The following is a 115,343-nucleotide window of genomic DNA, read 5'->3' as shown; positions in this document are numbered from 1 at the left end:
GCTGGCATTGTGTCCGCAGCAATGGTCATTATTGTTGCTTTAACAGCTATTTGTAGTTTTCTGTTCCCGGCATATGGTCTTTCCAATTCAATTCGAATTTTACGCTTCCCATTAATGGGCTTGGCAGCGATGTTCGGGCTGTTTGGCATATTTATTGGAATTATGCTATTAATTATTCATTTATGTAGCTTACGTTCTTTTGGCGTTCCATATATGAGCCCATTTGCCCCTTTAATACCGAAGGATCAAAAAGATGCTTTAATTGTTTTACCGCGTGGTTCTTTACTAACACGTCCGCGACTCATTAGTCAAATTAATAATGTAAGAGGACGAAAAAATCGCTAATCACTATCTGGTTAAATGAGGGTACCTAATGAAGAAGACCATACTAATAATTTCATTAATCTTTCTAATTTCAATTCTTAGTGGTTGTTGGAGTAAACGTGAATTAAATGACTTGGCACTTGTTGCTGCTCTAGGTATAGACTTTGTTGATGATGAATATGCCATTTCTGTACAAGTAATTGATCCTAGTCAAATCTCTTCCAAGCAGTCGTCATCTAGACAAGCACCAGTCGTTACTTATCACGCGAAAGGAAAAACTGTCTTTGAAGCCATTCGAAAAATATTAGCCTTGTCTCCAAGAAAATTATATTTTGCGCATATACAATTAGTTGTACTTGGAGAGGACTTAGCTGTAGACGGCATACGAGATTCTATTGATTTTCTAGCAAGAGATCAGGAGATACGAAACGATTTTACGATTATCGTTTCGCAGCAAGCAACAGCCAAAGATATTTTAAATGTCTTAACCCCAATAGAAAAAATACCAGCAAAAAAAATGTTAAATTCGCTTACCGTTACCCAAGATGCATGGGGCTCTACTTTAGAAGTCGATGTTGAAGACTTAGTAACAAAATTAGGAGTAGGAAATCAATATTTTGTTCTATCAGCTATTGAAATTCAAGGGGATAAAAGTTTAGGCATTGACCAAACAAACGTAGAAAGAATTGAAACACCTGTAAAACTTAAGTTTACTGGCATTTCCATTTTTAAAGAAGATAAATTAATCGGTTATCTCGATGAGTACGACAGTAAAAGTTTTAATTACTTAAACGATAATATAAAATCAACTATTGAAATTATTGCATGCCCTTCTGATGGTGTGTTAACAACTGAAATTACGCAATCCAAAACAACAACAAAGGGAGCAATGAAGAACGGTTCACCTACTATCAACGTTAGTATCGACATTGTCCAAAATGTTGCAGAAGTTAAATGTGACATCAATTTAACAGAATTGACCACGATTGATTGGATTAATCGTCAAACCGAGTTATCTATCAAAAAGAATATTGATGAATCGCTGCATGTTCTCCAAGAAAAATATAACGCAGATGTTCTCGGTTTTGGAGAAGCGATTCATCGTGCTGACCCTAAAGAATGGAAAAAAATTAAAAAAGATTGGCATACCATTTATCCTAATGTTGAAGTAAATGTCAAGGTAAACGTCAATACGCAAGGTTCAGGAACGATGCAAAATTCAAAATTAAAGGAGTAAAAAACACTATGTTCATTGCTCTAGGCATATTAGTGATTTCACTTGCTATTGTTTTGGTCGAACGTCCTAAATTAAAAAAGGAAGGAAAAAAGCTAATTTGGACATTTTCCATTTTTTTAGTCATAGGGACATCCTTAAACATTGCTATCAGTTTGCAAACTTTTATTCCTAGCCCACTGGACGCAATTATGTATATTTTTCATCCAATTAGTGACTTTCTAAAAGAAGCATTACTAAATAAAAAATAACAAATAAGAGGCTATTATGAAAAAACAATTGATAAGCTCCCGTCAATTCACAATCATTGTTATCCTTTATACAGCTGGAACAGGAGTACTAATAATACCTGCAAGTATTGCCTTAGAAGTAAAGCAAGATGCTTGGATTGTAGCAATAATCGGCACTCTATTAAGTTTATTATTAATAAAGCTATTTATTATGTTATCAAATAAAATGGCGGATCTTTCTCTTGTAGAAGTAACGGAAAAGTTTCTAGGAAAATTTATCGGGAAAGTTGTTTCTATCGGATTTGTACTGTTAACTCTTTTTTCATCCGGTGAGTTACTATATTTCATTGGTAATTTCCTACAAACAGAGGTGATGCCTGAAACACCTCCAGTCGTATTTGCTATACTTTTTTGCTGTATTATTTTATTTGCTGCATATCAAGGGATTGAAGTATTTGCACGTACTTTAGAGATTCTATTTCCTGCCTTTTTATTGGTATTTATGATTTTCTTGTTCTTTGTTTCACCCCAAATAGAAATAAAACATGTCCAACCAGTTTTTGAAGTGTCCTTTCAACCATTTATCTATAGCATTATACATTTTATGGGGCTATTTTCTTTTCCATTAATCGTACTATTAATGATTTTTCCTTCAGTAATCAACAACCTACAATCAGGTAAAAAAGGATTTTATATAGGCACATTAATGGGAGGATTTATTATTACTTCCTTTATAGCCTTATCAATACTCGTATTAGGCGTTACCAATACCACTATCAGAACATTTCCTAGTTATACATTGGCACAAAAAATTTCTGTAGGGAAATTTTTGCAGCGCATTGAAATTATTATGGCATTTATGTGGATGGTCACAATATTTGTACGAGCGTTTATGTATTATTATGCTTCTTTAATTGGCATTAGCCAAATACTGAAACTAAAGGATCATCGACCATTAATTTTGCCACTTGGCATGATCTCAATAGCACTCTCTCAAATTGTTCATGCAAATATTATTCATTCCGATAAATACAACCAACAAACATATTACTTGCTATCGCTGTTTTTTCTATTTTTCTACCCATCATCTTGCTATTGATAGCGATGTTCAAAAGGTCAAAAAATAAGAAAAAAATTGACCCAGCTATGAACGATGGTGAAACGCCTCCTAATGCATCATCATAAGGCTCAATTTAACACTAAGAGAAACGCAAAAAAATCAAAAAGCCCTTCTGTATAATACAGAAGGGCTCCATGTAATTTTAGGACCTTAAACGCTATCCAATGCATATCTCAAACAAAGTATTATTCACGAAAACTTCTATGCCTTACTTCTACAACTATTATTTAAAATTATATTGTGTAACAATTGGCTCACGGTTTAGTTGTTGATCTTTAAAATACTCATACAAGCTAATTCCTAAAAATGAGCCCGAGATATTGTAAACTTGATTATAACCATTATGCTCTAGCACCATTACCGCATTGTAACTACGTTGTGCAGAACGACAATGGACATAGACAGGTACGTCCTTTGGAATTTCATGCATACGCTCACGTAATTGACTTAATGGAATGTTTTTTGCACCCTTGATTGCACCATTTGCAAATTCATTAGGCTCACGTACATCAATTATAACTGCGCCTGACTCGACTAATCGGCGTACTTCACTGACACGCACTTGCTTAAAACGACCTGCCATAATATTTGTTGCGACAAGAGCCGCTAAATTGACGACATCTTTCGCGGTTGAAAACATTGGTGAATATGAAAGCTCTAGCTCTTTTAAATCTTCAATTGTCCCATTCATTGTCATTAATGTCGCAATGACATCGATTCGTTTATCTGCATTCCCCTTACCAATCGCCTGTGCGCCAACAATTCGTCCAGTTGGTACTTCATAAATTAATTTAAAATGAAGTGGATTACTTGTAGGCATCAGCCCAACTTTATCTGGCGCAATGATATACACGGCATCAACTGGTAACCCCATTTGCTTTGCTGTCCGCTCATTCAATCCTGTTGCAGCTGCTGCATAATCAAAAACTTGAATACTCGATGAACCTATAACACCTTTATTAGCCGAAGTTATTCCATATATATGATCAGCAGCTGCACGAGCTTGCTTTTGTGCAGGCTCAGCTAATGCTAAACGAGTCGCTTTATTCATCAAGCGATGATACACTTCTATGGCATCTCCAATAGCATAAATGCTCGGGTCATTCGTTTGATAATTTTGATTTACTTTAATGGCACCAGTTGCACCAATCTCTAGTCCTGCCTCTACTGCTAATGTTGTTTCTGGACGAACGCCAATCGCTAAAACAACAATGTCAGCATCCATTGTTTTTCCTGAATTTAATGTAATAGAGTCTGTCGTAATTTCTGCTAAACCATCCCCTACAATCAAGTTCACACCATGATCTAATAACTCTTTGTGTAAAATTTGAACCATATCTTCATCAAATGGTGTTAAAATTTGTGGGGCAAATTCCACTAAAGTAACACCGCGTCCAGCTAAGCGGAGGTTTTCAGCTACCTCTACACCAATAAATCCGCCACCAATAACTGCAATATTTTGAGCATCTTTTTTAACAATTGCTTGTTGTAATTGTTCAATATCTACTACATTTCGCACAGTGAACACATGTGGTAAATCCGTACCTTGAAGATTTGGAACAATCGGGCTAGCTCCTGGAGATAAAATTAACTCATCATATACTTCTGTTGATAGCTCTCCTGTTTGTGTACTTCTAATCGTTACTGACTTTTCATGACGATTAATGGCAATCACTTCACTATTTACACGTGCATCAATTTTATATTTTGATTCAAAAGACTCCGGTGTCATCATTAATAAACGTTTACTATCTTCTACAACACCGCTTAAATAAAATGGTAAAGAACAATTTGAAAACGATACATGAGGCTCTTTTTCAAACATGATAATTTCAGCTTGCTCGTCTAACCGTCTAATTCTCGCCGCAGCAGAAGCGCCTCCAGCAACTCCACCAATAATAATAATCTTCTTCATCAAAATCCCCTCCAAAAAATATGTAGAATACAATACATGTAATTGATTAGCACTTTCACAATACACTATATACCCACAGGGGTATATAGTCAACTAAAAATTTACCAAATTAAAGGAGCATTAGAAAAACTTTCGATTTTGCTTCACAAAAGCAACATCACAAATTTCGTCATGCACGTCATATAAAGTAACAATATATTGCTTCTTTCCATACTTTAAAACGCTAAATTTAGCGTCTCCCACAAACAGAAATGCTCAAAGGGCGTAAAGCACTGGAAATGCTTCACGCCCTTAAAAGATTTATTGCTGCATCGCTCGATATAAAAAAGCTGCTAATTGTGCTCTTGTCACAAAAGCTTCAGGTCGGAACTTACCATTATCACCTAATGCAATTCCTACTCGTTCTAATGCCCCAATATACCCCGCACTCCAATGACTACTATCTACATCTGTAAATGAACTTGTAGTTTGTGGTTGGAGTTGTAATGTATTCGCTAATATTTTCGCCAATTGGGCACGTGTAAGATGGTCAGTTGGATGAAAGGCTCCATCAATCCCGTCTATAATACCCGCCTGCTGTAAGATCGTAATCTCATGATAATACGGATGATGTGGTGCTACATCTAAGAAAGCTATTGATAGACGACTCGCCTCAAATGTAAATGCACGTGTCAAGAGGACCGCTACGTGCTGGCGACTTATCGTCTCATTTGGACGGAAAGTACCATCCTTATAGCCTGTAATGACCCCTTGCATCGCCAATGCCTCAATTATTTCCTGTGCCCAATGGTTTTCAATATCTTGGAAAGTCACGATTGGTAGCAATGGCTGTGGTGTTTTGGGTGGCTGTGAATCTTTTGACGATTCTGCTTCTTCCTCTGGTAAGGCTGTCCATTTCGCATAGAGCGTTAAACTTTCTTTCACCAGCGTCCCTTTATCCCACGGTTTCGTTAATTCCTTATCTTGATACCAACCAGCAAAACGGAAACCTTCTCTTGTCGGTATAGGTAAATTACTTAGTTTAGTGTTATAAATTACCTCCATAGGTTCTATGACTGTTCCTCCATTTGTATGAAATATAATATTCACAGGTGTTGATGGTGAATAATCATTGTCGTTTACTGGCTCTTGTATAGGTGCTGGACTCGGTGTTGGTTCCTTACTAGATACAACCTGCTCAACCGTGATTTGAGCGGTTGCTGTCCTACTACCGTCTATTGTTGTTACTATAATATCTGCTACTCCTGCCGATTTTGGTGTGACCATTCCATTTTGATCTACAGTAGCAACAGTTGGGTTACTACTTCTCCAACTCACATTCTGATTACCTGCATTTGCTGGAAATATCGTTGCAGTCAATGCTACTGGGCTACCACCTACCTGTAATTGTAAATTTGTTGGCTGCACTATTACACTCGTAACCGGGATAGAAGGTTCTTGTACAAGCAATGTATAGACACCCTGTTCACCGTTTTGAGCTGTAACAATAATGGGAATAGTCATTGTCTCTCCGGCTATTATAGTAATCGTATCAGTTGTAGTGGTTTTCCCATTAATCATCACACTTGCATTAACATTCGTTGGTAGTGCAGTCACTTGTATAGTTGAAGTAGCAAGATCTGGCTGAATTGTATACCTATTTATAGTTGGCTGGAAGCTTGGATTTAATATGCCTTGATCTACTATTAAGGTTTGCAATGTCACATCGCTAGATGGTGCGCGTGCTACTGTCAGAGTATATGTTTTTTGGGTTTTACCGTCTGGGGCTGTGACGACGATGGATACCGTTTTTGCTTGCCCTACTAACAGTTCTATTGAATCCAACGCTGTATGCTTGCCATTAATGGTCACACTTGCTTCGCTATTTGTAGTAACGGCTTCCACATCAAGCATTGTCACATTATGTTCTACTTGTAATGTATAATTTTCTTCGTCTGCTTTAAAGACAGGACTTAGAATACCTTCGCTTACAGATAATCTCTGTAATGTCGCATCCTCTGACAATGCTCTCATAACCGTCAATGTGTATGTTTTTTGTGTTTTGCCATCTTGTGCTGTCACCACTATTGGAATTGTGGTTGGTTGTCCTGCCACCAATGTTATTGTTTCGGATGCTGTAACATTACCATTAATGGTCATACTTGCTTGGCTGTCGGTCGTACTTGCGGCAATATCTAGTGTTGTAACATCATTCCCTACTTGTACCATGTAGTTTTCTTCGTTTGCTGAGAAGGCAGGATTTAATGTACCTTCGCTTACAGTTAAATTCTTTAATGTCGCATCCTCTGACAATGCTCTCGTGACCGTCAATGTGTACGTTTTTTGTGTTTTGCCATCTTGTGCTGTCACCACTATTGGAATTGTGGTTGGTTGTCCTGCCACCAATGTTATTGTTTCGGATGTTGTAACATTACCATTAATGGTCATACTTGCTTGGCTGTCGGTCGTACTTGCGGCAATATCTAGTGTTGTAACGTCATTCCCTACTTGTACCATGTAGTTTTCTTCGTTTGCTGAGAAGGCAGGATTTAATGTACCTTCGCTTACAGTTAAATTCTTTAATGTCGCATCCTCCGACAATGCTCTCATGACCGTCAATGTGTATGTTTTTTGTGTTTTGCCATCTTGTGCTGTCACCACTATTGGAATTGTGGTTTCTCCCACAACTAGCTCTACCGTTTCTGATGATGTTTTATTATTCACCGCTACCTTCGCTCCATCACTTGTTGGAGAAGCTGTAATTTGAATTGATGAAACAGCATGTTCTACCTGTACTGTATACATTTCTTGATTTGCCGAAAATGTTGGACTTAATGTACCTTGATTTATAGTCAAGCCTTTTAAGCTAGCATCGGTCGATGTTAATCTTACTATAGTAAGTGTGTATGTTTTTTTAGTATGACCATCTTGAGCTGTCACAACAATTGGAATTATATTTCTACCAACATCAAGATTGGCCTGATAACTCAAAGTGCCAGTAGATGATAGTTTCCCTTCTATATTAATTGCGGCTAGGGAATCAAAAGCTGTTGCTGTGATAGTTAACATAGAAACATCATTGCCTACAGTTACTTGATGATTCGGATGATTCGATAAAAGAGGTATTGTGAATGTACCTATCTTTAGACTACTTAAATTTGCATCGGAGGGTAAAGGAGTCATTTTTTGTACACGTTGATTTAATGCTTCCCCCTCTATGACGTATAAATTCCCTGCTGTATCTATTGCTAATTGGCTAGGATATATAAGTTTACCATCTAGTGAACTTTCAGCACCCCATTGAGCTAGATACTCTCCATCTGATGTAAACTTCTGTATTCTCCAATTATTCTTATCAGCAACATAAATATTCCCATTAGGATCTACTGCTATTCCTTCAGGTAAACTAAATTTATTTTTCCATCCATAAGATAAATCTGTGCCATCTGAACCTAGCTTTTTAACCCTATTGGAAAATGTATCCGTAATATACATATTTCCTGCCTTATCAAGTGCAATGTCAGCAGGATAACCCATTTGCCCAAACTGAGCTATATATGTTCCATCTGCAGTAAATTTTTGTATACGATTGTTTACAGAGTCCGCTACATAGACATTCCCCGTATCATCTATCGCGATGCCTCGAGGATATTTAAATTGTCCATTACCAGTGCCCTCGCTCCCCCACTGTTTTATCAATCTGCCATCTAAGTTCAATTTGTAAATGATATGTTCTATTCTACTTGATACATAGATATTACCAGAGGCATCATCCACTGCAATTCCTCCTAGTTGTTTGCCTGGATCACCAGTACAAAAACCTATAAGCTTTGTTCCATCCGCTTTAAATTTTCTTACACAAGTACTACCCGAATCTAAAACATAAATATTTCCATACTTATCTACTTCTATTCCCCCAGATATTCGAAGACCAGAAGTTTGTAATGTTAGTGGTTTAAACTTTCCAAGCTCCGAAGCCTCTACAGAAGATAAGGTTATTAGGAAAAAGTGTATAGCTATATATAGAAGTGCGAAAAATCTCAATTTCTTGAAACTCAACCTCATCATCTCCTGAATTTTATTATTTAAAAATATATAATCTAAATTATTCATCGATGCTCGCAAAACCTAAAGAAAAGCTGACAATGAATAGTTATTTATGATTTATCCTCGTCAGCTTTTCAGAGTAACCCTTCTCGTATTAACTCTATAATGTTCCTCAGAAATAATATCACTATCTATTTTTTCTTATATTATTTGAAAGTAATATTAATCTATAAAAATCTTACTCTATTCCGATATAACCGAATGAAGCTATTCTATTGCTTCATGTCCTAAAAGATTTATTGCTGCATTGCTCGATATAAAAAAGCTGCTAATTGTGCTCTTGTCACAGAAGCTTCAGGTCGGAACTTACCATTATCACCTAATGCTATCCCTGCCCGTTCTAGTGCCCCGATATACCCCGCACTCCAATGACTGCTATCTACATCCGTAAATGAACTTGTAGTTTGTGGTTGGAGCTGTAATGTATTCGCTAATATTTTCGCCAATTGGGCGCGTGTAAGATGGTCGGCTGGATGAAAGGCTCCATCAATCCCGTCTATAATACCCGCCTGCTGTAAGATCGTAATCTCATGATAATACGGATGATGTGGTGCTACATCTGAGAAAGCTATTGATGGACGACTCGCCTCAAATGTAAATGCACGTGTCAAGAGGACCGCTACGTGCTGGCGGCTTATCGTCTCATTTGGACGGAAAGTACCATCCTTATAGCCTGTAATGACCCCTTGCGTCGCCAATGCCTCAATTATTTCCTGTGCCCAATGGTTTTCAATATCTTGGAAAGTCACGATTGGCGGCAATGGCTGTGGTGTTTTAGGTGGCTGTGAATTTATCGCTTCTTCCTCTGGTAAGGCTGTCCATTTTGCATAGAGCGTTAAACTTTCTTTCACCAGCATCCGTTTATCCCACGGTTTCGTTAATTCCTTGTCTTGATACCAACCAGCAAAACGGTAACCTTCTCTTGTCGGTATAGGTAAGTCGCTAACTGTTGTATTATAGGCAATCTCTATGTCCTTTAAAGATAACCCTCCATTTGTCTCGAGGGATATTTGAATGGATCTTGATGGATTAGCGGAATTATTGCCTTCCGATGTGGATGGACCCGTAACATTACCTTCATTTGGTGTAGAAGGGTTCGATGCCCACTGTGCATACAATGTGACATCTGCTTTTCCCATTTGGAAGGTTGCATTTTCAGCATAGGATATTCCTTTTCCATCCGCTTGTGTATTCCAGCCTGTAAATGTATAGCCTGTTCTTACTAATTGTCCACTATTTCCTTGAACTGTTACCGTTTTATTTTCTTCATACTGTGTACTATCCTGTGGTACAGTACCACTTGTTGCGCCATTTGCATGATAGGTTACGGTATACGTTGGCGTATTAGGTTTCGTCCAGTGTGCATAAAGAATCACATCCGCTGTACCAATTGGGAAAACGTCATTTGCCTGATATGCCGCTCCTTTTCCATCCGCTTGTGTATTCCAACCTGCAAACGTATAGCCTGTTCTTACTAATTGTCCACTATTTCCTTGAACTGTTACCGTTTTATTTTCTTCATACTGTGTACTATCCTGTGGTACAGTACCACTTGTTGCGCCATTTGCATGATAGGTTACGGTATACGTTGGCGTATTAGGTTTCGTCCAGTGTGCATAAAGAATTACATCTGCTGTACCGATTGGGAAAACGTCATTTGCCTGATACATCGTGCCTTGTCCATCCACTTGTGTATTCCAACCTGCAAACGTATAGCCTGTTCTTACTAATTGTCCACTATTTCCTTGAACTGTTACCGTTTTGTTTTCTTCATACTGTGTACTATCCTGTGGTACAGTACCACTTGTTGCGCCATTTGCATGATAGGTTACGGTATACGTTGGCGTATTAGGTTTCGTCCAGTGTGCATAAAGAATCACATCCGCTGTACCAATTGGGAAAACGTCATTTGCCTGATATGCCGCTCCTTTTCCATCCGCTTGTGTATTCCATCCCGCAAATAGATAGCCATCTCTTACTAGATTGCCACTATTTCCTTGAACTGTTACCGTTTTATTTTCTTCATACTGTGTACTATCCTGTGGTACAGTGCCACTTGTTGCGCCATTTGCATGATAGGTTACGGTATACGTTGGCGTATTAGGTTTCGTCCAGTGTGCATAAAGAATTACATCTGCTGTACCGATTGGGAAAACGTCATTTGCCTGATACATCGTGCCTTGTCCATCCACTTGTGTATTCCAACCTGCAAACGTATAGCCTGTTCTTACTAATTGTCCACTATTTCCTTGAACTGTTACCGTTTTGTTTTCTTCATACTGTGTACTATCCTGTGGTACAGTACCACTTGTTGCGCCGTTTGCATTATAGGTTACTGTATAGTACGGTGTCGTTTCGTATACACCTAAATCAATGGCTGCGCCTTGAATTCGTCTTTTCCCTGCTAAATCTGTGGCAATACTATGTGCATCTGAATTCCCTGCATCAATTGCTGGTCCGCCAACTTTTAAATGCAGATTTCCGCTAGTTGGGGAGACGAATACATCATCAGGCACATAAGTTGCAGGACCGGTAGGATTTGAAGTTGCATCAAACAATTGACCTTTGTATCCTTTTTCTACCGGCACATCGAGCAAACTATTTGTTGTCTGCCCCTGATAATCAGTCAGTGCTGCTGTATGACCATTTCCAATAATAATACTATTAATAATTTTGCTATTTGCAGCACCTCCGTAAATAGCTGCTGGACTATTTGAATAGATGGTCGCATTTATCAAGCTAAAATCCGCAAAAATATTATAAAGAGCACTACCCTTATTCGCATTATTTGAAATAAATAGGGCATTAATTAATGATGGATTGCCAGACTCATTAAGTAATCCACCACCTAACTCGCTTTTATTTCCATTAAAAATTACATTTGTGATAAGTGGATTACTTTGCAATCGATTGTATATTCCACCACCCCTACTTATTGCTATATTCCCATGAAATTCGACGTTATTTAATTCCGGAGCACTTCTGTTAGCATTAAACATAGCTCCTCCACTATCCGATTCATTGTTCCTAAATATTACATCTGTGAATTTTGGGCTACTCTCTCTATCATTAACTATTCCCCCTCCAAAATACGCTGCTTTATTTTGCTCAAACATGACATTTGTTAAGATTGACTTATTACCAGGTCCATTATTGTATATCCCACCTCCTTGTTGCGATGCTATATTTTGGCTAAATGTCACATCTGTTAAGGTTGAGGCACTATTACCGTAATTTGCTATACCTCCTCCGTGAGCCGCTTCATTGTTCGTAAATTTTGCGTGCTCTATTATAATGTCACATGAATTATTTTGAATGCCCCCACCGCTACGTGTTGCTTTATTTTTATTAAAGACCACATTTGTTATTTTAGGAGCACTCTCATTCCAATTGAATATACCTCCTCCTGAGTTCGCTTCATTGTCAGTAAACTCAACATTCATTAAGGTTGGTGAACTTTGCAAATTGTACATCCCACCACCAAAATAGTTTGCCTTATTGCCATAAAAAATAACATTCCTCAAAGTTGGGTTATTTCCTGAATTGTACATACCTCCCCCATGCTTATGAGAAGTGAGATAACCATCCGCATGTCCTGCTGAGATCGTGACGCCATCAAGGATTGCAGTTGCATTTAATTTTAAATCATAATTATTTGGATGATAAAAAACATGATATGCCGCTTCTCCACTTGGAAGTGCACCACTTAATATCGTTTTATTGTGCGTGAAATCTCGATTCTCGACTGTCTCCTCGTCACTATCTCCTTTAAAGCCACCGTAAATAGCTACACCGTTTTTCATTTTGAAATGGGCAGTACGAGCGTCCCTCACATCATCTAGTCGTGTCGGTATATATGTTCCTTGTGCTATCCAAATTTGGTCGCCAGTCTTTGCCTTTGATAATGCGCTCTGTAAATCTAGAAAAGCATTCTCCCAATTTGTACCATCTTTTTTACCACCAGCAGCATTTGTATTCACATAAATAATGTTGCTCGCCGCTAATAACGAGCTTTGCTGGACTGTCTGATGATTCATTGCTGCAAGCACAGGTATACTGCCTATTAAGGAATATGCGTTTAATAAAAATAGAGAAAAAATAGGTATCACCTGTCTCCATATCTTTCTCATACCATCCCTCTTTTCGTTTAACCTTGTTAGAAATTGTTACTATAGCCCGCATATATTACTCAAAAGTAATATAATGATACATCGTGATGATTTCAGTACTGCAACCGCACACCTTCTGTCCGTGGACTCTACTAACCTCCTTTCTATTTATTTTATCTTCTCTCTGACTATATATAAAATACTGGAATTATATTAACGGAGGGAATTGCTTAAAAAGCCTTGAGCATACATCCCGATACGACATAGCTATAGCCAATTTCATTTCCAATTTTATATTACTGAAAAGTAATATTCAACTATAAAAAAGAAAAATTTAAATTTTCCTTTTTAACTAATGTGCAGTGGATTTGAGAACACTATTTTTCTCTATTTAGCATTCCTTCTATCAGTAAATCGACAATATCCGTTGCTATTTCTTGTGGTTGTTTTTTCTGTGGTAGTAATTGAATGAATGTTAATCGTTCAATTATGCCTATTAAGCACTCTGCCACTGTTTGCGTATCTAAATCTTTCCGAAAGTAACCTGCATCTACTTCAAAATCCAGATTGTCTTTTATTTGCTTGACCATTTGCGCTTTTATTTCATCTGCCTTTGATGATAAATAAAACCCAATACGTGTTAAATTAGGGTTTTTAGAAAAAAACACCAGTAATTCTTTTACGTTATATATAATACGCTCTTTTACTGTTGCTTGCTCCAATGCAGGCTGTAAGCGGCTTTTTTTGGCAAAATCAATCATGCGTAAGCGAAATAAATTTTCTAATTCTTCGAAAATAGCATCCTTATTTTTAAAATACAAATAAAAAGTGGGTTGACTTAATGAAGCAGCTTTAACAATCGAACTCACTTTTGTATCATGATATCCATGTTGTGCAAATTCATTTGCTGCGATTTCAAGAAGTAGTGCCCGACTTTCTTCACCACTAGCGCCTTTAGGTCTTCCTCTTTCTCCCATTCAAAACACTCCTACATAAAAATTACTACTAGTCCCACATCTACATTTCATTATAATGTATATGTAGTTACAATTTCTAAACGAACAATCAAAAATTTACTGATACTATACATGAAAGTGATCACTTAGGCAAATACTTTTCCATTCATTCAATTACTTTATTTTGCGACCTTTTATCGCACATCAACATTGTGACACACTATTGGCAAAAGTATAACAAATACACCTCGTAAAAATTAGACATGAAATCTATCTTTTACGAGGTTGTCTTTTGTTTGGCTCACCATCTTTTTTTACTATTGAAATTTTAAAATCTGCTCATTACTATTTGCCAGACTTAATCCGCCGTGGTAACAAACTACGGATTCTATGTCTAGATTTATATATTTCTTTAATGATTGGCGAGCAGCCTCTATATTTAAAGTAGTTGGAAGATGAACTCCCTGCAGTACACCGTTTACACTATACATCGAATCCCCTGCAACAAGTGTTTTACTTTGCCTCAAATATAGACTAATGTGACCTGGGGTATGTCCTGGCGTATGGATTACGAGAATTCCCCCACAATATGGCAGCTCTTGACCGTCATGTAACGTCTCATCTACTCTTCCCTTCGGTGGATTCGCTATATGCCCATCTTTCAGAAGTGGAAAATCCCCTTGAATATAAGGTTTATCTAGCTCATGCGCGTATACTTTCATATTACTTCCATCGTTTTGTAATATGTCAGGTAGGTTCCCTATATGATCTATATCCTGATGTGTCAAAATCACAACTTGTATATTGTCAAAAGCCACGCCTATCTTATCTATTGCTACGCGCAAATCTTCCATTTGTCCAGGAAATCCAGTGTCTATTAAAACGGCCATGTCTTGATCCCATAAAAGCGTGGGATAGATCATGGTCCCATTAAATTCAAGCTCCAAAACCTCCACTCCTTTAGAAACTTGCATAACTTTGCCTCCTTGACAATTCGATTTTTTAATAAGATTTTCTTACATTAGAAAATCTTTTGCTTAATAACATGCTGCAAAGTCCCTTTCTGCCAGAGTAACTTCTTCAATGTTTCGTAATTGACTAGAACCGTTCCAACAATAATCGTCAAAGTACCTATGCCAGTTAACCAAGATAGATATTCTTGATAAAAAATAACACCTAATACTACAGCGATTAAGGGAGAAATATACAGCCATGTAGAAGGAAAAATTGGATTTGTCCGTGAAACAAGCCAATAATAAATGCTATGCCCAATCATTGAACCTACAATAATTAAATAAAGAAGGGAGCCCATTGAAGCGAGATTTAACAGATTGTTAAACTGAATGTTCTCGGTAAAAAACGATAAAATAATTAATAGCATCCCGCCATACATCATTTGCACTGCATTTAAGGCAATTGGTGATGTCGTTTCAAATTTTTGGATAACATGTTTCGTATAAATTGTTCCTATTGCATAAAATAGCTCACCTACTATGATGGCGAGACAACCAACCATCCAGAAGGTACTTATTTCAATTGAAAAACTAGGTATAATCAACAGTGTGACACCAATAACCCCGACAACACAACCGATCAATGATTGACGATTTCCTTGTTGTTTCAATACCAATGTTTGAATAATGATAATCATCATCGGACCCGTAGCAGATAAAACAGCTGCAATTCCTGATGTCACGTACTGTTCTGCCCAGTATAATGCGGCAAACGTTCCAAAAGTCAAACATACCCCTGTAAAAAACATCTCTTTCCGCCATAATAACCGGATTGTCGTTTTTTCTCTCCAAACCATAAAACTAAATAGCAGCAAACCAGCAATGAAAAAACGAAGCCCAGCTGATAAAAATGGAGGTACCCCTGCATCAACACCAATTTTAATCGCTAAAAAAGTCGTACCAAAAATCAAACACATAAAAATATAATTAATCATCACCATATCAATCTCCTCCTTTTTTCTATCATAAAAGAAGGAACGTAGAACAGATTGAAAAAGATAGAACAGATTAACATCGTTCGTGATACAATCTTTTTGAATAGGAGGAATCCAAGTGGACAAAGCGATTGAACATAAAGATTATCTTTTAAGAAAGTATATGATTATGTACTACACCGTATAGAACGCAACGAATGGAAAGAACATGAAAAGATTCCCTCCGTCCGCCAATTAGCTTCTGAAATGAATGTTCATCGATTAACGGTCTTAAAGGCTTATCAATTATTAAAAAAGCATGACAAAGTTTATGTAAAAGATAAAGCAGGCTATTTTGTCCAATCAATCGAAACAAAACATCTTGAAAATCTAAATCAAAGCAATCCGATTGTTTCTGCATACTTACAAAAAAATCATTTATCTGAAATCCATCAGCCAGCTGTTTCCTATCAATTTTCGCAGGCGTTAATTGATCCCAACCTTTACCTAATCATTATTTTTCAGATTACGTAAAAAAAGTGTTTGATCTTTATCCAAAAGTACTTGCAACTTACTCAACTGTGCAAGGTGATTTAGAACTACGTGAAACACTCACACAGTATTTTATCAACCAGTATAAAACACATATTAGTGCAGATGAGTTGCTCATTACTTCTGGCTCACAGCAAGCGATTCACCTTATAGCCCAAACTTTTATTAAGCCTAGAGACGTCGTTTTATTTGAACGTCCAAGCTATAGTGCTGCGATTGATATTTTTAAAGCACAGGGAGCCCAGATTGTTACGGTGGATATTCATCCAAAAGGGTACGATTTACAACAACTTGAATTATATATTAAGCAATATAAACCGCGATTATTTTATCTCAATCCGACATTTCATAATCCGACTGGCTATACTGTTCCTATTGAGCAGCGCAAAAAATTAGTAGAATTAGCTGAACAATATCGACTGTTATTAATTGAAGATGATGCTTATCACGACATATATTTTGATGAACCCCCTCCACCACCCATTTATACCTATGATAGTGCTGGGACAGTCATTTATATCCGAAGTTTTTGCAAATATATTTCACCTGGTTTAAGAATTGCGACTGTTATTTGTCAATCATCATTAATGAACGCATTGCTAACAACTAAATCGTTAGCGGATAATGGCTCACCACTTCTCAATCAAAAAATTTTTCTCCATTACTTTTCATCTCTAAGATTGCAACAACACTTGGAGAAAATTCGAATTGCTCTTCAAATTCGAAAGGAAATCATGGAGGAAGAGCTAGCCATAACAGATTGGCGATGGACCAGTCCAAAAGGCGGTTTGAATTTATGGGTACAGCTTCCAAATAATTTTCCAACTGAATTATTATTAAGCAAAAGTTTCGAACAAAATATTTCCTTTGTGCCAGGACAAGTTTGTGATCCATTAAAACAATTATCTTCTTGGATTCGTTTAAGCTATTCTTACGCAAATGAAAAACAATTAAAAGAAGGGCTAAAAAGGTTTGTAGCAGTGGCACAATCACTTTCTAAGTGAGCTGCCATACAACAAAAGTGTTAGATTGACTGCAATCAATCTAACACTTTTTTGTTATGTCGTTGATGTCACCAAAGGCTCCGTTACCGACAACTAGTTTTTCATTCTATTTTTTGCAAAAGCAAAATACACGAACATTATTTCTCTGTTTCTTAAAACTTATTCGCATTGGCCCAGCCTCGATACGATAGACAAAGAAAGTTCAAGTTATTTCTCGTATGTCATTTGTCTTTTTCTTCTCATATACCATACAGATTATTTTTCTACTATTACTTGTATGACACGGCGGGTACTTGTTTGAATCGACGTATCATATTGTTCTACTTCCCCCGTAAAGTAATGTTTTAATTTATAACGACGAGCCCATCTTAAGATATTCTCCGCATTATATAAATGAGACATATCTTTTGGTCCCCCCGTATTGTATAAAAGCTGTGCGTATTCATATACCTCAAACATAAATACACCGTTTAGTTTTAAAGAGTTCATAATTTTATCAAGTACTACTAATTGGAAGCTATGAGGAAAATGCCCAAAAACCATTATTGCGCCATCATAGTTTTCTTTAGGCAGTTTGTACTCTATTAATTCTACCCTTTTTGTGTCGATCGTTACGCCATTCATATTTGCCAGTAATTGAACTTTAGCTAGTCCTTGTGAAGTAGAATTATAAACCGTTACCTTATATCCTAGTTTTGCTAAAAATACTGCATTCGCTCCCTCATTTTCTTCATACGCAGCAATTTTGGCATGCTTTGGGAAATAATGTACAGAAGACTTAATAAATCGATTCGCTTCCGTTCCATACACATATAGTGGTGGACTCTCTTGTTCACGCCCCATGCTCATACCCTTCCCCCCATTTATACGTAAAACGATTCCAGTATTTTAAACTGATGTTTTTATTACCATCATTATAAAAAACAATTGAGAAATTCTAATGAATTTTAGTAACAAAAAAGTAAATTTCATTTAAAGTCGATATTTTGCTCTCAACAATTAGCTTCTATTGCGTGAAATCAAGAGAAATCGGACAAACCATTTCTACGTTATACATACTATTTTGACAAACTAATGAAGTTTAGTTGCTTTGGATTTCACATATTACTCATCTGCGTTTCAAATCTATTTAGTATGATATGCGTTGAATGTCATTAAAAACAGAAAGGAAGAGGAACTATGAATTTTCCATCGGTCGATTATACTTGGTTTGGCAACGGCACTGTCATTGCTCTTATTGCCATTATTCATGTAATTATTAGCCATGGCGTGGCAATTGGAACCTCTGTTTTAGTTGTATCTACTGAGTATAGAGCCATGAAAAGAAAGAACCAAGCATTAGATCAAGTAGCAAAAACAATGTTGAAATGGGTATTAATCATTACTACAACTATGGGAGCTATGACTGGAGTAGGGATTTGGTTTTCAACAACCGTCATACAACCGGACTCAATTTCTTCTTTACTACGCATTTTCTTTTGGGCATGGGTTGTGGAATGGGGCGCATTTATTTCTGAAGTGATTATTCTTATTGTCTATTACTATACATGGGATAAATGGAAAGAGGGCGAACGTAAACGAAAGCATATTATGTTGGGTGTCGCACTTAGTATTGCTTCATGGGTAACGATGGTAATCATTACAGGTGTCTTAGCCGCAAAATTAACGCCGGGACGTTGGATTGACACATTTTCATTTTGGAATGCATTTCTCAACCCAACTTACTTCCCTTCACTCGGATTCCGTATGTTTTTAGCAATAATGCTAGCTATCTCGTTAGTATCATTTTTCATTCGTTGGCGCATTAAAGATAAAGCGTTACGAACAGAAGTTTTTCGAGTGTTTGCATTCTGGGGTGCTATCGCCTTACCACTAACTTTTATTACGGGATTATGGTATTTATGGGCCATCCCAACTGAAGCATATAACATGATTGTTTGGTCGACAGGCATGTCTGAGGTCATTTTCAAAAGTCTCAATATTTTAGGTTTTAGTATCCTTCTTATTTTCTTAGTATGGCTCGTTAAAAGTCCAAAAAACGTTCCGTGGATGCTATCAATCGCTGTCATGTTTTCTTCAATCGGTTTTATTGGGGAATTTGAAGTTGTAAGAGAGAGCGTTAGAAAACCATACATTATTTATAATTATATGTACGCAAACGGAATGTTAGCAAAAGATGAAGAAACACTGAAAAAAGAAGGTTATCTAGCAAATGCAACATGGGCAAAAGAAAAAGAAGTTACTGACAACAATATGGTGGAAGCTGGTCGAGACGTTTTCGTTGGTCAATGTATTACTTGTCATACGATTGATGGATGGCGAGATACACGAGCTTTAGCTACTAGAATGAAAGGTTGGGATAAGGAAGCCATTATGTCCTTTATTCCTAATATGCATTATGCACAAGTAGCGATGCCACCATTTATGGGGACAGAAGAAGAGATTGAAGCATTAGCCACTTATATTGTAACAGAATTGGAAAATGATAAAGAGGTGACCCAAAAATGAAGCATCTAGTTTTTGCATTAATTTCTTCTGATAACCCTTTACCGATTCCTGCACCCATTGGTTTACTAGAAATTTTGATTGTCTTAACATTTATTCTTCATATTATTTTTGTGAATTTTACTATTTCATTGACTGCAGGTGCTGTTGGGCTAGAAATTACGGGGATAATGAAAAAAAATAGTTTATTTGATAAAATGGCACAAATTTGTTCCTTCCATGCTTCAATACATAAGAGTATTGCAGTTGTTTTAGGTGTTGGTCCATTATTAATTGTAAGTGTCTTATATACACAATATTTTTATTCTTCCACAATTTTAATAGGGAAGGCTTGGATGAGTTTATTAATCCTACTCATTGCTGCATTCCTTTTGTTATACATTTATAAGTTCACTTGGGTTAAATTCCAAACAAACAAATTATTGCATTTGAGTATTGGCCTATTAGCCATGTTAATTTTGTTTTTTGTCCCTCTTATTTTTATTGTCAATGTCACTTCCATGTTATATCCGGATCGTTGGGGAGAAGCAAATGGTTTTTTTGAAAGCTTATTTTACTATCCTCAAATTTGGCAACGTTACCTACATTTTATGCTCGCGAGTTTAGCAACAGGTGGCTTTTATATGTTTGTCTATTTTGCTTATTTGAAACGAAAGCAGAAGAAACTTGAGCAACATGAACAAGCATTAAAACTTTTTGGTGCCAAAGTAGGCTTTTGGGTTACAATTACACAGTTAGTAACTGGTTTTTTATTATTATTTTCTTTCAATACGAATATTCGTATGCTTTATTTAGGCGAAGATTTATTGTTAACTTCTTTACTTATTATTTCTATTGTCTTAACAGTCATCCTTTGTATGCTACTCTATGCAGCAGGCTATAAGGATTCTGCTAATTCTTTTCTCGCCTCTATTCTGGTCTTCATATTAGTTATTGGTATTATGGGCTGGATGCGTCATGAATTGAGAGAAGCCTATTTATCACCTTATCTCGATGAACATCCACGAACAGAGGAGCGATTAGAGTCTACGTTGAAATAGAAATATAGACCGCAAGGAACACCGTAGACAAAGTCGATTTATTCGACTTTGTCTATTCAATATATAGTGATTACGTTTTAAACACTCGTAACTTACTATTCTTCTTGCAGCAGAAACTCTTCCTCATCTGGTTCCCACGCTTGACCAAATGAATGATCTTTAAATAGTGCTGCAAGTCCTGTAATCTGCTTCAGTCGTAATATTTCATCGCGATCCATCCCCAAATGCTTTGCAATCCATGCATCAGAGCGCCCCAGTTCGTGTAGTTCTTTCACGATGTTACTCATTAAATCTACATTATGGCTTCCTCTAGCACGGTTATGTCGTATGGTACTTGCTATTCGCTGATCAATCGGCTTATCTATGATAGATACAGGTAGCATACCTCCTTCACGCTCATAGATATCTGAAAACTCCTTCATAATTCGATAACGATGAAACCCACCCACAATAATATAGTTATCCTCTTCCTTGTTATGATAACAAACGATGGGCATTGTATAGCCGTCATTTTTAATACTATCGTACAACAGTTTCATCTCGGGTGGCGCAACGGCATTCGGATTATAATCATTCGGTAAGATTTTTTCGAAAGGGATTGGGTAAATTTGATAAACTGGACTCTTACTCTTCACTATCCATATCCTCCAAACTTCTATATTTTTTTTTGATATAGTCAAGTTGGGATTGTTGTTGACGTGTTAAACCATATCCCATAAATCGGCAAATATGATCATTCTTCAAAATACAGAAACACATCCGTTTCCAACTTGGAATATCCTTAGTTGACTTGATATCATCCGTATCATCTGGTATTTTTTGCAAAAAAATGATGCGCGAATTCTTAAACGTCGTATAGTTAGACACGCCATTCCTTTTAATTTTATAACCATTTTCTTCCAATTCTCGAATTGTTTCTTCTTCGAGTCCACCACCAACTGTATGCCAAAATTCAATGGATTTATTAAATTTCTTAATATAATTATTCCGTAGTTGTAAAGGCAAAGTCTGCAATAAAAATTGCGTATAGGACTTCCATGTATGCCCTTCTGGAAGTGTGACTGTCCGATATCCCATGGCTTTTGTCTTTGCATATATCTGCGTAAAATTAGCACCTTGTACTCTTCCTACTAACTTCACCCAAATTTGTGGATCAAGAATTCGGTAGAGGTTCAAGGAATCTTTAGCATAATCTTGAAACGGGGAGGCAACACGCATTTGAGAAGCTGTTAATCCAGCCTTATAATACAAGTCATAAAGTGGATTATAATCATAGTTGAAAGCATAATAGGCATGCCAAACATCTTCAACAGACCAGTCGTAAAGCGGTGAAGCTGTCCAAACATCCTTAAACTGTTGTGTAATCCAGCACTGTTCTTTATAACCATACTTCTTATTTACAAATCCACTATACCGTTGCAGAGACTCGTCTGCGCGAATTCCTAGTAAGCAGACCGTTTTCTTCCCTCCATGTGACTGTCGATACCATCGGCCAAATTGCTTTGCCAAATCTTCCTGATGCATCTTATAACGGTAAGTATGTATTGGATTATTCTCAAGATTAATGACATAGTCGTATTTCGGCATTGCTCTGACCCAACTATCTTTCTTACTATCATCCCATGGATACCAGTACATTTCGTAACTACTTAAAGCCGTTCGAGTAGCCATCGGCAAGCATACCCAATAACGCTCCACTCTATCTGTCAAGCGTTCAAATGTTTTTTCTACATATTCTGTCGTTACACTATATTGCGCTTCAAAATCCTGATGAAATACGCCAATTATCTGATGTGGATAATAAGTATCTCTAAAATCCATCAAAAGATTCAACAATAGACCGCTGTCCTTCCCACCAGAAAACGAAAGATAGATGACATCAAATTCACTAAAGATAAAATGCAACCGCTCCTGTAATGCTTGGTATACATTTTTTTGAAGATAATTTCTCCGCACACATACCTCTCCTTGTCATTTTAAACAATGTCCTTAAAATCAACAAAAAAACAGCTATGCAACTGTGTTAGATCAGTCGATACCTGTCTTTTTCTTTCAAAACTAATCCTTCACATAGCTTTAATAGCAACTGTTTAATCCGTCAATAGATTACCATTATTGCTAGACCAGCCCTATTTTTAGCAACAACAGCTTGTTAAAAACAGTGATATTTCTTCGAATACCGATAAATTATGTACAAAGTTAGTATAAAAAATTTTCTATTGAGTGAAAAGCATCTTTTTTTCGAAAATTTCGTGAACTAATTGTACTTTGGTTTAGGTCTTATCTCTTACATTAAAACATTGTTTGTTTTGTTAGAAGAAAGTAATTAAAGATAATCAGGCAACGATAACTATTCCGTTTCTTAAAATAATTGACACCAAAGTAACCAATGGTTATTATATAACCATTGGTTACTTTATAAGGGAAGTAGGTAATTTAGTGAAGAATAAACAGGCGGAACGATCAGAAGAAACAAAAAGGCAAATAGTAACATCCGCGGGAAGATTATTTTCCGAAAAAGGATACGATTCTGTGACAATACGTGCAATTGCAAAGGATGCTGGTTGTTCTCATACAACCATTTATCTTTACTTTAAAGACAAGGAGGAATTATTACATCACCTTTCTATGCCTCCTTTGCAGGAACTACATCAACAATTTTTGTATCTTTCGAACTTAAGTACATTATCTTCAGAAGACAAATTGAAACAAATCAGTCTTGAATATATTCAATTTTGTCTACAGAATCGAAATTTGTATGATATTTTCTTCAATACAAAGTCAACAAGGGTAGATGAAGACAATCCAAAACTTGAGATTAATAGACTGCGGATTGAGCTCTTTGACATAATGAAGAAATTAATTCAGGAATGTCTTGCTATATCAAACGAAAATCAATTATTAGCTTTTTCTCGAATTTATTTCTTCAACCTAAATGGGATTTTAAGCACTTACTCGTATCAACATGAACCTCTTAATGTTCTAATAGAAAGATTAAATCCAACATTTAATCTTTCTATAGAAATTCTTCTTTTAGGCATTAAAGAAAAATTAAAAAGGGGAAATGAAAATGAAAGCTGAACAAATCTCCGACCATATCTGGAGTCTAAAAACGTGGATGATTGTTCCGATACATGTGTGGATAGTTATTGAGGAGGATGGGGTCACTTTAGTAGATGCGGGAATGCCGATGATGGCAAAGGGCATTATAAAATTTATTCAACAGCTAAATGCAGGCCTTTTGAAAAGGATTCTCTTAACGCACGGACACTCCGATCATGTTGGAGCAATAAAGGGAATACTGGCTCAAAGTAAAGTACCCGTATTCGCACACGCTACAGAAATACCATATATGGAAGGTAAGGTTCTATATCCAAAAAGGAAGAAACTTGAAAACAACATCCCTAAACAATTAGCTCAGCCTCTTCTAGAGCGTACGCATGGAACGTTACAAACAATTGCTGGACTTACACCTTATTTAACACCTGGTCATTCTCCAGGACACGTAGTTTATTACCATGAAAAAGACCAAGTCCTGCTAGCTGGTGATCTTTTCAACTCTAAAAAAGGGAAATTTCGTCCACCAATGTTTACCCCTTATATGGAGGAAGCATTACAAAGTAGTTTAATTGTAAAAGAATTAAAACCTGAGCGAGTAGAAGTGTGTCATGGCAGCACCGTATTTCTTCCAGCAGAGCAACTAGATGAATATGTTCGACAAACGAGAAGAAAATTAGAGAGCTAGTTTTAGTGTGAGAAGGATAATGCCTTGACTATAGGACGGGTATTTCCTTCTCTTTTGAATGAATAGGCTAGACTCCTATACTTCTCATTTGCAATTGAATTTGCCCATGTATCAGCCTCATATAGAGAATTAATAATAACTCTTCGACATTCCATCCACACTTACACAGGCGTTCAGACTACAAATGCGATGAACTTGACACAAAAAATTGTACCGGATATAAAAGAAAACGATAGCCAATGATGTTCCTCCTGGCAACCGTTTAAACTTTAATACACTATTTTCTATTTAAATATACAACAACGAATAAAACAATTAGTGCTAAGAAGTTTGTAACCGGCACCCATTCATTCTGATTCTTCCAAATTACTAAATATCCAAAATATATATTTAATGCAAATATAGGAATGAAAAATAATATAATAAGATAATGTTTTTTCATTATAACACCCCGCCTCATTTCCTTATTATTGAGACGTAATATTATAAATTGTTGCCCAAGTCATATCTACGATAACACCGCTACCTTTATTATTAGCATTTAAACGCTCCGAAAGTAGCCAGAAGTAACCAGACGTCAGTCCAGAAATAGCACCAACAGCAAGCAAAGGAGGGAACCAAACCCCAAGAGCAGTAAGACTCGTTGTCGTTATCGCGCCACCTGCTGCAATTGTACCTGCATCAGAACTCACTTTAGCCGTATCACAACTATTTAACTTTGTTTTATAACCCCACCAGAAATATTCAGGCGAAGTAGTTACACCTCTACACCTTGTAAATCGTATAAATGTATTGTTTTGATTTTCATTATTATTTGATAGTCTCTGGATAGTTAAATCTGATGCTACACTAATCGCATTTAATTTAACCTGCTGATTTAAAAAATAAAATACTCTTGTTGTATTTAATTAATATAGAATCAATTCCAGCTTCACTTGCACCGTTTTCATTAAGGACGAAAAAACCATCTTCGACATGGACAAAAGGCTTTAACGATAGAATATCTTCAAAAGTATAATCTTTAAAGTCCTCTATACTCTCCTTTTCTATTACAGAAGGTCCATAACTTTGAGCAGCTGCTGGATTTACAGTAGGAAGCAAAAAAATTGTTAGTAATGCTAAAATAAATATTTTACGCAATTTCAATTCCTCCATTCTTGTAAATAAATATTTTGTTATTATTATAAAATGGAGTACAACATGGGAAAAGTTAAATTAATTGAAAATTCAGTGAATTAAATTTATTCCATAATTAAAAAAGATTTACACTATAGTAAGTAACCTTAACTCGAGTGTTGCTAACTTTAACTAACTTGTTACTTTATTATTTTACAACATGTAACTAGTCCACAGTTATCTAGATAATAAAACTTGATTCTCTCGTGCTTTTTTAAACGAACTTTTAAATCAAAAATTTTACTATTTATCTACCCTCTTTTCTCTTCATTTTATAAAGAATAATTTTTTACCAGAATTTTCTTTTTAGATATTTTTATTATTCGGATAACGGTATAAAGTTATAAGTATGAAGTATGACTAAGAAATAATTATGAAAGAGTGACCCCAAACAGTCACATTTGAGGTCACTCTTTTTAGCAGTTATGTCGAAATTTAATCATCATAGTCACTTTGAAGCTTTAGAATTGTACCTGTTATTGCATCTATCTCGATATCGTATTCTATACGACCATTTTGTATTTCGATCTCATAAATAGCAATTCCATCATCATAGTCCAACTCTACCTTTGTAACATTACCTGAAACCTTTTCCTTTGCTATTGCAATTGCCTTGTCTTGAGATATGAATTGAGCTGATGAAGGTTTTGAAGGTATAGTATAGTTTAGATCTGACATTGTATCACTCGTTGTATTGAGTGTATAAACATTTAAAGCAACAGATGAAATATTAGTAATATTAGCGTAATTTAATCTATAAAAAAACGTTACCAATTGCTTTCTAGTCAGCACATTTTCTGAACCAAAATATTTTTGAATATTGATATTTTGATATTCATTATTTTGCCCTGTCGTTATTTTATTTTGTAATAAGTATTGGATAGATTCATTCAAATTATTACTTCCATTGGCTAAATAAGCAATTGCTTGTGCAACAATACCTCTATTCACGGCCATATCTTTCAACTTAGTATCGTTATATCCGTTTAATGGAACCCCATACTTAGCTAAAATATTATAATTTAATTCCGTTTCTGAAACGTTGCCATTGCTCTTATTATCTAGCTTAAAATAATTCACCAGTATTTTTGCGAACTGTCTTTCTGTTACAATATTATTCGGTCTAAAAGTCCCGTCTTTATAACCATTTATTAAACCAATTTTTCTAGCCCAATAAATAGGCAAATTATTAGGATCATTGACATCTACATCTATAAAGTAATTATTAACCTCACGTTCTGTAACCCGTATCTGACCTGTATTAGCATCAACATCCATTTCAACTTTTTCTGTATTCGTTAGAACAGTGATTTCGAAATGGGATTCATCATTATCAAAACTCGCTTCAATTACCTGCCCCCCAAATTTCTTAATAGCAATTTCTTTTGCTGTTTCTAGTGTAATGTTCGACGTAGAAGCAGAAGCCTTCTCTTTTACAATGCCAATTAGACAAAACAAAGTAAAAAATACAACAAGTACTGTTTGAATATTTTTCAAAATAAAGTCCTCCAAATTTAATTTTTCATTGTAACTATGAATTAAAATTTCCAACCTACTGTTGTCATTTCTAGAACTTGATATTAGATACAAACCATAAAAATTGCGGCAGTTGGCTTAATCATTATGGTAATCTAGAAATATTTTAATATCCCCTATCTATTTCAATTTATCTATTAGTCTTGATTTTGCATCAATCTCCATCTCATATTGCAATTAAGTCTTGATTGATATAAAGTAACAACCCCTTTATGAGATACCCCCTGCACCTATCCACCGGGTCCAAAACTTGGATAATAAGAATAAATAAACCTATTATACTAAGTATAATTCAGAACAGAAGTGAATTGAAGAATTAAATCATTACAATTTTTTAACAGGTATTCCTGAAAATTTTACACACAACTACAAAATAACTTGACTAATTACGCCCTTGATTTGTCATGTCGACTAACTCTGATTATCGTTCATATTTACTTCCAATAAACCAAACTGATTGGTTAATTTCATCAAAAAAACTTTTGTGACACCTAATAAAGTCCTCTGATCCTAAAAGCATAAAATACTGTAAAAAGAACCTATTCTATAGTAACAATTATTTACTTCCAGCACTTGCTTGCACTGTATTTTTCAATTACTACCTGCCAACCGTAGTTACCTTTATTGATTTAATTTACATTTTTGTTCAGAATGTTTATTAATAACTCTACGCAAAAGTAAATTTACTTTCAAATGGTAAAACATTCTCAAAAATAGCCTGCCCAAAAGCAATGATTATATTTAACCCTTCATATCATAAATTTACAAAACAACTCAATGAAACCATATTTTAATAATTGATAACGTTTACTAAAGTAATAGATAATAAAGTGGATAAAATCTATTACAAAGGAAGAAAGTAATGAAGAATCCATTAAAAAAATATTTGATAATACCAGCTATGCTCACTACTTTATTAGCTACACCGTTTAGTGCTAATGCCTCAGAGAGTGATATACATATGTCCTATTTATATAGCGGAAATACAAGCTCTTTCATAAAAAATATAGATATGACCCAAGGTGCGTTAAATACGGCAACACCTAACTTTTTTAATTTAAATGCTGATGGTAGTTTGCGTGCTACGATTGATAAAAGTTTAGTCGATGCAATGCATAATAGAGGATTAAAAGTTGTGCCATTCATTTCTAATCATTGGGACCGTAAATTGGCACAAATCGCAATGACAAATCGAGAAATATTGTCTACTCAAATCGTCAATTCTGTTGTGAAAAATAATTTAGATGGCGTCGATATTGATATAGAAAATTTAAACTATACAAATAAAGAAGAGTTTACAGATTTCATTCGATTATTACGTGAAAAAATGCCTAATAATAAAACAATATCCATAGCAGTCGCTGCAAATCCATATGGGTGGACAACAGGTTGGCATGGTTCTTATGATTACACGAAACTAAGTGAGTATAGCGATTATTTAATGCTGATGGCGTATGATGAAAGCTATAATGGTGGTTCAGTTGGTCCTGTCGCAAGTTTATCATTTGTTGAAAATTCGATTAAATATTTATTAGATAAAGGGATTCATCCAAATAAAATAGTATTAGGGCTTCCTTTTTATGGACGAATTTGGAAAGATGATGTGGAAATTGGAGGAGACGGCATTGCTAATAATGCCATCCAATCTATTGTGAATAGCCATAATGGAAAATTTTATTTTGATAATACTTCAAAATCAGCATTTGCCAAATTTACAGTAAAAAGCAGTGACTCTCCTACTTATATTGGTGGCAAAAAGCTAGTACCAGGAAATTACACGATATGGTACGAAAATGATTTATCTTTAAAATATAAGTTAAGACTTGTAGAGAAATATCAGTTAAGAGGAACAGGTAGCTGGGAGTTAACTCAAGCGGATAATGGTATTTGGAAATTTTATTCTTCTTGGGCAAACGGGGAACATAACTTTATAGATACGGAAAATCATTGGGCAGAACAGGATATTATGGCACTTTATCGAAAAGGCTGGATTAGCGGCAAAAACGAATACACTTATGATCCAAATGGTAATTTAACAAGAGCTCAGGCTACTGCTATCCTTATTAATGCCATCGGTTTAGACACAACAAACGAAACTGTACCTAATTATTTCAAGGATGTGCCAGCAAATCATTGGGCAAAACGTGCTATTGAAATTGCCTATAAGTATCATATTGTGAATGGAACAAATGAAAACATTTTCGATCCAAATGCCAATATCACAAGAGCACAATTAGCAGGTATATTATCGAGAGTATTAAATTATCCATTACCTACGGATGAGTCCAGTTTTTATGATGTTCCAAAAGATTTCTGGGCATATGCGGATATTTTAAAATTAAGTAGTAAAGGGATTATTAAGGGAAGAGAAGATGGAGGATTTTATCCATTTAATCATGTCACGAGAGGTCAAATGGCAGCGATGGTAAACCGCGCAAGTGCAGACTTAGAAAAGTATGCAGTAAAAAAATAAATTCTTTCACAATAGTTAATAATAACTCAACTAGTTTAAATAAAATAGCTAATCAACAAAAATGAGGAGTTATAAAACGAATTGTACATCGATGGTTTCTTACATCATAACTTGTTTATAATGTCGCACATATAATAAAAATGTACATTACTAAATTCAATTTTAATAGTGTACATTTTTTATTTTGCTTAATATTTCTACTAATGTTTACCAAAAGGTGTAACATTTACAATAAGCAAAGTTACCAATATATTGTTTATTTATATAATAATCGGTATTAACTTATCACAACGCCAACAGCATATTGGAACATGAATTACAAAAAGGAGTGCCCCCAAAGCTTATCTACTCTCCAGAACCTCATTTACTTATGATACGGTTCACCGTAGTATCACACATTACCCTCTCACAAATGCCACTGGGTTCAACTAATTTAGTTCATTTTTATGTAAAAAAGATTAATGAAAACATTTGTTTTAAAGCAAGACATTCTATTACAATCCAATGACTAATGGCATTATTATAAATTTGATGGAAATAATTTTTAAAATTTTCTATTTTAACCACAATTATTATGAAATGAACCTGCTGTGTATTTTTATCACATCGACTCCCTCCTTTTATTCCCGAAACTAATCACCATCTAAAATTCCTCTCATATTCTATAATTAGACCTATTTTGAGGGGGAAACTATATGGGGATTGAACTTACTTCTCTCCATTGGATTTATGTTGTTTTTATTGTTTTAATTATTGGCTTTATGGTAAAACGTCGGGATACTACCCTCATTTGTATTCTTGGCATTTTCCTACTTGCGATTATCGCTACGGGTGATCTCACCTCGTCTATAAGTGGGGTTTTTAACAGCTTTATTTACGCGATTACGGAGCTGTTATCGACCATTTTGATTATCTCCATTATTGTTGCAATGAGTCGTGTGTTAATAACTTCTGGTATTAATGAGGTCATGGTTGCACCATTTACAAAAATTATTAAAACACCGACACTCGCCTATTGGACGATTGGTATTTTAATGATGATTATTTCTTGGTTTTTCTGGCCCTCTCCTGCTGTAGCATTATTAGGAGCAGTGCTACTACCTGTAGCGATTCGAGCGGGTTTACCAGCGTTGGGCGTAGCCATGGCAATGAACTTATTTGGTCACGGAATTGCTTTATCTAGTGATATTGTGATTCAAGGCGCTCCAAAGTTGACTGCAGATGCAGCAGGTATTCCAGTAGGGGATGTTGTTTCAGCCAGTATTCCGCTTGTTATGACGATGGGTCTTGTGACGACGATAGCTGCTTTTATCTTATTAAAACGTGATATGAAGCGAGGCACTCTTCAGTTAACAACTTCATCTGTAACGAATGATGGTATAGAACAAGTGACAGATGAACATTTGCTTACCCGTGGACAAAAACGATTTTTTGCGATACTTATTCCATTCACCTTTTTGCTCGATGTTATTGCGATGTCGGTATTAAAACTGCAAGGCGGTGACGCTACTGCTCTAATTGGTGGGACAGCTGTCTTTATATTGTTTGTGCTCTGTCTTGTTGCACATAAAAAACAAGGATTTGAGAAATCAACAGATTATTTAATTCAAGGATTCCAATTTGGATTTAAAGTATTTGGACCCGTTATCCCCATTGCAGCTTTCTTCTATCTTGGTGACTCCGGATTCACCAAAATTATCGGTGACTACCTCCCTTCCGCTTCTCATGGCATTGTCAATGATCTTGGTGTCGGCTTAGCCGCCGTTGTACCATTAACGAAAGAAATTGCGGTCGTGACCCTTGCAATCGTAGGTGCCATTACAGGTTTAGACGGCTCGGGATTCTCTGGCATTTCGCTAGCTGGGTCAATAGGTAGCTTATTTGGCAATGCGATTGGAGGAGGTACAGCAACCCTAACCGCACTCGGACAAATCACTGGAATTTGGGTTGGTGGCGGTACACTGTCACCAATGGAAGACATATAAAAAAGGGGCTTCTAATACAAGGCGACAATTTAAAGCAAATGCTGAGGATTTTACAATATAGTTAATCACACTCATTGAATTTTCCATCATTTACTTATCCTATATGTAAAATATTATACAATAGTGATATACTTGCCAATGTTGTACATAATTTTCTAGGAGGATACTGGCAATGCATAGTAGATTTTGGACTATCTTTTTTTTAATCATCTTTTTTCCAGTAGGGTTGTTCTTAATGTGGAAACATAGCCATTTTACAAAAGGAACTCGTGTTATTATAACTTTATTTTTCCTACTAATAATGTTTATTTCATCATGTGGTACCAATCGTGCTAAAGAGGATGAATTACTAAAAAAAGAGCAAGAATTAAATGATAAAGAAAAAGATTTATTAAAACTCGAAATTGAATTAGACTTACGAGAAAAAGAGATAGATGAAAAAATTGCAGAGTATGAAAAAATCAAAGAAGAAAATAAGAAATTAGAAGAAGAAAACGAACGTAAAAAACTTGAAGAAATCAAAAAACAAGAAGAACAAAAAAGCTTGAAGAAACACAAAAACAAGAAGAATTAAAGCAACAAGAAGAGCAAAAAAGCTTGAAGAAACACAAAAACAAGATACTACTCAACAACCAACAACTACAACCACTGCACCTCAGCAAAGTTTAAATTTCAGTAGTTGTAAAGAAGCTAAAGCCGCAGGATATTCAAACATTAGAACTGGAGAACCTGGTTATTCATCTAGACTTGATCGAGATGGAGATGGCATAGCTTGCGATAAATAATTCTGTAAACAAAACCAGGCATTCATTTGAACGCCTGGTTATTTAAATTGATTACCTGCGTTTTACCAATTTACAGGAGAACTTTTATTATTATTTATCTGGGGTTACCTTTAATAAATTGGCTTTAAAATTCCAACAGGAAGCCACGTACATTGCTGGTCATTTGCTTCCAAGTCTTCCTTTACACATAGATAAGCATTAATGGAATCACTTACTGAATAAACCATGCTTCCTTTTGTCATCATTTTTTCTGTTTTCGAGCCTATTAATGGATAGGTTTTCGCTTCTGAGTCTTCCGTTACTTCATAACGAACACCGGCTTTTTTAAATTTTGTATCAAGAACTTTCATATCTGAACCAGGATAATGCTTTTCGCACTTTAAACCATTTCCAGTGTCCTCACAATATCGTAACATTTGATCACCATTCATATCTGATATGGAAGTATCACGCCATTCCGTAAAGATTTTACCATATTCGCCACTGTTACGATTGATATTGATATACGTTACATTTGCATAGAAAGATGCGCGAATTTTCATCGGTATTTCTTTAAAAACTACTAGATTGGTTGCTTGTACTCGATATGGCCCCATTTGATAAAAGGTTTTGCCATCATATTTTTCAATTTCATACGTTCTAAAATAATTATTGCGTTTCACCACTAACGAATCAAATGTACCGTCTTCATTTTTCTTATAAATCTTAATGTCTTTGGTAAACGTCATTTTCCCCGTTTGATCTTTATATACTTCTGCGCCATCATATCTAATAGCCTCTGATTTTGTTGGATTCACAATTGCAAATACCACCGCTGCTAATAACACAATAAATAATTTTTTCATTATGCTCCTCCTACTCTGCTTTATATTACTTACTTTATCTACTAATATCGTAATATTTTATCAATAGAAATATAGGTTGTCAAAAATCTAACAAAAATAGAGATTTTTAGATGATGATAATTTAATTAATTGTAGCAAAAGGACATACTTCTATCAGTTTATGCCCAAAATCTTGTGACTGCACTATTTCGCGCCATCTTCTTTATAAACTGTAATACCCCCCACTGTTAAATCCTTTAGTGTTACCTTCCTGCCATATTCCCGCGACAGAATACTTTCAATAATCGGCAATAATTTTCGAACCTTTTCTTCTGTCAATTTGACTGCCGTCATTCCCACACTCCTTTTTATCAGAATATGTCGAATGGGCTTGTCACTTGCAATAAGACCATTTATAGTCGATATTGACTACTTACTAAATCTAAAATAATATCCCCATTTATGGACCTTTCTGTTAAAATGATTGTAGAAAGGAAGGTGACTGAAAATTAAAACAACAGAAAAAGAGCAAATGTCTGTTGGTTTAACACAGTTTATCGATTTCACCGTTAGGCAAACCATGCTGGCAAAGATGAACAAAATTAATGAAATTAAAAATCAAGGCGAGTATCATCCAGTAAAAGATCATTGGAAGCAGTTGCGAGAGCGTATTAAATGGTGCTATGAGCAAAATCAATCTCTCAATCAATTAGATTCATTACTAACTGAAGTCCATGAACGAAAAATCAATTCCTATACCGAAGCAATAAAGGCATTTAAAAAATTTACACGGAACAAGAAAATTGAATGGTTTGATCCACCTAAATCCCTGTGGACATCTACTAATGGCTTAGTAGTCCGTTCATCTCCCGAACTCGGTTTAGTGATAGACGGCGTACCCCATTTAATAAAATTATTTTTTAAAGGAAATACAGAAAAAATTAATGAACGCAACGTTCAACCAATCCTAACGTTAATGTTAGAAGCACAATCGAAAGACCCTTATCCACCAAACATTGTATTTGCTGTATTAAACGTGAAAACAGCTAAATTACATGTAGCCTCGCAAGTAAACCCTAAAATTCTTCAAGCACTTCAACTCGAAGCACAAACATTTGAAAATATCTGGATAAACTAATTAATTTAAACCTTCAATCATTCTTCTGTTATGTACATTGACTCAAATCCCACTTTCATTATGACAACCTTCCATTAAAATAAACCATTCTTGTTTCTGTATCATGCTACTTATTGTCCCACATCGTTTTAGAATAATTATGACATTAACCGAAGTATAGTCTTAAACATAGGATGCTCGTAATAAATTATGTTATATAAAGGCTCTTTCGTTGCAAGCATTTTAGTATCTGTGTAAAAGTCAGTTATAAAATTGTTATTCGTTCTTAGAAATAATAACACTAAGAGTGGGAGTGACATACTTATGAAATGCGTTATCTACGTTCGCGTTAGCACCGACGAACAGGCGAAGCATGGGTTTTCGATTGCTGCACAAATTGAAAAGTTAGAGGCTTATTGTGTATCACAAGGATGGGACATTGTTGAGACGCCTTACGTCGATGATGGCTATTCTGCTAAAGATTTAAATCGCCCCCATTTTCAAGCAATGTTACAGCGCATTCAACAAGGGGGCATTGATGTTTTACTAGTCTATAAGTTGGATCGTCTAACTCGCTCTGTGCCTGATTTACATACGATTTTGGCTGAATTGGACCAATATGAATGTAAATTTAAATCGGCTACGGAAGTATACGACACGACTAATGCGATGGGACGCTTGTTTATTACGTTGGTAGCGGCGATTGCGCAATGGGAGCGGGAAAATACCGCTGAACGGGTGCGTTTAGGCATGGAAAAGAAAGTGAAGTTGGGCTACTGGAAAGGTGGCACCCCTCCCTATGGCTATCAAGTAGTAAATGGTGCATTAATGATGGATGAAGAAGAGGCTCAAATTGTCAGGGATATATTTACATTAGCAAAAACATTGGGGTTTTACACAATTGCCAAGCAATTAACGAGTAAAGGTGTCCCTACTCGAAAAGGCGGACAATGGCATGTCGATAGTGTGCGGGATATTGCCAATAATCCGACATACGCAGGTTATTTAATGTTTAGCTTAAATCCGAAAGACATTAAAAAACCGCCGCGTGAACGGGTGCTATTTGAAGGTAATCATAAGCGTATTATCGATCGTGATGAATTTTGGGCGCTACAAGATTTGCTCGATAAGCGTAGAACATTAGGTGGCAAGCGCGAAACGAGCAATTACTATTTTTCCTCGCTTTTAAAATGTGCACGCTGTGGGCATTCGATGGCTGGTCATAAAGCAGGCAAGAAAAAAACATATCGATGTTCTGGTAAGAAAGCTGGTAAAGCTTGTACTAGTCATATGATTTTAGAAAGTAATTTAGTGCAAGCCATTTTTGCACAATGGGATGACTTGGTGGGTGGTCATTTTACAAGTAATGAGGGAGATGCTACCTTTCCAGCGGCACAATTGACTGCATTACAACAGGAACTAGCTGTTGTGCAAAAGCTTTTACACAAGAAAAAAACGATGTTTGAACATGATATTATTGGTATTGATGAGTTAATTCGCGACAGCGAAAAATTGCGTAACAAAGAAAAAGAAATTCAAGCAAGTTTAAAAAAGATACAGCTACTGGACGATCGCCATCATGAGGAAATTTGGGCCATTATTCGCAATATTGATACCCTATGGATCAATGCCGATGATACCGAACGCAAACAATTAATGACCACCATCTTCGAACAAATAGTCGTTGATACAAAGGATGATTATAGGAGCAGTAAACAAGCTAGAGAAATAACCATTGTTACAGCTAAATAATATGTCTTTTATTGGTGGCGGTACACTTATTCCATGGGCACTCATTCCAGCAGCTGCGATTTGCAATGTAAGTCCATTTGAACTTGCAAGGCGCAATTTATTACCTGTAGCGATAGGTCTTATTGTAACGACCATTGTCGCAATGTTTTTACTATAAATCTTATAGAAAAGGCCATCTACTATTATCGATTGTCGATTACTAGCAGATGGCTGAATTATTTTTTATGGTTACGATTATTCTGATTGTGGAAGATAATCTTGATTGTTTATTGTTAGTTTAGAAGCGAAGAATAGAATTTCTTTATTTAAAGCAAAATAAGGTTCTAGAATGTTGTAAAACGCTTCCCATTTTTCGTCAGCCTTTTCATTATCAAGTTTCATGGCTTCTTCATACAATTTTTTTAATTGCTCTTTATCTTCTTTACTAACTTCGAAGTCATAATCAGACATGTATTCTTCAAATGTTAACGGCTCGATGAATTGACTAAGAAGATCATGGAATTGATTCCATGCCGTTTCAGACAACTCCATATTCTCATCATTTTCAGCTTTTTGTGCATCTTCATATAACGTTTTTAACTTCGCCATCGTTTCAGCAGGAATGTCTAATTCCATTCCTTCCATGTATTCTTCAAACGTTTGTGGTGGGTATAATTCATCAAGATATGGTTGAAGGATTGTATACAACTCTTCATATTTTAAATTAGCTTTTTCTTCATCACCACTTTTTTCAAGCTTTACCCACTCTTCATAAATAGCTTGAAGCTGTTTTTTATCATTTTCTTTAATAGCTATATTTCCCTCACTAAACCCAAAGCCTTCTAAATATTGTTCAAAAGTCTCTGGTTCCCAATTTGCTAATATATAAGGTTTTGTAATTTTATACATTTCGTCATAAATTTTTTCCATTTCTTCATATTTCTTTTCAAGCTCTTCTTCTGTTACTTCTTTTTCAACCTCAACTGACGCTTCTTTTTCTAACTTTTTAATTTCGTTAAACAACTTTTCCAATTTTCCTAAATCTTCCTTAGTTACCTCTTTAGGAAGGTCTTTTTTATACACTTCAAATGTATAAAAGTCTGAATAATCGTCTACTACTTTACCTTCTATAGAAATTTCTTGTCCTACTACTAAGTTCATTTTCTCAATTTGTTCAGTAGAAAATTTACTAAAACTAATAAAGTAATTTTTACCATCTATTCCTTTCAAGTTCATGCCATCGCCGAAGACTTCTTTAATAGTGCCGGATATTTTTTGTTCTAATTGAACATTAATATTACTATCCTTTGTTTCTAATGTTGTAGCTCCCGCTTGAAGTGGTGTTAGGATAGCCATCCCTAGTGTAAATGCTGATGCAATCATCCAAGTTTTTTTAAATGGTTTTTTCATATTTTATTTCCCCTTAATTATATAGATTGGTGTTACTAATACTTATACGCTTTTTCTACAGAAAATGTTTCATTAATTAGCAAAAAAAGTTTATTAAATTAGATACTTCAAAATTAACTATAATTCAGTACATTTTATTACAATATACTTTTACGGTTATTATTAGTATTTTAATATAGCGAAACTTTACCAATGTATTATTTAATTATAGCTTTTTATGCTGATGCAATAGGATTTGAATAAATATGAGTGTGAAAACGTACTAGCTAAAGAATCAACCTCGATTAAAATTTTTGCGTAGATACCCTTACTCGATTATTTGCTATGCGTCTCCATACAGTTTATTTAGTAAAGGGAGATTATTATGTTTTGAACAACCTAAATTATTTTTTACTGACCTTCAAAATCTTGTTTCATTATAATTTGCATTGTTAAAAGTGCACTAATAAAAGCAGTGGTTAACAGTATTATTCCATCAGCATGAATGAAATTAAATCCATAAACGATGCTCCCACAAATGACACAACTTACCGTATTTATACCGAATAAAACGCCCCATACCACTTCTTTGAAGCGTTTATATGCTCTACTGCCTGCTAAAAACTTGATGTAAAAGAAACAAATTAAGCCTATACCCAACACTACTATCATTACGTTAATGAAAGATGCTGTAAAGTTAATAGGTTCCTCCCAAGCCATATCTACAGCAATAACATTTGTCAAATTCACCAAATTGAAAACAACAATGCAGAGTAGAACATACAAGAACAAAATCCATTCCGCTACGTACACAATTGGCACAACCAATTTTTTCACTACAGACGAACTAACCACAAAATATCCCTCCTTAGATTTGTTAATTTTAATATTAGACGGAAAAAGTATACAAAAGTTCTAGTAGCACTAAACCACTAAGTTACAAATATTTCGATAACCTAGCTTCCTTTATATTTGTAATAGAGACAGCCTACCCTTAATTGAATTGAAGGAGTTCTGATTTGTCAGGGCTCCTATTTTGCATTAATTTTTATGACAAGTTTGTTATGTCAAATATGAGTTACATTTGCCCCAGCTTAATAATGCTTAAAAAAATTCCGTTAGCATTTTACTGTACATTTGGATAAAAATATAATATATTTTTTGATAATGTTCTCAAAATGATAACATTTGTTTAGTCTTTCTACATATCATTTCTTCAATATAGGAGGCTCGTAGATGCGTAATAAAGCAGAGGTTTTAATGCATCCTGTGAGAATGAAAATTTTACAAGCGCTGATGCATAATACAGACGAAGGCTTAAGTACCTTAGAGATGATTTCTGTTATTAAAGATGTACCGCAAGCTACTTTATATCGCCACATTCAAATATTAATGGATGAAAGCATCATTAAAATTGTGAAGGAGCGAAAAGTACGTTCTGTAACGGAAAAATTTTATGCATTAAATGAAGATGCTGCAAAAATAAGTAAGGAGGATTGGTCAATACTAACGAAAAAGCAAAAACTCAACTATATCTCGTACTATCAATTAGCTCTACTGTCTCAGTATCAAAATTATTTAAACTTATGTGAAGAAGATGAACATATCGTAGATTCTGCAACTTTTTCATTACTGGACTTATCCTTAACGAAAGAACAGTTTAACCACTTTCAAAATGATTTGAACGATTTATTAACCAGATACTATAATATGTCCGATTCAAGCCATACAACGGAAACAAAAACAATCGCAGTAAATATTATTCCAAAATCGTAAGTAACAACACAGGATTTAATTTGTAAGGAAATGGAGAAGATTTATGAAAAAAAGCAAGTCACTTGAAAATATACGAAAATTTATCATGATTATTATAGGGGCAATCATCGCAGCGTATGGACTTGAAGCTGTATTAATACCAAACAATGTGATTGATGGTGGCGTTACAGGTCTTAGTATTATGGGTGCCCATTTATTTGAAATTCCATTAGGCGTGCTACTCTTTGTATTAAATATTCCGTTTATCTATATTGGCTACAAACAAGTAGGAAAAACATTTGCATTAATGAGCTGTGCTGGGATTGCTGCGTTATCGATTTCCACAGTTCTATTACATGACGTTAAAACGATTTTAGGACCGAATGATCCTTTATTAATTGTTTTATCTGGTGGTATGTTACTTGGAATTGGGATAGGAATTGTTTTACGTAATGGTGGTGCTTTAGATGGCTCTGAAGTATTAGCCGTACTACTATCACGTAAAATACCGTTTTCAGTCGGAGATATTATATTATTTATCAATGCCTTTATTTTCTTAGGGGCAAGCTTTATTTTCGGATTAGAGAGTGCTTTATATTCCGCTTTAACGTACTATATTGCGAAAAATGTTATTGATATTATTCAAGTTGGTTTAGAAAAATCTAAAGACGTCCGTGTTGTCAGTGCAAAATCTGAGGAAATTGGGGATGCCATTCAAGCTCGTTTAGGGCGTGGCGTTACTTATACACAAGGGCGTGGCGGGTTTTCAAACGAACCAACTGAAATATTAAACTGTGTTATTAACCGTATGGAAGAAAATAAGTTGGTATCCATTATTAAAGACATAGATAGCAGTGCGTTTGTCGTCATTTCTGATGTTTCAGAAGTGCGCGGTGGCAATTTCAAAAAACGCGATATTCACTAATACAAAAAGTAAGCAAGTGCATCTCTTGCTTACTTTTTATTTGTTGTTTTCCCTGTAATCAAGATCCTGGGTGCAACTACAGAAAAGAATGACATCTGGCGTTGGTCTAAAGGCTCTTTCAAGACAATTTCAACTAAAAAAGCTATAATTATAATAATTCTTATACTTGTGACTTTACATTTTAAAGGAGAACTTAATGGACTTATTTATAGCAAGTGATCGCCAATTGCCAATTCGTTATTATGTAAATGAAGCTATTTGGATTCGCCGTGGCTGTTTTTCGCCACCCCAATTAACTTTGCCTTTTTTTGTGGAGGTAGAAATTAAAAATAACGACAATTTGCCAATTATTACACAGTATATCCGAGAATTTCAATGTCAATATAAGTATACAGAGATGCAAATTCTAATAAAGGACAACGTTATATTTACTGAAATGCAAGATATGCTCACTAAACAGCTATTGAGTAATCATCTGATTTCTATCCACCCACTGTTATTAAAGTAGGCATTTTCTTACTGCTTTCATATTATAAAGATTACATAAATAATGGACATAAGCTTCAATCTAAATTTTGTAAGCTCATGGTCATTAAAGAAAAGATGAAAAAGGCTTGATAACCAGTAAATGGATATTTTTGTTTTGATCAACACGATTTTCTTTATGGCTGACTTCAATTGACTCTTCTATATTCGCTCTAGCATTACGTGTTTAGCTAAAACCTTGGTTTACCACCATTCTTGATTCAGTTTGTTGGAAGCACGCCATTAATGTAAAAAGGTTTTCTCACTCCTCCATTTAACAAACTACCATCTCGCTAGAAAGCTTAAAAACATCAAATAATCCTACTTTAAATAGGCATACATTTGCACTTAAAAGAATAGAAACCTAGTAGAGAGTTTAGTTCAAGAAAAATAAAGTGAGGTGTAGAAGTAATGCTAGAAATAAGTGATGCAAAAGAGTTGGTACTCGGAGTTGTGCAACATGATCCATTGTTTGTCGTACTACAACATACACCATTAGTAGAAACACTTTATGGTGATGCCTATTTAACACATATCCATGAAAAAGAATATTATAGCATTTCAGAAGTTGCAGGTTGGTTTGAAATAACAGATGCTATGCTGCGTTATTATATCAAACCTTTCGATCAGTATATTTTTGATAGCGCCTCTTATCATCAAACCACTAATATTCGCTTAGACCTCCCTGCTATTTTACGACTTCGCATGATTCTACTTTTGAAGGACGAATACCGTGTTAAAGGTCTAAAACTACTTCTGGGTATTGATGACAGTCATCAGCAGATTAAACATCAAATTACTGCCACTACTCTTGATTTTACGGATAATCTAGCCCACAAAGTCGATGTATTAGGTAGTGTCCTTCAGCAAATGATACAAACTGGTTTATTTCATATGGAACCAGATGAAAAGCAAGGGACATTAAACATTACGATTAATCAAGATTTTTTAGCGCAAAATCTACAAGAGCTCTCTTCCGAATCAAGCCGCCAAATAGAGGAAATTCAAAATGAAACTGCCGAATTGAAACATTTAAATGAAAATCTCCAAAAGCAAATGGTAGAGTTACAAGAAGGTAGTGTCAAAGATATTGTCAAAAAAATCCGTGAGCGTCATATTGAAAACGAAATCGTGTCCACTTTACGCACAGAGGCACTACAACAATACTCTATGGAGAATAAGTCAGGGTTTTTCGCAAAAATTTTTAAATCCTCGCAAATTGAAATGGAAAAAGAGCAATTTGTTGTTGGCTATATTTCACAACATTTAGAAGAACGCTTAGAAACAGCACTAAATAAATATTACAGTACCTAATTCTTTTACGTGCCTGTCACTCAAACAATTCTGAAAATTTCGAGTGACTGGCACTAATCACTAATAAAAAAGGTGTGTACGAATGAATACGTTAATGGAAGTTCAAAACATTTCTAAACAATATAAAACAAAGAAAGTTTTAGATAACATTTCATTTTCCATTTATGGAGAGGAAATTGTCGCACTTGTAGGGAAGAATGGTTGTGGTAAAAGTACGCTACTAAAAATTATTGGAGGTATCGTCGATTCAGATAGTGGCGCAGTTACTAGTCATGTACAATCTTTAAAAATTGGGTACGTCCCCGAAATTACTCCTCCACATGTACTCTTTACGCCCGAAGAGTATCTTTTTCATATGGGTAAAATAAGTGGTGTACCTCGTAAGCCATTACAACAAAAAATAAATCAATTACTTGAGCTATTCAATATGCAAGAGGTTCGGTCGACACGAATTACTCATTTTTCAAAAGGCATGAAGCAAAAGATTATGATTATGCAGGCAATGCTTGAAGAAACACATCTTCTAATTTTGGATGAACCTTTATCTGGACTTGATCCTCGTGCCCAAAATGAATTAGAAAACACCCTTTTGTCTTTAAAAGAGAATGGATATAGTATTATATTAACCTGTCACGAAACCAAATTATTAGAAAACCTAGTGGATCGGATTTTATTAATGGAAGGTAGTGGTACAACTGGAATCATTTACAGACGCTTCTAACCAAAACAATCTAATAGTGTTTGAGTTACCCAGCGACCAATCACTTGATACAGTACTTTCCTTTATCCAAATCAAACAAATGCGCACATTAAATAATGGCAATCAAGAGCTAACTGTAACGGTAAACAGTGGAGATACAGACAAAACCCTTTTGGCTTTACTTCAACACGAAGCTACCATTAAACAGCTTATGCCTCTAAATTCAAAGAAGGAACAATTTCATAGTCATTTCTAGGAGGCTTATTAAATACATGATAAGTTTATTACACTATCAATTTAGTAATTATATAAGAACTTACAAATACCTTCCCCCTTTTTTCATTTTCATTTTATGTACGGTAGTCAACTATGCATTTGTACCAAATCCAATATTGGACAGTTACTCATTTACTTCGACTCTTCTATTTTTACTAATGGGATGGTTTACAGTAACAATATTTCATGCAGAGGACGAGGGACAAAAAGTCATTACTATACTACATGCTAAAGGGCAAAATATGTATTTTGTTACGCTTTATTTGATTTGTATTGTAATTGGCTTTTGTCTAAGCTGTGTGTCAGTGTTGTACCCTATAATAATTGGTGCATTTGGTGAACGACCAAGTTTATGGCATATCATATTGGGTTTCCTAGCTCATTTTAGCCTTTCTATGCTTGCTATTGCACTCTCTGCCATTTTCACAAGGGAACTAGTCAAGAATAAACAAAATTCTTGGTGGGGTGTACTTAGTATCTTAATTATTTCTTTAGCTATCGCCTCTTTAAAAAGCGTTATTTTACAAGTAAAGGGTCTATTATGGCTCTTACCTCCAGTACATCTTTCTTTAGAAATGATGAGTTCAGATGATAGCATCAACGTAATACCAGCCGTTTTTTATTGGCAATATATTTGGATTTTTATTTATAGTATTTTAGTAATATGGTTATACTTTTTTATGTTGAATCGAAAAAGGAAAATGTAAGAAGTGCCTGGCACCCAAACAATTGTGAAAATTTCGAGTGCCCGGCACCTAAAGTTTTAATCAAGTAATTCTTTTAACTGGTTAATTTCAGTAATTGTTAGCTCTGTTAATTCTGCGATTGTTTCAATATTGGTTTCTCTCTTCAATAACTTTAACGCAATTTCCTTCTGCACCTTTTTTTCTCCGTGTTTAATGCCTTGTTCTATACCCTGTTCTATACCTTGTTCTATACCTTGTGATATTCCCTGTGCTATGCCTTGTTCTATTCCTTTCAATAGCCCTTCTTGCTCAGCTATATATTTTGTATCTTCTAGCTTCGCCGCCTCATCAAGGATATATTTCAAACGAGATTGATATGCATAATAATCTTCAGGGGACTGACTTAAATCTTGCCAAACATTCATAGCATTGAATAACTCCTCATCTTTCATGGCAAGCTCCTCCAATTCTAAATAAATTTCTTCATAGACTTTCTGTTTACGTCCATCAACCATTCCCAGTAGCATTAACCATCTATCCAAGACATTTTTAAAAGAATCCAATTGTTTTGCATACCATTGCTGTATAAATCGATTAATATCGATAAAATGTATTTCAAGTACATCATCCATTTTCAAATTATCTTGATTATCATAAAGTTGAAAAATAGAATGATAATTTTTTGTGTGTTCAAATAACGTAAAATTACAAATATTTATAGTAATTGTCGGTCGTAATTTATGATATCCCATCCCTTTACGAAGTTGCGAAGTATAAATTCTTGACCAATAGTACAGTGTTCGTTTCATCATATCGTATTGATTGGTTAATTGAATTTCAACATTAATAAATAACTCATCTTGTGTTTTCACTAAAATATCCAAGCGAGATTGCTTATCATCTACATGTTCACTACCAAATTCTTGACTTATAAAAGTAACTTCTTTAATAGCATTTCTCCCTGTACGATTTAATAAAGCATTCAGGAATACTATAGTAATAGCCTTATTCTTATCCGTACCAAATAATTGTTTAAAAGCATAATCTACTTTTAAATCTATAAATTTTTCAAGTGGGATTTTACGAAAAGTCTTTACACTCATGCGCATCACTCCAATTGATTTACCACAATTATAACATTTTTTTGATTTAGAAAAAAACGAAAAAGGTGACAGGCACTCAAACAATTCAGAATATTTCGGGTGTCAGGCACCCTTAACTAATGGTTGGATTGGATGTTTAAATTGGCTATCTTCTCTTGTTGTTTTAACACGATCCATTTACCGCATAACATTACAATTAGCCCTAGCAATACAATGCTGCCTGCAAAAATGAGTGCTGCCTTGTAGCTGCTAAAAATGACCACAAGTTGTCCAGCTATAATTGGCACGATAATTTGTCCAAACGCATAGAACGTTGTCAACAATGACACGACTGGACCACTTTGTGTTGGAAATAGCTGTCTAGCATAGGCAGTTGTTAGCGTAACAATACCGACGAATGTTAAACCAAATAAAAATGAAGACAATAGCACACTCCATACTGTTTGTGAAAATACCGGCAACAATATCCCTAGCACTTGTAGTATGTAAGCCACAAATAAAATTTTTATTGCAGAAAACTTCTCTAATAGTACTGTCCAAACTGGAGCAGATGGAATAGCCGCTACACCAACAATGACCCAACTATAAGAGGAATATGCTTGGAGCGATGGAATGTTGTGAATAATATCCACTAAAAATGTACCAGTTATAATATAACCAAGCCCCTCAAACCCATATGCCGCAATTAGCCAAGGCATAAAACCCCGCGACATTTTTGCATCTGCCGTTTTCGTTACTTTCACGCTATCGTGTACTTGTAAATTTCTCCATAATAGAAATGTAATCACTAAAAATAGTGCGGATAAAATGCCTAAGCCAATCCAAGTACCTTGCCAAGCAAAACGTGCTTCAATAAAAGGTACGAATAAACCTGAGATGGCAATACCAAGCCCTATACCACTAAATAAATAGCCTGACCACTTTGTGAGCGTTTGTTTGGCCAAATAATCCATAATAATACTAGAAGTTAAAACAAAGATAAGTCCCCCTGTAATCCCTGCAATTAATCGTAGAACAAGCCAAACACTATAAAACTCAATTAGCCCCATAAGCACAACCGAAATGACATTTAATACCATACTCAACAGTAAAAAATGTTTCCGTTGTCGGTAAATAAATCCCGCCCATAAAGCCCCAATAAAATAACCAATATAATTACTAGATGCTAAAAAGCCTGCAACCTCAAATGAAAAGCCAACATCCTCCCGCATAAACGGCAAAATGGGCGTAAAAGCAAAACGGCTAATCCCCATCGCTACAACTAGTAATAGTACTCCCCCAAATAAAATACCAATGTGTTGACGATTCATCGCATCCTCTCCCCCTTTGTTAATAAAAGGATACTGAATGCTCCTTAATAAAGCAATTAAATTTATAAATTTTACCAATATTCAAAAAATAATTTCACAAACTACAATAACACTGATCACATTTCACACAAAAAAGACTCAAGCATTTACACTTGAGTCGTGATTATTTTATTTAGCTTTTAAACTAATAATAATGAATAAAATGATCAAAAAAACAACCACACATACTCCCATAATTATGCTTACTTTCCTACCAAGCATATCCATTCACATTCCCTCTATAGTCAGAATTTAATTGAATGTTAAAAGTTCTTGGACGCACCCCAATAACATTATCTCCTATTTTTGCACCTACAAAAGCTGTAAATGCAGCACTCGCATAAAATTTACCATCACTAACATACGCATCTAACGAAGTTCTTTCAAAACCACTTAAAGGAACAAAATTCTGAACAATGTAAGCATTTTTATACTGTACAGAGGTTACTCTTTGATTACTATATTCAAATCTACCTTCTAATCTAATTTTCACAAAAGTTATCCCGAATAATCTAAAATCTGCATCAAATGATACAGGTCTAGTTTGTACGGTTGCTCTAGTATATCTATGTTTTTCATTGCTTTGCATACTGCTTTCAGTAAGTTCTACGTCAAAATTACCACCATTTTGTAGAACATCTAAAATTACTTCCTGCTTTTCTTTCGATAATTCACTATATTGCTGAATGAATTCATCATACGTATCACCAAATGACTTCAGATAGGAAACATATTTTTCTGGCGCTTCAAATGGATTATCTTGTCCATTCTCACTTGCTGCCAAAGCAAAATTAGGGATTACTAATCCTATAACTACTACAAATAAAATGAATACACTACTTATTTTTTTCATAGTATGCTCCTTTCTCTGTTTAGTAAGTATAGTGATTCTAGCAGTGAAAGTTAGAATAATCTAATCACCATTTTTATACCTTGCTGAATTCAAATAAACCATACTGCCACCTCCCTTTTTGTGATAGATTTTTAATTGATAGTAATTCTCAATTATATTTTATTTAAAAATTTTTAAGTTGCCAACCCCTATTTTGATTTTTTATTCCTAAAACTATATATTTCCATGTCATTAAATTGCTGTAAAACTCTATTTACCACCCTTATATCACAATGCAATTTATTCGTTTTTTAATAGACTTTACAGTTTTATTATCCTATAATATTCCCTGCTGATATCAAAATACGAACATTGAGGTGTAAACTATGTTTAAATATACGCAAATTTTCAAAGGAACTGCTTTTTCAAGTAAGTCTTCCAAAGAAGTACAAATTTTACAAGACTACCTGTTTTGCATTAACGCAGACGGAATAATCGAAAAAACGATTGCGCCAGAGCATCCTGACTATCAAACAGTACTACATACATATAAAGGGAAAGAAAATTTCTACCAATTAACTGATGGCCAGTATTTCTTCCCAGGCTTTGTCGATTTGCATGTCCATGCACCACAATGGGCTCAAGCCGGTACTGCTCTAGACATCCCCCTATATGACTGGCTCAACACCTATACCTTCCCTATCGAATCGAAGTTCTCGGACTTAGCATTTGCGAAAGAGGTCTATGAAGATTTAGTAAGTACCCTTCTTGCCAATGGCACAACAACATCGTTGTACTTTGCAACAGTTCATAAGGAAGCAAGCCTATTATTAGCTGAAATCTGTGCTACAAAAGGACAACGTGGTCTTGTTGGGAAAGTTGTCATGGATGACCCTGAACAAAACCCTGCATTTTATCGAGATGCAAATACGGCAACAGCATTAGCGGATACAGAAGAGTTTATTTTAGCTGTTAAAGAATTAGCGAAATCTACCAAGCAAGGCGTATATCCTGTTGTAACACCTCGCTTTATTCCAAGTTGTACAAATAGTGCTTTAAAAGGTTTAGGTGAATTGGCAGCTAAGTATGATACACATATTCAATCTCATTGTAGTGAAAGTGACTGGGAGCATAGGTACGTGCAAGACCGCTTCAACAAAAATGATGCCTACGCTTTACATGATTTTGGTCTATTAGGTGATAAGTCTGTTATGGCACATTGTAATTTCTTAAACGATGAAGATGCCACACTATTTGCTGAAACTGGTACTGCTATCGGCCATTGTCCAATTTCAAATGCTTATTTTGCTAACAGCGTTATTCCCATTGCCCGCTTCCATGCAAAAGGTGTAGATATTGGTTTAGGCTCAGACATTTCAGGTGGCTTCTCACCTAGTCTTTTTGATAATGCAAGACAGGCGGTAATGTCATCTAGAATGTTGGAAGATGGTGTGAATACAGCACTTTCTGCAGACAAACGTGGCGTGCCAAATTCGCGCATTACTATCAACGAAGCATTCTATTTAGCAACAGCTGGCGGTGGTGAAAGTTTAAGTCTTCCAATTGGTCGCTTACAAGAAAACTATACGTGGGATGTTCAAGTAATCGATACAAAAGTAGCATCTGCTAAACTACCAATCTTTGATAACAAAGAAAAACTGATTGATATCTTCCAAAAAATCATGTATCTAGTACGTCCTGAAAATATTCGAGAAGTATGGGTGCAAGGCATTAAAGTGCACGAAAGAACAGAATAATCTAACGCAAACAGTGGTCTCCCCTTCTCTGTAGCAACAAATGGAGGTCACTAAGTCGTTTTATTTATAAACTTAACATTTGAGGTGGGCATCTTAGTGGAAACGCAAAAAAACAATTTAGCAAACAGTAATACCGCACATTTAACCGTTTTACCCGATGACAAAGTACCATTCGGTCAATCCGCTCTTCTAGGTTTACAACATGTAATGGCCATGGACGTCTATGTCGTACCTTTCCTAATCGCGATGTTAATAGGCATGCAATCAGGACAAGCAAGTGCTTTAATACAATCAACATTTATCGCAGCAGGGATTGCGACGATTGTCCAAAGCCATTTCTGCATGAAGCTTCCAATCGCACAAGGACCCTCGTATGTACCATTAGGAGCGATAGTTGGTATCTATGCCACAAGTGGCAGTGGCGAACTTGGTTGGAGCGCTGTATTGGGTGCAAGCCTGATTGGGTCCATTTTTGTCATCATTTTAGGTTATACAGGTATTTTCAACAAAATCGTTAAAACATTTATTCCCCCAATTGTAGGCGGTACAATTATTTTCGTCGTTGGCTTATCCCTTATGCCCGTTGGTTTAAGTAGTAATATTTTTGAAGGCGCTGGTGCTACGATTAGCCAAAACATATACTTGGCGCTTATTTCAGCTACCGTATTAATTGGCTGCGTAATGCTAGGCTCTATATTCCGTCAAAAAGGTCGAGTATTTCGTATTGCCTCCGTTATTATCGCGTTGCTTATCGGTTGTGTCGCTGCAAATATTATGGGTATTTTAGATTTATCGGCTGTTGGAAAAGCAAATTGGTTTAGCTTACCGCAATTGCCTTTTGTAGATTACGGCTTTACATTTAACTTTTCAGCTATTATAACAATGGTGATTATCTATATTGTCTTAATGGCTGAAACGACGGGTACATGGTTTGCTGTAAGTAATGTAATTGATAAACCATTGACAGATAGACAAATTAATCGTGGGGTAATTGGTGAGGGTATTGGCTGTTTCATCGCCTCATTACTCGGTTCTACGCCGGTAACTGGCTATTCAACAAATGCAGGGGTTATTTCCATCACAGGTATTGCAAGCCGTCGTATCTTTATTGTTGCAGGTTTTTGGTTTATTTTGTTCGGTTTTTCCGGTAAATTGGCTGCCTTAATCTCTGCCATTCCTTCAGCAGTGATCGGTGGCGTCTTTGTCATCGTCTGTGGCATTATCGCCATTAGCGGGTTACAGGTAATGAAAAATGAACATATTGGCGAAAAAGAAATGTACGTCATTGCTGTTCCTGTTATCTTAACATTAGCGTTAACACTATTACCAAAAGATTTCTTATATGCTTTACCTACAACGGTACAATATTTATTTGGCTCTCCAATAGCAACAGCTGCGCTCGTTGCCATTATGTTAAATAAAGTATTACCAAATGTTAAATAGGTAAGGTTTGGAGACTGTAGATACACTCAAAGAGAGTGTATCTACAGTCTTTTAAGTGAATCCTATAATATAAAGGCAAAAAAGTACAAACTTTATAGGAAGGATAAAGATATTGGCAAAACAACAAAAGTCATTACAAATAGTTACAAATAAAAAAAGCCATAACACCTCAAGCACTTGAGGTATTTTGGCTTTTTATGTTGTCTCTTTTGTCATTTTCTCAAATTCACATAAATCAATCCATTTTTGAATAGACGCTATTACTTCCTGAAATGCTAAGCCATTTGGTGTTAATGCATATTCTACCTTTTTTATCGATGAATCAATGTATTTCTTTTCAATTAGTCCTGCATTAACAAGCTCATTTAAACGTTCTGTTAGTAAACGATCAGAAATGCCGGGTATTGTGGCATGAATTTCATGATACCTTTTTGGACCAGGCAACAAAGTATAAATAATCATTCCCATCCAACGTTTCCCTATAAACTCTATTGCCTGATGATAACTACTACATATATGTGAACAGTTTGATTGTGTCATCTCATAACCTCCTGTCTGTAATTCCTTATTCTATTGTAGCACACAAAATATTTTTTATTTGACGAATAAACTTACTAATGGTAAGATTCTAATCATCAACTTACCATTAGTAAGTTTTAAGGAGGACATTATGTCAACAACTAAAACACAATCCAATCTATATACAATTATGGAAGAGCGTAAATCCGTTCGCGTCTATGATCCAGCTTTTAAAATTCCACAAGTAGAGCTTGAAGCAATTATTCAAGAGGCTACTAGCGCTCCGTCATCTAGTAACTTGCAACCATGGAGATTCCTAGTCATTCAAGACGAAGCTGTAAAAACAGAACTACGTGCTATTGCCAATAACCAAGAACAAGTTGAAACATCTTCAGCTATTATTGCAGTGTTAGGCAATGCCGAAATGTATCAGCAAGTTGAACAAATTTACACGCAAAATGTAGCAGAAGGGCATATGGGTGAAGCACAGAAAGATTTAATGATTACGAATACTCTACGTACTTACCCAGCTGCACCACTTGAAGTCAGAAAAAATATTGCAACATTTGATGCAGGTCTTATCTCAATGCAACTAATGCTGATTGCAAAAGAAAAAGGTTATGATACGGTGACAATGGGCGGATTTGATAAAGAGAAATTTGCACAACGTTTTGAATTACCAGAGCATATTTTCCCTGTTGTTCTTATTGCCATCGGGAAAGCGGCAGCACCTGCTTATGGTTCATCACGTTTACCATTAAAAGACATTGCTCGTTTTATTTAATTCAGTAATAATCTGTTGGCTAACAGGTAAGAGAAAAAGTGTTAGATTGACTGCATCAATCTAACACTTTTTTGCTCGTTGTATCATTTGTTTATGCATTCTAAGCAAGAGTTGTCCCTTAAACCACTCTTCTTTTTAGTGATGTCCTAGCCTTTTCGTGTTTTCCTATAATCCCTATTTAAGTTGTTGCAAAATTCTCATTTCTTTTTTGCTATACTAGAGAAAGAAAGTAGGGATGACTATGATTTATGATGTAATTATTGTGGGTGCTGGTTCAATGGGAATGGCGGCTGGTTATTATTTAGCGAAGGCAGGAAAAAACGTCCTTATGCTCGATGCTTTTGATCCACCACATGAAGAGGGCAGCCATCATGGCGAAACAAGAATTATTCGTTTTGCTTACGGTGAAGGAGCGAGTTATGTCCCTTTCGTGCTACGCGCAGGACAACTATGGAAAGAGCTTGAAGCGGAAACAAGTGAATCTTTATTTTTACAAACAGGTGTGATGAATGTTGGTCAATCAGATCATACCTTTCTTCAAAATGTTAGAACAAGCGCGAAACTATACGATTTACCTTTAGAACAGTATACAGCCGCCGAAGCGATGGAAAAATGGCTTGGATTAGCATTGCCTGAGGATTTAGTAGTGTGCTATGAACCAACTGCAGGTGTATTGCATGTAGAAGCCTGTATCGCTGCCTATAAAAAGTTAGCATTAGCACAAGGTGCCATTTTACATACAAATGAAAAGGTCCACGCTATTAAGACCGAAGACATTGTACAAATACATACAAAAAAAGGGCTATATGATGCAAGAAACCTCATTGTCACAGCAGGGGCTTGGGCATCGGAATTGCTCCAAACCATGAACCTTTCATATCCTATTACACCAACACGCAAAACTTTTGCTTGGTTTGAAGCAGACGAACAGCTTTATCGTGACACTACATTCCCCGCCTACTGTTTCGAATTTGCTGATTCAGCCTATTACGGTTTTCCAAGCATTCATGGGGCAGGCTTGAAACTAGGTCGCCATGATGGTGGTGAGCCTATCGACCCTAATGAGCCAATGCGTCCATTCGATAATCAGGATGCTGCTGATTTACAACATTTTCTCAATCGCTTTATGCCACAGCATGGTGCACTTGCATTCGGCAAAACATGTAAATATTCTGTGACACCTGATGAACACTTTATCATTGATTTTTTACCTAATCATCGCAATATTGTCATTGCTGCAGGATTTTCTGGTCATGGCTTCAAATTTAGTAGCGCAGTCGGTGAAGTATTAACAGAACTTATATTAAATGGTACAAGCAAGCAAGATTTATCCCTTTTTCAGCTTAATCGCTTTGCCTAAATCATAACAACCAAGAGAAATATTACGTTCTCTTGGTTGCTTTATTGTTGTATAACATTACATCCAATAGGCTAACGAACGTTTTTTCATGGACGTACGATATTGTTTTGTGGAAATTGGTAACACTTGATTTGTTTTGTAATCCATAATAACGCCATAGCGACGTACAACGTCCATTTGATTGATTTCACCTGTATTGTACATACGCTCCACTTCATAGGGGTCTGTTTCAAGCCATTGTTGACGATTTTTTCGAATATACGCTCGCTCTTTCACGGTAGCTGCCATATCAATTTCAAAAGCATCAATATCACGATCAATTTCACGGATAACAACGCCATAATCAAGTTTCGCACGTTCAAGCGAAACATATTCATCGATGACATCCTCTAAAACTGCGTTGACATCACGCTCAAGAGGGTCCCCTAATCCTCCCCCGCCAGCAGATGGACGTGTAAAGGAGTCTCCCTTTTTCAATGCGACATTAGAAAAAATGGTACCCAAAAATTCCTCACCAGCTTGATTTGGGTTTAAAATCGCTCCTTGTGCAATGGATGGTAAGCCGCCCATAATGCCCCACGTAATGGATCGAGAACGGTCACAACAATATGACATCACGGTGTTGTTTATATCTGTTAATAACCCACCTTTTTCAACACCACAACCACCGCGATATTTCCCTGGACCTGCTGAATCTGTAATAATCTCATGTTTTGTCGTTAGTACAGGAGACAAGCGCTCTTGCCCCTCACACGGTTGGACACTTAAACCGACCCCAAATACAGGTGATGTTGTATTTGCGCCATCGCGATCCACACGCCCACCATGTCCTCCTGCCATCCAGTCATACCACATAAAATACCCATTATTATTTTGTCGTTGATCGTAGCCACCAATTAACAAATACTCTAGGTTAAATGAACAAGCAATTGCACGTTCAGGCATGATGTTTGACCATAACTCAAAACATGCATTCATTATCTTTTCAAAAGAACCTGAGCAATAGCCAGATACCGCAATAGGACTCGGCGCATTGACAACAGTATTTTCGGGCAAATGTATTTTGACAACTCGATAGAAACCTGAATTTAATGGAATTTCCGGAAAGAATGTTTTCGTTCCTGCATAAATACCAGAAAGTGCCGAACCGAATCCAGCATTTAAAAAGCAACTTATAGCAGGGTGTGACCCACTTAAATCATAGAAAATTTCATCTTCACGAATTGTCATTTTCACATGCACTGGTATTAAGCCATCCCCTAGCTCTGGGTCCATATCAATGTAATCGACTGTTTCCCATTGTCCTTTCGGTAAGGCTTTAATCTTTGCACTCGTCAAACGTTCTACATAATTTTGTACCTCTTCAAATGCTAGTAAAACCGTATCGATACCATATTTGTTAATCATCTCATTCAATTGTTTTTCGCCAATTTTAGCCGCTTCTACTTGTGAACGTAAATCGCCAATTCGTTCCTCGGGAATACGCATATTCATCACGATAATATTCACAACATCTGCTAAATACTGACCTTTACTATAAATGCGTACAGGGGGTATTCGTAACCCCTCTCCATAATGTTCCTTTGCTGTAATATCAAAAGAACCTGGATTAGAACCACCTACATCTGCCCAATGACCGTTTGTTTGCATCAGGGCAATCAGCTTATCGTCATGGAAAACAGGTAGTATAACCCGAACATCGCTAAAATGCGTACCCCCCCGATATGGATCATTTACTAAAAATACGTCACCAGGGTGAATATCATTTGCAAAATCCTCTAAAACCGCTTTCGCTGTTAGATGTAAAGTACCGACATGTACCGAAATATCTTGTGTTCCCTGCATAACTGTATTTCCTTGTGCGTCACATAATGCACAACTAAAATCCCGATTATAAATAACAAAAGAATAGCAAGTACGCAGCATTTGTTCAGCCATTTGATCGACTAAATTTACAAAGCCATTTTTCAACACTTCAAATGTTACTGGATCCAGATTTTTAATTTGATTATTTAGGAACAATCCTGTAGTACTCATAGATTACTTCCCCCTTATCATGTATTAGTTCACTGTAATAATGATATTTTTATAAGCATCTACTTCAGCCGTAAAGCCTGGTGGAATGACCGTCGTCGTATCTAATTGATCCACAATTGCAGGACCTTGTAATTGTGCATGCACTGGAATTTTATCGCGATAATAGACATTTGTTTCAACATATGCCCCATCAAAATAGACAGGTCGTGTCTCTTTATAAGCATCTTGTAAGGAGCCAGTTGATTCAAATTGTGGGAAATTAGGTTTTGGCACTGTACCTATTGCAGTCACACGTAAACCGTAAATCTCAACAATCTGGTCCTTATCTGAAAATGCAAATTCTCGCTCATGTTCTTGGTGGAATGCTGCTAATACTTCCTCCAAGGAAGTGACGTAATCTGGTACCACAACCGCTAAGGAGCGCCATTGTCCCTTATAGCGAAGATCCATATAATTCATCAAAGTCGATGTTTCTTCAGAAATCCCTTCTTCTTCTAATAATGCTTTCGCCTCTTTCCGTAGTGCCTGATATTGAATATCGAGCTCTTCGACTGATACTTCATTTGCTTTTTTTACAAACGTTTTTGAAATATCGTGGCGTACATCTACAAGTAAGCACCCCATTGCTGCTGCTACGCCCGGATGTGTAGGGATAATGACTTTCGGGATATTTAAATCTTTTGCTAAATGTGCGGCATGAAGTGGCCCTGCACCACCAAAGGCTACAAGAGCAAAATCACGTGGGTCATAGCCCCTTCGTACAGAAATTAAACGAACGGCATCACTCATATTGGCATTGGCAACTTCAATAATGGCACTCGCAGCTTCTTCAATTGTCTGATTGAAAGCTTGCGCAATTTTTGTTACAGCCTGCTGTGCCTTTCTTTTATCTAATTGCATCATCCCATCTAACAATGTCACACCAAGACGTCCTAAAACGACATTAGCGTCTGAGTTGGTTGGCTCTGTACCACCATGACCATAGCAGGCTGGACCTGGTATAGCACCAGCACTTTGCGGCCCATTTCGTAATGATCCACCTTCATCTTGCCAAGCTAAACTACCACCGCCAGCACCTATCGTTAATATTTCAATACTTGGAAATCCTATTGGATAACCATATTCAATAGACCAATCCTTTGTAATTCGAATTTGTCCTTTGTACATCAGTGAAATATCTGTACTCGTTCCTCCCATATCCAAGCCTATCGCATTTTCAAAACCGCATAACTTTGCTATATGTTTGCTCGCAATTGCTCCCGCAGCAATTCCTGAGCTCGCTAATCTAGCGGCATAGCGAGGCACTGTACTAGACGTCATGACACCTCCGCCAGAATGTAAAACTAAAATTTCCTCCTCATAGCCTCTTTTTTGCATTTCATTGCTTAATTTACTAATATAATTGCTCATGATTGGTCCTAGAACAGCATTAATAATCGTTGTACTCATCCGTTCATGCTCGAATATTTCAGGTAGTACATCACTTGAAGTACATATATAAACATCTGGCAGTTCCTCAAGTAAAATCTTTTTCACTTTTGCTTCGTTTTCTCCATTCACATAAGAATTGATAAAACATATAGCAATGGATTCTGTCCCGCGACGTTTCAATTTCTTTGCTAATACCCGAATTTCTTCCTCATCGATAGCTTGCAATACTGTTCCTTCATAATCTATTCGCTCGGTGACTTCAAAACGATCGCGGCGTTGAATATAGGGCTTTGCCGTATCTTTGTACGTATCCCAAATATCCTCCTTTGTGCCGCGACGAATTTCTGTGACATCGCGAAATCCTTTTGTCGTAATTAGAGCGGTTTTCGGTAGCTTTCGCTCAATTAATGCATTCGTACCAACCGTCGTGCCATGAGAAAAAATTTTAATATCCTGCCCTTGCAACTCTGCCTTCTCAACGCCATTTAAAATTCCCTGTTCAGGGTTTGATGGGGTGGATGAAGTTTTTGTGACAAATATTTCTCCTGTATCTTCATTAAAAACAAACACATCTGTAAACGTTCCACCAACATCTATTGCTAAGCGAGTTTGTGCCATAGAGATACCTTCTTTCGTTTAATAGTGTGAAAATATGCATAACAATCTACTAACCTATAAGAAAAAACAGTCTCCCATATGTAACGGGCTTTAAAGCCCATTACATTCCCTGTGTGCGGATTGTCACCGTTTTAAATGTTGTGAAAAATTCTTTTGCTGCTTGCCCTTGTTCACGTGCGCCAGTACTTGAATTTTTCATGCCGCCAAATGGCGCTTGTGGTTCAGCACCACCTGTCTCGTCGTTCACTTGAACAAGCCCCACTTCGCTACGCTGAATAAAATCAAAAGCTTTTTGAATGTTGTTCGTATAAATAGAAGCACTTAACCCAAATTCAGAGTCGTTGGATAATCGAATTGCTTCTTCATAATCCTTTACCTTAATCACAGCTAGGACTGGTCCAAAAATTTCATCACGCGCAATGCCCATAGCATGTGTTACATTTGTAAAAATCGTCGGGTCAATATAATAACCTTCTGATTTACCTTGCGTCGGTCCACCACCATAGACAAGTTTGGCACCTTCTAATTTTGCTTTTTCAATGGCAGCTAAAATACTCTCATATTGACCTTTTGAGGAAACTGGACCCATTGACGTGCCGACTTTGATTTCCCTCGCTTGTTCAATTAAACATGCTAACACCTCATCATAAACTGCTTCCTCAATATAAACTCGACTAGTTGCTGTACAACGTTGTCCGGTTTGCTTCATTGCTCCTTCAATTGTTAACTTTGCAGCGAGATGAATGTCCGCATCAGCTAATATAATGGCAGCGTTTTTACCGCCTAGTTCAAGCTGAATTTTTTTCTTAGTTGATCCTGCACTATCTAAAATACTTTGCCCAACACCATTTGAACCGGTAAATGTTATTGCTTTCACTTCTGGTGCTTCAAGCAAAACTTGCCCAACTTTCGAACCGCGTCCTTGTACAACGTTTAACACATTCTTTGGTATACCTGCTTGTTCAAAGAGCTCGCCGATAAGTTTTCCCGTTAAAGCGCTTTCAATAGAAGGTTTCCAAACAACCGTATTGCCGTATACTAATGCGGGCGCAATTTTCCACAAAGGAATAGCTACTGGGAAATTCCATGGTGTAATAGCTGCAACTACACCAAGAGGGACACGCATTGTGTACAACATTTTGCCTTCACTGGCAGACGGCAATACTTCACCTGTCGCCCGCATTCCTTCTTGTGCAAAATAGCGCAAAATAGAAGCGCCACGTTTCACCTCCCCAATCATTTCATTTTTGGTTTTACCCATTTCGTTGGAAGCTGTTTCAGCTACTTTATCAATATTCTGTTCGAGCAAGTCTGCAGTGACACGCAATAGTTCCCCACGCACTACTGACGATGTATTTTTCCAATCTTCAAATGCTTCATTTGCCGCTGTAACGACTTCCTTTGTCTCATCCACTGTCAAAAGCTCTACTTGACCAATACATTGCGATGGTTTTGCAGGATTAAATTGCTCTCGAATTTCCCTAATGATAGTTGTCATAAAACCCCTCCTTGATTAAGTAACTGATTCTTCATATTAGCTCGCATTAAAGCCATACATATTAATCTTTTGCAATAATCGTTTTACGCACAAATTCAAAAGTCTCATCTAGAATACGTAACATTTCGTTTAATTCTGCTTTCGATAAAATAAGTGGTGGTGCAAAAACAATTGTATCTTGCTCGTACGTGACTGTTCGTAAAATTAAGCCTCGTTTCATCGTTTCTTGAACAAATATTGGGCTAATGGCAGTCTCGAAAAGCTCGCCAGTTTCACGATTTTTAACTAGCTCAATAGCACCAAGCAAACCAATTGTTCGAACATTTCCGATAAAGCTATATTTTTCTTGAAGCGCTTTAAAACCTGTCAACATCGCTTCTCCCATAGATGCTGCGTTTTCTATCAACATTTCCCGCTCTAGAATGTCAATGTTTTTTAAGCCTACTTGGCAAGCCAATGCATGACCACTATACGTATAACCGTGCATTAAAGTCCCTTTGGAAAGCTGGCAATATGTTTCATGAATTTTTTCGGAAATTACCACACCTCCAAGCTGTGCGTAGCCACTCGATACCCCTTTAGCAAATGACATCATATCTGGTACAACGCCATAATGCTCCATGCCAAACCATTTACCCGTACGACCGAAACCGGTAATTACTTCATCCGCTATAAATAAAATGCCGTACTCATCGCAAAGTTTACGTACTTCTTTAAAATAATCTTCTGGCGGAATATTGACTCCTCCCGCTCCTTGAATCGGCTCGGAAATAAACGCTGCTACTGTTTCTGGACCTAGTGCTTCAATCATTTCTCGAAGATCGCGAACAGATTGATTGTAAACATAATGGAAATCAGGTGCAGGAGAGTTGGTAAAGTTACGAAATGCCTGTATACCCGTCGCATTTGTCGCTCCCATCGCCACCCCATGATAGGATTGTGTACGTGAAATAATTTTTTGACGCGCTGGCTGACCCTTTAATAACCAGTAATGGCGAGCTAGTTTAATCGCCGTATCATTTGATTCTGATCCTCCAGAAGTAAAAAATACTGTATTTAAATCTCCTGGTGTTAAAGAGGCTATTTTCGTTGCTAAACGAATAGCTGGTTCATTACTAAATGAAGCAAAACAAGAGCTAAATGCTAATGTAGCCATTTGTTCTTTGGCAACTTCTGCAATTTCCTCACGACCGTGTCCAACGTTTACGTTCCATAAAGAAGACATGCCATCAATATAACTTTTCCCCTCTAAATCTTTTAAATAGATGCCTTTCCCCTCTGTAAAAATAGCAGCAGGCCCTTGTGTTTGCTGTTGCTCAATCGACGTCGTTGGATGTAGAAAATGCTTTTGATCTAAAGTTTTCAATTCTTCTTTTAGTTGAATTGTCATCAATACCAGCCTCTTTTCATTAAAAGTTTTATACACTTTATTACAAGCAATTTTCATGCCAACTCCATAAAAAAAGAGACATTATTAAAAAAATGCCTCTCTAATTTATTGAATTCGTCCATCATTATTCACTATTGAGCACCTCGAACGACTTGGTAGTTTTCAGAATGTCGATATTTTTTCGCTGCAATAAACATCTTGTTAGAAACACATACGCCTATTCAAATATCACTAGCATTTCATGCTTTTTTGCACTAATTATGCAAATATACAAGTAGTGATGCATAACTGCATCATTATTCTTGATAGGAGATATGCCGTGTCAATTGGAATTTTTGTATTTTCCTTACTAACGTAGATTGATCGCAACCGAGCGCTTTGGCTGCTTGTCTTATACTCGGATGTTCAGACAATGCTTGCTTAATCAATTGCTTTTCAAACATTGCCACTTGCTCTTTTAATGTACCTACTAAAAGTGGAACTGCAAGCTGTTGTTTTACATTTGGCTGTTGCACTGTATTGTCGACTTGTCGAATAACTAGTGGATTGCTATCAAGCTCTTGTTGAACTGTACTTGCCGTAATTTCAGGTTGGGTAGCCAATAAGCAAAGGCGTTCCACCATATTTTTTAATTGCCTGACATTTCCCGGTCATGCATACGCTTCTAACACTTTCATAGCTGTTGACTCAATTGTTCGATGAATGCCATATTTATCACCTATCAACGCTAAAAAATGATTAACTAATGGAATAATATCTTGCCGACGTTGTCTTAATGGTGGAATTTCAATAGGGATAATGTTTAAGCGATAATATAAATCCTCCCGAAAGCTACCTTGCCTAACCATATCCGCTAAGTTTCGATTCGTTGCTGCGATAATTCGTACATCGATTGCAATTGGTCTGCCGCTTCCTATGCGCTGTACCTCTGATTCTTGTAGCACTCGCAATAATTTAGCTTGGAGCTGCAAAGGCATTTCTCCAATTTCATCTAAAAACACCGTGCCTCCTGATGCAATTTCAAAGAGTCCGGCTTTTCCACCTTTACTAGCTCCCGTAAATGCCCCTGATTCATAGCCAAAAAGTTCAGATTCAAGTAATGTTTCTGGAATTGCACTACAATTGATTGTTAAGATTTGCTTATGACTTCGTCTGCTATAGGCATGAATAAGTTTTGTAATCTCCTCTTTGCCGACTCCCGATTCACCACCAATTAGCACGGTAGAATCTACTTCCGCTACACGCATCACCCTTTTGACTACTTGCATCATGGCGGAAGATACGGCAATTAAACTACTTTTTCTCGATTCTTGATTATGTAAGGCTTGTAGTTTGCATTTAAAATTTTCATTTTGATCTTCTAATTTTTGTACTTCTTGTTCAAGCAATTTGAGTTGTGTCATATCCCGTGTGATGGCAACAACATATTGTAATTTGCCATCTTCGTCAAAAATAGGCTGACCTGTGACTAAAAAACATCTACCGTTAATGAAAGTTTGCAATATCGTTACCTTTTCTTGCGATTCAATTACTTTCATCGAAATAGAATCACTCATTAACCCTTCAGCAATGACATCTTTTGCATATCTCCCCCGTAAATCGATGCCAACAATTTCAATATCAATATCATTTTGAAATAAAATTTTGCCGTGACGATCACAAATTGTCACCCCATCAGAAATTGAGTTCAACAACTTATGTGACAGGGGGTTCATAAAATCGATATCGTTAAACTGCTTCAATGATCTAGCTGTAAACAGCGTACCTTGAGATGTTTCTACTACATGGACGAAATATTCTTGCACCTCAAATGTTTCTTGTCCTTTACAGTATTTCTCACTTATTTGTTCAAGAAGCTCTTGTTGGATATCACTTTTGACAATCACTTCACCATTTTTCACAATAAAAAAATGTTCTTCCTTATGAAGTTCTGTTACTGACATCTGAACCGCTTCCTTTCCAAATCCGTTTTATTATTTTTTAGAAGTAATGCAAAAAATCCGCTCCCTATCCACGGAATCCCTAGCAAACAACTACTTGCGTAGTTGTTTGCTAGGCTTGCATTCCCGTAAGCGTGTCGCGAATTTAATCTCATCGTATAGTTCCCTCACACTCGTCATAGCCTCGTAGTAATATTCTACTCTGAGGCTAACTTATCCTCTAATTGCTCTGCTGATTTAGTTGAAAGTTTTCGCATGATGACAAATAGCACAATTGACACAATCAATACTAATGTACTTAAGTAAAACTGCGTACGCAACGATTCAATTAACACTTGGCATAAATAGACAATCGTTAAAACACCAATCGTAACATACGATAAGTAGGGAAATAACCACATCCTAATCGATAATGGCTCGCCCGAAACTTGATCATAATACCGTCGAAATCGTATTTGTGAAATAGCGATAAAAATATAAACAGCAATCATTAATCCTCCAACACAATTACCTAAAAAATAAAAAATTACTTCTGGGGAAATAAAATAGAGCATGGCACAAATATATGCAACTAAGGTACTTCCAATAATAGCTGGTACTGGTGCACCGCGACGATTTCGTATTTGTGAGAAGATTTTTGGCGCATCTCCTTGACGTGACATTTCAAGTAACATGCGTGAACTTGTATAAAGTGCTGAATTAAGCACCGAAATTAATGAAATAAATATAACGATTTGAATAATTTGAGCTGCAATTGGAAGTCCAGCCATCGTTAAAATATTGGCATAGGGTGCTGCTAAAAACGTTGAATCATTCCACGGGATAATCATGACCATAATAGCTACTGAGCCGACAAAAAATAATCCGAGACGGAATACGACATTGCGAATAGCACGAACAATATTTTTTGCTGGATTTTCAGACTCCGCCGCAGCAATCGCTGCAACTTCAGCACCGCAAATAGAAAATATAACAAACACAATTGCGGTAAATATTGGAACAACCCCATTTGGTGCAAAGCCACCAAATGCTGTTAAAATCCCTAATCCTTTAGGCTCATAATTAGGCCATATACCGAAAATCATCGCTGTTCCAACTACTAAAAAGATAATGATTGCCGTAACTTTAATAAATGATAGCCAATATTCAAATTCACCGAATGATTTCACCGAATAAATATTAATAATGGTCATTAACAATGTAATGCCTACACTTCCAACCCAAATCGGTATAAATGGAAACCAGTTATGCAGCATACCCCCGATTAATGCAGCTTCTAGTCCAACAATGAATACCCAGCTAGCCCAATAAAGCCAGCCAACTGTAAAACCTGCCCATGGCCCAATATACTTTCCTGCATAAGATGCAAATGAGCCTAACTCCCCCGATTGACCAGACTTCTCTCCTAATGCGATTTCCCCAGCCGCCATTTCACCAACCATTTGCATAATTAAGACAATGAGCAAACACGCAATTGCATAGGATATGACTGCTGCTGGACCGGTACTTAAAATGTTTTTTCCGGTTCCAACAAAAAGCCCGGTTCCAATTACCCCACCAATGGAAATCATTGTAATATGTCGTGTTTTCAGTGATTTTTGCAAAGCTCCCATTAAACCACCCCTTAGTGTTTTGATATAGACATTTACTAGCCCCTTTCTCTAATGCATGTCTTCTGTTTAATGAGCAAGTTCTATGCCAAACACTACAAAAAACTTAAAATTTATAAAATTCTGTTAAATAAGTTTGTAGTTTACTAGCTTCTTATCTCGCTTCATCCTTTTATGGTGGGCACAGCTTATCAAGATGACGCGGTACGAATTGCTTTTGCACAATGCACAATTAAAATTTTGATGCACATTTGCATCATCGATTTATTTTTTACATCACATTACCCATACGCTCGATTATATGAACTTAAAATATTTAATTCCTCTCGATACTTTGCAACAGTTCTTCTTGAAATTTGAATTCCTTCTTCACATAAAATATTTGTCAATTGCTGGTCTGCTAAAGGATTTCGTTTATCCTCGGTTTCAATCAACTTTTGTAAGCGCTTTTTAATGTACATAATCGAATCCATTTTTCCGGAAGAATTCAGCAAGCCCTTTGTAAACAAAGATTGTAATGCATAAATGCCTTTTGGCGTTTGAATATACTTCCCTCGAATAGCACGACTAATGGTCGATTCATGTACAGCTAACAAGTCAGCAAGATCTTTTAAACGCATAGGTTTTATCGCTTCTAACCCCTTCGTAAAGAAATTTTCCTGCTGTTGCAATAATAATCTAGTTAACTCATAAAGCGTCTTATCTCGCTGTTCAATTCCTTGCAATAAAGCTAATGCATCTTTCATGGAATCTCGGTAGTACGTTTGATAATTTGGATCATTTTTTAACAGCGCAACATAACTTTCATCAATCGATACGATAGGTAAGTGGTGACGAGTTAACTGAATCACCCATTCTCCAGCAATTGCTTTCACTTCGATATCTGGCATCACATAGGGAATCGATTCTAATTTATCCCCCATCATGATCGGTTTCAATTTTTTTATATAGTGAACCGTTTCGATGACATCTTGTAAAGGCATCTTATATTTTTTACTCAACTGTTTAATCGCTTGCGTTGCAACTAACTCTAAATCCGAACGAATAAAGGTCGAAGCCATTTGCGGCGCAAACTGATCATTATCCAATTGGATAAGTAAAAATTCTTGGTAACTTCGTGCGCCTACGCCAATCGGCTCAAAAGTTTGTAATAAATCTAAAATTGCCTCTACATGCGAATAACTAGTTTGAAACTTGTCTGCTACAATCTCTAACTCTACGTCCAAAAATAAGCGATTATCCAACGATTGGATTAAAAATTTTAAAATTCGTAAATCAATAGAAGATAAATTTTGATGCATCGGCACTTGCTCTAAAAGGAATTGCTCATAATTTTCTTTTTCAGCAAGCTTCATCTCAATCATATTAAATTGGTTACTGCTAGACCTATCATAGGATGATGAAAAATGATGAACAGAACAATTTGCTAATTGCATAATCTCCTCATATTGCGTTTTTTCTTTTGCGTCGTTGACTACTAATAATGGATTTTCTGTTGCTCTTTCATAAATGTATTGCTCTAGCTCAGTCGCCGAATATTGCAATATTTCTAAATGCTGGACTAACTGTGCTGATAATATTTGTGTGACCTTTTGAGAAGTTTTAATCGTCATTTGCATCTTCTCACACCCCCAAAACGTAATTTTTCTACATAGTAACATGTTTTTTCTGTTTTTTTACACTTTTTCGTAAATTAAATACTTTTTACTATTTGTAAGGCTTATCGCTAAAAGCTATCTACTAATTTATATATGCTGTAGCCAGTTTTCACTTACGGAATTTTCTAATTATTCTAAAAAACATTTGACTTATTTACATAACGAATCATAAAATACACATATAATGTAATTGTTATCACAATGCGGTAAAAAGGAGGAGTTATTATATGTTTCAATTACCAACAGTGCAATTTACAGAAGCGCAAGAACAATTCCGTTTAGAAGTTCGAGCATTTCTACACGAAGAACTAGCAAAAGGAACCTTCGTGCCGAAATGTGATTCTTGGTTAAGTGGAGATAACCCTGAATTTTCTAAATTGATAGGGCAAAAAGGCTGGATTGGCATCACCTGGCCTAAAAAATATGGCGGTCAAGAGCGCAGTACTATTGATCGTTATATTTTAACGGAGGAATTTTTAGCTATAGGTGCGCCGGTTGCAGCACATTGGTTTGCTGATCGACAAACAGGACCACTACTTTTGCGTTATGGCACAGAACAACAGCGTGCATTTTTCCTACCGCAAATTGTGAAAGGTGAATGCTACTTCGGCATTGGGTTAAGTGAACCAAATAGTGGTTCAGATTTGGCTTCTGTCAGTACACGTGCTGAAAAAGTAGAAGGCGGCTGGATCGTAAACGGTCAAAAAATATGGACGAGTAATGCGCATCTATGCCACTACATGGTGACTTTAGTTCGAACGAGCCCATATGATGGCAAACATAAACATGCAGGATTAAGCCAACTAATCGTCGATTTACAAGCGGATGGAATTACAGTAGTCCCAATCAAATTTTTAACAGGTGAACATCATTACAATGAAGTATTCTTTGATAATGTCTTTGTTCCTGACAATATGGTTGTCGGTGAAATTGGCAATGGTTGGGTTCAAGGTTTAGCAGAGCTAGCATTTGAACGCAGTGGCCCAGAGCGTATTTTAAGCACGTTCCCTTTAATCGATGAACTCATTCAAGAATTAAAAAGACAAAATAACATTGAAGGGTTAAAACAAGCATCTAAAGTTGTCGCACGCCTCTGGAGCTTACGCAATTTATCAATTGGTGTAGCCCAGCTTTTAGCAACTGGAAACGGCGATGAAGTCTCTATTCCCGCTGCTCTTGTAAAAGCGCTTGGCACCAAATTTGAACAAAGCATACCAGAAATTACTCGTTTATTAGTGCAAACCTACCCTACACTTGACGCGCAACGTAAAATCGACCGTTTAATGGCAGAGTCTATTTTACATGCACCAGGTTTTACAATTCGAGGAGGCACTTCAGAAGTACTTTATGGCATAGTAGCGAAAGGAGTTGTCGCACAGTGAGTGAAATGAAAGAAATGATTCTTGAAGTAGTAGAACGAATGCTAAAAGAAAATGTTAGTAAAGATTTAGTTGATATTGTCGAGCAAGGCAAGTGGGCATCGGATATCTGGAATTTGTTCGTGGAAAACGGTATGACGGCTGTAGCCATTTGTGAAGAAAGTGGCGGTGCCGGTGGCGATTTAGAAGATTTATTAAATATTGTTCGTTTAACAGGAAAATATGCAGCTCCGATCCCATTTACAGAAACAACATTAGCAAACTACTTATTAGCATATACTAACCTACAAGTAATGGATGATTTGGCAACCTATGCGCTAGCTGAAACGCCGAGCTTTACACTTAAAAACGACAAACTAACGGGCACAGCACAACATATTCCTTGGGCGCGCCATACAAAGCAATTAGTAACACTTGCACACAGCACAAAAGGTATCCATTTAGTTGCAATTGACTTAAGCCAAGCGGCTATTTCAACGGATAAAAACTTAGCTGGTGAGCCACGTGATACGGTAACATTCCAAAACGCCAATGTTTGCCAACAATCTACTGTCTTAACTTCTAAACAAATTCAGACTATGACAGCCATTGCAACAGCCTTTCAACTAGCAATGATGACGGGCGCTATTGAAAAAATAAATGACTTAACCGTGCACTATACAAAAGAGCGTGAGCAATTTGGTCGTCCTCTCCATCGCTTCCAGCTTGTTCAGCAACATATTGTGAACTTAGCAGGTGAAACAGCGTTAGCTTTAGCAGCATTTAATAATGTGACTGTTGCCCTCGATGCACAAAGCCCTCTGAGTGAAGTGGCCTATGCACGAATTCGTTTTGAAGAAATGATTCAAACGGTAGCGACCATTTCCCACCAAGTGCATGCTGCAATTGGTACGACACACGAACATAGCTTACAACAGTATACACGTAGGCTTTGGTCATGGCGTGATGAAGGCACAAGCACTTTTTATTGGACTGATTTGGTGGCAACTCAATTACTAGAACATAGCGGTGACAGCTTATGGGCTTATATGACGTCATTCACTAACAATTCACTACTGCTCAAAGCTCAGAGCTAAAACTATACTTTGTTAGTTGAAGTAAGCAGTGCAATTCTTCAGCACAAGCCAGACAAAATACCAATTATGTAAAGGGAGAGATGAACATGGCAGATTTATTATTTGATGTTAAAGACCATATTGCCACAATTACGTTAAATCGACCGGAGGCGTATAATGCGTTTAGCGAGGAAATGATTGCAGAATGGATTACAGCGCTTGAAACCGTACGTGATTCAGACGATATTCGTGTGGTTATCGTGAAAGGAAATGGCAAATCATTCTGTGCAGGTGGCGATATTAAGGCGATGCAAGCTGGAGAAGGTTTTTTCAAAAGTGAGGATGATATTTCTTCGACTGGCTTAGCACGAAAAAATTCGCTCTGGAAAAAGATTCAACGTATTCCATTGCTGCTTGAAGAAATTGATAAGCCAGTAATTGCACAAGTGCACGGTTTCGCAATGGGTGCCGGTCTTGATATGGCTTTAATGTGTGATATTCGAATAACGGCAAAATCAACAAAAATCTCAGAGAGCTACATAAACGTAGCAATCGTTCCTGGTGATGGTGGCGCCTACTATTTACCAAAGCTTATCGGCATCGATCAGGCACTGGACATGTTTTGGACTGCGCGTGTTTTAACAGCTGAAGAAGCGAAAGCGAAAGGCATCGTTACCTTTGTCGTAGAAGATGAGGCACTCGAAGAATACACATTACAGTATGCACAAGAACTAGCAAGTCGCCCAACAACAACAGTACAATTCATTAAACGTGCGGTCTATCAAAGCCAACGCATGGATTTACGCACAGCACTCGATTACATTTCTTCTCAAATGGCGATTGTAACAGAACTAGAAGATTTTAAAGAAGGTGTAACAGCCGTCGTAGAAAAACGTAAAGCAGTATACAAATAACGTTTGTGGGAGGAAACCATATGCAACCTCTTAATAATATTCGGGTGTTAGATTTATCACGTGTCTATGCCGCTCCTGCCGGCTCCATGTTGCTAGCTGATTTAGGTGCTGAAGTTATACGTGTAGAGCATCCCGATGGCTCTGATAGTATGCGTGACTGGGGTCCATTTTTAAATGAACAAAGCACCTATTATTTATGTGCCAATCGCAATAAAAAATCGATAACATTAGATTTAAAAACAGATGAGGACAAAGAAAAATTTAAAGAGCTAGTAAAGGATGCAGATATTATTCTTGAAAACTTTAAAACTGGTGATATGGAGCGGATGGGGCTAAGCTATGAGGAATTGAAAAAAATAAATCCGCAACTCATCTATTGCGCGGTGACCGGCTTTGGTCAAACAGGTCCCCTCGCCTACGAACCAGGGTTTGATCCGGTCATACAGGCGATGAGTGGATTAATGCATGTAACAGGTGCAACGGATGGTGAGGCGACAAGAGTCGGTGTCCCAATTGCAGATATTTTAACTTCCCATTATGTCGTCATCAGTATTTTATCTGCATTACGAATCCGAGATATAACGAATAACGGGCAGTTTATTGATTTAGCATTATTGGATGTTCAAATGAGTAGCTTAGCAAATGTTGCGAGTGCCTATTTAAATACAGGATTTGCTTCTGAACGTTTAGGCAATCGGCATAATAACGTAGCGCCCTATCAAGTATTTAACTGCGCAGACGGTCCTTTAATGATATGTGTTGGTACTGATGGGCAGTTTCAAAAATTTTGCACAATGCTTGAACGTCAAGAGTGGGCAACCGACGCACGTTTTAAAACAAACACGATGCGAAAGCAACATGAAGCAGAACTGGTACAACTCATTTCGGACATTACAATAACTAAAACGCGTGATGAATGGATTGCGTTATTACAACAATATAAAATACCCGGAGGTCGTGTGAATTCCATTGCGGAAGCACTTGAACAACCACAAGTTATGGCACGTGACATGATTGGAGAAATCGAACACAAAAAATATGGCAAAATAAAATTCGTCAAAAACCCGTTGCAGTTTTCAAATTTAAATATTCAATATAAATTAGCTCCACCTATACTTGGGGAACATACAAATGAATTCCAAAAATCGTCTCTACCGAAATAAATTTACGCTATAATAGTAATAATTTTATCATCATACAACCCTCATGAAGATAAAGGTTATAGCCGATAAGCGAAAGTAAATTTATGTAAGTAGGTGACGAGATGAATCAAGAAACTTTCGAAAAAAACTATACAATGTCATCGTTGCACAAAGCGATTAAAGTATTAAAAGCATTTACAAAAGAAGAACCTAACCTCTCTTTAACAGAGTTGAGTAAAAAAACAGGTATTAGCATCTCCAGTTTACAACGTTTTGTTTCTACCTTTGTGTATGAAGGATTTCTTCATAAAGATGAGGGAACAAAACGCTACCAATTAGGTCATTCACTGCTCTATTTAGGAAACCTAGTCAAACAAGAGTCCAGTCTAATTATTGTTGCAGAGCCTATTTTAAAAAAGCTCAATGAAGATATGGGTGAAAGTGTCTCGATGAATATTATCGACGGCTTAGAAAGGCGCTGTATAGTAAACTATGATTCTACCTACCCTCTATCAACGAAAATGTATGTAGGTGACACCTCCCCACTTTATGCAGGTGCATCTTCTAAAACATTACTCGCATTTATGCCAAATGTTGAAGATTATGTAGAACATATCACACTTGAACCAATTACAGATAAGACGATTTGTTCCAAAGAACAGCTATTAAACGAATTACAGCAAATTCGCGCGCAACGTTTTGCCATAAGTAATAGTGAGCGGGTGCGCGGCGCCTGTTCTGTATCAGCCCCAATATTAAATGCTTCGCATCAAATTATCGCTTCCGTCACACTCGTTATACCGGAAGTCCGTTACAATGATTACGATGAAAATCATTTAATTGCAACGATTCTAAAAGTCGCTGCAAATATTGAAAAACAACTGTTTTAAAACAAAAAGGAATGGTACAACGAAACCCGTTATACCATTCCTTTTAATCATTCATTTTGCTTAAAAACTCATGCCAATGATGCATTCGAGGTAAATTCACATACTGGTTGTAAGATTGGTTTTTTAATATCACTTTTGTGTGGATGTCTTGTAGTGTTTCTAATACAGCTGGTTTATCATCTACATAAACATCTAATACAAGTTTTTTAATAATGTTCACTTTCTCCGCGTCTTGCATACCACAATAGAAATGCCCCTCTTCCACAGGAAAACCTTGAGCCTTCATCCATTGTTGCGTTTGCTGACAATATTGCTTCGGACGTGACGTAATATAATAAATTTCATGCCCCTCTTGATGTAATGTTTGTAGCGTTTCAAGGGCCATTTCAAAAATTGGACAATCCGTAAAGTATATTTCCTCTAAAGAACTATTCCACATTGCGGCGCCTTCTGCATCTGTTAAGCCAAAGGGCTCATGAATCTCCACTCTTTCTAAAGCATGAAAGGCTTCCAGTGTGATATCTTTACCTAGTTTTTTATTATAAAGTGAAAAAGCATGTGCCCGTAAATTGATCAATGTGTCATCTATATCAAAACCAAATTTCATCTATGTTTTCTTCCTCTCAAGATGCCCTATCGATGAAGTGAAAGGCAAAAGTCTGTTCTTTTTCAATTTGCTGCGCTAATACTTCTTCAATCGCCTGTGCTCGCATTTGTTGAAAATCTTGCACATTAAATTGACTAATTGTCTCTTTGTTTAGTAAGGATGCAAGACAATCTGCATCTTTTAGCGCGCTATTTAAGCCGAATGCGCCAGTAGGTGTCATGGTATGAACAGCATCACCTAACAGAACAAGTCCTGCTGTACCCCAACAATCGCAATGACTACTAAATACATCGAGTAACACAAAGTCCTGCCATGATTGAATATAGTGTGTAACAATATCATCTAGCTGTGGAAAGGCCTCAATTAGCTTGTGAACAAACGGTGTAAATGGCTGCTTTCTTAGCTGCGCAAAATTTCCTTGTTCAATATTCCAACCAATTTGAATAAAGCCCCCAGTCTGGGAGAATAGCGACAATTGTTTTTCATCAATTAATGCCATTTTAATAGCTGGCTCCCAATCTTGAGGAGCTGGAATTTTCGCCCACAGTAAATCAAAACCATGTTTCTGTTTTTGGCTGGCAATATGGGCTCGCTTTCGAATAGTCGAGTATCGACCATCCGCTCCTATAATAAGCTGACTTTTGATTTCAATTGTTTCATCGTCTTTCCTAGCCACAACACCGATATATCGCCCTGAAGTATCCATCAAAAGTGTTGTCACTTTAGTATGCAAGAAACACTTAAAGTTTTGAAAGTGAACTGTTTGTTGAAGTATTCCCTTAAGCAAATGAGCTTGAGGGACATGAATACCTAAATGCCCTATAATGGCATCTGGAACAATCGTTTTAATGACTTCGCCCTTCGCATAATATTCTAATTTCTCCATTCGTAATAAACCAAGTGCTTCAACCGCTTCAAAAAGAAAATGCTTTTTGAGAACCGCCTCACCTTCTTCGTTTAAATGCTCACCACGAAATGCCTGCCCAAGCGTTGCGTTTTGTTCCAATAGTATGACGGATAGACCCTTTTTAACTAGCAAATGCGCAAGAAGTGCACCAGCTGGTCCAGCTCCGACAATACAAACATCCGCATGATAATTCACTTTCCTTCACCTTTTTTCGGATAAGCAATAATGCGTAAATCTTGCCCTAACTTATTAAATGAATCAAATTCAACATCCCATGCTTCATCCATCGTTGCTGCATTGTAACCAGCGATTGGTGTTAATGATAGACGGCCACCTAAAACTTTAGGCGCTACATAGATGACATATTTATTGATGGCAGCACTTTGTAAAAATGAGGCATTAATTGCGCTACCACCCTCCACTAAAATATCTGTAATACCAAGTACATAAAGTTTCTCTAACATATCATCAATATGCAATCCTTCATTATCTCTTCGCACAGGGAGGACCGTAACACCTTTTGCCTCAAAAGTGCTAATTTGCTCTTGTTTGACTTCCTCACTGCAGACAATAATCGTTTGCGCTTCTTCTACATTTAATACATTTGCATGTGCTGGTGTACGAAGATAACTATCCATGATAATTCGTATAGGATTCTTGCCTTGTCGATTATTTAATCGGGTCGTTAAAGATGGATTATCAGCAATCACTGTTCCAACGCCGACTAATATGGCGTCTACTTCATGACGAATATGGTGCACATCTTCCCGAGCTTCTGCACCCGTTACCCATTTGGAATGCCCTGTATGCGCTGCAATTTTGCCATCCAATGTCATAGCATATTTTGAAATAACGAATGGACGTTTAGTAAGCATATTGTGTATAAAACGTTCGTTTAAACGTCGAGATTGTTCTTCTAGTACACCTACCTCCACCTCAATGCCTGCATCACGTAGCAATTGTATACCTTTGCCCGCTACAGCTGGATTCGGGTCCTGCATCGCTACTACAACTCGACTCACTTCAGATTCTTTAACTAAATTCGCACAAGGTGGCGTTTTACCAAAATGTGAGCAAGGCTCAAGCGTAACATAAAGAGTAGCACCTTTAGCGTGCTCTCCCGCCATACGAAAGGCATGCACTTCCGCATGAGGCTCCCCGGCTTTACGATGCAAACCAGTGCCTACAATAACACCATCTTTTACAATAACAGCCCCTACAAGAGGATTTGGGTTCGTATTCCCTCTTGCACTCGCCGCCAAATCTAATGCCAATTGCATATATTTTTCATCTGTCGTCATCTTTACACCCTCCACTTACTTCATGTCACGGATATGACCAGATTTTTCAACTTTTGTATCTAAATAAAAGCGGTTTGTCTCTGTTACCCCACCCCATAACGGGATATGTCCATTTGCTGTTAAACCGTGCATCTGTAAAGCGGCTAGCTTTTTCGGATTGTTCGTAATTAGTGTTACAGGTTTTGAACGAAGAGCCGTTAAAACCGTAATCGCCTCTTCATAAGAGCGCGTATCATCTTGGAAGCCAAGTGCATGATTCGCTTCTACTGTATCTAAACCTTCTTCTTGTAGTAAATACGCAAGCGATTTTGAGAATAATCCGATGCCACGCCCTTCATGGTCTGCTAAATAGAAAATCGCACCGCAACCATGCTCTACAATCATTTTCATCGATTCATGCAACTGGTAGCCACAGTCACAGCGTTGGCTTCCAAAGATATCACCTGTATGACAGATGCTGTGCATACGAATTAAAACATCTTCCTCATTTGCAAAATCCCCATAAACAAGTACAGATGATTGCTGAGAAAATGCTAAATTTGCTGTTGCTAGCCCATCAATTATTTCTTCTTTTGATAGATTACTATCAATTTTTAACCAGTTATACCATTGGAATGTCGCTGAAAATTCACCTTGCTTAACAGGTAATTTCACAGGACCTACAAGACAAATATTTTCAGTTTCTGAATGCTTTACAATTGTCATTTTGTCCTTCACTATATCCACTACTTTAGTAGTAATTGTCATATTTATCGCCAACTTTCTATGTTAAACATTTAGGTTATATTTACTAACTGAACATTTCATTATATTTAACTTACTTAACGTAACTTAGTTTATAATAATAACTTAAAACTGTCAAACAACAGCTCTTTTCTACTAAAATATCATATTTGAATAGAAAGCTGTTAAATGATGCTTAGAACCTATACTAATAGCTTATGGAGATGCTATTTTTTCTGTGCAGGCTAGTCTATAATAAGCGAAGGTAGGTTTGTTATGACGAAAGGAAGTTTAAGCATGAACTTAGAAAAAAATGTTCAAGTAAAGCAACCAAAATACCAGCAAATAGCGGTAGACCTTGCTTCAAAAATTGTAGAAAAAAAATATCAAATTGGCGATAAAATTTATGCAAGATCTTCATTGGCTAGCCAATACAATGTATCGGCTGAAACGGCAAGAAGAGCGATAGCCGTGTTGCAAGATTTAGAAATTGTCGAAGCATCCAAAGGTAGCGGTGTCATCATTAAATCGTATGAAATGGCGGCGCGCTTTGTCCGACAGTTCCAAGATGTTCAATCTGTTCATGAACTACAAAATGAGCTGTTGATCAGTATTCAAAAACAACAACAGGAATTGTTGCATTTACAAGAAAAAACAAAACAACTAATTAGTCGCACTGAACATTTCCGTTCCGTTAATCCTTTTATTCCATATCAAATTGAAATGACAGCTGATAGCCCGTGTATTCATCACACATTGCAAGAATTAAATTTTTGGCAAAATACATCTAGCACGATTGTTGGTATCCGTCGTGGCAATGAATTATTACTTTCACCAGGACCATATGCTTCAATTGAAGAAGGAGATATTATTTACTTTATCGGCAATGATGAAAGCTTAGGCTGCGTGCAGAGCTTTTTATATCCAAATTAAAATCCGCATAAGCGCTGATATAACAGCGTTTATGCGGATTTTTTCTCATTTATCGATTTGACAAAAGTAACAACTCTTTGTTAACGTTAAGTTGTTACTTGTTCATTTTTGGTTTTCATTATCCTCAAATAGTTTCAAATAAAACAATTCGCCCACAGATTTGTTTTTAAAGTAACTACATTCTCCCTCTACTAATTGAGGTTGTATCTCACTGTATATTTGTAAGTGGGATTAGTTTTTGAAAGGAGCGGTTCTATGGAAAAAATAAAAGTAGAACATGTTTCTAAAGTTTTTGGTAAGCATATTCCTCAAGCTTTAGAACTCGTCAAACAACAAAAAAGCAAGACAGATATTTTAAAAGAAACAGGTGCAACGGTTGGTGTTTATGATGCTAGCTTTACCGTCAATGAAGGAGAAATTTTCGTCATTATGGGCTTATCTGGTAGCGGGAAATCAACACTTATTCGACTGTTGAATCGTCTTATCGAACCAACGAGTGGCAATATTTATATTGATGGCGAAAATATTTCTAAAATGGGAAAAGAAAGCTTACGAACCGCTAGAAGAAGCAAAATGAGTATGGTTTTTCAAAACTTCGGTTTATTCCCTCACCGTACACTTCTACAAAATACCGAGTATGGTCTTGAAATACGAGGTATCTCTAAAGAAGAGCGCAAAGCTAAAGCAGAACAAGCTTTAGCAAACGCAGGCTTACTTGCCTATAAAGATCAATATCCAAACCAACTATCTGGCGGGATGCAACAACGTGTTGGCTTAGCACGCGCACTCGCAAACGATCCAGAAATTTTATTAATGGATGAAGCATTTTCTGCTCTCGATCCTTTGATTCGGAAAGAAATGCAGGATGAATTACTCGATTTACAACGAACATTGAAAAAAACAATTTTATTTATTACTCATGATTTAAATGAGGCACTACGCATTGGTGACCGTATAGCCATAATGAAGGACGGTTCTATTATTCAAATTGGGACTGGTGAAGAAATTTTAACGAATCCAGCAAATGAATATGTAAAAACATTTGTTGAAGATGTCGATCGCTCTAAAGTATTAACAGCTGAAAACGTAATGGTTCGACCAGTATATGTCAACGTTGACCTTGATGGACCTACAGTTGCACTGAAAAGAATGCGTCAAGAAGCTGTTAGTTTACTAATTGCTGTTGACAAAAACAGACATTTGAAAGGATTTATTACTGCTGATGATGCACTAGCGGCTGCTAAAAAACAGGAACAAACAGTACATTCGATTGTTCAATCCGAAATGTTAACCGTTCCTCCAGATATGCTTTTACAGGATATTTTAGGCATGATTCATAACTCCCCTACTCCTATTGCAGTTGTGAAAGACGAACGTTTACTTGGTGTTCTTATCCGTGGCGTGGTTATCGAAGCACTTTCAACATGCACTGAGGAGGACGTAACACATGAATAATTTTTTAGACAATATTCCAACCTTACCACTTGCCCCATGGGTAGAATCAGCCATGGACTGGTTGACGAGTAATTTTTCAGCATTCTTCGATGTGATACAAAAATACGGAAAACTACTCATGAACCAGGTCACGGATTTATTAATTAGCATTCCCGCTATTATTCTTATTTTACTTGTCGTTATTTTAGCATTTTTCGCTGTAGGCAAAAAATTGGGGCTTGCAAGCTTTACACTAATAGGTCTGTTATTTATTTACAATCAAGGTTTATGGGATCACTTGATGGAAACGACAACACTCGTATTATTCTCTAGTATCATTTCTATCATCATCGGTATCCCACTTGGTATTTTAATGTCCAAGTCAAGCGTTGCTGAAAATATTATTAAACCAATTCTTGACTTTATGCAAACGATGCCTGGCTTCGTATATTTAATCCCCGCAGTTGCCTTTTTCGGCATTGGCATTGTACCTGGTGTATTTGCATCCGTTATTTTTGCATTGCCCCCTACTGTACGTATGACAAATTTAGGAATTAGACAAGTACCAAAAGAATTAGTAGAAGCTGCTGATTCATACGGCAGTACCGCAGCACAAAAATTATTTAAAGTAGAAATTCCACTTGCCAAATCAACCATTATGGCCGGTATTAACCAAACGGTTATGTTATCTCTATCAATGGTTGTTATCGCGTCGATGATTGGGGCACCAGGACTTGGTCGTGAAGTATTAACAGCATTGCAACGTACACAAGTCGGTAATGGATTTGTTGCTGGTTTAGGACTCGTGATTTTCGCGATTATTATCGATCGCTTAACTCAAAGCTTTAATCGAAAAAAGAGCTGTAATAGCGCATTTTAGCATTATATCAGCAAGTTACAATCGCATTATGTCACTAAAATGCTAAATACGTAGAGAAGAAAGGAAGATTTGAATGAAACTAAAAACATTATCAAAATTAGGGATGGCTCTAGGGCTAAGCTTTTTACTAGCCGCTTGTAACGAAGGTGATACCACTAAAAAAGAAGATGCAAAAGATGTTAATTTAGCCTACGTTGAATGGGATACTGAAATCGCTTCGACAAACGTTGTCGGTCAAGTTTTAGAAGATTTAGGGTATGATGTTACTTTAACTCCGCTTGATAACGCTATTATGTGGGAAGCTGTTTCTAAAGGGGAAGCAGATGGCATGGTCGCTGCATGGTTGCCACATACACATGGATCACAATATGAAAAATATAAAAGTGACTTAGATGAACTTGGCGAAAACTTAGCAGGTGCGAAAATTGGTTTAGTCGTACCAAGTTACATGGATGCTAATTCTATTGAAGATTTAACAAATGAAGCAGACCATACAATTACAGGCATCGAGCCAGGTGCTGGAATTACGGCAGCAACTGAAAAAGCGTTAGAAGAATATGATAATCTTTCTGATTGGAACTTCTTAACTTCATCTTCAGGAGCGATGACAACAGCACTGTCGAAAGCAATTAAAAATAAAGAAGAAATTATCGTTACAGGTTGGTCTCCTCACTGGAAATTTGCCAAATATGATCTGAAGTATTTAGAAGATCCAAAAGGTGTTTATGGCGGAGAAGAAACGATTAATACATTTGTTCGCAAAGGTTTAAAAGAAGACCACCCCGATGTTTATACTGTTTTAGATAACTTCCACTGGACATCAGAAGATTTAGAATCTGTTATGCTAAATATTTTAAATGGCGATGACCCAAAAGATGCAGCAAAACAATGGATTAAAGATAACCCAGAAAAAGTTGCTGAATGGACGAAAGATATAAAAAAATAACGAAAAAGAACGCTGCATACAGTCCTTTAAGGGCTAAAAAACCCACCTTACTCTCTGCTGGCACATTCCAGCAAGAGTCTAGGTGGATTTTTACTTTACAATGAAATTGTTTAAAATTGTTTGGGTGACTGGCACTACTTAAGATAACAATTTTAAACAAATCGCAGCTCCTAAAACGAGCACAATACAGACGATTCTTCGCCAATCTTTCGATTCATTAAAGAACAACATGCCTAGTATAGCTCCCCCTGCTGCCCCAATTCCCGTCCAAATGGCATAGGTTGTTCCCATCGGCAAGGTTTCCATGGCATAGGCAAGCCCTAAAAAACTAACCGTAAATACGGCAATTAATAAGACTAGGTTTTTTATATTTTTCACTTCATTGTACTTACTAATCATAAAAACACCCATCATTTCACAAAGTCCAGCGATGACTAATGCTACCCACGCCATTATCCCTTCACCTCTTTCTCTATTGGCTCACCCGTCACAAGCTTCAAGCCTACAACACCTGCGAGTAAAACGACAATACACAAAATTTTTGCTAGTTTCCACGGCTCTCCAAACAGCAGACTATCAGCACATACCGTACCTGCCGTCCCCAAACCTACAAACACTGCATAAACCGTGCCAACAGGTAAACGCTCTCCAGCCTTAATTAATAAATAGAAACTAATAAAAATAGCAATTGCTGTTCCTAGCCATTCTAGTGTACTATTAGCATGCTTTAAGCCAATAACCCAGCCAACTTCAAAAAAAGCCGCTACAAAGACACTAATCCATTGTTTGTTCATTTTAAATCCCTCCATTTTCGACAAATAAAAAAAGCCTACAGAAACACTGTTTTTCAACAGTATCTCCCAGGCTTTTATCCTTCCGTGTCACAAAATATATTTTGTGGTTTTCTCTCGGACCAGACTAGCTAGCGCTACGGAACCCTAGAAAACTATCATATCGAATTGTTACCATCATTATAGCCAATAAGCTAATCATTTTCAACTGGCACATAACCAACCTTTTCAACTAATGCCTGTCCTTCAGGCGACACAATCCAATCAATAAACTTTTTAACATTTGGATTATCCGTCCCAGCAGTTACTGCGTAAAATTCGGATATTAGTGGATATGTACCATTGCGAATATTTTCCTTTGTCGGCTCAATACCATCAATGGACAGTAATTGTATTTCATTATTCCCAACCATTTCTGTCGAGTAATATCTAAACGTATAACCAATTGCATTTTTATAATTGCGATATTGAGAAACTTCATGGATTATGCCACCCATGCCAGTTGCTACATTTTCTGCAGGTGCTTCCATTATAGGTGTATCGCCCATAATTTTTTCTAACGTCGTCTGACTACCACTATCAGCTGGTCGTTGGAATGCGCGAATAGAGTCATTATCGCCACCAACTTCGTGCCAATTTGTAATTTGACCTGCATAAATTTGCTTCAGCTGTTCAAGTGAAAGATTTTCAACGCGATTTTTATGATGCACAAAAAAAACAAAAGCCTCACGCCCAATCGGGGTCATAGCAAATGTCAGCCCATTTATTTCCGCGACTTTTACTTGTGAATCTGATGGGGCTGCTGCAAAAATCACATCTACATCACCAGCAATTAAATTTTGATAAGCTTCAGGCGTTCGACTTACTTTCACCTCGCTATCATAGTATGGATAGCTTTTGTTCGGATAGGTCGCCTCTACAAAGGCCGCATATAACGGGTACATCGCCGTTGCTCCATCTATACGAGGAAGTGGCTCTTCCAAGTGTAAGGACGCGTCTTGACTATTTTTCACAACCTTATTGTGTACTGTAAAAGGTTCATAGGCAGATACATCGATTTCAGCATCAACAGTAGCCATATTCATTTTAGAATAGTACTGAATCGGTGCTACAGAAGCAATAAGCAGAGCTACACCAATAATCGTGGCGAACAATGTTTTGCGCTTTTTTGTCGTAAACCAGTCAAAAATCATACACGTAATAAATAAAAAGAGGCTAATTGATAACACAAAAAGAAGATTTAAAAAATGGATATCTCCATTTAGTACTAAAGTCAAAGCAATTATTCCTGTGAAAAATAACAAAACTATAAACACTAGTATCGATTGTATAACCCTCATTGCCGTTACCTCCTTATTCTTAAAAGTGTAAATTTACACCACCACTATTTACCTTATAAGATTTCCTTTTAAAACGCAACCATTAGTTATGAAAATATTGGTAACAGACCATAAAAATTGAAGCATATAAAAAAGGATGGGACATAACTAAAAAAATTTAAGGAACAGAACAAAGGTGTTCATAAATTTTTGCTATATGGAAAACTACCACACTTAGCTATTCTTGCTTTTGCAATAAATAAAAAATTAGAAGGGTTCGCTAGTTGTTGGTAGCGGAGGCGGTGACTCCTGCTCAGAACGCACACAGCTTAAGACGCTGGCATTCTGCGCGTTAGCGAAGGTTTTCGGCTTACGTGTGTGCCCTCGGAAAGCACCGCCGAAGCGGACAATAACGGCGCAGCAAAAAAGCGCTAGATTGACTGCCATCAATCTAACACTTTTTCTCTTTTGTCCCAGCTTCTAATCGTTACTATAGCAACTGTACTGCCTATCCAATATAAACCCCATCACATGTGTCAGGTGCTGGTTCATAAAAACAATGGTTTTTAAACTGTCCTGCAAATGGTTGACCGTACCATGTAGGTGGGCACGGCGCGTACGGATTAAAGTACCAGAGTGCGTATTTCCCTGGGTGCTCTCGCCAATAATCTAAATTTTGTTTAGCTAATCTTTTCTCCGTTTCTCTTGCTCTTTGATAGAACATATTTCCTTTTTGAACTGCTTCAAATGAATAATTTCCGCCTTGGACTTGATAAATAACATCTTCAATTGATCTTAAATCTTTAAAGTCTAAACAATTGGAAACTAACCGATTGACAATCACATTGCCAACATACAACATCCCTTGTTTCCCTTCACCTACAGCTTCTGCTCTCATCATCCTCGCCATTAAGTCAATGTCTGCATCACGATATTTTACTCTTGGCAATTCATTCACCCCAAAGTTAGTGTATGACTACAAAACGATAAATGTGTCATATGAAAACGAAGAAAAATACTTTTAACACGGACCATTAGCATCGTGTCTAATTTTAAAGTAAACGCTATAGGGACGCGGATTTATAAAACCCAATTTAGTCCCTAAATTAATTGAAGCTTGATTATCAATATCACAGTCCCAACGAGGTTGAATATGAGCGGCTAGGCAATCATCGATAAATTGTTCCGCAACGATACTTGCTAATCCTTTTCCTCTATAATGGGAATCTGTCAAAATATCTATTTCAGCAAATTTTGTAGATTTAAAAATTGATACGCTTGCGCTAATAATTTGCTCATTATCCTTGACACAAAATCCTATTCCATTTTGGATAAAATTATCCGTTGAATCCCAATATGTATCGTAATATTTGTTGTCAAACTCCAAACAATGTTGGATCTCCACCTGCCCAATTTTAGCTACGTCATATTCACTTTTATCACTGTTTTTTCTATTTTTATACGTCTGTGCGTCAAATGAAAAAGCATAACGCTGGACTTTGCCTACCTGCTGCTTCAGATATTTTTCAATTTCACGATCCCACGCTGCACTAGGTGAAAATAATGTAAAGCGCTTTCCTTGCTCTACAGATGCATCAAAAATTTTTACAAGGTGCTGAAGGAATCGTTCATCTGATACCTGTCCGGCAACATAATTTAATCCTGAATCCGTTGCGATTAGCAATGTCTTGTAATCAACAGCATCTGCATAAACCGTTCCTTTAATCATCGAATCCAATATGCTAAATACAAACGTTGGTGCTTCATTAAGTTTCGTTTTAATCAACTGAAAATGGTCTTTTGATACTATAATCATATGGCTATACCTCTTTATTTTATCTTCTTTTCGAGTCCTAAAGTGAATAAGACATATTTGTTCCGTTATTTTACGTGACTACCTATTATTTTAGCAATTTTTCCAAAATAACTAAATTCCGTTCCAAAAACACAGCATTTTTCTCAAGTCCACGGCGTTTACACCATCCGATACTATTGAAAGCATCTGTAAATCGATAAAAAGGCAATACCACATCTAAATCGATTAATGGCCTATTACTGTTGTATCCTTCTTGATAAGCTTGAAATAATGTAATATCCCGACTTAAAAAATCTCGATATAGCTTTGTAAAATCTATTTCGGTGGAACCAAATCGGACAGATTCAAAATCGATTGTACCTAATACTTTATTAGCATCCACAATAATATTCGCTTACTGAAAATCCATATGGATCAAACTTGGTCCATCAGGTGATGGGAGCTGTTGTTTCATTTTTTCAAAATGAGCCATGGCTTGATTGTATAAACAAACATCTACCACATCTTTAACATCTTCTGCAAAACTATAAAACTGGCGTTCCACAAAATTAGACCAACTAGCAAACTCATTATCAATGCCGATTAATTTGTGCAAAACAGGAGGTTGGACGGAATGGATGGATGCGTGCAAGACCCCTACTTGATAAGCTACTGTTGGTGGAGCTTCAAATGTTAACGGTTTACCTTTTAATTCGGATAATAAAAATGCTCCTGTACAGGCTTCATCACCAGCCCAACAATCCAGCATGTCTGGTATAGCTACCCTTCCTTTTAATAGCTCATACGCTTCTAACTCTCGTTGATATTTTAATTTTGAAAAAGGTATCTTCACAAAAACATTTTCCTTATTACGTAGTGCACATTTAACAACTGTTGAACTATTGGAATCTTCCACCTCACTGACTAATACAGCATCTAATCCAAAATGTTTAAGAACACGATCTACCATCTATATGGACCTCCATTTTATAAATTTCATTGTTGAATCGTTCACCACTTACACTAATGGAAACTTTTTACCATTTTCTATTATCTAGAATATTTGTTGATTATGCAAATGCCTTAAAGATGAGAACATAAACTGTAATATGCCTACACAAAAAACATTGCGTAGAATAGTTTTAAGTTAAAGGAATTTCTTTATTTCCATATTGCATTTCAACTAAAAATGTCTTGATTATTTTTAACGTACGTAAACAAACAATTGTATGCTCCTACAGTACAAAGAGCCTAACGTTATATCTATTGTTATAATAAAAAAATTTATTTAGGTAGTTAATGTTTTCTTAATCATCTTATTGACGAATTAATAACTATTCTATAAAATTAATTTCGTGGCAAAAATTACCTAATAAAAAACCTGACTCAGCCATTAGTATTACATTCTTAAAAAGATTTTTTTCAAGAAAAGAGGAAACCTTAGTGAAAAGCATCAAACATAAATTATTAGGCGTATTTTTAATTATCATCCTATTAATTACAGCTTTATGCGTATATAACTTCAAGTCCGTTGTGAAATTCAATCACGATACCGACGCTATAATAAAAGAAGATTTACCATTGTTAATCGCTGATGAAGAATTAGCCTTTAATATTGCCGAACGAATCGCGTTAGCACGTGGATACATATTGTATAATGACCCTTCCTATAAAGAGGCATTTCTTCAATATACGGAGGAAAGTAAAGCATTACAAAATCAAGTCCTTCAAGAAACAAATTCTGAAGAAGCAAAGCAACTTATTGATAAAAGTATAGAATGGCGTAAAACAATTACTGAAGAAGTGTTTGTAGCGTTTGATAAAGGGAATAAGGAACAAGCACTTGCCATTATGGCCAACAAAGTGCAGCCCCTAGGTAGGGACTTGATGTCTGGTTTTAAAGACATTGCTGATAAAAGAAAAGACATCATTCTTAGCGAAGGTAATGATGTAATGGATACAGGAACAAGCATTAAAAATGCCAGTTTAATGATGTCTATTATTATCATTATGGTTGCCATTATTTTAGCAATAGTAACAGCGAGAATTATTTCAACGCCAATTAAAAAGGTTGTTGACCGTATGTTACAAATTGCGGACGGAAACTTACAATCTACCAATCTTGTCACGAAGGCAAAAGACGAAACAGCCCAATTAATTGAAGCTACGAATACAATGAATAGTAATTTGAAAAATGTTATTACCAATATTATTAACGCAAGTGACAATGTAAAAGAGCAAAGTAAAGGGCTTTCCGCTTCTGCCAATGAAGTGAAGGAAGGTAGCTTACAAATTGCAATCACTATGGAAGCATTAGCTTCAGGTTCTCAAGAACAAGCGCAAAACTGTGCCAATCTCGGTGAAACACTTTCCGACTTTATAGAAAAAATTAAATTATCAAATGAAGAAGGGATACAAGTAAGAACCCTTACTGAAAAAGTAAAAACAGCTACAATCAGTGGCAATAAACTGATGTCAATATCCGAGAGTAATATGCATAATATAGAAGATTTAGTGGAAGATTCCGTTACGAAGGTGAAAGAATTAGATCAAAAAACTGCCAAAATTAATGACATCATCTCTGTTATTACGAGTATTTCAGAACAAACCAATTTATTAGCGCTAAATGCCGCAATCGAAGCAGCAAGAGCAGGTGAACATGGAAAAGGCTTTGCTGTAGTTGCAGACGAAGTAAGAAAGCTTGCTGAAGAAGTAAAATTTAGTGTTAATGACATTACAAGTATTGTTAACGATGTGCAGCTAGAATCTGCCGAAGTTGCATCATCATTAGAATTCGGCTATAAAACGATCCAAAACGGAACATCCCAAATAAAAGAAACCGCAAAAACGTTTAATTTAATTGCGGAGCTGATTGAAAACATGTCAACAAAAGTTGGTTTTATTTCGAATGAACTTGAAAGTTTTGTAGATAAAGGACAAATACTTAACATGTCAGTTACTTCAATCGCAAGCGTGTCAGAAGAATCTGCTGCTGGTGTAGAAGAAACAACTGCTTCGACTGAAGAAATAGCCACTCTAATGGAACAAATATTAGCCAGCGCTCAAATGCTAGCTGACCAATCTGAACAATTAAACAACATCACCAAAAAATTTACAGTCTAATGAGGATAAGATGTGTACTGAAGTCATTACAGTACACATCTTTTTTTAGTTTAGTATGAACGTATGGCGATTCTCATGGTTTTTGTGGCGATTTCTTATGACTTAGTGGCGATTCCCCCCATTTTAGTGGCGTTTCGCAGTTTCATTTTATCCACCTCCCATTAACTTTTGTATTTAACATCTATACGTTTCTACATATAACAAAGTTTTAAAATTTATCCACTATTAACCACACATACCTTACCTCTCATCTTATCGTAATCGCTAAAGTTCCCCATTTTATTTCTTGTTCTGGCGTGTAAATTTCATATGTACTGTCTAGCATTTCTTTCATTGTCCAACCTTCACAATCAAACCCTTTAAAAGGAATATCATTATACATCGCTTCAAAAGTATCGTATTTTCTCAACCTTGTTACTTGCACTCTAAATGTTTTATTTTTTTCTGGAATCCTAATAAATTCAATAGTATCTCCGACTTTAATTTTCCTTCTCTTTTCATCATTTAATCGAACCTCTATTGTCTTTTTCCCTTCTTTTATCGATGTGAAATATTCCTCATATATGCCCATGTGATGTAATACTTGAACGCACCTCCCTCTGCGAATTCAATAAGATACTTCCTTCTTTTTTCTTTTGATTAGAAAGATAGCCCACCAAACAACTAAATAAAAGAATCCCATAACTGCATAAATAGACCAAGGTGACCCTTGTTGTAAGTGGGCAATTAAATGTTCAAATTCATCCACGCCTTTTTCTCTCCCAATACTATTTATAATACTAAAAATCGGAATAGTGATTGTCAGTACTGCTGAAATAATCGATAAAATGATGTTCTTCTTTCGGATAATACTTAATATTGAAGCACCCAATGTTGCTAATATAAATGTGTAATAAATAATCCATACCCAATTCGGAAGAGTTTCCCAATACATTTACTCACCTCTACTATTCAAATAATGACCCTTTTAAATCTATGCCATAACTATGCACAAGGATAGCATGTAATTGCCCTCTATGTGATAAATATGAGCTACAATTTCTAACAACCATTCATACCGTGAGTATGTGACTTCCCAATAAGAATCATTTCCTCTGACTTTCTCTTTCTGCATATTTCATTATTAAGTCCCCCTTTTGTCTCCCAAAAAATCCACTTCACTTTTCGAAGATTTCTAATGGTATAATAAGTAAAATATAATTTTTTATGAAACAGGAGGAACTTTTCATGTCATTATCCGATATAAATATTTGCGTTTGGAAGCCACTTTCAACATCACCGCCACCACCGTATACTCCGAATAAGCTTATATACAAAACAGATTAAGAATCTGCGAGATATAAGCTGTTTCGCAGATTCGAAGGAGTATACAATGAAATCAAACATTCAGTTTATTTTATCCATGGTCATTTTCGGTACAATTGGTTTAGTAGTACGAAATATTGACCTATCTTCGAGCGAAAGAGCTTTGCTAAGCAGTTTTATTGGATGCTTGTTTTTAACAATCGTCTTTTTTATTTTGAAGAAAACAATAGCATGGCAGTTGGTAAAAGCGAATGCTGTCATTTTGGTGTTTTCTAGTATTGCCTTGGGGGGAAATTGGATTTTCCTTTACCAATCCTACGACTATACGACAATTGCCAATGCAACACTTGGCTATTATTTTGCGCCCGTGTTTGTCATGCTTCTTTCTCCATACGTACTGAAAGAACCATTGTCTTGGAAAAAATTGTTTGCGTTCTGGTTGCGATTACCGGTTTAGTATGTATTGTCGGTGAAGGTCTAAGTGCATCAAAAACTGATGATCTTCTTGGACTTTTTTATGGATTAATTGCCGCCGCTTTTTACGCTATATTATTGTTATTAAATAAATTCATTCACGATATAGAAAAACTGGAACTGACGATTATTCAGCTTGGAACTACCGCTGTACTTCTCTTGCCTTACGTTTTGTTAACGTCCGGTTTTGATATCGTAAAAGTATCTGGTTCATCCATTCCTTTTATTTTAATTTTAGGGATTTTTAATACGGGGATTGGATTTTGGCTATTCTTCTCGGGTATGGAGAAATTAAAGGGGCAAAGTATTGCCATGCTCAGCTATGTTGATCCCTTTGTAGCCATCTTGATTTCCGCTTTTATTCTACAAGAGCATATGACAATGCTTCAAATACTTGGGGGTATATTACTACTAGCCTCAACTTTTGTTAGTGAAATAAAAACGAAATCACTGAAATTTATAAAACACTAAATGAAGAAGACACAGTGGGAAGTATTGATTTCCCACTGTTTTGATGGAAATAACTTGATTGAAACTACCACGTTAAATCATGTAAAAAAGCAAGTATATCCTGGTTTATGTCATGCAGATCTAACCCTAATGTCATCAAATGTTTAGAGTTTGGATACCCTTTTATTATTTTATGCTGCGACATAACGTTGTGAAAAATAACTTCGGCACTTTCTTTATACAACGGATCATCCAATGCACCATACATTATTCGAATAGGTGCTGTAATCAATGCCAACTTATCCATTGTTACATCAATTAACTGTTGAAATTCCACCAATGTATGATTAGGCAAATTTTGTAGAAGGGCCATTTCCATATTTATTTGGTCCTCGTTTTTTCCTTCGAGTCGTTTGTATTCCTTTGCATAATAAAAGGCGCGCTTTTGAAGAAATAAAGCTTCCCTATGTCTTGGTACGGACATTGTCACAACACCATTTACCTCTAATTCTTGAGCAACTTTTAAGGCAAACACGCCACCAAGAGAAAGGCCGATTACCGCTATTTTTTCATACCCTTCATCCTTCAACAACTGGTAAGCTTCTCGTACATCCTCCCACCAATCACTCGGTCCAAACGTCAGCAATTCTTCTGCTGGTAAACCATGTCCTTTGTACAAAGGTGCATAACAAGTATAATTGTGCTGTTGCAAATACTTTCCTAGCTTTTTCATATCCATCGTATTGCTTGTAAAAGAATGTAATAATAAAACCGCTTGCTTTCCACCTTTATAGAAAAAAGGCTTAGGTGGTACAATGTTCATCATAATAATTGAATCCCTCGCTAAAATATACTTTGACGTTCACATAAAGTATACCATCCAAAATAGTCGCAAATTACCACGAACTCAGCTTCTTAGAACTGCGGAGAAATTATCAAATGCATGTAATACATCATCACCTAATGGATGACCAAATTCTTGTTCTTTTAAAGGTAATATCCCTTCCTTTTCAAGTTGCTGTAGATAGCTTAAAAATGCGCAAGAAATAGCTTCCATATAAGCCTTTAGCTTAAATTGATATGTATCTGTACGTTGTGGATAATGGCCTACATGTTCAATAAAAAGATTTTGACCATCACTTGAAAATAAATAATAATCAGCATTCCCGTGACAATCTAGCTGTGCCTCGCTGATTTCACCTTTATAAAGTGCCGATAACGTTATAAAAAAATGCGGAATTGCTACAAAGCCTATACCTGATTGAAAACGAAATAGCTGCATATCATCGGAAACGTCGAATTGTATATCTCCACCGCTCAGTCGAATATCGATACAACATTTATAATTACCATCCATAAATCCTACCTCCAAAAAAGAAAAGGACCAAAGAATGGCCCTATTCCTTATTCAACTACTCTATCAAACTTGTTACTCTACTATCTTGATTACTGCCATTTCCTTACCGAATCTATCCCCTTCATCCATAAATCCTAAACTTGTATATAAATGATGGGCTTCTAAATTTTCTGGATGGTAACCTACAATTATTTTCTTTGCATTCGGTAATTTAGCCATCTCTGAAAGCATTAACGCAGTTGCAACTTTTCCAATACCCTTGCCCTGAAAAGTCTTATCGACCATTATTCGATATATCCAATAGCCATCAAGTTCTTCTTGAACGGAATTGTACATTAAAAAGCCAACCACTTTTTCATTATCATAAATAGCATATGGCTTTAAAGTAGGCTCAAACTTTGATTGGGCAATTGAAATTGCATTGGATTCCATGAATTTTTTTTGCTCTGGTGATACTTGTAATTCACAACAGTCATACCAGTTTTCTGCATTTAATTCGACAATTTGGACATTTTGTTCCATCTTCATTTTCCCCTTTCATTTTTCGGGGAAACGCTAAATAACTTTGTTAGTAAGGCGTTATCCCCTTGTAACCATTCACATTTAATCTCGTATTTTCCATACTGAACGCCTCCTTAACAATTGCTGTTCTTCACACTTTTTAATTATACCTTTTTCCACTAAAAACCTTTTATATCAAATTTCCATTCCTAGTCAGCTCGAACATTAGTAAACATCAATTTCAATGGAATCCCACAATTCCTTGATTAATTGACCATCCAGTTTAATCTTTCGAAGTAAATCTTCAGCGTCTTCGCCAATTATTTCACTCGCTGAATCATAGAATTTCCAAAACATAAACTGACCAGTTCCACGACCTATATAGTAATTTTCTTTTTTATAAATGAAATGAATTTCTCTCCCCATCGTTAGATCATGCAGCAAATCTGTATAATTGTAATCTTTCATAAATCTTCATTCTTTAAATGTTTGGCATTTATAAAAAAGGCTGTGCCAATTAAAAATAATCCTAGACAAATGAACATAGCTATCCCCGAATATTGATCTTGCAATATAGTTGTGCTTATTAACATAACGACCATCATTAGTACAAGTGCTCCATATAAGCCTTTAATATACTTCATTAGTTATTCCTCCTTATCCAACACATGGATTGCTAAAGTTTCTTGCGAGTTTGAGAAAAGATAAAGAATACGACAAATAAAAACGCTAAAATCCCCAAACCTTTAAAGATATAGTGTATATAGCTTTTTTTGTAAGTATAGTACTCGGAAGGCTTTGATATACTGATTGTCTCCAACTTGGACGGCAATTGTATCATCCGTATTAATACCAACAATTGAATAATATTTCGTCCCTATTGGATATACATTTGAAAAGTTCCCTCCATATTGTTCCATATCGGAATACTTCGTGACTTCTCCAATTTCTTTATCAATATTATTTACATTTTCATCGCTCATCACATAAATATAATTGTCCCAAACAACGAAAGGATATGCCCAACTTGTTGCGTTTGCTTTGCATGGAAAAATGGCTATAACTAGCATACTTACAATAACTACAAAAGAAATAATTCTTCTATAACTCAAGTGCTCCACTTCCTCACTCAAACGTTTGCCTAATTTGACGTTGCCAACAGAAAGAAAGTTACAAAATATTCCACATTAAAACTTATTGTGCCCCTAGTTAAGAACTGACTGCCTTGGCAACTCCATAGAACACCATTGTTATGTACCATTTATTGCGCTATTGATAATGTTTAATATAATTTCCCTTTTCAAAAATTTCTTTCGCACTTAGAGCAATCCATTCCTTTGGCGTTATATTTGGGTGTAAATCAAGATAGGATTTAACCATTTTATAGCCTTCACTGTAACCATAATTTATAGGAAGCTCATTTCCCCCAAAAAGAATTTCTGATGACCTATTTATGTCTTCACTATCGAGATCTCCTGCAATTTTCGACCAATTTTCTTTATTATATGTTAAAGATAAATCAAATAAGGGTAAATGAATATCAGGATACACTAGATTTGCGAACATAACCGCCTTCCCTTCAAATGCTAGATTATCCAGTACAGTAATAGCTTTATCTCCACTTAGGTACTTCTCAGCCCAAATACTATGGTGATATTCATGTGCTATTCCTATTCTTAAATAGTCATCCGTAAAACTTTCATGGTATTGGACCAATATTTTATTTGCCCCTACGGTTAGCAAACTTGTATTTTCATTTGTAGAAGGGAGGACACATATCGTTGTTACCTTCTGAGAAGGAATAAGATTTGAAGATTTAAAAAGTGCTTCACTTATAATCTTTTCTGTATCTTTACTGTCAATTTTTTCGTTTATTTTTTCAATTTCTTCAAAGCGATCAGGGGCAGCATTTAGAACTTGATCAGCCATATAAAGATATTCTGCATTGGCAAAACAATCACTATAGATTGGATTAATAACCTCTTCTTTATAAATTTCCAATTTTGATTGCTCTGGGTTACCTTCAACTTTATCTTTATAGTTGTCATAAAGTTTATAGGCATTGACGATTTTAAACTTTTGCTTAGTTTCGGGATGTTCGAATGTGGTAATGATACTTTCAATATTTTGTTTTATATAGGACTTTTCTGTTTGTGTACACGATGCAAGCAGTAAAATGATGTTTATTAGAATAAATGCAGTAAATATTCCCCTAAATTTCTTCAATAACATTTCACCCTTTTTAGAAATTAGATAACAAATAAATTTTACCATATTTTACATTTGTATTTTAGTTTCTTAATCAATCTATTATTATACGGCTATCAGCAATTACATAGTGCTACACCATTCCTATCTTTAAATTCTGAAAATTATGTTAAAATAGATAAAGAACACAGCAAGGAGGGTTTTAAATGGCAATTGAAAAAGTACGTGAGCATTTTGCACAGTGGAATTTACAACACAAAATACAGGAACTAAGTGAAAGCTCAGCAACCGTTGAAATGGCTGCAAAAGCACTTGGCTGTGAACCAGAGCGTATCGCTAAAACACTATCATTTCTTGTAAATGATGGGGCGATTTTAATTGTAGCAGCGGGTGATGCCAAAATTGACAATGCTAAATATAAAGCGATTTTTGGCACGAAGGCTAAAATGCTTGCCAAGGAAGAAGTCAATGCACGTATTGGACATGATATCGGGGGTGTTTGCCCATTCGGTATTCATGATGGAGTTGCCGTTTACTTAGATGAATCGCTTAAACGTTTTGCAACGGTATTTCCTGCCTGTGGCAGTAGCAATTCCGCTATTGAACTTAGCATTCACGAACTAGAAGCATATACACCTTATCAACAATGGATTGATGTCTGTAAAGGTTGGAACGATTAATAAACTAAAATGGAAAGTAAAAATCCACTGAGCCTCCTGCATAGACAGAAAGCAAAGTGGGTTTTACCTTATTTATAGCCTATAGCTAACCAATGGGAATCCCATTCGGTAATTTGATTGCCTACGCGACAAGACAAACCACACGCGCGATTATCAGCGATAAAAGAGCCGATGAGCCATTTCTTAGAATGGAAGCCATCCGTCTGTTGAATATTGATGGAAGGCATTTCAACGTACTGCTGGTAAATAAACAAATTATCATCATAATGTGTGTAGGCAGATGCATTTGTTTTAGAGCCGTCTCCGGCATAAATTTCTACTGTATTGCCTTCACGAGAATAGACAGGTTTTTTCACAAAAGGCACTCCATCTGCTACAAATGGCTCAGCGGACAAATAAGTTGGTAACATGTACTTATTAATTGCAGACCGCTCCTCCGCATTAAATAATAGTGGATCATTTTTCCGCTCCCAAATTAGCCATAATAAAATTTTGGACTGAAGAACATAGGCCGCTGGCGCATTAATAATGGCAAGCTTACGATCTTTTACAAGTTCTAGTAATTGCAGACCAATTCTTTCACCATCAGATGCTATATCGTCAATTAAAAACTCCACTGGATGTGCGGGGCGATATAAAATATCGATTTTTTCCATAGAAGGTGTATAAAGCCCTCTCATTACGCTAGGCGTATCTTTAGAAAAAATAATTAGCTTTTGGATAGGTACATATTCAATATCAAATGGGACACAAGTTTTTAAAAAATTCACCTGGCAATATTCCTCAAAATCCTCTTCAGCCGTTTTTCCTGTTATAACTATTTTAGGTTTTTTAACATCATGTAAATAATGCATTGCGGCAAAAAGTGCACCAGATAGCGTTTTTTGCAATGCTGCTACATCATTAGGATTTTCTAGTTGGAAATGCTGACAGAGCTGTTCATTCATTTCAAACGTTTCTTGGACAAGAAATGGTGTTTCTCCATTCAGTTCTAGACATTTTATATCGCCTTCCTCCGTACAAATAAAATCAAAACGAGCAAGGATGGACTGTTGCTGTAAATAATCCAATTCGATATAAGGCATCATTTCCGACCGAATGCCAAGGGCAAAAAGCTGTTCGTCTGTTAAATGCTTAAATTGTTTTCCAACTTTTAAAAAGATTTGCCAAAGCATCTTCGTGGCGTAATAAATCTCGTCTATCTTCTCTTTTTGCAGTTCCATTACATCGTATAAAGCATATTCTAGATTTTCAAAATCAGAAAAGAAATTAGGAAATTGCGAATAGAATTTTAGCCGTTGCTTACTATATGTAGCGTGTTCCATCGTGCTTCCTCCTTTTCCAGTCGGTTAGGACGAAGACGAGCCTCCTCTAGAAGCCCCTCCAGAGCCGAAACCTGATTTCCCAGCGTTTGATGAAGAGCTATTATACGAACTACCACTTGAAGAGGAACTAGAACCATTGGAATATGAACGCTGACCGCTCGAATAAGAATTCGTGTTAGTCGAATTTGTGTTTGAACCACTAGATGTTGAAGCATTCGAATTCGTATTATTTGATGTAGAACTATTTACATTTGAGCTTGAACCACTTGTTGAGGTGCCAGATGACGTCGAAGAAGAACCTCCCGTTGTGATGCCATTTTTCGAGTTTGTAGCATTCGACTTATTCGTATTCGTTGTCAATCCTGCCGCGCCGCCACTGTGATTGTTACGCTCCGTGCCATTTTTTAAATTACGACTTTTGTAAATGGCACTACCAATCATTGCACCCGCAGTAGCATACATTAACCCATTAAAGAAATGCTGTGCGTAATACGAAGAATTTTCGTCTAAACATTCATAGGAACCATCATCACTTTCTTGCCACTCATCACAAGCATCAGCCATCTCACTGTTATGTACATTTAGCAATTCATCTTCATTCGTCGTTTGGGAATTATTTTCAACCGTATCCGTCGTATTAACGGGGTCAGACTCCTTCACTACCTCCGTTTCAGCATTACCGCATCCTGCTAGTTGCATCACCATAAACGACGCTGTAGTCACTGCCATATATTTTTTTAATTGTTTCGTCATATTTGTACTCCCCTTATTCTTGTTATCTATTTTACGGATAACTTGTCATTTAGTTTCATTAATTTTACAAATTTATACTTTCAATAGTAACAGTATATGATTGTTATTTCAAAAAACGCCAGTGCAATAATGCCCTGACGTTAATTTTTTGCTATTTATGATTTTACCGATACTTTTCTTCCATAAGTCATCCATCTCCACACTTTTTCTAACGGACCCATTTTAAAGAATTTAAACCATATAACACTAAAGATAATTTGAATGACAAAAATGATAATGGCAATTATCACTATATAGGAAGTTGATAGGACTTCAAGTCCCATTAACTTTATTATAGCTAGCCCTATAAAGCTCTGAGCTAAGTAGTTTGTAAAAGCCATTTGTCCAACACGCCCAATAGGCTTTAATATTTTTACAATCGGCTCATGTTCTAAAATAAGCAATAAGCAAGCTACATAAAAATAGGTCGTCGGAATTACACCTAAACCAAGTAGTAAATGAAGATGCGCATCTTGATTTTGAGAGGCAAACCCAATCCAACTAGATAAGCCTATAAACAATGGACATGTTACATAAATCACCCATTGAATTTGCTTGGTATGTTGTCTTACGTTGCCTATCCAATTAGCTTTTGCAACGAGAAAACCAGTTAAAAACATAATAAAAATCGTCATGATATCATTGCCTAAGAAATCAAAAATTGTTGATAAGAAACTTATATTTGGCATAAACATTTGGCCCAATATGCTCACAATATAAACCGCAATCAAGCTAAATAGCCATTTGCTCATTGTAGAAACTTTTGCATGATAAAATGGCAACAAAAAAGACCGATTACTGCATAAGCAGATAAAATGGAGCCCCAGAAAAAATTAAATGGACAATCCCTATAAGAAATAATGCTAGTAATCTTCTTGCAAAGCGCCATCTCGGCTTATCCCCCGAGCTTCAGCACGTGAAGTAAAAATATAATAACCTACACCGAAGAGTAATGAAAAAATCGAAAAAATTTCTTCTCGATAAATATATCAATTACCGTATCTAGTATGCTATTGAATTTGCTATAAACAGGCAATGGTTGTCCTTCAACTACCAACTGATAAGCCCCCACATTTATAAATAATATGCCAAATAGCGCTAAACCACGAATAATATCTAAGGAAACAATCCTTTCCTTTTGTGTAACGGTTGGATTCATTCTCCATAACTCCTTTCATCAATACTGTATTTTTTGCTCCTTCGCAAGTATAACTACGCAACCTTACAGCAGTTTTTTAATTAGCTTACAAAAACCTTAACTGTTCTCCACCTTCTACTAATTAGTAGAAACAAACTTCATAATATGATAGCGTATGTAAAAAATAAATCACTTGAAGGAGTTCTTATGACCATTCGCCTCCAACATATTCGACACGCAACGTCGATTTTATTTATCAACGAAAAACGCATACTAATTGATCCAATGTTAAGTGATGTCAGTAAACTTGCACCCGTGCCATTTACCCGAAATTATCGTAGAAATCCATTAACTCCATTACCTGTTCCACTAAACATTTTTGAAGATATGGATGCCATCTTATTAACGCATCGTCACTTTGACCACTGGGATAAAAGAGCGATGGCTATCCTGAACAAACAGATTCCTGTCTTTTGTCAGCCACAAGATGCCACAGCAATACGGTCTGCGGGTTTTAAAAAGGTAATAGCTATCAATGATTGTTATGAATGGGAAGGAATTCACTTGAAACGACTAGCAGGACGACATGCACCTGGTATTACTGGCAAATTACTAGGACCTGTTTCTAGCTTTTTCTTAAATACGACGGAAGAAGGTTCCATTTATATCGTCAGTGATTGTATTTGGACACCAGCTATAGACAGAGCTTTCAGAGAGTTGCAGCCGGATATCGCCATTTTAAATGCATCAGAGGCACAGATGATATGGGGAACTGTAATAACAATGACGCGCGAAGATGTTGCACGTATTGCTCGCTTATCCCCAAACACAAAGCTTGTGATTGTCCATCTTGAAACCATCAATCATTGCAAATTAAGCCGAGCGCAGTTAACTAATTTTCTAGACGAGCAGCGACTAGCACACGTATCAGTGCCGAATGATGGTGATATTTTGTCGCTTTAATTTTCACTACTTCATCCATTCTTTTTTGAGTTATCACTAGTTTTTCATCTCTTTTCAAATGTGAACGCTACATAATGTATAGTATGAAAACTTTTTTGAAAAGAGGTTATCACTGTGAATAGGAATAGAAAAATAGGATTTTGTTATCCAGGCTATAGATATTGTGGACCGGGATGTTCAAAGCGCACCAACAAATGCAGTTGATTCTTGCTGTAAGAAGCATGACGAATGTTATGCCAAATACGGTAGAACAAAATACTGTGATGATAGGTTTCAAAAATGTTTATTGCCACAAATGAACACCAACAGCAAAATGAGCAGGGACGCTAAATTGTTCTATAAAGTATTTCATTTGCGCCATAACTTCTTTTAGAACAAAATTTTAAGTCTGCTCGACAAACAAGTCAAAAAGCCAAGAATAAATTACATTCTTGGCTTCACTACTCTTTACGAAGTTACAAATTGTTTGAGAATTGTTTGCGTGCCTGGCACCGCCTTACTACTTAATCGGTATCCAAATTTCCGAATATAAATTTTCACTTGTAGGATCTTCATCCGTATAAACTTCTAATTCAGCTGTTCCAGCAGGTTCATATGGGTTGGATGGGAACCATTCCGAGAAAATTTTCTTCCAAGCATTTTGCATCGCATCAGGCATCGGGCCTAGCACTTCAAATACAACCCATTTGGATGCCGGTACTTCCATTGCTAACATATTTTCAGGTACTTCTCCTACGTGATTTGTTGCAATCCAATAGTCTATTAAACTGTTATCCTTATAGTTTTCATCTGGTACACACACACCAAGTACCCCTTTGATTTGCCCGTTGTTTAATGTAAATAATTGCTCGTCCATACCTTGCCCATTTAGTTCATTCCAAAATTGAGGTATGCCTTGTAAATTCTCACCTGTTTGGCAATTATACGTTCTTTTGACACCCACGACTTGAAACTTCTCTTTCTCTACAATGTTATATTTCATTGGTTCTGCTCCCTTCAAAGTCACCTGGATTATCAGGCGATTGTATGATTGTAATGGTCCTTGCTGTTTACGTACTTCACTTGGCGTTACGTTATGCTGCTTTCGAAATGCTTTGGTAAAAGCTTCAGGAGAGTCGTAGCCATATTTGTAGGCGATGTCGATTACTTTACTATCTGTATTGATTAACTCTTGGGCAGCCAACGTTAATCTTCTTCGTCTAATATAATCTGCGATAGACATATCTGTTAAAATAGAAAATGTCCGTTGAAAATGAAAAACAGAGGCATTTACTTCTTGTGCTATTTGTTCTATCGTAATGGTTTCATGTAAATGCTCTTCTATATAATTTATTGCCTTTTGAATCGACTCAATCCAACTCAAATGCCCTCACTCCTTACTTCAAGATTATCGTATTCAATTAATTTCATCCTGTCTTTTTATGCTATCTTTGGACAGGTACCCCCACTTTAATTTCCAAACCTTTACTTCAATCATAATCGTTTCGACGTGCTAATTACATACATAGTTAGCATTTGAAAGTTGAAGACTCTAATTATGCCTATCTTGGACGTCACAACTAAAGCACATGATGCTCACCTTATGAAAAAACATTTCTTTATCTATGTAATGTTGGAATTTGTTCAATTAAATAAATATTTCAGCAATTTTATTAATTATTAGTAGATTCTTAGTATTTCATTAATTTAAAATAAACAGTATTATTAAGTATTATAGATAAATCACCTAATGACATAAGACGCGGAGGATATGACGATGTTAGAAATTAAAAAAGAATTAACAACACAACCAAAAGAAAAACCTGCAGTAGACCAATTAGGGTTCGGACAATTTTTTACAGATCACATGTTTATAGTCGATTATACTGAAGGAATGGGATGGCATGATCCACGCATTATCCCGTATCAGCCACTTTCTATCGATCCATCAGCAATGGTCTTCCATTATGGACAAGCTGTATTTGAAGGCTTAAAAGCTTATGCAACAGTAGATAACGGCGTGCTATTATTCCGTCCAGACCGTAATTTCAACCGTTTAAATCATTCAAATGAGCGTATCGTCATTCCAGCAATTGATGAAGAACTTGCGTTAGAGGCGTTAAAGCAATTAGTAACATTGGATCGTGAATGGGTTCCAACCGCACCAGGAACATCTCTTTATATCCGTCCATTTATTATTGCAACCGAGCCTCACTTGGGCGTACACCCTTCGAATAGTTATCAATTTATTATTATTATGTCACCGTCGGGTTCTTACTACAAAGAAGGCATTAATCCAGTCAAAATTATGGTGGAACAGCACTTTGTACGAGCTGTTGTGGGGGGAACTGGCGAAGCAAAAACCGCTGGTAACTATGCAAGTGCCCTGAAAGGACAAGAAATTGCGCACAAGGAAGGCTACTCTCAAACATTATGGCTTGACGGCAAGGAACACCGTTATATTGAAGAAGTAGGGAGCATGAATATTTTCTTCAAAATAAATGGTACTGTCATTACGCCAGCATTAAACGGAAGCATCTTACCAGGTATTACGCGTGATTCGATGCTGCACGTATTAAAAGCAAAAAACATCCCAGTCGAAGAACGTCGCATTTCAATTGATGAAGTGGTTGAAGCCTATCATAACGGCACATTGGAAGAAGCATTTGGTACGGGCACGGCAGCAGTTATTTCACCTGTCGGAGAGTTGAAATGGCGCGACGAAAAAATCCTAATTAATAACGGTGAAATTGGTGAAATTTCACAAATGCTTTACGATACATTAACAGGCATCCAAAATGGCACGCTTGAAGATTCATTCGGTTGGACAATTAAATTATAGAAATAACAAATAAAAAATAGCTTGAAAAAGCAAAAGTGTTAGATTGACCACAATCAATCTAACACTTTTTTGTTGTCTACTTTGGAAGAAGCTTTTCTCCTCCTCTGCTAAAATATTTTTACTAATGGATGATTTTTAATGACATTGGAATAACACTAAAATAGTAGTACCTTTAGCGCTTTTCCAAAGCTCTACAAAAAAGCAATAGCCATTAGGAAAATCATTTAAGCAAGCTTCATCATCAAGGCTAATATTATTTTTATACTTTGTACGCCATTCAGACTTAACATCATGCGTTACTAAACGCTTTAACGTACTTATTCGTTCCGTTTGATAGTGACAGATAAAAATTTCTTCTAATTCGCCACTAAAAATCATTTGTTCAAGTTCCCGTAACGTAACATTATTAGCGTAAATTTTATTTGATACGCATACTTCATCGTGAAACATCTGATTGTTTTCTTTGTCTATGAAGTAGCCTTTTCTTATCACGTTGTTCAACCCTTTTTGTTTAGTACTTGCCTAAGTAAATTTCGATAACCGTTTGTTACAAAGGTCTGTCATTTCAATCTACCTATACAAAAACTCATACATTTACGTTATAAGTTAATGTTAACTCATCTCCAGGCAGTCCCCGTATTCCCCAATTATGTTTTGGCGTTTCAAAAATCGTAATTTCGATATCTTGAGGCGCTATACGCAGTTCACTATGAATCTTGTCAAACAACAATGTAAATAATTGCTTTTTCGTTTCCACTGTTCGACCTTCAAACATGCTTATTTCAATAATGGTATAGGCATCACTTCTATCACTGGGAAAGCAAAAATCTTCTTTATCCATCGGAAAAATACGATGAAATTTCTTATCTGAAGGCAATGCAAGTGCCTCTACCATACATGCATGAATAATCGTCGATAATGTTGCCTTAATAGGATTTAAGCTATCTTTCACACCATATATTTTAACTTGCCCCATATTATCTCACCCTTCTGGTTACCCCACTTATAACAATTCTATAAAAACTGCGAATGTCCTTTCAATCACTGTCGCTAATGTTGATTGACAATTGCATCGGCTACATGCATGCCACCTAATGTCACAAGAGGTGATCCCCCTCCTGGATGCGTACTGCCACCTACAAAGTATAAGTTTGATGCAATCGAACTCTTATTGGGATGACGAAAAAAAGCACTGCGAAAACTATTGGATGCATACCCATATAAAGCACCCTTATAGCTATTGAAATCTTGTTCAATCGTTTGTGGCGTAATAATTTGCTTTTGTACAATGGCGTCTTTTATATAAATGCTATATCGCTCAAGTTGTTTCATTATTATTTCATCATATTGGTAAGGTGGTGTTTGCCCAGCGGGTGCATTCACTAAAATAAGCAAATTATCACCTTTAGGAGAACGAGTCACATCTGTTTTAGATGAATTGCAAATGTAAATTGTCGGCTCGTTCGCATAAACCTTTTGCTCAAATAGTTGCTCAAACTCGTTAAAATAGTTTGGTGAGAAAAAGACATTATGGTGTTCCAAAGATGCTATCTTTTTATTTAAGCCTGCTAGAATAACGAAAACCGAGGACGATGGCGTAATCTGCCTCTTTTTTGCGAGAAAGCTACTGTCCATTAACGTTGGCATTGCCTGTAAAATATCTGCATTTACTACCAATAAGTCACTAGAAATTTTCTCACCCTGTTTGAGTTCAATACTTTTTGCTACACCATTGTCTATATCAATATTTGTTACTTCACTGTTCGTATAAATTTTCACCCCAAGCTCGCGTGCACGCCTTTCAAAACCTTTGGCAATTGAAGCTGTCCCACCAGGTACATAATAAACGCCTTCCACAAGTTCTAAATAGGCAATCATCGCAAATGTGGCAGGTGTCTTATACGGAGACGACCCAATATACGTTGCATACCGCATAAAACATTGCAAAACAAAAGGATTCGTAAAATAACGTTGCAAAAACTTTTCCAATGTTTCAAAGGGTCGAACTGCTAAAAGCGCGTTGGCTAGTTTCGGTGATATAAAATCCTTTTTTGATAGAAAAGCTTTATTTAAAAAATGCTGTCTTGCTAAAAAGTATAGTCGAGATATTTCTGTAATAAAGGCTGGATAATTTTTTGCTCCATGTGGATCTAAATGCTGTAACTGACGAATCATAAACGCTCGATCATTTGACAAATAAAATGTTTCGCCATTTACTCCTACATTTTTCATATGTGGTTGTACCTCAACAAAGCGAAAATAAGGGGCTGCATCAACACCTGTTTGTTCAATTACTTGATTAAAGACATAAGGCATCGTTATCGTATTCGGTCCAAAATCAAAATAGTAGTCACCTAACGTAACTGGACGCATTTTACCGCCCAGCGTACTATTTTTCTCAAATAAATGCACATCGTATCCTTTATGTGCAAGTGAAATGGCACAGGCAAGCCCGCCTAACCCACCACCAATAATACTAACCTTCATTTATAAGACCTGCCTTTCCAAGTATAAGCTCCCCCTGTTTTCGATAACACAACTGAACGCCATAAAATACATAACAACGCCACAACAGACCCTGAAATACCCAAACTATAAACGATTGGTGTTTTACTTGCGATATCACAAATCATTCTGTGTATAACTGTGATAATAAAAGGAAGTATGAAAAGTGGTTGCCACGTCGTCACACCATACACACCAAAGATCAATGGCATGATATACAATAGCGAATAAAATAATGTTAAACCAATTGCCATTGGGATTGATCGACCAATTCCTACAAAAATATTTTTAGAAAAACCTTCCCACGTCTCTTTACTCGTTTCATACATATGACAATGCACACAATCCGTAACATTGGTCAGTAATACACGATGGCCATTCCGCTTCAGTATTTGTGCAATATGTATATCTTCTACTAAAGAGCTTTTTACTGCCTCATGTCCGCCTATTTGGTCATAACTTGCCGTTTCAAAAAACATAAATGCGCCATTTGCAGCCGTGGTAGCCGGAATTTTGGTAAAGTTTGCAAGTGCAATTGGTAAATGGAAATAGACAATAAAATGCATCATTGGAATAAGCATTTTATCAAGCCAATTTGTATAATGGAATTTAGGAAACCCTGTAACTAGTGACGCATTGTATTGTTTAGCTCTTGCTATTGCATAGGTAAGCGTATGTTGATGTAGTGTCACATCTGCATCAATAAAAGCTAAGAAACGACCATGCGCATGTTGACGGAGCTGATAACAGGCGTGTACTTTTCCAATCCAGCCTTCCTTTAATAGTTCGCCACGAATAACTTGAAATCTAGTATCATCCCCAATTTCTTGAAGTAATAATGAATAGGTGCTATCAGTCGATTGATCTTCATAAATTATTATTTCTATATTTTCATAGCGAATATTCTTCAGCATTGCAATGCAATTTTGCACATTTCTTGCTTCATTTCTCATCGGCACTAATACTGAAATCAAGGGATACTCATGCAAGGTGAAGTGGCTTTTTAAGTTAGGTAAGAAAGTGAGATTTAAAATCGTCCATATGCAAAAACCTAGTAAGATGCTCATTAAAATAATCAAATTCACACCTCATAATATATTGATATATTTTTCATAATGATTTGTAACTACATCTTGCTTCAACGAATTCAATTGGGCTGTCATGATTTCCTCAAAATGCTGTGTAAGAATTTCACTGTTTCTTCCTTCTGTCTCGATGGGACCTCCAATAGAAATCCATACTTCCCCTTTTATCATATGGCGAAAAGTATAGTATATCGTAACTGGAATAACAGGAATTCGAGGAGATTTTCCCGCTAAAAAAGCGGCCCTCTTTTGAAATTGTAATGGTCGTGCTTCTAAATGAACCTCTCCCCCTTGTGGAAACAAGGCAACACTTTTTTCTTCATATAATAACTTTTGTGCATAACGGAGCGATTGCACCACATGCTTTGTACTTTGAGAATTGACAGAAAAAGCACCGATCCATTTAAAAATCGGTACTTGTTTTATGCCATCTTCATGCGTCATCATATAAATTGGTGGTACTTTCTGTCGCTTTTCCAGTTGAAAAAATATAAGTCCATCCCACCAGCTACTATGATTGGCAATAAAAAGGGCATTTTTTGGCAAGGGCTCCTCTATAGCAAGCCAAATTTTATGAAAATAGCGATTTAATAACCTTTGTTGCACGAGGTGAAACATCCAAGCAGCAACTTTACTTTTTTTTGCCTCAAACATAATGTTCATCTCGCTTCATAGTTACAAATAGGATAGCTAAAACGATTACTGGAATGATTGCTGCTAAATAGAGTTTGTTTAACAGGGCAATAAATGCAAACATACAAATCATTAAGCTATATAAAAGAACCATACGTCGTTGCCACTGCTTATCTACGTTTAGCAAGTTGCCAAAGAGCCCTATGACAATATGTAAAACCAAAGCAGTTAAAAACCAGCCAAGAAAATTCGTCAGTGGAATGTCATAATAATACCCGCTCTGTTCCCATATCCAATATTCTTTGACTTTAAAGGAAACAGGATCAAGCACTAAATCAAACACCACTGCTAATAGACTAGCAATGATAGAGCGAATCCACCTATTTGGTAGACGAACAATATGCACTATCGCATGGGAAGTGGCAATCACCATAATCCAAGCGAAACCAATTGCAATAGGCACGCCAAAAAGATTAGGTGCGAAATATTGCGTATAATGATAAGAACCAAAAAGTATGGAATGAGTAGATCCTAAATATTCGACAATAAACGTTGTGATAAAAATGAGTGTACTAATACTCACACCATAAATTGGACCAAATCCCCTAACAAAATAAATTACCCCAAGCACACCCGCTGTGATAATAAAAACACTGTTTGCCCATTCAAGCCATGTTGGCAATAGATTAAATCCTACTAAAATCACACCGAAGCTATACCAAATAAGAAAAAAATAAAAAATATAATGTTGCCACCTCATAAAGTTGTGCTACCCCACCTTTTTGTATTTTTAAAAAGATTCATACTAACCTTATGAACTTAATCCTTAGACATTGCTCCGGTGCGATGAAAGGAAAACGCTAGATTACTAGATTTATCATTAAATTTGTACCGCATCAATGCCGTTACCATGCCCTTTTGGCATTTTAGGGTCAAAGAGTTCTACTTTTGGTAATGGCTTGACAGCAAATTCAGTCATCTTCTCTTTTCTTAAAATACCATTTGCCGTAATACGTGCCGACTCTAAAATAATAGGTAATCCACTTCCTGGATGCGTACCTCCTCCTACTAGCCAGCAATGATCTAACTCTTCAAATTTATTATGAGGACGGAATGTTAGCATTTGTGTTAACTGATGTCCTAGATTAAAGGTCGCCCCTTTATATACATCCATTTCCTCTTCCCAACCTCTTGGTGAAATCATTTTTTCTTCCTCAATATATTGCGCAAGATTGTCAACCCCAAGTTTCTGTTCAAGCATTCCTATTAACATATCACGATAGTCTTTTTCACATTTCTCCCATTCGATATTACTAAAGTTATTCGGTACAGGTGCAAGAATATAGAGCGTTGATTTCCCTTGTGGTGCAACTGTTGGATCAGTCACAACAGCATTTTGGATATAAATGGAAGGGTCATCTGATAATATTTTGGCATTCGTAATATCTTCCACATTTTGACGATAGTCCTCAGCAAACCAAATTGTATGGTGTGGCAAATCAAATGTTTTATTGACACCTAGATATAACATAAATGTTGAACAAGAGTATTTTTTCTTGTCTAACTTTTCCTTCGAATATTTTTTAGTACACCTGGTTCTACTAGATTCGTCATGGCATGAGCAAAGTCTCCGTTAATAATGACATCATCAGCCGCAACTTTTTCACCATTTTCTAAAATAACACCTCTTACTTTACGTCCATCTAACCATAATTTTGATACACCTGTGCCTGTAAAAATTTCTCCATTATTTTCACGTACAACTTTAGCCATCGCTTGTGTCAACTTGTTCAAGCCACCTTTAACATGATAAACCCCATAGGCATGCTCAATATAAGAGAGAATCGAAAAGGCACCTGGACTTTCCCAAGGAGACATACCAAGATATTTCGCTTGGAAAGTAAATGCAAGCTGTAATTCTTCTTGTTTATAATAACGCGATAATGTATCAATTAAAGATTTACCGACTTCTAGCTCTCCTAATGCTTTTAAAACCTTTGGTTGAAGTAAATCTGTAAAGCGATTCATACTCGTTTGTAGAACAGGGGCTAATTTTTCTAATTTGCGATTTGTTTCCTTCATATATCGCTCATAGCTTCCTTCATTTCCCGGGAAAAGCTCATTCATTTGGCGAATCATTTCGTTTCTGTCACGTGTCATTTTAATTTTTTTATCACTAAAAATCAGCTCATACATAGGATTCAAGTCAATTAGCTCTATGTAATCATGAATATTTCTTCCGGTAAGTTCAAAAATCTCTTCTACAATATATAGCATATTTAAAAATGTAGGACCCATATCAAACTTGTATTCGCCTAGCTGTATTTCGCTCGTTCTCCCACCAATATAATTCTTTTTCTCAAATACTTTTACATTGAAACCCTTTGCAGTTAGCAACATCGCTGATGCTAACCCACCCGGGCCAGCTCCGATAATAATGATTTCTTTGTTCTTTTTCATCATAAAACCTCCCTATATCCTTAGTTAGCTAGTATTTGCAAAGTTGTTTTAAATGGTCATGTTCTTGTATAAGTAATCCAGTTTTATATTATACAAGAATTCTACAACAAGTATACAACTGCTGTACAAAAATTTGCAAATAATAAAGAAGCTAAAAAATGCAAAAAAAATATCCTGAACAAAAGCTTGTACAACACAAGCTTCATTCAAGATATTATTGTTTATGATTTTACAGTTTCCGTTGAGGATGCATGCTCGGTTTTCCAAAGAGGTAACCTTGAAAAAGTTGATAACCATTTTCCTTTAACCATTCAAAATCTGCTCTGCTCTCAATACCTTCTGCTAACGAAATCGCATTCACTTCAAATGCCTTCGCTAAAAACTGCTTGGCTACTGCTTGCTTTTCACTATTTCCGCTAACACCTTGAACATATTTGATGTCCAATTTCATATATTGAGGCTTTAAGTCTGCAAGCATTTCCAGCGTGTTGTACCCTTCACCAACATCATCCAAGGCATATTGAAAGCCCTTTTGCTTATAGTAATTGAGAATGGATTTTAAATGCTCAATGTCATCGACTTTGTCTGATTCGACTACTTCAAAAACAAATTGATTCGGATCAATGCCTAATTGATTTGCTAATTGTACCGTTGTTTGCAAACAAAACTCTGGGGAATAAATAGACGTGGGAATAAAGTTTATAAACGTCTTTTTCTTCAATACTGCTGAATAGCTCACTGCCGCCATTCTACATATGCGATCTAGAGCATATAACCGTCCTCGACTTCTCGCTGCAGTAAAAATTTCATTAGGATAGATGAGAGAACCATCCTCTCTCGGAAACCTAGATAATATTTCATAAGCATAAATTTCTTCATTTGCATCGACAATCGGTTGAGAGTAGCTAATAACAGATTTCTTCCTGATTACTTCATCAATCCACTTCATCTCTAAAATCGGCTCGATTTCTGTAATAGGTTGCCACGTTCTATTGTCAAAACGAAAATAAACTTGCGCTAAATCCATAAAATCATGGCAAAAATCAACAAATTCCCTAACGCCTGACTCTTTAATCATGAAGTAATCATCCTTCACTGAAAGCAAAAAGCCTCTTCTTTTAAAATGATGAACTACCTTTTCCATTAGTGATAGATTTCGATGTCCCTTTAACTGTATGTCAAACTGTAACTCTAAAACTAAACAGCTTTTACAAGGCATATTTATTCCCCCAGTGTAGTAACGAAATGACGAATTTTTATTCTTCCCTGTCGAACTCGATTAGTCTAATGAACGAACAAAATAACGACTCTCCTCTTATTTTCGTTAAATTATACAATTATGGATTTTCATTATCAATTAATCACTACGCATTATTACTAGTTCTTGCGTTTTTCTCCGCCATACACTTAGCTTAGAAGGATTTCAGATGGCTACAATAAATTGTTTGGCAGCCTTTTAACAGAAACTCCTTATTTAACTATTGGAAAATTCACCTTATTTACCCAATCGTGAATAAATCGTGCTTGATGGGTGTTTAAATGAGGAAGATTATGTCGGGAAAAGAATCGATGTTCATGACTTTCTTCAGTACGCTGAAGTAATTGGCCTGTGAAACAACTTGAGTGGAAAATAATTTGGACGCTAAACACTTTGTCTCCATTCGAATATGTTGCAAAACCTTCTTGTCCAGAATAAATACCAAACAGCTCTAATTGTTCGGCTTTTAGTCCTGTCTCCTCATAAGTTTCACGCACTGCGGTTTCAAGAAATGTCTCTCCAGGTTCCATTACACCACCTGGTATACCCCAAACATTTTGATCTGTTCGATGCTGTAGTAATATTTGATTGTTTTTCTCAAGAATAATGCCACAACCGATAGTCATTAGCATTTCATTTCCAATTAGTTTGCGAATTGATTGTATGTAGCTCATTTTGTCCTCCTCAATGCCCTTTTTCGTAAAGCTCACTTTAAAAAACAGCTTCTTTCTTTAGCAGTTTTCTGTTTCTAAAGCTTTGAATAATATTTCTCCTGGTAAACCATCTATTTCAACTAGATTTAATTGATGCATAGGAAACACCCTTGAATTGATTTAAGATTTTCACTTACCTTTTAGCACCAAAAATATTTTAACATATATATCCATACACATAAAACGTCGGTAATTTTTTGCAAAGCAACGATGTATGAAGTAAAAAAATAGGGCAAGAATAAAAGTATAAATTTCATTATGAGGTGAATGGATGAAAAAATTAATTATCGGTACATTTACAGCAATTCTAGCAACAGGGCTATTATTTGGATGTGGTACATCAAAAGATAAAACAGAGCCCAATGATACGGAAGCACCATCTACACACAAAGAACATATGGAAGATCCCAATAAAACAGAAGACACATCAAAAGAATAACTTCTCCTATAATGCAAGAACAGTAACCAAAAAACCAGCTCAAATCATCAATCGAGCTGGTTTTTAATTATTTACAAAAACATAATGTTATTTCATGCAATCGAGGATAAAATTGTATATGTATAGAAAGAAAACTATATTTTAGGAGGGTTTTAATGTTCCAAACTGTAGACCATTTTATACACTCTTGGGCATTTGAAGCGAGTGCCACACAAAATTACCTCAACACGTTGACAGATCAATCACTTACGCAAGCCATCACAGCAGAAAATTGGACTTTAGGACGCATTGCTTGGCATACTGTAACTGCTATTCATATTATTACATCCAATACAAACTTAACGTTCGAAGCTCCAACAGTTGATGTTCCTGTCCCTACCTCGGCTCAATATATAGCAGACCATTATCACCAAGCTAGCAGTGCATTTGTCCATGCATTAAAAACGCAATGGAATGACAAGACCATGACGGAATATATACAATTTCTAGGCCAAGAAATACCGAATGGGTCACTATTATTGTTTTTAATGCAACATCAGAGCCACCACCGTGGGCAAATGAGCGTTCTTATGCGACAGGCAGGATTAACCGTTCCAGGTATCTATACTCCTTCAAAAGAGGAATGGGCAAACTTTGGTATGGATGCCCCACACATGTAGCGCAATTTAAAAATGATGAAAAGTGTTAGAATGCCTGCCGGCAATTCTAACACTTTTTTGCTACGACAGGGACTTATCGAAAATCCTTGCTAATTTCCAAACTTCTACCAGACCGAGGAGTTTTTTTGTAGTGTTGTCTAGTATAATTCGCCTTTTGTCAAGATTATGGCATTTCCTCCCACCATCACTCTTGGATCATTGTTATGTATTAATTTAGTGATAATGGTAGAAGGTCTGCCCATGCTATAGCCTTGCAAAAACGTGAATTCTTCATTAAATTTCGTTAACACGTGATTATGAAAAAGATAATACGTTAACGCACCATTGGAAGTCCCTGTTGCTGCTTCTTCATCAATCCCATAGAGCGGGCAAAAGTTTCTACTCTCTGCTATTCCCTTGTCTGTGTCCAGTGTAAATGCATGAACGCCTCCTATATTATGGCGTTTGGCATATTGTGTAAGGGCATTAAAATCAGGGTTTAACGCGTATAATGCATCTTTTGTTTTGATTGGAAGCATCATATCCCAAAGCCCAGTGCTTACAGCTTGAGGCACTAGTTTAAAGTGATTATCGCCAATCTGCTCTTTATCCATATTAAAAAGAGTAGACAGCTTATCATAATCATCAAAGATTTTCCCAAGTCTTGGTTCAGCTTGCTCCATCATGACAAATGATTGATTCACTTCAACAGCCAGTGTGCCCGCCAGTGTTTTCATATAGTAAGTATGGTTATCTTCAATCGTTTGACAGTCCAATAGCGCTTTAAAGGAGGCTATTGTAGCATGGCCACACAGTGCTACTTGGGAAGTTGGTGTGAAAAATTTTATATCAAAATGATTATTGTCTATTTTTTTAATAAAGGCTGTTTCTGAAAAACGAACCTCTGCAGCAAACTTTTGCATAAATTCTTCGTTTAATTGTTCATAAATCACTACGCCTGCCGGATTTCCGCCAAACTTTGTCTCTGTAAAAGCATCAATTACATAATAGTACAAAGCTAATTCCCCTTTATGTTGTATAATTTGCCATGCTGAAATCGGTGAACGAAGCAGGACATCAATTAAAATGCTTTTCGTTGGTAAATTGCTGTAGTAATACCCCACGAAAGTAAAAATACTAGCAAAATCACCACTGTTGCAGCTATATAAATTGTTGTAATGGATAAGTGGATAATAAAATCCGTTATGGCTGTTAAATGTTCAGCTAAAAAGATCACAATAGACGGTCCTATACCTGCTAAAAGGATGAAACTAAACATGATAACCATTGTGATATAACCTGGTTTAAATATATAAAACATTGGCAAAGTAAGGGAAACAAATAATATAAATAACCCTACAGAAATTGCGATATCCGTTAGTGAAAACGTTTTATTAAAGACCATTAATGCTAAGCTTGTCACAGCAATGGATAAAATCATATAAACTAATGCTCCAAGATAGCGTGAAGCAATAATTTCCTTGCGTGTGTATGGTAAAGAATTTAATAAAATATTCGTTTCTGCTTTTTCATCGTAAGCATAAGCATTAAAAGGAATAAAAATACTAGCTACTAAAAAGATAAGAGCAGGATGCGAATCCATAAAAATAAAGAATGCTATAAAAGGAATAAACGTTAAGAGTAGCTTTTTTTGCATGATTACATCGCGCCTGATTAAATTAAACATAGCTTCCTCTCCCTTTCATGTAATACATAATATCTTCCAATGATGCTGGGTCAATGATAACGGACTCCCCGAAAATATTTTTCACTGCGCTAATATTATCCGTTAATGCTTCAAAACCTGTAGATGCACGATGAATGTGTACAAAGGCTTGTTCTGTATCTCGATCCAGCAGATCCACTCTTCCTTTCACAATAGCATAGTTTTCTGTAACATCATGAATGGACTTATTAAACACTAATTGTCCTTTTTGTATAAAAGCTATATAATCTGCAATTCGATTTAAGTCTGTGGTAATATGCGTGGAAAAGAAAATAGTACGATTCTCATCAATCATTAACTCTTGTAAGAGATTCAACAGTTCTCGTCTAAAAATTGGATCTAAACCTGCAGTTGGCTCATCCATTAGTATTAGCTCGGCATGATGTGATAACGCTATCGCCAACGAAGCCTTCATTTGCATTCCTTTTGAGAAAGTTTTCACTGCTTTATTCATCGGTAATTCGAATTGTTCCACATATTGATAAAATAATGTATCATCCCAGTTTTTATAAGCTGGTGCAACAATACGCTTGATATCTTTTAAGTTGAGCCCTTCAAAAAATACATTGCCATCATATACAAACCCAATGCGTTCCTTGATTGCCTTCTCATGGGTCTTGTAGTCTAAGCCAAAAACCTTCACTTCCCCTGCATCTGCCTTTAATAAATTCATCATCATCTTTATCGTTGTCGATTTACCAGCCCCATTTGCCCCTATAAATCCTGTTACAAACCCTTGCTTTACTTGTAAATCAATATTTTTCACTGAAAAACCTTTAAAATGTTTTGTTACGTTTTTTAACTCAATTACATTTTCCACTTATCTCACTCCTCAGACAAAATATCCAATAATTGATGCAATTCATCGAGTGACAGGCCAATTTCTTTACTATTCGTTATAACGGCACTCAACTGCTCCTCAATGACCTTCTGTTTTTTCTCTCTAATTACTTCAAGATTTTGCTCTGCGACAAAAGAACCCTTTCCAACAATAGAATAGATAAAGCCTGCTTTCTCTAATTCCTCATAAGCACGTTTAGTCGTGATCACACTAATTTGTAAATCCTGTGCGAGTTTGCGCATCGAAGGTATGGCTGCACCCTCTTGTAGCTCCCCAGCTAAAATAGACGATTTCATTTGATTTGTAATTTGTTCATAAATCGGCTCCTTTGAACTATTGGAAATAATTATTTGCATGCTAATCCCTCTTCTTCCTATTTTCAAAACCTCTTTGTATGATGTCATGTATTGCTTGAATGAGAATGGCAATCACGTGAACTGTTGTGACCAAATTAAAAAATGGAAAGGAATAAAGAGCAATCCATTTAGTAAAGAGCTTCAAATCGAGTATCCATCTTGCAATTCTGGCAAATAAGTTGCCACTATCGTTGATATTTGGCTCCAGTAAAGTGCCATCAATAGCGATAAAAATCAATTGAACAATCAAAAAGGCACCAATGGTAAGCACCCATCGTTTTCCAAGTTGATTGTTATATACTTTATCAGTTCCTATCATTTAATCTCCTCTCTATAGCTCACTTAGCACTCCAAATTCATTATAATGTATATATACTATATACACATTATATACAAAATTAAAATTTGTGCAACTTTTTCCAAAAAAATTCCCGTGGCTATTCTTCACAGTTATGACCAAACCTATCAGTAGAATTAAAAAAAGACACGCACAAAGCAGGTTATGACCCTGTCTGTTCATGCCTTTGAATTTCATTGCTCCAATTTTTAGTTATCTCCAAATTTACCTCAATTCCTTCTAAAATGCTCTTAGCTTTAGTAACTACAGCATTCGTCATCAAGTAATCATCCTTTCGTGTAGCGTCATATAGCCCACCATTACTTTTTGATTTCTTCAGCTAACTCCAAAATAATGCCCTCTGGACCTCGCACGTAGCAAAGCTTATAGCGTTCTTCGTATTGCTGTATCTCACTAAAGATTTCCTTACCGTTCTTTTTTAGTTTGGCAACAATCGCTTCAATATTTTCAACAGCAAATGCGATATGTCGGATACCCAAAGTATTAGCACAGGGTAGCTGAAAATCCCCTTTAGCTAACGGGGAATAAAATTTTATTAGTTCTATCCAAGTCTGACCGTCCGGCATGCCCAATCCCACACACGCTACTTTTGCGTCAGAAAGCCCAGCTGCATATCCCATCAACTCTCCTGCCATTTCCCATTCCCCTTTCACTTCAAGTCCAAAATCGAGAAAAAACGCTTTAGCGGCAGAGAGGTCATTGACAATTATCCCTATATGATCCATTCTTTTAATCTTCAACTTTTACCCCTCCTATATCCCCTTATTTTACTAGTATGTACAATGCAACTGCTAATAATAGCCTACCAGCATTGCCAGTAAAAATTTTATTTTATGTGCATTCTTCTCTATATATTTTTTTCTGGATTGATTAGCTCTTGGGTTACTTAACTTAAAACTTTGTTTTGGAATTATTGTCTATATAATTTTCACCTCTCCTTACATAAGAACTCGACTTTCTTAAAGATTGTCGTTATCAACTTAAAAGCCATTTTCATCTAACGAAGTTTTCACTTAAGTTTATCGAATTTGAATATGTGAAAAAAGAATTGTTGATGTTATTAGGTGATAGAATTGTTGGCATTGAACATATAGGAAGCACTTCTATAAAGGGATTGGAAGCGAAACCAATAATCGATATTATTGTGGGTGTCGAAGATTTAGATGAAGTATCCAGCTTTATTACCCCTCTTAGTGAAATCGATTTTGAATATGTTCATAAACCTGAGTTTATATATAGATGTTTTTTTAGGAAAGGATTATGGGGACAGGGTACTTGTCATTTGCATATTTGTGAAATTAACAGCAGTGAGTGGATTGAAAAATTATTGTTTCGAGATTATCTTAGATTACCCCTCCATATAGCTAAAGAGTATGCTTCATAAAAAAAAGAACATGCTTCTAAATATAAGTTCGATAGACCAACATATACAAAGAAGAAAGATACGTTTATTAAAACCATTATTGAAAATAGCCAAGAAGGAAATTACTGAAAATAAACATCTTTTATTCATGTTACGGGGAGCTTTAGTGAAAACAGCGACAACCATTGCATCCATCTGGTTAACCATCATAAAACATCATTATTCACTGCTCGCACGGTTGACTCAAACGATTTTGTATTTGAATTGCTGTTAGGGTAGTCGCCATGAATGCACTCTTTTTTTAAAAATAAAAAGCCACCCAAATGAGTGACTTAATAAGTTAATTTAAATTTATTATACCTGTTTCTGTTCCCCAAAAACCAGTTTGAACTTGTAAATCAAGTCCAGTTAAACCTGCTGGAACTTCAAATAAAACATTTCCTGTTAATGCAAGACCTGGATTTATACCTTCATATAAAAAATATTTATCATCTGCAACAATAATGGATGATGGTGAGTATTCTGCCCCATTAGATGCAATTAGTTTAAAGAAACTTGAATCTGTATTAATTGATTCTGTTCCATCATTTCTCACAGTTACGTTTACATTTAAGAAAACAGCACCTTCTGCTTCAGGTTTATAATTCATATAACCACCTGCAGCACTAATCTCATTAGTTTCACCTATAGAATTAGCTTTAAATGTCACTTTACCTACAGTAAGTTCTTGACCAATACTAACTTTTTTATTTTCATTAGTAGATTCCTCTTTTTTACCATCGTCTTTAGTTGTGGCTGAAACAGGCTCTTTTTCTTTTTCAGTTACTTTTTTACTATCATCACCAAGTAATGCACCGATAATGATTAATAATACGAATAAAGCAACAATACCACCACAACCAAATTTAAAAAATTTTTTCATAAATATATCCCTCCTATCCATAAATATACATGTATTTGAATTACAATTCTATTACTATTTTCATAAAATTACTTTTTTAATTCAAATTTCAACATTATTCTCGCCTCTTCCAATGAAAAAACACCCTTAATTGAGAGTGTCTATTATCTAAAATAGTTTTACTTTCTCTATTACCTTATTCAAAAGAGTATGTTCAGTAAGAATTAAATCGATTTCAAGGACATACCATTTGACCAGAAGAGTTTTTACATGGTGATATTTGTTCCACCGCACTTGGTATGTAGATTTAGTGTTCAACATGCTTTTAATTGTATAACAAGTTACGATCAAAAATTTTGTGATAAGTATAAGGTTTTCAAGATAGGAACATTACATTAAACCAATCAAAATTAATGGTATCTCCAATATTTATTTTTTCCAGATAAGGATTTATATATCCAATTTAAATACATACTGGATAAATCCTCTGGTATAATAAATAGACCATGAATTAACTCTTATATTATTGCGTGATAACAAATCGCCTCTACACTGGGCAATTTGTGGACAGCAAAACAAACCCATGTGGGCAAAAATACAAAGAAGTGTCGGAGCGCTACAGCCCCAACACTTCTTTTCTA

110 protein-coding genes, 3 pseudogenes and 1 riboswitch (1 of these 114 running past the window's edge) are annotated in these 115,343 nt (G+C 36.2%); of the genes and pseudogenes, 44 read left to right on the top strand and 69 right to left on the bottom strand.

All coding sequences use genetic code 11. From position 1 onward, the window contains the following. The 4 genes in view from LO754_RS06690 to LO754_RS06675 are tightly spaced (at most 28 nt apart) and all read left to right on the top strand, a layout consistent with a single transcriptional unit that may run on beyond the window. On the top strand, positions 1 to 345 hold the final stretch of the coding sequence (locus tag LO754_RS06690; protein ID WP_231785852.1) for a spore germination protein. The gene continues 1,179 nt to the left of window position 1, outside the view; only the last 345 of its 1,524 coding nucleotides appear in the window; its start codon lies off the left edge, out of view; it ends in the stop codon at positions 343 to 345. A 28-nt stretch (positions 346 to 373) separates the two neighbouring features. Next, positions 374 to 1,561: a Ger(x)C family spore germination protein gene (locus tag LO754_RS06685; RefSeq protein ID WP_231785851.1), complete on the top strand. Its 1,188-nt coding sequence runs from the start codon at positions 374 to 376 to the stop codon at positions 1,559 to 1,561. An 8-nt stretch (positions 1,562 to 1,569) separates the two neighbouring features. Beyond that, complete coding sequence (locus LO754_RS06680; protein WP_024362410.1) at positions 1,570 to 1,809, top strand: hypothetical protein; 240 nt, start codon at positions 1,570 to 1,572, stop codon at positions 1,807 to 1,809. A 16-nt stretch (positions 1,810 to 1,825) separates the two neighbouring features. Further along, positions 1,826 to 2,887 carry an endospore germination permease gene (locus LO754_RS06675; RefSeq protein ID WP_231785850.1) on the top strand — a complete coding sequence of 354 codons (1,062 nt, stop codon included), beginning with the start codon at positions 1,826 to 1,828 and terminating at the stop codon, positions 2,885 to 2,887. Between the two features lie 244 nt (positions 2,888 to 3,131). Here the strand turns inward: LO754_RS06675 and LO754_RS06670 are convergent, their stop codons facing one another. From LO754_RS06670 to LO754_RS06645, 6 genes are all read right to left on the bottom strand, one after another. Continuing rightward, positions 3,132 to 4,826 (bottom strand): FAD-dependent oxidoreductase, encoded by a 1,695-nt coding sequence (locus LO754_RS06670; protein WP_231785849.1) that lies wholly within the window; start codon positions 4,824 to 4,826, stop codon positions 3,132 to 3,134. A 297-nt stretch (positions 4,827 to 5,123) separates the two neighbouring features. Then, positions 5,124 to 8,861 (bottom strand): cadherin-like beta sandwich domain-containing protein, encoded by a 3,738-nt coding sequence (locus tag LO754_RS06665; RefSeq protein WP_231785848.1) that lies wholly within the window; start codon positions 8,859 to 8,861, stop codon positions 5,124 to 5,126. Between the two features lie 284 nt (positions 8,862 to 9,145). Next, positions 9,146 to 13,039 (bottom strand): InlB B-repeat-containing protein, encoded by a 3,894-nt coding sequence (locus LO754_RS06660; protein WP_231785847.1) that lies wholly within the window; start codon positions 13,037 to 13,039, stop codon positions 9,146 to 9,148. Between the two features lie 356 nt (positions 13,040 to 13,395). Next, entirely contained in the window at positions 13,396 to 13,995 is a 600-nt protein-coding gene (locus LO754_RS06655) for a TetR/AcrR family transcriptional regulator (protein WP_231785846.1), read from the bottom strand. Positions 13,996 to 14,291: 296 nt separating this feature from the next. Next, the gene (locus LO754_RS06650; protein WP_024362415.1) at positions 14,292 to 14,948 is read right to left on the bottom strand and encodes an MBL fold metallo-hydrolase; all 657 of its coding nucleotides are present in this window, start codon (positions 14,946 to 14,948) and stop codon (positions 14,292 to 14,294) included. Positions 14,949 to 14,995: 47 nt separating this feature from the next. Beyond that, entirely contained in the window at positions 14,996 to 15,928 is a 933-nt protein-coding gene (locus tag LO754_RS06645) for a DMT family transporter (protein ID WP_024362416.1), read from the bottom strand. 177 nt (positions 15,929 to 16,105) lie between these two features. On the opposite strand from LO754_RS06645, the pseudogene LO754_RS06640 reads away from it, so the two are divergent. After that, positions 16,106 to 17,457, top strand: a pseudogene (locus LO754_RS06640) (aminotransferase-like domain-containing protein). Positions 17,458 to 17,712: 255 nt separating this feature from the next. On the opposite strand, the gene LO754_RS06635 reads toward LO754_RS06640, so the two are convergent. Further along, complete coding sequence (locus LO754_RS06635; protein ID WP_024362418.1) at positions 17,713 to 18,306, bottom strand: class I SAM-dependent methyltransferase; 594 nt, start codon at positions 18,304 to 18,306, stop codon at positions 17,713 to 17,715. Positions 18,307 to 18,636: 330 nt separating this feature from the next. On the opposite strand from LO754_RS06635, the gene LO754_RS06630 reads away from it, so the two are divergent. After that, positions 18,637 to 19,965, top strand: coding sequence for a c-type cytochrome (locus LO754_RS06630; RefSeq protein WP_231785845.1), 1,329 nt, complete (start codon positions 18,637 to 18,639; stop codon positions 19,963 to 19,965). Further along, positions 19,962 to 21,002: a cytochrome ubiquinol oxidase subunit I gene (locus LO754_RS06625; protein WP_231785844.1), complete on the top strand. Its 1,041-nt coding sequence runs from the start codon at positions 19,962 to 19,964 to the stop codon at positions 21,000 to 21,002. The genes LO754_RS06630 and LO754_RS06625 overlap by 4 nt, the downstream gene beginning before the upstream one ends. Before the next feature lie 95 nt (positions 21,003 to 21,097). On the opposite strand, the gene LO754_RS06620 is transcribed toward LO754_RS06625, so the two are convergent. Both LO754_RS06620 and LO754_RS06615 read right to left on the bottom strand, forming a co-directional pair. Further along, on the bottom strand, positions 21,098 to 21,637 hold the full coding sequence (locus LO754_RS06620) for an IbrB-like domain-containing protein (protein WP_231785843.1): 540 nt from the start codon (positions 21,635 to 21,637) through the stop codon (positions 21,098 to 21,100). Further along, positions 21,627 to 22,958 carry a phosphoadenosine phosphosulfate reductase gene (locus tag LO754_RS06615; RefSeq protein ID WP_025218983.1) on the bottom strand — a complete coding sequence of 444 codons (1,332 nt, stop codon included), beginning with the start codon at positions 22,956 to 22,958 and terminating at the stop codon, positions 21,627 to 21,629. Before LO754_RS06615 ends, LO754_RS06620 begins: the two co-directional genes overlap by 11 nt. Positions 22,959 to 23,441: 483 nt before the next feature. Here LO754_RS06615 and LO754_RS06610 point away from each other — a divergent pair, with 483 nt between their 5' ends. Further along, complete coding sequence (locus tag LO754_RS06610) at positions 23,442 to 24,083, top strand: TetR/AcrR family transcriptional regulator (protein WP_025218982.1); 642 nt, start codon at positions 23,442 to 23,444, stop codon at positions 24,081 to 24,083. Further along, complete coding sequence (locus tag LO754_RS06605) at positions 24,073 to 24,747, top strand: MBL fold metallo-hydrolase (protein WP_231785842.1); 675 nt, start codon at positions 24,073 to 24,075, stop codon at positions 24,745 to 24,747. The genes LO754_RS06610 and LO754_RS06605 overlap by 11 nt, the downstream gene beginning before the upstream one ends. Positions 24,748 to 25,214: 467 nt before the next feature. Here the strand turns inward: LO754_RS06605 and LO754_RS06600 are convergent, their stop codons facing one another. From LO754_RS06600 to LO754_RS06590, 3 genes are all read right to left on the bottom strand, one after another. Then, the gene (locus LO754_RS06600) at positions 25,215 to 25,439 is read right to left on the bottom strand and encodes a hypothetical protein (RefSeq protein ID WP_229389027.1); all 225 of its coding nucleotides are present in this window, start codon (positions 25,437 to 25,439) and stop codon (positions 25,215 to 25,217) included. Positions 25,440 to 25,611: 172 nt separating this feature from the next. Further along, the gene (locus LO754_RS06595; RefSeq protein ID WP_231785841.1) at positions 25,612 to 25,887 is read right to left on the bottom strand and encodes a hypothetical protein; all 276 of its coding nucleotides are present in this window, start codon (positions 25,885 to 25,887) and stop codon (positions 25,612 to 25,614) included. 471 nt (positions 25,888 to 26,358) lie between these two features. Further along, complete coding sequence (locus LO754_RS06590; RefSeq protein ID WP_231785840.1) at positions 26,359 to 27,420, bottom strand: PepSY domain-containing protein; 1,062 nt, start codon at positions 27,418 to 27,420, stop codon at positions 26,359 to 26,361. Positions 27,421 to 28,321: 901 nt separating this feature from the next. Between LO754_RS06590 and LO754_RS06585 the strand changes: the two genes are divergently transcribed. The 4 genes from LO754_RS06585 (at position 28,322) to LO754_RS23690 (ending at position 32,702) form a co-directional block, all read left to right on the top strand. Further along, positions 28,322 to 29,932, top strand: a complete 1,611-nt coding sequence (locus LO754_RS06585; RefSeq protein ID WP_231785839.1) for a glycosyl hydrolase family 18 protein — start codon at positions 28,322 to 28,324, stop codon at positions 29,930 to 29,932. 695 nt (positions 29,933 to 30,627) lie between these two features. Beyond that, positions 30,628 to 31,917, top strand: a complete 1,290-nt coding sequence (locus LO754_RS06580) for a hypothetical protein (protein ID WP_435892054.1) — start codon at positions 30,628 to 30,630, stop codon at positions 31,915 to 31,917. A 172-nt stretch (positions 31,918 to 32,089) separates the two neighbouring features. After that, on the top strand, positions 32,090 to 32,491 hold the full coding sequence (locus LO754_RS06575) for a hypothetical protein (RefSeq protein ID WP_231785838.1): 402 nt from the start codon (positions 32,090 to 32,092) through the stop codon (positions 32,489 to 32,491). Next, positions 32,487 to 32,702 carry an excalibur calcium-binding domain-containing protein gene (locus LO754_RS23690; RefSeq protein WP_435892063.1) on the top strand — a complete coding sequence of 72 codons (216 nt, stop codon included), beginning with the start codon at positions 32,487 to 32,489 and terminating at the stop codon, positions 32,700 to 32,702. The genes LO754_RS06575 and LO754_RS23690 overlap by 5 nt, the downstream gene beginning before the upstream one ends. A 110-nt stretch (positions 32,703 to 32,812) precedes the next feature. On the opposite strand, the gene LO754_RS06565 is transcribed toward LO754_RS23690, so the two are convergent. Together LO754_RS06565 and LO754_RS06560 are read right to left on the bottom strand one after the other, a co-directional pair. Then, positions 32,813 to 33,547 carry a hypothetical protein gene (locus LO754_RS06565; protein WP_231785837.1) on the bottom strand — a complete coding sequence of 245 codons (735 nt, stop codon included), beginning with the start codon at positions 33,545 to 33,547 and terminating at the stop codon, positions 32,813 to 32,815. A gap of 183 nt (positions 33,548 to 33,730) precedes the next feature. Then, a complete protein-coding gene (locus LO754_RS06560; protein ID WP_167492666.1) occupies positions 33,731 to 33,880 on the bottom strand; it encodes a hypothetical protein in 150 nt (49 codons plus the stop codon). 178 nt (positions 33,881 to 34,058) lie between these two features. On the opposite strand from LO754_RS06560, the gene LO754_RS06555 reads away from it, so the two are divergent. The 3 genes from LO754_RS06555 to LO754_RS06545 all read left to right on the top strand — a co-directional run bounded on the left by LO754_RS06555 (position 34,059) and on the right by LO754_RS06545 (position 36,552). Next, entirely contained in the window at positions 34,059 to 34,664 is a 606-nt protein-coding gene (locus tag LO754_RS06555; protein ID WP_231785836.1) for a hypothetical protein, read from the top strand. 303 nt (positions 34,665 to 34,967) lie between these two features. Next, complete coding sequence (locus LO754_RS06550) at positions 34,968 to 36,395, top strand: recombinase family protein (RefSeq protein WP_231785835.1); 1,428 nt, start codon at positions 34,968 to 34,970, stop codon at positions 36,393 to 36,395. Next, complete coding sequence (locus tag LO754_RS06545; RefSeq protein WP_158497867.1) at positions 36,379 to 36,552, top strand: hypothetical protein; 174 nt, start codon at positions 36,379 to 36,381, stop codon at positions 36,550 to 36,552. The genes LO754_RS06550 and LO754_RS06545 overlap by 17 nt, the downstream gene beginning before the upstream one ends. Before the next feature lie 77 nt (positions 36,553 to 36,629). On the opposite strand, the gene LO754_RS06540 is transcribed toward LO754_RS06545, so the two are convergent. Then, positions 36,630 to 37,784: a hypothetical protein gene (locus tag LO754_RS06540; RefSeq protein WP_231785834.1), complete on the bottom strand. Its 1,155-nt coding sequence runs from the start codon at positions 37,782 to 37,784 to the stop codon at positions 36,630 to 36,632. Positions 37,785 to 38,174: 390 nt separating this feature from the next. Then, the gene (locus tag LO754_RS06535) at positions 38,175 to 38,618 is read right to left on the bottom strand and encodes a hypothetical protein (RefSeq protein WP_231785833.1); all 444 of its coding nucleotides are present in this window, start codon (positions 38,616 to 38,618) and stop codon (positions 38,175 to 38,177) included. A 381-nt stretch (positions 38,619 to 38,999) separates the two neighbouring features. Between LO754_RS06535 and LO754_RS06530 the strand changes: the two genes are divergently transcribed. From LO754_RS06530 to LO754_RS06500, 7 genes are all read left to right on the top strand, one after another. Further along, positions 39,000 to 39,539, top strand: coding sequence for a helix-turn-helix domain-containing protein (locus LO754_RS06530; RefSeq protein ID WP_024364792.1), 540 nt, complete (start codon positions 39,000 to 39,002; stop codon positions 39,537 to 39,539). A gap of 43 nt (positions 39,540 to 39,582) precedes the next feature. Beyond that, entirely contained in the window at positions 39,583 to 40,443 is an 861-nt protein-coding gene (locus tag LO754_RS06525; RefSeq protein ID WP_107895238.1) for a YitT family protein, read from the top strand. 196 nt (positions 40,444 to 40,639) lie between these two features. After that, positions 40,640 to 40,951, top strand: coding sequence for a hypothetical protein (locus tag LO754_RS06520; RefSeq protein WP_024364790.1), 312 nt, complete (start codon positions 40,640 to 40,642; stop codon positions 40,949 to 40,951). Positions 40,952 to 41,379: 428 nt separating this feature from the next. Beyond that, the gene (locus LO754_RS06515) at positions 41,380 to 42,282 is read left to right on the top strand and encodes a hypothetical protein (protein ID WP_025218968.1); all 903 of its coding nucleotides are present in this window, start codon (positions 41,380 to 41,382) and stop codon (positions 42,280 to 42,282) included. Positions 42,283 to 42,364: 82 nt separating this feature from the next. Next, entirely contained in the window at positions 42,365 to 43,003 is a 639-nt protein-coding gene (locus LO754_RS06510; protein WP_231785832.1) for an ABC transporter ATP-binding protein, read from the top strand. Next, the gene (locus tag LO754_RS06505; protein ID WP_231786381.1) at positions 42,969 to 43,238 is read left to right on the top strand and encodes a hypothetical protein; all 270 of its coding nucleotides are present in this window, start codon (positions 42,969 to 42,971) and stop codon (positions 43,236 to 43,238) included. Before LO754_RS06510 ends, LO754_RS06505 begins: the two co-directional genes overlap by 35 nt. A gap of 16 nt (positions 43,239 to 43,254) precedes the next feature. Next, on the top strand, positions 43,255 to 43,965 hold the full coding sequence (locus tag LO754_RS06500) for an ABC transporter permease (RefSeq protein ID WP_231785831.1): 711 nt from the start codon (positions 43,255 to 43,257) through the stop codon (positions 43,963 to 43,965). Positions 43,966 to 44,021: 56 nt separating this feature from the next. Here the strand turns inward: LO754_RS06500 and LO754_RS06495 are convergent, their stop codons facing one another. The 3 genes from LO754_RS06495 to LO754_RS06485 all read right to left on the bottom strand — a co-directional run bounded on the left by LO754_RS06495 (position 44,022) and on the right by LO754_RS06485 (position 47,249). Beyond that, positions 44,022 to 45,047 (bottom strand): Rpn family recombination-promoting nuclease/putative transposase, encoded by a 1,026-nt coding sequence (locus tag LO754_RS06495; protein WP_231785830.1) that lies wholly within the window; start codon positions 45,045 to 45,047, stop codon positions 44,022 to 44,024. A gap of 116 nt (positions 45,048 to 45,163) precedes the next feature. Then, positions 45,164 to 46,357: a YbfB/YjiJ family MFS transporter gene (locus LO754_RS06490; RefSeq protein ID WP_231785829.1), complete on the bottom strand. Its 1,194-nt coding sequence runs from the start codon at positions 46,355 to 46,357 to the stop codon at positions 45,164 to 45,166. A 250-nt stretch (positions 46,358 to 46,607) separates the two neighbouring features. Further along, positions 46,608 to 47,249: a hypothetical protein gene (locus LO754_RS06485; protein ID WP_231785828.1), complete on the bottom strand. Its 642-nt coding sequence runs from the start codon at positions 47,247 to 47,249 to the stop codon at positions 46,608 to 46,610. Between the two features lie 365 nt (positions 47,250 to 47,614). Between LO754_RS06485 and guaD the strand changes: the two genes are divergently transcribed. Beyond that, positions 47,615 to 48,985, top strand: coding sequence for a guanine deaminase (guaD, locus tag LO754_RS06480; RefSeq protein ID WP_231785827.1), 1,371 nt, complete (start codon positions 47,615 to 47,617; stop codon positions 48,983 to 48,985). A 96-nt stretch (positions 48,986 to 49,081) separates the two neighbouring features. Then, positions 49,082 to 50,428, top strand: coding sequence for a solute carrier family 23 protein (locus LO754_RS06475; protein WP_231785826.1), 1,347 nt, complete (start codon positions 49,082 to 49,084; stop codon positions 50,426 to 50,428). A gap of 195 nt (positions 50,429 to 50,623) precedes the next feature. On the opposite strand, the gene LO754_RS06470 is transcribed toward LO754_RS06475, so the two are convergent. Continuing rightward, a complete protein-coding gene (locus LO754_RS06470) occupies positions 50,624 to 50,968 on the bottom strand; it encodes a winged helix-turn-helix transcriptional regulator (protein ID WP_024361405.1) in 345 nt (114 codons plus the stop codon). 130 nt (positions 50,969 to 51,098) lie between these two features. Here LO754_RS06470 and LO754_RS06465 point away from each other — a divergent pair, with 130 nt between their 5' ends. Continuing rightward, complete coding sequence (locus tag LO754_RS06465; protein ID WP_103977177.1) at positions 51,099 to 51,731, top strand: nitroreductase family protein; 633 nt, start codon at positions 51,099 to 51,101, stop codon at positions 51,729 to 51,731. A gap of 241 nt (positions 51,732 to 51,972) precedes the next feature. Then, positions 51,973 to 53,091 carry an N-methyl-L-tryptophan oxidase gene (gene solA / locus LO754_RS06460; RefSeq protein ID WP_231785825.1) on the top strand — a complete coding sequence of 373 codons (1,119 nt, stop codon included), beginning with the start codon at positions 51,973 to 51,975 and terminating at the stop codon, positions 53,089 to 53,091. A 57-nt stretch (positions 53,092 to 53,148) separates the two neighbouring features. Here the strand turns inward: solA and LO754_RS06455 are convergent, their stop codons facing one another. The 8 genes from LO754_RS06455 to rpoN all read right to left on the bottom strand — a co-directional run bounded on the left by LO754_RS06455 (position 53,149) and on the right by rpoN (position 65,234). After that, complete coding sequence (locus LO754_RS06455) at positions 53,149 to 55,128, bottom strand: hydantoinase B/oxoprolinase family protein (protein WP_108029644.1); 1,980 nt, start codon at positions 55,126 to 55,128, stop codon at positions 53,149 to 53,151. Between the two features lie 24 nt (positions 55,129 to 55,152). Further along, a complete protein-coding gene (locus tag LO754_RS06450) occupies positions 55,153 to 57,177 on the bottom strand; it encodes a hydantoinase/oxoprolinase family protein (protein ID WP_231785824.1) in 2,025 nt (674 codons plus the stop codon). Between the two features lie 100 nt (positions 57,178 to 57,277). Continuing rightward, positions 57,278 to 58,675, bottom strand: coding sequence for an aldehyde dehydrogenase family protein (locus tag LO754_RS06445; RefSeq protein WP_024361410.1), 1,398 nt, complete (start codon positions 58,673 to 58,675; stop codon positions 57,278 to 57,280). Positions 58,676 to 58,736: 61 nt separating this feature from the next. Further along, positions 58,737 to 60,065, bottom strand: coding sequence for an aminotransferase family protein (locus tag LO754_RS06440; protein ID WP_231785823.1), 1,329 nt, complete (start codon positions 60,063 to 60,065; stop codon positions 58,737 to 58,739). 296 nt (positions 60,066 to 60,361) lie between these two features. Next, on the bottom strand, positions 60,362 to 60,667 hold the full coding sequence (locus tag LO754_RS06435) for a helix-turn-helix domain-containing protein (RefSeq protein ID WP_231785822.1): 306 nt from the start codon (positions 60,665 to 60,667) through the stop codon (positions 60,362 to 60,364). Positions 60,668 to 60,715: 48 nt separating this feature from the next. Further along, positions 60,716 to 62,008 carry a sigma 54-interacting transcriptional regulator gene (locus LO754_RS06430; RefSeq protein WP_231785821.1) on the bottom strand — a complete coding sequence of 431 codons (1,293 nt, stop codon included), beginning with the start codon at positions 62,006 to 62,008 and terminating at the stop codon, positions 60,716 to 60,718. Between the two features lie 194 nt (positions 62,009 to 62,202). Then, positions 62,203 to 63,618, bottom strand: coding sequence for an amino acid permease (locus LO754_RS06425; protein WP_229388995.1), 1,416 nt, complete (start codon positions 63,616 to 63,618; stop codon positions 62,203 to 62,205). Between the two features lie 278 nt (positions 63,619 to 63,896). Next, on the bottom strand, positions 63,897 to 65,234 hold the full coding sequence (gene rpoN / locus LO754_RS06420) for an RNA polymerase factor sigma-54 (protein ID WP_024361414.1): 1,338 nt from the start codon (positions 65,232 to 65,234) through the stop codon (positions 63,897 to 63,899). Positions 65,235 to 65,500: 266 nt separating this feature from the next. On the opposite strand from rpoN, the gene LO754_RS06415 reads away from it, so the two are divergent. From LO754_RS06415 to LO754_RS06395, 5 genes are all read left to right on the top strand, one after another. Continuing rightward, entirely contained in the window at positions 65,501 to 66,655 is a 1,155-nt protein-coding gene (locus tag LO754_RS06415; protein ID WP_024361415.1) for an acyl-CoA dehydrogenase family protein, read from the top strand. A gap of 5 nt (positions 66,656 to 66,660) precedes the next feature. After that, positions 66,661 to 67,728 carry an acyl-CoA dehydrogenase family protein gene (locus LO754_RS06410; RefSeq protein WP_231786289.1) on the top strand — a complete coding sequence of 356 codons (1,068 nt, stop codon included), beginning with the start codon at positions 66,661 to 66,663 and terminating at the stop codon, positions 67,726 to 67,728. Positions 67,729 to 67,814: 86 nt separating this feature from the next. Further along, positions 67,815 to 68,621 (top strand): enoyl-CoA hydratase/isomerase family protein, encoded by an 807-nt coding sequence (locus tag LO754_RS06405; protein ID WP_025218954.1) that lies wholly within the window; start codon positions 67,815 to 67,817, stop codon positions 68,619 to 68,621. A 20-nt stretch (positions 68,622 to 68,641) separates the two neighbouring features. After that, on the top strand, positions 68,642 to 69,784 hold the full coding sequence (locus LO754_RS06400) for a CoA transferase (RefSeq protein ID WP_231785820.1): 1,143 nt from the start codon (positions 68,642 to 68,644) through the stop codon (positions 69,782 to 69,784). Between the two features lie 101 nt (positions 69,785 to 69,885). Beyond that, on the top strand, positions 69,886 to 70,653 hold the full coding sequence (locus tag LO754_RS06395) for an IclR family transcriptional regulator (protein WP_024361419.1): 768 nt from the start codon (positions 69,886 to 69,888) through the stop codon (positions 70,651 to 70,653). A gap of 43 nt (positions 70,654 to 70,696) precedes the next feature. On the opposite strand, the gene LO754_RS06390 is transcribed toward LO754_RS06395, so the two are convergent. Genes LO754_RS06390 through LO754_RS06375 form a run of 4 tightly spaced genes read right to left on the bottom strand, consistent with a single transcriptional unit; the run spans position 70,697 to position 74,215 of the window. Continuing rightward, the gene (locus LO754_RS06390; RefSeq protein WP_024361420.1) at positions 70,697 to 71,260 is read right to left on the bottom strand and encodes a 5' nucleotidase, NT5C type; all 564 of its coding nucleotides are present in this window, start codon (positions 71,258 to 71,260) and stop codon (positions 70,697 to 70,699) included. Positions 71,261 to 71,276: 16 nt separating this feature from the next. Continuing rightward, the gene (locus tag LO754_RS06385) at positions 71,277 to 72,362 is read right to left on the bottom strand and encodes an FAD-dependent monooxygenase (protein ID WP_024361421.1); all 1,086 of its coding nucleotides are present in this window, start codon (positions 72,360 to 72,362) and stop codon (positions 71,277 to 71,279) included. Further along, the gene (ribD, locus tag LO754_RS06380) at positions 72,359 to 73,468 is read right to left on the bottom strand and encodes a bifunctional diaminohydroxyphosphoribosylaminopyrimidine deaminase/5-amino-6-(5-phosphoribosylamino)uracil reductase RibD (protein WP_231785819.1); all 1,110 of its coding nucleotides are present in this window, start codon (positions 73,466 to 73,468) and stop codon (positions 72,359 to 72,361) included. The genes LO754_RS06385 and ribD overlap by 4 nt, the downstream gene beginning before the upstream one ends. Before the next feature lie 15 nt (positions 73,469 to 73,483). Then, positions 73,484 to 74,215 carry a GTP cyclohydrolase II gene (locus LO754_RS06375; RefSeq protein WP_024361423.1) on the bottom strand — a complete coding sequence of 244 codons (732 nt, stop codon included), beginning with the start codon at positions 74,213 to 74,215 and terminating at the stop codon, positions 73,484 to 73,486. Positions 74,216 to 74,488: 273 nt separating this feature from the next. Between LO754_RS06375 and LO754_RS06370 the strand changes: the two genes are divergently transcribed. From LO754_RS06370 to LO754_RS06355, 4 genes are all read left to right on the top strand, one after another. After that, positions 74,489 to 75,124, top strand: a complete 636-nt coding sequence (locus LO754_RS06370) for a TrkA C-terminal domain-containing protein (protein ID WP_231785818.1) — start codon at positions 74,489 to 74,491, stop codon at positions 75,122 to 75,124. A gap of 255 nt (positions 75,125 to 75,379) precedes the next feature. Next, positions 75,380 to 76,579, top strand: coding sequence for a quaternary amine ABC transporter ATP-binding protein (locus tag LO754_RS06365; RefSeq protein WP_024361425.1), 1,200 nt, complete (start codon positions 75,380 to 75,382; stop codon positions 76,577 to 76,579). After that, positions 76,572 to 77,438: an ABC transporter permease gene (locus tag LO754_RS06360; protein ID WP_231785817.1), complete on the top strand. Its 867-nt coding sequence runs from the start codon at positions 76,572 to 76,574 to the stop codon at positions 77,436 to 77,438. Before LO754_RS06365 ends, LO754_RS06360 begins: the two co-directional genes overlap by 8 nt. Before the next feature lie 73 nt (positions 77,439 to 77,511). Continuing rightward, positions 77,512 to 78,384 carry a glycine betaine ABC transporter substrate-binding protein gene (locus tag LO754_RS06355; RefSeq protein ID WP_024361427.1) on the top strand — a complete coding sequence of 291 codons (873 nt, stop codon included), beginning with the start codon at positions 77,512 to 77,514 and terminating at the stop codon, positions 78,382 to 78,384. A gap of 138 nt (positions 78,385 to 78,522) precedes the next feature. On the opposite strand, the gene LO754_RS06350 is transcribed toward LO754_RS06355, so the two are convergent. From LO754_RS06350 to LO754_RS06320, 7 genes are all read right to left on the bottom strand, one after another. Beyond that, a complete protein-coding gene (locus tag LO754_RS06350) occupies positions 78,523 to 78,837 on the bottom strand; it encodes a DMT family transporter (RefSeq protein ID WP_024361428.1) in 315 nt (104 codons plus the stop codon). After that, positions 78,837 to 79,178 (bottom strand): DMT family transporter, encoded by a 342-nt coding sequence (locus LO754_RS06345; RefSeq protein ID WP_231785816.1) that lies wholly within the window; start codon positions 79,176 to 79,178, stop codon positions 78,837 to 78,839. Before LO754_RS06345 ends, LO754_RS06350 begins: the two co-directional genes overlap by 1 nt. 61 nt (positions 79,179 to 79,239) lie before the next feature. Then, positions 79,240 to 79,337, bottom strand: a riboswitch (guanidine-I (ykkC/yxkD leader). A gap of 32 nt (positions 79,338 to 79,369) precedes the next feature. After that, positions 79,370 to 80,515 carry a substrate-binding domain-containing protein gene (locus LO754_RS06340; protein WP_231785815.1) on the bottom strand — a complete coding sequence of 382 codons (1,146 nt, stop codon included), beginning with the start codon at positions 80,513 to 80,515 and terminating at the stop codon, positions 79,370 to 79,372. A 487-nt stretch (positions 80,516 to 81,002) separates the two neighbouring features. Further along, complete coding sequence (locus LO754_RS06335) at positions 81,003 to 81,443, bottom strand: cell wall hydrolase (protein ID WP_024361431.1); 441 nt, start codon at positions 81,441 to 81,443, stop codon at positions 81,003 to 81,005. A 72-nt stretch (positions 81,444 to 81,515) separates the two neighbouring features. Beyond that, positions 81,516 to 82,310, bottom strand: coding sequence for a GNAT family N-acetyltransferase (locus LO754_RS06330; protein WP_231785814.1), 795 nt, complete (start codon positions 82,308 to 82,310; stop codon positions 81,516 to 81,518). Between the two features lie 85 nt (positions 82,311 to 82,395). Next, positions 82,396 to 82,692: a hypothetical protein gene (locus tag LO754_RS06325; RefSeq protein ID WP_231785813.1), complete on the bottom strand. Its 297-nt coding sequence runs from the start codon at positions 82,690 to 82,692 to the stop codon at positions 82,396 to 82,398. Between the two features lie 12 nt (positions 82,693 to 82,704). After that, positions 82,705 to 83,259 (bottom strand): phosphotransferase, encoded by a 555-nt coding sequence (locus LO754_RS06320; protein WP_231785812.1) that lies wholly within the window; start codon positions 83,257 to 83,259, stop codon positions 82,705 to 82,707. Between the two features lie 473 nt (positions 83,260 to 83,732). On the opposite strand from LO754_RS06320, the gene LO754_RS06315 reads away from it, so the two are divergent. Continuing rightward, the gene (locus LO754_RS06315) at positions 83,733 to 85,412 is read left to right on the top strand and encodes a methyl-accepting chemotaxis protein (RefSeq protein ID WP_229388981.1); all 1,680 of its coding nucleotides are present in this window, start codon (positions 83,733 to 83,735) and stop codon (positions 85,410 to 85,412) included. A gap of 247 nt (positions 85,413 to 85,659) precedes the next feature. On the opposite strand, the gene LO754_RS06310 is transcribed toward LO754_RS06315, so the two are convergent. Both LO754_RS06310 and LO754_RS06305 read right to left on the bottom strand, forming a co-directional pair. Beyond that, on the bottom strand, positions 85,660 to 85,983 hold the full coding sequence (locus LO754_RS06310; protein ID WP_029747113.1) for an ASCH domain-containing protein: 324 nt from the start codon (positions 85,981 to 85,983) through the stop codon (positions 85,660 to 85,662). A 36-nt stretch (positions 85,984 to 86,019) separates the two neighbouring features. Next, positions 86,020 to 86,346, bottom strand: a complete 327-nt coding sequence (locus tag LO754_RS06305) for a hypothetical protein (protein WP_024361435.1) — start codon at positions 86,344 to 86,346, stop codon at positions 86,020 to 86,022. A gap of 438 nt (positions 86,347 to 86,784) precedes the next feature. Here LO754_RS06305 and LO754_RS06295 point away from each other — a divergent pair. Beyond that, positions 86,785 to 87,662 (top strand): annotated as a pseudogene (locus tag LO754_RS06295) (DMT family transporter). A 64-nt stretch (positions 87,663 to 87,726) separates the two neighbouring features. Here the strand turns inward: LO754_RS06295 and LO754_RS06290 are convergent. From LO754_RS06290 to LO754_RS06260, 7 genes are all read right to left on the bottom strand, one after another. Next, a complete protein-coding gene (locus LO754_RS06290) occupies positions 87,727 to 88,467 on the bottom strand; it encodes an alpha/beta hydrolase (protein WP_231785811.1) in 741 nt (246 codons plus the stop codon). 81 nt (positions 88,468 to 88,548) lie between these two features. Continuing rightward, positions 88,549 to 88,998, bottom strand: coding sequence for a hypothetical protein (locus tag LO754_RS06285; RefSeq protein ID WP_024361438.1), 450 nt, complete (start codon positions 88,996 to 88,998; stop codon positions 88,549 to 88,551). Positions 88,999 to 89,070: 72 nt separating this feature from the next. After that, entirely contained in the window at positions 89,071 to 89,520 is a 450-nt protein-coding gene (locus tag LO754_RS06280) for a GNAT family N-acetyltransferase (protein WP_024361439.1), read from the bottom strand. 204 nt (positions 89,521 to 89,724) lie between these two features. Then, positions 89,725 to 89,967 (bottom strand): hypothetical protein, encoded by a 243-nt coding sequence (locus LO754_RS06275; protein ID WP_024361440.1) that lies wholly within the window; start codon positions 89,965 to 89,967, stop codon positions 89,725 to 89,727. Continuing rightward, complete coding sequence (locus tag LO754_RS06270; protein ID WP_024361441.1) at positions 89,964 to 90,143, bottom strand: hypothetical protein; 180 nt, start codon at positions 90,141 to 90,143, stop codon at positions 89,964 to 89,966. The genes LO754_RS06275 and LO754_RS06270 overlap by 4 nt, the downstream gene beginning before the upstream one ends. Before the next feature lie 102 nt (positions 90,144 to 90,245). Continuing rightward, entirely contained in the window at positions 90,246 to 90,611 is a 366-nt protein-coding gene (locus LO754_RS06265) for a hypothetical protein (RefSeq protein ID WP_231785810.1), read from the bottom strand. Positions 90,612 to 90,768: 157 nt separating this feature from the next. Continuing rightward, the gene (locus tag LO754_RS06260) at positions 90,769 to 91,725 is read right to left on the bottom strand and encodes a DUF2268 domain-containing putative Zn-dependent protease (RefSeq protein ID WP_402831391.1); all 957 of its coding nucleotides are present in this window, start codon (positions 91,723 to 91,725) and stop codon (positions 90,769 to 90,771) included. A gap of 188 nt (positions 91,726 to 91,913) precedes the next feature. On the opposite strand from LO754_RS06260, the gene LO754_RS06255 reads away from it, so the two are divergent. Further along, positions 91,914 to 92,387 carry a YbaK/EbsC family protein gene (locus LO754_RS06255; protein WP_108029629.1) on the top strand — a complete coding sequence of 158 codons (474 nt, stop codon included), beginning with the start codon at positions 91,914 to 91,916 and terminating at the stop codon, positions 92,385 to 92,387. Between the two features lie 68 nt (positions 92,388 to 92,455). Here the strand turns inward: LO754_RS06255 and LO754_RS06250 are convergent, their stop codons facing one another. The 4 genes from LO754_RS06250 to LO754_RS06235 all read right to left on the bottom strand — a co-directional run bounded on the left by LO754_RS06250 (position 92,456) and on the right by LO754_RS06235 (position 95,663). Next, positions 92,456 to 93,712: a glutathionylspermidine synthase family protein gene (locus tag LO754_RS06250; protein ID WP_231785808.1), complete on the bottom strand. Its 1,257-nt coding sequence runs from the start codon at positions 93,710 to 93,712 to the stop codon at positions 92,456 to 92,458. Between the two features lie 24 nt (positions 93,713 to 93,736). Beyond that, the gene (locus LO754_RS06245; protein ID WP_231785807.1) at positions 93,737 to 94,465 is read right to left on the bottom strand and encodes a hypothetical protein; all 729 of its coding nucleotides are present in this window, start codon (positions 94,463 to 94,465) and stop codon (positions 93,737 to 93,739) included. 155 nt (positions 94,466 to 94,620) lie between these two features. Further along, the gene (locus LO754_RS06240) at positions 94,621 to 95,256 is read right to left on the bottom strand and encodes a DUF418 domain-containing protein (protein ID WP_231785806.1); all 636 of its coding nucleotides are present in this window, start codon (positions 95,254 to 95,256) and stop codon (positions 94,621 to 94,623) included. Positions 95,257 to 95,441: 185 nt separating this feature from the next. After that, the gene (locus LO754_RS06235) at positions 95,442 to 95,663 is read right to left on the bottom strand and encodes a DUF418 domain-containing protein (RefSeq protein ID WP_231785805.1); all 222 of its coding nucleotides are present in this window, start codon (positions 95,661 to 95,663) and stop codon (positions 95,442 to 95,444) included. 186 nt (positions 95,664 to 95,849) lie between these two features. Here LO754_RS06235 and LO754_RS06230 point away from each other — a divergent pair, with 186 nt between their 5' ends. Beyond that, entirely contained in the window at positions 95,850 to 96,605 is a 756-nt protein-coding gene (locus LO754_RS06230; protein WP_231785804.1) for an MBL fold metallo-hydrolase, read from the top strand. A 499-nt stretch (positions 96,606 to 97,104) separates the two neighbouring features. Here the strand turns inward: LO754_RS06230 and LO754_RS06225 are convergent, their stop codons facing one another. Further along, complete coding sequence (locus tag LO754_RS06225) at positions 97,105 to 97,968, bottom strand: AraC family transcriptional regulator (RefSeq protein ID WP_231785803.1); 864 nt, start codon at positions 97,966 to 97,968, stop codon at positions 97,105 to 97,107. A 387-nt stretch (positions 97,969 to 98,355) separates the two neighbouring features. Here LO754_RS06225 and LO754_RS06220 point away from each other — a divergent pair, with 387 nt between their 5' ends. Then, the gene (locus tag LO754_RS06220; RefSeq protein WP_024361450.1) at positions 98,356 to 99,426 is read left to right on the top strand and encodes a branched-chain amino acid aminotransferase; all 1,071 of its coding nucleotides are present in this window, start codon (positions 98,356 to 98,358) and stop codon (positions 99,424 to 99,426) included. A 135-nt stretch (positions 99,427 to 99,561) separates the two neighbouring features. Here the strand turns inward: LO754_RS06220 and LO754_RS06215 are convergent, their stop codons facing one another. From LO754_RS06215 to LO754_RS06175, 9 genes and pseudogenes are all read right to left on the bottom strand, one after another. Beyond that, a complete protein-coding gene (locus tag LO754_RS06215; RefSeq protein ID WP_025218934.1) occupies positions 99,562 to 99,918 on the bottom strand; it encodes a hypothetical protein in 357 nt (118 codons plus the stop codon). Positions 99,919 to 100,012: 94 nt separating this feature from the next. Then, positions 100,013 to 100,402, bottom strand: a complete 390-nt coding sequence (locus LO754_RS06210) for a tautomerase family protein (RefSeq protein ID WP_024361452.1) — start codon at positions 100,400 to 100,402, stop codon at positions 100,013 to 100,015. A 74-nt stretch (positions 100,403 to 100,476) separates the two neighbouring features. Further along, entirely contained in the window at positions 100,477 to 101,913 is a 1,437-nt protein-coding gene (locus tag LO754_RS06205; RefSeq protein ID WP_231785802.1) for a phytoene desaturase family protein, read from the bottom strand. Further along, positions 101,910 to 102,998, bottom strand: coding sequence for a glycosyltransferase family 2 protein (locus LO754_RS06200; protein ID WP_488209312.1), 1,089 nt, complete (start codon positions 102,996 to 102,998; stop codon positions 101,910 to 101,912). Before LO754_RS06200 ends, LO754_RS06205 begins: the two co-directional genes overlap by 4 nt. 21 nt (positions 102,999 to 103,019) lie before the next feature. Next, entirely contained in the window at positions 103,020 to 103,670 is a 651-nt protein-coding gene (locus LO754_RS06195; RefSeq protein WP_231785800.1) for a lysophospholipid acyltransferase family protein, read from the bottom strand. Further along, positions 103,663 to 104,409: a carotenoid biosynthesis protein gene (locus LO754_RS06190; protein ID WP_231785799.1), complete on the bottom strand. Its 747-nt coding sequence runs from the start codon at positions 104,407 to 104,409 to the stop codon at positions 103,663 to 103,665. Before LO754_RS06190 ends, LO754_RS06195 begins: the two co-directional genes overlap by 8 nt. Positions 104,410 to 104,529: 120 nt before the next feature. Beyond that, positions 104,530 to 106,109: pseudogene (locus LO754_RS06185) on the bottom strand (phytoene desaturase family protein). A 229-nt stretch (positions 106,110 to 106,338) separates the two neighbouring features. Further along, positions 106,339 to 107,328 carry an EAL domain-containing protein gene (locus tag LO754_RS06180; protein WP_231785798.1) on the bottom strand — a complete coding sequence of 330 codons (990 nt, stop codon included), beginning with the start codon at positions 107,326 to 107,328 and terminating at the stop codon, positions 106,339 to 106,341. Between the two features lie 251 nt (positions 107,329 to 107,579). Beyond that, complete coding sequence (locus LO754_RS06175; RefSeq protein ID WP_231785797.1) at positions 107,580 to 108,041, bottom strand: NUDIX domain-containing protein; 462 nt, start codon at positions 108,039 to 108,041, stop codon at positions 107,580 to 107,582. Positions 108,042 to 108,351: 310 nt separating this feature from the next. On the opposite strand from LO754_RS06175, the gene LO754_RS06170 reads away from it, so the two are divergent. Continuing rightward, on the top strand, positions 108,352 to 108,519 hold the full coding sequence (locus tag LO754_RS06170) for a hypothetical protein (protein WP_231785796.1): 168 nt from the start codon (positions 108,352 to 108,354) through the stop codon (positions 108,517 to 108,519). Positions 108,520 to 108,674: 155 nt separating this feature from the next. After that, positions 108,675 to 109,178, top strand: coding sequence for a DinB family protein (locus LO754_RS06165; protein WP_231785795.1), 504 nt, complete (start codon positions 108,675 to 108,677; stop codon positions 109,176 to 109,178). Positions 109,179 to 109,315: 137 nt separating this feature from the next. On the opposite strand, the gene LO754_RS06160 is transcribed toward LO754_RS06165, so the two are convergent. The 6 genes from LO754_RS06160 to LO754_RS06135 all read right to left on the bottom strand — a co-directional run bounded on the left by LO754_RS06160 (position 109,316) and on the right by LO754_RS06135 (position 113,178). Continuing rightward, on the bottom strand, positions 109,316 to 110,173 hold the full coding sequence (locus LO754_RS06160) for a PhzF family phenazine biosynthesis protein (protein WP_231785794.1): 858 nt from the start codon (positions 110,171 to 110,173) through the stop codon (positions 109,316 to 109,318). Positions 110,174 to 110,238: 65 nt separating this feature from the next. Continuing rightward, on the bottom strand, positions 110,239 to 110,844 hold the full coding sequence (locus tag LO754_RS06155; protein WP_229388945.1) for an ABC-2 transporter permease: 606 nt from the start codon (positions 110,842 to 110,844) through the stop codon (positions 110,239 to 110,241). Continuing rightward, positions 110,837 to 111,703: an ABC transporter ATP-binding protein gene (locus LO754_RS06150; protein WP_024361464.1), complete on the bottom strand. Its 867-nt coding sequence runs from the start codon at positions 111,701 to 111,703 to the stop codon at positions 110,837 to 110,839. The genes LO754_RS06155 and LO754_RS06150 overlap by 8 nt, the downstream gene beginning before the upstream one ends. 5 nt (positions 111,704 to 111,708) lie before the next feature. Further along, entirely contained in the window at positions 111,709 to 112,080 is a 372-nt protein-coding gene (locus LO754_RS06145; protein WP_024361465.1) for a GntR family transcriptional regulator, read from the bottom strand. A gap of 1 nt (position 112,081) precedes the next feature. Beyond that, positions 112,082 to 112,399, bottom strand: a complete 318-nt coding sequence (locus tag LO754_RS06140) for a YfzA family protein (RefSeq protein WP_231785793.1) — start codon at positions 112,397 to 112,399, stop codon at positions 112,082 to 112,084. Between the two features lie 338 nt (positions 112,400 to 112,737). Continuing rightward, the gene (locus LO754_RS06135; RefSeq protein WP_108029617.1) at positions 112,738 to 113,178 is read right to left on the bottom strand and encodes a VOC family protein; all 441 of its coding nucleotides are present in this window, start codon (positions 113,176 to 113,178) and stop codon (positions 112,738 to 112,740) included. Between the two features lie 296 nt (positions 113,179 to 113,474). On the opposite strand from LO754_RS06135, the gene LO754_RS06130 reads away from it, so the two are divergent. Further along, positions 113,475 to 113,822 (top strand): GrpB family protein, encoded by a 348-nt coding sequence (locus tag LO754_RS06130; protein WP_255702616.1) that lies wholly within the window; start codon positions 113,475 to 113,477, stop codon positions 113,820 to 113,822. A 319-nt stretch (positions 113,823 to 114,141) separates the two neighbouring features. Here LO754_RS06130 and LO754_RS06125 read toward each other — a convergent pair whose 3' ends face one another. After that, positions 114,142 to 114,723, bottom strand: a complete 582-nt coding sequence (locus LO754_RS06125; protein ID WP_167492670.1) for a DUF4352 domain-containing protein — start codon at positions 114,721 to 114,723, stop codon at positions 114,142 to 114,144. Positions 114,724 to 115,343 lie beyond the last annotated feature (620 nt).

The sequence above is a fragment of the Lysinibacillus sp. GJ-1 genome, assembly GCF_021166035.1.
Lineage (GTDB): Bacteria > Bacillota > Bacilli > Bacillales_A > Planococcaceae > Lysinibacillus > Lysinibacillus sphaericus.
This window is presented reverse-complemented; position numbering and strand designations above follow the sequence as displayed.

Bases quoted from the DNA above. Each gene is read 5' to 3' on its own strand.
- LO754_RS06685 (WP_231785851.1), top strand. From the start codon at position 374: ATGAAGAAGACCATACTAATAATTTCATTAATCTTTCTAATTTCAATT.
- LO754_RS06680 (WP_024362410.1), top strand. From the start codon at position 1,570: ATGTTCATTGCTCTAGGCATATTAGTGATTTCACTTGCTATTGTTTTG.
- LO754_RS06675 (WP_231785850.1), top strand. From the start codon at position 1,826: ATGAAAAAACAATTGATAAGCTCCCGTCAATTCACAATCATTGTTATC.
- LO754_RS06660 (WP_231785847.1), bottom strand. From the start codon at position 13,039: ATGAGAAAGATATGGAGACAGGTGATACCTATTTTTTCTCTATTTTTA.
- LO754_RS06655 (WP_231785846.1), bottom strand. From the start codon at position 13,995: ATGGGAGAAAGAGGAAGACCTAAAGGCGCTAGTGGTGAAGAAAGTCGG.
- LO754_RS06650 (WP_024362415.1), bottom strand. From the start codon at position 14,948: ATGCAAGTTTCTAAAGGAGTGGAGGTTTTGGAGCTTGAATTTAATGGG.
- LO754_RS06645 (WP_024362416.1), bottom strand. From the start codon at position 15,928: ATGGTGATGATTAATTATATTTTTATGTGTTTGATTTTTGGTACGACT.
- LO754_RS06635 (WP_024362418.1), bottom strand. From the start codon at position 18,306: ATGAGCATGGGGCGTGAACAAGAGAGTCCACCACTATATGTGTATGGA.
- LO754_RS06630 (WP_231785845.1), top strand. From the start codon at position 18,637: ATGAATTTTCCATCGGTCGATTATACTTGGTTTGGCAACGGCACTGTC.
- LO754_RS06625 (WP_231785844.1), top strand. From the start codon at position 19,962: ATGAAGCATCTAGTTTTTGCATTAATTTCTTCTGATAACCCTTTACCG.
- LO754_RS06605 (WP_231785842.1), top strand. From the start codon at position 24,073: ATGAAAGCTGAACAAATCTCCGACCATATCTGGAGTCTAAAAACGTGG.
- LO754_RS06585 (WP_231785839.1), top strand. From the start codon at position 28,322: ATGAAGAATCCATTAAAAAAATATTTGATAATACCAGCTATGCTCACT.
- LO754_RS06580 (WP_435892054.1), top strand. From the start codon at position 30,628: ATGGGGATTGAACTTACTTCTCTCCATTGGATTTATGTTGTTTTTATT.
- LO754_RS06575 (WP_231785838.1), top strand. From the start codon at position 32,090: ATGCATAGTAGATTTTGGACTATCTTTTTTTTAATCATCTTTTTTCCA.
- LO754_RS06565 (WP_231785837.1), bottom strand. From the start codon at position 33,547: ATGAAAAAATTATTTATTGTGTTATTAGCAGCGGTGGTATTTGCAATT.
- LO754_RS06560 (WP_167492666.1), bottom strand. From the start codon at position 33,880: ATGACGGCAGTCAAATTGACAGAAGAAAAGGTTCGAAAATTATTGCCG.
- LO754_RS06555 (WP_231785836.1), top strand. From the start codon at position 34,059: ATGTCTGTTGGTTTAACACAGTTTATCGATTTCACCGTTAGGCAAACC.
- LO754_RS06550 (WP_231785835.1), top strand. From the start codon at position 34,968: ATGAAATGCGTTATCTACGTTCGCGTTAGCACCGACGAACAGGCGAAG.
- LO754_RS06540 (WP_231785834.1), bottom strand. From the start codon at position 37,784: ATGAAAAAACCATTTAAAAAAACTTGGATGATTGCATCAGCATTTACA.
- LO754_RS06530 (WP_024364792.1), top strand. From the start codon at position 39,000: ATGCGTAATAAAGCAGAGGTTTTAATGCATCCTGTGAGAATGAAAATT.
- LO754_RS06525 (WP_107895238.1), top strand. From the start codon at position 39,583: ATGAAAAAAAGCAAGTCACTTGAAAATATACGAAAATTTATCATGATT.
- LO754_RS06520 (WP_024364790.1), top strand. From the start codon at position 40,640: ATGGACTTATTTATAGCAAGTGATCGCCAATTGCCAATTCGTTATTAT.
- LO754_RS06515 (WP_025218968.1), top strand. From the start codon at position 41,380: ATGCTAGAAATAAGTGATGCAAAAGAGTTGGTACTCGGAGTTGTGCAA.
- LO754_RS06510 (WP_231785832.1), top strand. From the start codon at position 42,365: ATGAATACGTTAATGGAAGTTCAAAACATTTCTAAACAATATAAAACA.
- LO754_RS06500 (WP_231785831.1), top strand. From the start codon at position 43,255: ATGATAAGTTTATTACACTATCAATTTAGTAATTATATAAGAACTTAC.
- LO754_RS06495 (WP_231785830.1), bottom strand. From the start codon at position 45,047: ATGAGTGTAAAGACTTTTCGTAAAATCCCACTTGAAAAATTTATAGAT.
- LO754_RS06490 (WP_231785829.1), bottom strand. From the start codon at position 46,357: ATGAATCGTCAACACATTGGTATTTTATTTGGGGGAGTACTATTACTA.
- LO754_RS06485 (WP_231785828.1), bottom strand. From the start codon at position 47,249: ATGAAAAAAATAAGTAGTGTATTCATTTTATTTGTAGTAGTTATAGGA.
- guaD (WP_231785827.1), top strand. From the start codon at position 47,615: ATGTTTAAATATACGCAAATTTTCAAAGGAACTGCTTTTTCAAGTAAG.
- LO754_RS06470 (WP_024361405.1), bottom strand. From the start codon at position 50,968: ATGACACAATCAAACTGTTCACATATATGTAGTAGTTATCATCAGGCA.
- LO754_RS06465 (WP_103977177.1), top strand. From the start codon at position 51,099: ATGTCAACAACTAAAACACAATCCAATCTATATACAATTATGGAAGAG.
- solA (WP_231785825.1), top strand. From the start codon at position 51,973: ATGATTTATGATGTAATTATTGTGGGTGCTGGTTCAATGGGAATGGCG.
- LO754_RS06455 (WP_108029644.1), bottom strand. From the start codon at position 55,128: ATGAGTACTACAGGATTGTTCCTAAATAATCAAATTAAAAATCTGGAT.
- LO754_RS06450 (WP_231785824.1), bottom strand. From the start codon at position 57,177: ATGGCACAAACTCGCTTAGCAATAGATGTTGGTGGAACGTTTACAGAT.
- LO754_RS06445 (WP_024361410.1), bottom strand. From the start codon at position 58,675: ATGACAACTATCATTAGGGAAATTCGAGAGCAATTTAATCCTGCAAAA.
- LO754_RS06440 (WP_231785823.1), bottom strand. From the start codon at position 60,065: ATGACAATTCAACTAAAAGAAGAATTGAAAACTTTAGATCAAAAGCAT.
- LO754_RS06430 (WP_231785821.1), bottom strand. From the start codon at position 62,008: ATGTCAGTAACAGAACTTCATAAGGAAGAACATTTTTTTATTGTGAAA.
- LO754_RS06425 (WP_229388995.1), bottom strand. From the start codon at position 63,618: ATGGGAGCTTTGCAAAAATCACTGAAAACACGACATATTACAATGATT.
- rpoN (WP_024361414.1), bottom strand. From the start codon at position 65,234: ATGCAAATGACGATTAAAACTTCTCAAAAGGTCACACAAATATTATCA.
- LO754_RS06415 (WP_024361415.1), top strand. From the start codon at position 65,501: ATGTTTCAATTACCAACAGTGCAATTTACAGAAGCGCAAGAACAATTC.
- LO754_RS06410 (WP_231786289.1), top strand. From the start codon at position 66,661: ATGAAAGAAATGATTCTTGAAGTAGTAGAACGAATGCTAAAAGAAAAT.
- LO754_RS06405 (WP_025218954.1), top strand. From the start codon at position 67,815: ATGGCAGATTTATTATTTGATGTTAAAGACCATATTGCCACAATTACG.
- LO754_RS06400 (WP_231785820.1), top strand. From the start codon at position 68,642: ATGCAACCTCTTAATAATATTCGGGTGTTAGATTTATCACGTGTCTAT.
- LO754_RS06395 (WP_024361419.1), top strand. From the start codon at position 69,886: ATGAATCAAGAAACTTTCGAAAAAAACTATACAATGTCATCGTTGCAC.
- LO754_RS06390 (WP_024361420.1), bottom strand. From the start codon at position 71,260: ATGAAATTTGGTTTTGATATAGATGACACATTGATCAATTTACGGGCA.
- ribD (WP_231785819.1), bottom strand. From the start codon at position 73,468: ATGACGACAGATGAAAAATATATGCAATTGGCATTAGATTTGGCGGCG.
- LO754_RS06375 (WP_024361423.1), bottom strand. From the start codon at position 74,215: ATGACAATTACTACTAAAGTAGTGGATATAGTGAAGGACAAAATGACA.
- LO754_RS06370 (WP_231785818.1), top strand. From the start codon at position 74,489: ATGAACTTAGAAAAAAATGTTCAAGTAAAGCAACCAAAATACCAGCAA.
- LO754_RS06365 (WP_024361425.1), top strand. From the start codon at position 75,380: ATGGAAAAAATAAAAGTAGAACATGTTTCTAAAGTTTTTGGTAAGCAT.
- LO754_RS06360 (WP_231785817.1), top strand. From the start codon at position 76,572: ATGAATAATTTTTTAGACAATATTCCAACCTTACCACTTGCCCCATGG.
- LO754_RS06355 (WP_024361427.1), top strand. From the start codon at position 77,512: ATGAAACTAAAAACATTATCAAAATTAGGGATGGCTCTAGGGCTAAGC.
- LO754_RS06350 (WP_024361428.1), bottom strand. From the start codon at position 78,837: ATGGCGTGGGTAGCATTAGTCATCGCTGGACTTTGTGAAATGATGGGT.
- LO754_RS06345 (WP_231785816.1), bottom strand. From the start codon at position 79,178: ATGAACAAACAATGGATTAGTGTCTTTGTAGCGGCTTTTTTTGAAGTT.
- LO754_RS06340 (WP_231785815.1), bottom strand. From the start codon at position 80,515: ATGAGGGTTATACAATCGATACTAGTGTTTATAGTTTTGTTATTTTTC.
- LO754_RS06330 (WP_231785814.1), bottom strand. From the start codon at position 82,310: ATGATTATAGTATCAAAAGACCATTTTCAGTTGATTAAAACGAAACTT.
- LO754_RS06320 (WP_231785812.1), bottom strand. From the start codon at position 83,259: ATGGTAGATCGTGTTCTTAAACATTTTGGATTAGATGCTGTATTAGTC.
- LO754_RS06310 (WP_029747113.1), bottom strand. From the start codon at position 85,983: ATGGGCATATATGAGGAATATTTCACATCGATAAAAGAAGGGAAAAAG.
- LO754_RS06305 (WP_024361435.1), bottom strand. From the start codon at position 86,346: ATGTATTGGGAAACTCTTCCGAATTGGGTATGGATTATTTATTACACA.
- LO754_RS06290 (WP_231785811.1), bottom strand. From the start codon at position 88,467: ATGATGAACATTGTACCACCTAAGCCTTTTTTCTATAAAGGTGGAAAG.
- LO754_RS06285 (WP_024361438.1), bottom strand. From the start codon at position 88,998: ATGGATGGTAATTATAAATGTTGTATCGATATTCGACTGAGCGGTGGA.
- LO754_RS06280 (WP_024361439.1), bottom strand. From the start codon at position 89,520: ATGGAACAAAATGTCCAAATTGTCGAATTAAATGCAGAAAACTGGTAT.
- LO754_RS06275 (WP_024361440.1), bottom strand. From the start codon at position 89,967: ATGAAAGATTACAATTATACAGATTTGCTGCATGATCTAACGATGGGG.
- LO754_RS06270 (WP_024361441.1), bottom strand. From the start codon at position 90,143: ATGAAGTATATTAAAGGCTTATATGGAGCACTTGTACTAATGATGGTC.
- LO754_RS06255 (WP_108029629.1), top strand. From the start codon at position 91,914: ATGGCAATTGAAAAAGTACGTGAGCATTTTGCACAGTGGAATTTACAA.
- LO754_RS06250 (WP_231785808.1), bottom strand. From the start codon at position 93,712: ATGGAACACGCTACATATAGTAAGCAACGGCTAAAATTCTATTCGCAA.
- LO754_RS06245 (WP_231785807.1), bottom strand. From the start codon at position 94,465: ATGACGAAACAATTAAAAAAATATATGGCAGTGACTACAGCGTCGTTT.
- LO754_RS06240 (WP_231785806.1), bottom strand. From the start codon at position 95,256: ATGAGCAAATGGCTATTTAGCTTGATTGCGGTTTATATTGTGAGCATA.
- LO754_RS06235 (WP_231785805.1), bottom strand. From the start codon at position 95,663: ATGAATCCAACCGTTACACAAAAGGAAAGGATTGTTTCCTTAGATATT.
- LO754_RS06230 (WP_231785804.1), top strand. From the start codon at position 95,850: ATGACCATTCGCCTCCAACATATTCGACACGCAACGTCGATTTTATTT.
- LO754_RS06220 (WP_024361450.1), top strand. From the start codon at position 98,356: ATGACGATGTTAGAAATTAAAAAAGAATTAACAACACAACCAAAAGAA.
- LO754_RS06210 (WP_024361452.1), bottom strand. From the start codon at position 100,402: ATGGGGCAAGTTAAAATATATGGTGTGAAAGATAGCTTAAATCCTATT.
- LO754_RS06205 (WP_231785802.1), bottom strand. From the start codon at position 101,913: ATGAAGGTTAGTATTATTGGTGGTGGGTTAGGCGGGCTTGCCTGTGCC.
- LO754_RS06200 (WP_488209312.1), bottom strand. From the start codon at position 102,998: ATGAGCATCTTACTAGGTTTTTGCATATGGACGATTTTAAATCTCACT.
- LO754_RS06195 (WP_231785800.1), bottom strand. From the start codon at position 103,670: ATGTTTGAGGCAAAAAAAAGTAAAGTTGCTGCTTGGATGTTTCACCTC.
- LO754_RS06190 (WP_231785799.1), bottom strand. From the start codon at position 104,409: ATGAGGTGGCAACATTATATTTTTTATTTTTTTCTTATTTGGTATAGC.
- LO754_RS06180 (WP_231785798.1), bottom strand. From the start codon at position 107,328: ATGCCTTGTAAAAGCTGTTTAGTTTTAGAGTTACAGTTTGACATACAG.
- LO754_RS06175 (WP_231785797.1), bottom strand. From the start codon at position 108,041: ATGAGCTACATACAATCAATTCGCAAACTAATTGGAAATGAAATGCTA.
- LO754_RS06170 (WP_231785796.1), top strand. From the start codon at position 108,352: ATGAAAAAATTAATTATCGGTACATTTACAGCAATTCTAGCAACAGGG.
- LO754_RS06165 (WP_231785795.1), top strand. From the start codon at position 108,675: ATGTTCCAAACTGTAGACCATTTTATACACTCTTGGGCATTTGAAGCG.
- LO754_RS06155 (WP_229388945.1), bottom strand. From the start codon at position 110,844: ATGTTTAATTTAATCAGGCGCGATGTAATCATGCAAAAAAAGCTACTC.
- LO754_RS06145 (WP_024361465.1), bottom strand. From the start codon at position 112,080: ATGCAAATAATTATTTCCAATAGTTCAAAGGAGCCGATTTATGAACAA.
- LO754_RS06140 (WP_231785793.1), bottom strand. From the start codon at position 112,399: ATGATAGGAACTGATAAAGTATATAACAATCAACTTGGAAAACGATGG.
- LO754_RS06125 (WP_167492670.1), bottom strand. From the start codon at position 114,723: ATGAAAAAATTTTTTAAATTTGGTTGTGGTGGTATTGTTGCTTTATTC.